Below are 100,398 nucleotides of genomic sequence, written 5' to 3' on the forward strand. Positions count from 1 at the left end.
ATCATATAGTTCTCTATTTTCTATAGGAATTGAAGTAAGAATCTTCGCAATTAAATTAACTTGAAGGGTCTTTTTATTAATTAAAAATGTGGCATAATTGGGGTGACAGTTATGAATTGCGGCTAAATAGTATGGAACTGAATATCCCCAACTATATTGATTTCGAATCGAAGAGATACATTCATCAATAATCTCAAGTAGGTAGCTTATATCATAAACTTCTCCCAAATTAGAATTAATATATTCAGCTATTAGCTCAGTGTTTAAATTCCCTGCTCCCCGCCCCATGCCATAAACAGAAGAATCAATAAATATTGTTCTTTTAGCATGAAGAGAAACTAATTCCTGAGAATTCGAAAAAGACAATTGTAAATTGTTGTGCGAATGGAAACCGATTTTAATTTCAGGATTTAAATTATAGTCAATAAGATAATACATCCTGTGAACGTCGTTTTTAGTCATTGTACCTAATGTATCAACAATATAGAAGGAATATGGATTTAGTTCGTTCACCATGTGGATTAATGATAATAATTCTTCATCCGAGTAGCTTGTTGTTCCAACTGGTTGCACAAACACCTTATAGCCCTTACGTTTGACTTGTTTACAAAACTCCAATGCGTCTAGCATTTCTTCCAAATGGAAAGTAATCCTAATACCGCTGATTGATCTACCATCAAAAATTTTAAGATTATTGATATCTAGCTCACCAAACCGAGTCATTGCTACAAATTCTGTGTTACCTCTGTTCTCTGGGATAAACTGTTCAATTTGATCCACGCTGTTGAATAAACTGCAGTTGATATCATACTTTTCAAAATCTTCCAGGAAGCCACATTCAATATAATCCATCCCAGATTTAGTCAAGTTATTAATAATTGTTTTTATATTGCTAGATTCAAAATTCCAATTGTTAATATAACCACCGTCGCGTAAAGTACAATCAAGAATTTTTATATTATTCATAACTAAGTTGCCGCCATTCTTTCGTTTATAATTGCCACTACTTTTTCAAGATCCTTAGGAGTATCGACCGAAAGAGATTCTGATTTATTAACTTCTACAAACGTAATCTTAATACCGTTCTCTAAAAACCTCAATTCATTAATATCTTCGATTTTTTCAAGTGGTCCCTTGTTTGTTTCACTGAAAAATCTCAATGCTTTTAAATTGTAGGCTAACACGCCAAGATGTTTTTTATATTTGAAATCTAAACTCGCTTTAGGGTAAGGAATCGGACTCCTAGACATAAACAAACCTTCACTATTAATATCGGAAACAACTTTAATATTTGTAAAGTCAACCACTTCACTTGCTTCTGTTATTTCAGTTATCAAATTAGATACAAAGTATTCCTTATTAAAAAACTCCTTATCATCTGGTATTATTCTTTCGATTAGAAATGGATCAATTAACGGCTCATCACCGTTTATAACAACATATAGATCAGCTTCTTTTTGCAAAGCAACCTCATAAACTCTTTCTGTACTTGTGCTATGAGTTGGAGATGTCATGTGAACTTCCATGTTGTATTTTTCACAGACATTTAAAATCTGTTCATTATCTGTGGCAATTATAACTGCATCAAAAGCTTTCACTTTTTTCACTTGATTGTAAACCCACCAAATCATTGGTTTCCCACAAATTTCAGCTAAAGGTTTACCTATAAATCGAGATGAATGGTATCTTGCCGGTATTATAGCTAGTTTCTTCACAGAAAACCTCCAGTTTACTTTAATCTTACATTTTATTTTCGATTTTAGAAGCTAGCTCTTTATTTAGTTTAATATAATGTAGCAATCTTTTCTCAGTAGCCTCCAATATTCCTTCCAATACTTTTATTCTTAGCTCATCTTGAGTTTTTTTCTCTACACCTAAAGAAATTCCAGTATTATCCAATTCCCTTTTGAATTCACTTTCTGTTATCATCTTTTTCACCTCTTCATTTTTTGTATAGATATATATAGTTTCAGACTCTAAATCTTGATAAATGTCTTTAGCATTTGCTGTTTTATTAATAGTAATGGGAATCATATCAAGCAGTAACTTTTTTGACTCTAATGAATAAAACCAATAATCCTCATGGGAGTTTAAAAATAATAAAACAGAGTTGGAATCTAACTTTTTAATACATTTAATTATGTCAATATTCTCATTCACATCCCAATCATGTTTATCAAGCACTACAATACAATTATTTGATATATCATTTATATTAGATAATTCATATAAACTTCGATTATATAAATTCAAATCAGAATAATTGATTAAGTTTTTCATAATTGCTTCATTGACCCCATACGAATAAATCTTACGATTTGAATAGCTAAGAAGATCCAAAAATTTCAGAGCAGTATAGTAACGATGAATTTTCTTAAATTCGTTCTCAAAGTTATTATCAAAAATTATTTTCCTCTCGAATTGATCCCCAATATTATTTATTGCTGTAGAACTCACAGTTAACGCAGCTTTTGGAGGGTTTTTGAAAGCATAAGGTAGTAATTCTGCAGGGAATTTCCCCTTTAGTGATACACTCTCAGGAAATAACAAATTGTAATACATCAGATCGTCCGGATGCAATTTGAAAATCACTTTGTAATCTAAAGAAAAATAATCAACCAGTAATTGGTAAATTAAAATCTGATCCTCGAATGACATTATACCTAGATTAGCAAAGTGTTGTGTTAATATGAGCATAGAATTCTCATCAAAATTTATATGGTCAACACCAAAGAAGTTTAATACAATTTCTAGCTCGTTAGGAAGTAATAATTCCAGACTTTTTACAATATCTATGTGAACAGCTTTTGAATCCTTAAATCCTGGAAGTTGAACCTGAAGATTACAATATTTCTCCAAAATCAGTTCATTATCACCGTTATAGAGACCAAAACTCTCACTTATTTCATGCTTTGCGAGAAAAAGTTTCTTCTCAATGTTCATTAATATTTCCGGCCTACTTAATAATCCACTGGCATCCTCCATAAATATAAAATTCTTTTTTATATTTATTAGATAAATACCGAAAAAACTATGTGCACAACTCACGAAAATATGATCCAAATCATCCAGATTTATTTTTTCTTTTTCAAAAAATCTTGTGAAGTAATCATTAGTATTATCTAACAAATCTAATTTTTCTTGTCCCTTAATTTCATGGCTATGATATACAACAACTTCATCAAAAAATAAAGAATACATCTTGGAGTGGATAGGAAACTTTTCAATTAAGAAATTCGTAGTCAATAGTATAGCTTTCTTAGATTTGTGATAAAGTAATTTGTGCACCATTGATTGTAATAATTGATAAGAACTAATTGCATGATATAAAATCATTGAATCACTCATTTCTTTATAAATTCACTTTGTTTAAGATATCCCCTATAGTTTCAGTACGTTGATTCGTATAGTCAGCTCCAACACCTCTTGAAAATGCAGTTTCACTAAAAAATCTTCTAAAGAATTCCACGTTTCTAGTTACCATCCTAAAAGGTAGATAGGCATCATACCCAGGAATATTATACATATAACTGTGGTTTTCAAAAAACTCGTTGTACATTGTTGAGAAGTCCATGATGCCTTGATGTATTTTCTTAATCACATCATAGTTTTCGACTTCAGGTATATCGAATTCAAAATTACTGTTGACATCAAAACCAGCAAAAGAAGGATAGCATGCCTGTGTAAACAACTCAAAGTATACATTGTTAGTGTTTTTGTTAGTGTTCAAATGCGAATCAAACAATTCCCTATTATAAAACCGAGAAAACATGTAAGTTTCTGTTTGATTTTTCATTAATTCATTTATATTAGCAGCTCTACTCCAACTAGCGCTTGCTGCGACCAAGCTCTTCACTTCGCAGTTCATTTTCCATTTTTCTTCTACTAAATGCTTTATGCCCATTGCTCCGGTTCCTAGCCATCCAACGTCAATAACAGCAACTTTTTTACTTTCCCCAATAACATTTATAAAGTAATCCTCAAGAACTTCATTCTCGCCCATATATCTTTCTATAACAACATTCCAATTTTCTATCAATAAATTTTCAAGTTGTTTTACGTTTCCCTTATTAATTATCTCCTCTTTCCTCAAACCAAAATCAAGAAGTCTTTTTTCGAGAGTAGATAAGTTGAGGGATTTAAGCAGATCCTCTACAGTAATATCTATAACATTTATTGCCTTATGAGTTATCATTCTTGTCAAAAAATCGTCCCTGTTAACATCCGCCGTATACTTCGTATTTGCAATTCTGGACCAGAATACATATTCATTCGGAACATCGTTAAACAAGTTATTGAAAACTTTCTGATATATATCTCCATCTCTTGATAAGAATAATACTTTGTCTACTTTATTTTTTTTGACGTATTCATGAATCCAATTACAATATCCAAACACATATAAACCACCGTAGATAAATCCATACTCGTAATACGGGTCATATTCCTTTATACCATTATGCAAATGAGCATTAACAATGCCTGCATAAGCAGAACCCACTAAGTCAGACATACCCTCTGTTCTATATTGCCGTCCAGCATCATTAACATTCTTATAGTAAATTGCGTCAATACCAACCTTTTGCGCACTTTCAATATCAGGTACATAGTTGTCACCAATATGGACAACTTTATTAAAATCACCAATTTTTTTAAGAGCAATTTTATACAAATTTGTATCTCTTTTGCTACAGTTATAATCACAAGATACAAATACTTCTTCAAAACCGATGTATCCACATTTGTTTAGTATCTTCCTAATCATACTTTCATGAAGATACATATCTGATGTCGCAATGATCCTTTTTCCTTGAGCCCTTAATATATTAAAAACCCGAAGCATATAAGGATTGGCAAAACATAAATCAATTTCAGTCTCTAACTCTATTTGAACTCCATAATCTTTATTAATTCCCGTCCTTTTTTCAATGATTTCGTAAATATCGAATATAGTTACTTCTCTATTTCCTTTTAAGACTGCTGCATTATCCCTAGCTTGAACTTCAGCATTTATACGTATATTACTGAAATCAAGATAGTTATGCTTTTCGCCTAAGATCATGAACAGAGCCCTAGGATCGTCCAATGGCCGGAGTACTAAAGTGTCAAATATATCAAAAGAGATAACATCATAGCTCAAGAGATCTCTTGCAAATATATGAGGTGGCTTACGTTTAAGCAGGTTTGATTCTGCTCCTTGGAGATATGGAAGTCTTACTCTTTTTTCTGGTAACTTGTGGAGTGTGACCTCAGAGGGTATTTTTAATAAGCGGTGCTTAAAATTAAGGTTACCAAGATACAACCATGACTTCAGCCTGTGTTTCCTATGAAGCTCCTCATTATTCCATCTATACTGTTGATATTCTTGCAAAATATGTGGATTTCTTTCAACTGCATAGTAGAACATTTTATCCTTAATTTTTTTTATCACCTTGACCACTTCCTTAATTTTCTCGAAATATATTTATATACCTTACCAGGATTTCGTATTCCTTTTATGATTCTTTCTCTTATAAACCAATCAAACTTGTAAAACACTTCAAAATGTACTTGTATTCTTCCCTTTTTCACGTCTTCTACGCTTCCATATACTATAAGGGCATTCTTCCACAGGTTTTTTCCAGCATCCAGATTAAACTGCCGTTTATGATTAACATAATGTTTTAAATTAACAGAAGTCACAAATGATTGTGTATCTTGGGTGTCTCCTATTCCAACCGAAGTTGATAAATGACTAAATTCCATAAGATCGTCATAGTCTTTCCTATTTATAAATTCAAAATAGTCGTTAAGGCATTCGCTCACTTCAATATTTTTTATATATGGATAATATTTTTTATATAAATCTGTCGCTTTAATAATACCTTTCTCAATTTGAACTAGATGATTTTGGGATTTATCTTCTTGCTTAAAGCGAGGAATTATTATTCCCTCATTGTCTTCAAGTTTAATTAAGGAACCCTGCGGGGCAGAGAAAATAAATTCAAACATCATTACATTATCCATTATCGTTTTTTGGTATTCTCTTGGCTTTCCTAGTTTAAAGGCGTAACCTTCAACGTTACTTTTGATATCGGCATAAACATTGTCAGTAGTGCCCAAATAATATCCCACTACCTTTTTTCCTGTGATATCCTTTATGGCTTTATGAGTCGAACCTCTCCAGCCAATATCTACTATATTAATTTCCTCAAAATCCAAAACTTTATTTTGGTTAAGATATTTAATTAATATCTCTTTTTCCCTCTCGAATATCCTGATTACTTCGGGGTAAAGTCTATCTAAAAGTTTTTTCATTTTCTCTCGCTGCATTTCACTTTTGATCTCATCTTTAATACTAGAGAAGCCATACTCATATATGAGAACTGAGTATTTGTCTATATCTAATCCAATATTATTAAATATTTCGTCCAAAGTTATTTTTTGACCAAGTGCTGGGTTAAAAGCAGTTAGCAAATCTAGTGCGTCTTGCCGATTCATATTTAGAATATTTGGGAGTTGATAGACACGCCTTGAAGCATGTAAGTACTTTCCTGGTGGGAGATCTAAAATAACATCCCTCAATTTTTCGTAAATTTTATAAGGTATATATCCATCTCTTGATAAAAAATGAAGATTGTCCAGATCATTTTTTTGAACATTTCTTATCAACCAATTGGTGAATCCCCAAAATATAGATGATACAGTATATATGCCGAATTTTTCCCAATAATCGATTTTTCCGGAGGTTCCTACTTCATTGATTTGTATTGCCTTCATAATTGAATACTCAATACTATATGAACCTCGGACAATGTTCCTTTCTCTTAATGCCTTATAATAATAAGTATTAATTCCAAAATTCATCGCAACTTTACAATCCGAAATATAATTATCCCCAATATGCAACCAAGATTTTTTATCTATATCACCCATTTCATATATGTAATGGTATAGACTACCTGTACCTTTGCACTTCTCTACTTCATTAGATACAAATAATTTAAAATCCTTATATCCGAGATTAACGAGTAGCTCATAAATAAAAGTTTGAGGGAGATACATGTCAGAAATAAAGTAAAGTGATTTCCCCTTGGAAAGGGCATAATTGTATATTTTTTTCATCATTGAATTAGCAATAGTGAATTCTGTTTCTGTATCTAACTCTATTTTTTTTATATATTCCAAGTCTACATTTTTCACATATGTCTTGAGTTTTAAATAAATCTCATCAATTGAAATATCCTCTTTTGAAGACGCGATTCGCGCTGCTTCCTCTGATTTGATTCTCAATTCTTTGAAATTGTTAAAGACTATTCCTTCTCCTGATATTTTTCTTTGAACAATTTCAAATATATCAATAGGATAAAGTACATTCCTTAATACAGCAGTATCGTAAACATCAAAGGAAACCGTTTGATGCTGATCAACTAGATTATATAATACTTTCATTTCCTCTTCCAAATTCGTATTCATTATATCGTTCCCCCAAAGCACATTAAGTTTTTATATAAAACCCAGTGCTCGTCTGTCTAATTAAATATTTCATTAGATCGTTCTCGAACGCTTGCCTTCCGGACCACTCATGTACTTTTTGTAATTCTCACAAACTAGTGAGGAATCCCCGTACTCTCTTATTTCTCCATTTTGAAGCCAAACGACCTTTTCTGTCAGTTCCTGAATTTGATCCAAACTATGTGATACCAGCAGTACAGTTTTACCACTATTAATCATTTCTTTCATCTTTGCTGTACTTTTATCTCTAAAATTTTGGTCACCAACACCCAGAATTTCATCTACAATAAGAATATCCGGATTGATCTGGGTAGCCACAGCAAATCCTAGTCGTGCACGCATTCCTGATGAATAGTTTTTAACGGGTACATTAATAAATTCACCTAAATCGGCATATTCAATTATCTCATTAAATTTTTCATCTAAAAACTTCTTGTTTCTTCCTAGTATTGCGCCATTCAAATATATATTTCTCGTTCCTGTAAGGTCTGGATCAAAACCAGCACCTAGCTCTAATAAGGGAGCAATAGTCCCATCTACAATAATTCTTCCTGATGTAGGTTTTATAACTCCAGATATCAGTTTCAATAGAGTACTTTTCCCAGCACCATTGTGACCTATGATTCCTAGACGTTCACCTTTTTTCACTTCTAAGTTCAAGGTCTTTACCGCATGGAATTCTTTGTACTTTATTTTTCTTTTTACAAATTTGACAAAGAACTCTTTAAAACTGTCAATCTTCTCTTCAGTCAGTTTGTAAGTCATTGTTACATTTTCAATTTTTATTGATAGTTCCTCCATGTCATCACCCTATACATGCAATATAAATTTATGTTGATTCTTTTCAAAAACGAAAAGTCCAATTACTAAACTTAAAACTCCAGCAACAAAACAATACACTATATTATCCAATTCAATAGGTTGTCCGTAATAAACGATTTGTCTAAATCCACTGATAAATTGATAGATCGGATTCAGTTCCAGTATAAATCTGTATTTTTCCGGAACAATATCTGCTGGATAAAAAATTGCTGAAAAATACATTAGAGTCATGACAAACACACCATAAAGATGTTCAACATCTCTGAAAAAGATTGTTATTGTTGAGAGCATTAAGCTTACACCCGTCGTGAAAATTAAAAGTAATACCAGATATAACGGTACATAAATAAAATTAATGGTTACATCTGTCCCTGTGATAAACATAACAACCAGTAAATCGATCAGTGATATTAAAAAAATTATAAATTCTGCCAAGACTTTAGAAATTGTAATCAAATATTTGGGAATATAAACTTTTTTTATAAGGTCAGAAGAATCCACGATAGACTTCATGGTTCCATTAGTGGCTGTTGAAAAAAATTCAAAAACTAACCTAGCGGAAATCATATATAGCGGAAAATTGTCAATTTGATTCCCAAATAAAGACGAAAAAATCAAAGTAAGTATAACCATCTGCAGCAAGGGATTAAGGAGGCTCCAGAATATGCCTAGTATTGATCCCCTGTACTTTTTACTAATGTGGTTACGGGTTAGTAATGCTAGAAGATAGTTATACTTTTTAAAATTATGAAAGTAAACTGAATATTTATCCATATTCCCACCTTATAAAAATCGTATTTTAGAATGGAGAATCCAACGTGGAATTAGCCTCAACAAATCGAATTGTGCTAAACTATTGTCGTATCTATAAAAAAAGGAGAATCATATCTTGTCGAATCCAGTATACGGAAAACAAAATAAGACCTCGAGTAAAGAATCAATCGACTCACCTTTATCATTATTACGGCTCTTAACCATAGGGCTCTCCTTACTTTTACTCTGGTCTACTTTCCAAGTTGCGTTATTCAATGGACAATTACTTCAATTTGAGGGCCCCATTTATTGGGCAGTAGCAATTACGGCTGTACTATTTATAATTTGGACAGCTGTCTATTGTAAGCGAATCGAGTTGAAAACTCAGCAAGACTGGCTTAAGTTCGCCGTTATTTTACTTCCCCTTACCTACCTAGTGTCACTTATTAGTGCAGCATCTGATTATTTGGCTGTAAATATGGTCCTAGTCCAATGTATTTACGCCATGATCTTTATAATGGCTATGTATATGCTCAAAAATCACAAAATTAATCATATCATACAATCTTCCTTAATAGGAATTGCATATATAATTGTCGGATTTGGTCTATTGAATTGGTTTGGTGCATTCAGCTTCGCCGGCAAGCTGGTTGGATGGTTCTCTTCAGGTATAGTCAATGGAGTTTACAACCAGGCGATCTGGAATGATGCCAACGGTCCGCGGCTTGCTTCCGTATTCCAGTACCCGAATACATACGCAGCGTTCTTGATGGCTTTTCTGTTCATTAGCATCTTTAGCCTGATCCGTACAAAAAAGGTTTACATGCAGTTGGTCCATGGCTTCATGCTTGTTCCCATCTTGCTATCCCTGTTGCTTACACTATCGCGGACAGGACTTGTAATGATGCCAATTGTGTTCGTGATCATCCTGTTATTACTTAAACCAGCAAAACAAATCTTATGGTTCATTTATCTTGCCATTTCGGGAATTGGTACGATTGCCATCCTGAACCCGGTCAGTACCGCTGGGCTCGAATTACAACAACAGTTCTCTACTGGACTTGCAACTAAGGGTTGGATCTATCTGATTGCCGCATCCCTCGTTGTGGCATTCATCATCTGGTTGATCCAACGTTGGCTCGCTACCAAGATGGAGATGAAACTACAAACCTGGGGTAAACGCAAAGGCTCAAGCCTCTGGATCCCGCTTGGCTCAGCACTACTTGCCATTATTGCAGCAGTACTTCTGTTAGGTACCAGCGTTCGCAACATTTTGCCGGACAGCATCAGTACGCGTCTTGAAAACATCAACTTCCAACAGCACAGTGTTCTGGAACGACTCACTTTCTACAAAGATGCCGCCAAGGTTATTGCAGACTATCCTTTGATTGGTGCTGGCGGTGGCGCTTGGACTGCACTATACGAAAAATATCAAAACAATCCTTATGTAAGTGCCCAAGCACATAACTTCTTCATGCAGTATCTCGTAGAAGTCGGATTCATCGGATTTATCACTTTCATGGCATTTATTCTCTACATCTTCTATCAATACGTTCGCAGCTACTTGCGAAGAGATGAAAGCGAAAGAGAGTCTCATTTTATATTTTTCATTTTGTCTATGACTATTCTGGTACTGAGTCTACTCGATTTCAATATGAGTTATGTTTTCATCGGCATGCTGGTGTTTATCGGATTTGGAGGTATGGCAGCCGCAATTGAACCACGGCCTGTTAAACGTTTGAAGATAAGCCCATCTGCTGCACGAGGGATCTATACCGCGATCGCCGGAGTATTAATCATCGTACTATTGATCGTATCCGTCCGCTTCTTGCAAGCAAATCAATATGCGAATACAGCTAAAGAAGTAGCACAAACTAGCCAATCTTTTGAAGAGATTAAAGCTGCATTGGATAAAGACTTGGCCATACGTAGTACACACTCTGACTCTCTCTTGACGCTATCTGCTCTGTATCAGCAAGGTTTCGAGCAAACGCAAGATGATCAGTTCTATATTGCTGGCTTAGATCTTTTGCAAAAAGGACTACAAGCAGAACCGTACAATAAAAGTATGGTTAAACAGCTAATCCAACTTTATGAGCTTAAAGGCGATAGTGAACAAGCCTATGCTCTCCAAAAAGAGTATGCTACCAACTATATCTGGGATATGGATTGGTATGAGACGCTAATTAGCCGTTCGTTCGATCTCGGATATCAGGCACTGGGACAAGGCGATACAGCTAAGAAAGAATCCTACTTCACATCAGGTCTGGATGCTTTCCAGCATGTTGTTGATGGCGTAGAACATCTTAAGACTCTCCCTGAAGGGCAGCTTCAAGGACAGCCATTCGAGCTTACTCCAACAATGATTCTGAATGCAGGAAAAATGAAATACATGTCAAACGATTCTGCCGAAGCTGTAACGATTCTTAAGGGTGGAATTGCAGAGGATTTGAGCGATGCTACCAACCGTGAAATTGCTCGTTGGTATCTTGCGGCTCTGACGAAAGACGGACAACAAGATCAAGCGGTCTATGATAAGCTCATTGCTGTTGCACCTAATGAAGCTGACGAGATTAAACAGATTGCTGAACTGAACTTCTAACAAAAAAAGTGTCCTAGTGAGTCTATTAATAATATTTCAAACTAAAAAAGGTTTGCCCAGATGGGCAAACCTTTTTTTTCTCTAATCCTTTAGAAGTTAAGCTAATTCGACGACACGATCTTCTTCAAGTAATCAAGCAAATCATCCCTAAGATCCGGGCGCTGAAGCGCATAATGAATGGTCGTTTCAATAAAGCCTAGCTTCTCACCTACGTCATGGCGCAGACCATCAAAATGATAGGCAAGAATCTGTCGCTGATCGTTCAAGCGGGATAAGGCATCCGTTAACTGGATCTCTCCTCCGACACCGGCAGACTGCTGACCAAGAATATCAAAAATATCGGGTGTAAGAATATAACGTCCCATGATGGCTAGGTTTGAAGGTGCGTCTTCTGTCTTCGGTTTCTCGATTAAACGACGTGCACGGAATACACGATCATCGGTTGGAGAAACAACCTCTCCGTCCACAATTCCGTAACGGGATACTTCGCTCCAGTCAACAGGTTGTACCCCTACAATTGGAGATTGCAGCTCATCATAGACTTCCATCATCTGCCCCAAACAAGGTTGCTTGGATTCCACGATGTCATCCCCGAGAAGAACAGCAAACGGTTCGTTCCCGATAAACTTGCGGGCGCACCAAATGGCATGGCCGAGGCCCTTGGGTTCTTTTTGCCGGATGTAGTGAATATCTGCCATCTCGGAGGGTTTGCGGACTTCGTTCAGCAAGTCCCACTTCTGTTTGCCTGCCAGATTCTGTTCCAGTTCAAATGAATAATCGAAGTGATCCTCAATGGCCCGCTTCCCTTTACCAGTAACGATAATGATATCTTCAATACCTGAAGCTACCGCTTCTTCGATAATGTACTGAATAGTCGGCTTGTCGACGATGGGCAGCATTTCCTTCGGCATGGCCTTGGTTGCAGGCAGAAACCGGGTACCCAGCCCGGCAGCCGGAATAATGGCTTTGCGGATTCGCAGCTGAACCCACTCCTTTGCTAGATAGAGTCATATTTTAATATATTTAATGATGGAAAACTCCAATATGATTGGACTTCATTATACCATCAGCAGCTCCCGAATATCCTGCTCAGATAAGGTCGTTGTCCCCCCATCTCCCGGTTCGATCACTTCCGCAATCAGATCCTTCTTCCGCTGCTGCAGTTCCAGAATCTTCTCTTCAATCGTGCCCTCCGTAATCAGACGAATAACCTGCACGACTTGCTTCTGCCCCATTCGATGGGCGCGGCCAATGGCTTGTTCTTCGACTGCGGGGTTCCACCACAGATCATATAATATTACGGTATCTGCACCGGTTAAGTTCAGTCCAGTACCGCCAGCTTTCATTGAGATCAGGAATAGCTCGCCTTCCCCCTCGTTGAATCTCCGGCACATGTCTACGCGGCTCTGAGTCGGTGTCTGCCCATCCAGATAAAACAGATTCCTGCCTTGTGCTGCCAGCGTCTGCCGAATCAGATTCAGCATGCTTGCAAACTGGGAGAAGATCAGAATTCGTTTACCTGCAGCCAGACAATCCTGAACCGTTTCGAGCAGCTGCTCCATTTTGCCTGAGTCTCCCTGATAGCCCTCTACAAACAGAGCGGGGTGACAGCACAATTGGCGTAAACGGGTGATACCGGCCAGTATTTTGATCCGATTTTTCTGAAAACCGTTCTCTTCCATATCCTTGGATGTCTCATCCTGAAGCTGGGAGAGGTAGGCAGCATACAGTTTCTTCTGCTCCACTGTTAACTCAGAGCGCTGCACCGTCTCAATGCGATCCGGCAGTTCTTCCAGCACGTCCTTCTTCAGGCGGCGGAGAATGAACGGACGAACCATCCGGGCAATGCGCTCAGGTGGGAGGTCCCGGAATCTGCGATAGCTTGGAAATAGACCCGGGAAAATCGCTTCAAAGATGGACCACAGCTCATCCAGCGAGTTCTCTACAGGCGTACCTGTGAGCGCAAAGCGCCGCGGGGCCTGAATCTGTTTAACGGCCTGAGCCGTCTGAGAGGAAGAATTTTTGATCGCCTGAGCCTCGTCCAGGATAAGCGTATGAAAAGTTCTTCCCAGATACATATCCAGATCTCGACGCAGTAATGGATATGACGTTACGATGACATCCGCCTGATTCATGTCTGCGAGCATGTTGGCGCGCTCTTCCTTTTGTCCTGCAGCAATAAGAATGCGTAAATGCGGGGCAAAGCGCTCAAATTCATTCGCCCAGTTGTAGGTCAATGAAGCAGGTGCGACGACAAGCACAGGGGGATGGGTCGCTTGGCTTCGAATGGTTAATCCATCCTGTGATCCCGATGCACGGGAACTACCCCCTAGCCCCACCAGAGACGCCTCGTCCCATGGCAATCCGGTTGCAGGATCAATCCCTGAATAAGCTACCTCTGAAGCACCTTCTCCCAGTATCCCGTTTTCCCCATAACGATCTGGTCTTCCAACATCTCCATCAAAAACTGGGTTCTCTTTCAGTTCAGCCGTAATATAGGCGATACTTTGCAACGTTTTGCCAAGTCCCATATCATCTGCCAGGATCCCGCCAAAACGATAAAAGGCAAGTGTGCGCAGCCACTGATATCCACTGGCCTGATAATCCCGCAGCACGGGAGCGAGTCCATTCGGCATTGCAAAATCCATCCGCTCGGGATCACGAAGGTCATCCAGGAAACGCTTCAAGGAGCCTCCCCATTTCACATGTCCGGAAACCTCATCCCGGCTCGGAAGCTGTAACGCTCTAACGACTGGCAGCCGAATGTGGCTGCATTTGATATCGCCCGCTCCAAGTCCTAGCGAGTCCGCCATGTGGGCGAAGCTGTCTGCTCCTTCATTTTCAAGTGAAAGAAAGACACCGCTGCGCAAGCGGAAATACGGTTTCTTTTCCACAATGCTGCGCATGATTTCCTGAAGTTCCTGCTCGTTCACGCCTTCCATTTCAAACGAAATCTCCAACCAGTCCAGTCCTTTCCCGAGATCTGCCCGAACTTTGGGAGGCGTCGGATAGGATTGCATCATGGCCTTCACGGCATTCGGGACATAGATGTCCACCTGTTTCTCCAATTCAGGCACCAAATGATACATCACATCATAGATCGCATCTTCACGCTCGCTCGCCCACACACTACCTTCACGTTCCAGGAAGGAACGATCCAGTCGCTCAATCAGATTCCGCTCGGCATGACGATCACGCACCAGAATAACCTTTCTCTCTTCTTCGTCGATCAGATACTCCGCCAGCGGGTTAACCACCATTACACCATAATCAAACTCCAGACGCGCAGTGATCCGCTCCCGGTAAAAATCAATATAGAGCTTCGGCGCAATCTCCGGCTCAGCAATTCGTTCACGTACCTGGGAGTCGATCGACAGATGCCCAAGTGTACGCAGTTCCGGCACCACATGCTGCACGAACTCATCGACTTGCTGAGATGAAATATCGATGCTTTCCTTAATCCCATACGAAGTGAGCGCCCTGCTCAAGTCTTCCAGACTGCGCATCTGCATCGGCTCCAGCATGTGAAGTTGTCCTTCGACCACAGCAGCATCATAGGCCGGAAGAAGAATCAACTCGCGCAAACCCGAGATCTCGAGCTGATACCCCTCATTGTCCCCCTGGGCAATCCGATAAAACAAAGGTAGTGCACCTTCACCCAACGTGAGCGGTCCGTTCGCGAGTCCCGTGCCTTCCATCCGGCTGTCGGCCTGAAGCAGCAATTCCAGCAGCGGTTTCCACACCAGCGGCGCAATCAATATATCCCGGCCATCCGAAGCACCCAGATAACCGGAGATGGATTCACGATACGCTTCCTCGCTCTGCCTCATACGAATCAGCATGGATAGAATCTCCTGATCCTGAGGGCTGAAATAATGCATCGAAGGGTCATAGAAAAACAGTTTGGTAAAGGACATCGGCTCGCCCTTCTCGACGCAGTTCAGGAATTGCTTCACCTTTTGCACCACGTATAGCCGCTTACTTCCGACCTTAAGCTCCAGTGCGAGCTTGGCACCCCCTTTGTGGACCTGAACGAGCTTGCATATAAACTGAACCTGAAGCTCTTCCCGCAGCGAGGAGCGGGTGACAGGTGCCGTATATTTACGTTCACCCGCATGTAAGGGACTGCGTTCCTTGGCAAAGATGGACAGAATCTGGTCAGCCGTGCGATACGAAGGCTTGTCTGCTGAACGTCCCCAGCCTGGAGCTGAACTCGGGCGACCTGCCTGGGCAAAATGGGCAACCGGTTGATGATCCGCATCAGCAGCGGAATTAAGCCCGAAAGCCGAGGAACCATTCTTTTGTGCAAAAGAATGAGATGTTGTACTCGTACTGGACTCCATATATCGTTTTGAACTTGAACCTTCGTGTCGTTCAGGACTGTCATTCCTAGCCGAGTCTAAGGTTGAAGAAGAGTTAGGACGCTCCCACTCCTTCTCTTCCACCAGCGTACCTACTCTGGAACCGGAGCCTATACCAGAGCTAGAAGAATTCCCTGAGGAAGGTTTGGATGACTCCTGAGATATGCCGGTACCGGCAGCTTTAAGCTCCTGCTGCTCACCCCATTCATGAATCGCCAGCAGAACTGCAGCGACATGTTTGCAATAGTCATAATACCGGCCATCGCCTGGACAAGTGCATGTTGCCTCAACTTCCCCTTTTTCGTCCAAATCCACCTTCACCTGATATCGTTCCGTGCCACGCACCATGGCTTCATAATGACCCTGATCGTCACTGACAATTAGATTGCTCACCCTGCCGGACTGGTTATAGGCTTCCCCTCGTTTGAATGCCGTGACCCCGCACAGCAATTTGATATCCATCATGGTGAATGGCGCCACGTATTTCGCCTCCTTATGCGTTCTGACGGGTATGATTAGCTTTAATCCACCTGTCCCTTTTACAGAAAAAACCCCAAGAGCTCCGTAAAGCAGAGATTGGGGTTGCTTCATGCTTGTAACCTGTTGCTTGCTACAATACTTATCGTCCTAATAGATGTAACCTACGATCCGTTTATTTCACCAATTGACCGCGTGTAACACCCAGTTGGTTGGTTGCTTTCAATGTTTTCCACACTTGTGTACCGCTGATCTCACCGCGAAGTGCACGGTTGTACAGATCAATAACTTCCATAACCTGCTCCGGCGTCTCTTCCAGGAATTCGACGCGGTAACGGGATACACCCAGGTCCATGAAGTTGGTCAGGTACTCAGCACCCGACTGTTCCACTGCGTTATAAACGGTATTACGGCAACCTTCATCCACACGTACCGGGTGAGACATGCCAATCCGGTCTTGCAGGGATGCACGCTGTTCTTCACAAGGGCGTCCACAGTTCGTATAATCCGTTCCTTCACTCATAAACGTACAGTACACACAGTGCTCCGTATGGAACATCGGCAGATGCTGATGAATAACCACTTCAGTCTGGCTTGTACGGGAGTTGCCCAGCAAATCAACCATTTGTTGAATGTTCAGGTCATAAGATGGCGTAATCCAGTCACATCCTGCTTCCAGGAACAGTTCAACAGCCTTATGGTTGGCGATGTTCAATGAGAAGTCACCGATCAGTTCAGGATGATCCGCATCCGGGTTCTCCATCCGGTGGCGCAGGTAGAAGTACAGCGCACCTGTATTACGTACCAGCACAGCGTCTGGCTTCAGACGCAGGATGTTGTTGTGGTATCCGTTCTCGCCAGGCATGTGAATACGCGGTGTTGCCAAGGCAATCTTGCGGCCAGCGGCATGCACGGCTTCCACGGCTGCCGGGAACTGCTTGATAAACTCGAAGTCGGCGTAGATCATGCCGACACCCGCTTCCAGCGCTGCCTCGACTTGAGGCAGGCTGCGACAGAGCGCGGTCAGCTCCGCTTGACCGCGAGCCACTGGCGATGCCGGTTTAACCGCATCGCCGTAAACTTCTACCGCCCGTTTCACGTAGACGGGCGGTTTAGGGCGCTCGCCCGCGAGCTGTTCCACCGCCTGACGGCGAATGTTATTCAGCTCGCGCATCGGGATGATGACGTCACCGTGCAGGTTGACGTCAAGCTCTTCCAGCTGGAACACGGTGCCGCCCAGACGTCCGAATTGCTCCTCGAGCAATTCATAGGTCATTGGACGCTTCTGGGCAATGTCCAGTTCCATCTCGGAATCGATCCGGACAGTCGTGCCCTTCTGCACGTCTGTCCACCAAGTGCTGAGCGGCTGCCCAGGGCTGCCGATGACTTTTACTTTTACCGGGAATACACGGTATGGCTTCTCGGTCTCGAAGCTCTGACGCAGACGTTTGTCCAGCGCAGGGTCATTCGTTTTCCACACTTTGTCGCCAACCTTCACGCGGCGCAGATCCACGTCACTACGACCTGGCACGATGTCCACGATCCAGCCTTCACCGGCTTCGCCTTCAATTTTCACGCCTTTACGACGTACATCGTATACCCGTCCGCCTTCTTCCTTCTGCGTTGGGTCACCAGCGTCAAACACGATGCCGTCTCCACGCTTCACAGGTGCGTCCAGCTTCAACACAACACCGTCACGCAAAACTTGATCCACGCGTCCGAGGTAGACACCACGGCTTTTCGGGAACGTACCATCAACCAGCTGTTTGTTGTTCGTACCGTCCAGGAAACCATGTGTGAAGCCACGGGAGAAGCTTTGCTGCAGCTCACGGATTTCTTCCTTGCTTGGTGGCGTATTGTCACCGTCGAAGTAACGGTCAATTGCTTTGCGGTATTTGCTAACCACGTTCGCGACGTATTCCGGGGTTTTGAGACGACCTTCGATCTTGAAGGACGTTACGCCTGCTTCGATCAGTTCCGGCATCAAGTCAATGGCAGCCAGATCCTTCGGAGACAGCAGGTATGCGACATCACCCATCGGCTTATGTTCTCCATCGATCATCAAGTCATATGGCAGTCGGCATGCCTGTGCACATTCACCGCGGTTCGCAGAACGTCCGCCCCACATCTCGGAGGTCAGACACTGTCCCGAATACGATACACACAGTGCACCATGCACGAATACTTCCATTGGAAGTTTCGCCTGTTCACCAATTTTCTGAATTTGCTTCAGGTTGTTCTCCCGGCCAAGAACGACACGCTCCATATCAAACGGCTTCGTAAACTCAACCGCTTCCGGTGATGTAATCGTCATCTGAGTGGAACCGTGAATCGGGAAATCCGGTGAGATCTCACGAATCAGTTTCACCAAGCCCAAATCCTGTACGATCACGGCATCTACGCCAGCATCGACACATGCGTCGATCAGCTCCTTGGCATCCGTCAATTCATTTTCAAAAATCAATATATTAAAGGTCAAGAACCCTTTTACGCCATAGCTGTGCAAAAACGCCATAATCTCCGGCAGTTCTTCCATGCGGAAATTGTTCGCGCGTGCCCGTGCATTAAACTTTTCGACTCCGAAGAAAATCGCATCCGCGCCATTGGCCACCGCCGAACGCATACAATCCCAATCACCTGCGGGTGCCAGAAGCTCGACGTCTTCTCTTCGTAATGTTGCTGTTTTCATGTAGATCCTCCCCATAACCGGCCGTAGCCGGATTTAATCCCTGTATCCTCATACGCTGAGCCTGTACCTTCATCCCGTTGCCTGCATTGTCACTGTATCGCTATATCTATACATTATGTCTGTATTGCCTGATTCCCAAGCCTACAGTCATCTTTATTTATCAGATCAGCAGTCATAACTCCTGAACTAAGATATTGTACCACTTCTGCACTCACTCTTCTACGCTTTCCTGAAAAAACCGTTTACCATTTTCATTTCCATCTGCTGACTTATAATTTTACACTTTACCACTCCGATTGCAGTACCATCTTCCGATCGCTATTATCCCCGGATTTTTTTGATTCCCTTTATAAAGGGGAAAATCCGGGGATAAAGGCGGGGCTTATGCTTCCGATGCAGCTTTCTTTCAGAAAGCTTTCAGTTTCGCTTCTTCAGATTGGTTCTGCACTCTTCGTTCCGTGTAATATTGGATTCATTTGATTTGATATAGAAAAAACCGGAAGGTCTCAGACCCTCCGGCATTAACTACATTATTTTGTAAAAGTAAATGATTTCACGGCTTTCTCCAGCGCTGCAGTCTGAACGTCCGTTTTATTGGCATCATTCAATCCCGTCGTAATCGTATACGTCATTCCATTCTGTTCAAAGACGATCTGCTGCCCGGTATACGGCACGCCATTGTCCAGTTCATGATACGTGAAGGAGAACGCTGGAACACCAGCAATGGTCGTTTCCCCGCTGTTCAGCAGCTTGAAGTTTTTCCGCGTTTTCGCAGCTTCCTCATAAGCTTCTCTCAGCTGGCTTACCGTCATTTCGACCGATTGATCCTCGTTTACGCCAATGGAGAACTGGCCACCTGTGAACGTATAAACAACGGGAGAATACTCAAATCGGTCATTATACGCCGTCCAGTAACGCGGAATGTCGACGCTATAATGGTACCGTTTGGACGTGCGTGTTAAAGTCTTCGTTTTATCGGTCAAATACGGATCTTCATCCAGTTGCCCGAAGTTATCGGATACGGTATCAAAATCAATGACTACACTCTTCATGATCCGCTCAAACCATTCCCGATCCTGAGTCTGCTCCTCAGGGAATGTGTATTCGGCGTAATAGCGATAACCGTTCTTCTGCAAAAGTACATCGAACTCCGTCTGCCATCCGTCACCAAAGTTATAACGGAACTCATTGACCTCCGCCGTTTCGCCGGAAACATCAATGGTATACGAACGAATCGGTTCATAACTTTCAGGTGTGAACGTTTCTCGCATCCACTTGTCCAGTTGACCGCTCCAGTCTTTTACGGTTGCCCCAGCTGGCGCTGAGGTCACGCGCATTTGCAAAAACGCGCCATTCTTGGACTCATAAGTCATCTGTGTGTTGTCCATCGACCAGCCTGCCGGGACACTCAGTTCGATGCCATAATCGTCATTCCAGGCAGAACGCATGCCATTATCGACGGTGGACAGATCCTTAATGGTCCGGTCCGATTGCACGTAGGTAGGCTGGAATGAGTTGAGGAACGCTGCACGTTTATTCAGATCCTTGTAGTTCAGTGCATCGTAATCTGCCAGGTAAACGTCATATTGACGACCATTATTAATGTACTGGCGCATCTCCCATAACATGCCGTCCATATCTTTAACCACGATTCGGGCATAAGGCGTTTTGCCTTTGGCAACGGATTCCCGGTCCAGCACCGTATCCCCCGACTGCTTGGCCTCCTGCACCAGCTGCTGCAGCATGTCATCCGAATCCAGAGCAACATCCTGATCGCTAACATACACCTCAAGGTAGTAGCTGCTGTCCGCCGAGCCAAACGTCATCATCCGCTCCTGCTCACCTGTTTGCAAAACCATCAGATCTGCCGGGTAATTAATGGACCAGCCGTAATAGCTGTTGCCGATTCTTGTTTTGCCTGCGTCGAGATCAATGCCGCCCTCATCTTCATCCACGGAATCATCTGTTTGCAATAATCGAATAACCACTTCCCCTGAACTGCTTGGAGCAAGTGTCGCTCCAATGCCGGCAGCTACCGGACGAAGGGGGACCATAAGCACGCCATTTACCATTTTGGGAGCGGCACCCATCTCCTTTTTGACCCCATCCACCCAGGCAATGGAGCTGCCAATCGTTAAGGTGACCGTATGCGGACCTTCCTTCACTTTAACAACATCATTTTTCTCCAGCCGAATTTCGCTGCCAAACGCCTTCTTGAACACACCGACAGGCACCATCGTCACACCTTTAACCTTATACGGTTTGGCGATCGCTTGCTTGCTGCCGTTGATGTAGGCGCTCGTGCTTCCGGCTTGGATCCGCAGTTCATTCGTCGTATATTCAGCTGCCCATACTGGCATTACAGCACCCATGGTCAGCATCCCGGTCAACACCCCTGTGCTCAGCACACGTAAAAATGACTTCTTCATTCCGTTCTATCGTCCTCTCTAATCCGGGTCGTTCACCGGGCTTTATTGTTCTTCATCTACCGGAAACGGCTCTTCATCCTCATCTTGGATATCCGCACGATCCGCAAGCACCAATGTACGTGTGACGATATCACCATCGGATTGCATCAGCAGTTTCACCTTTTGCCCGGGTACATATTTCTTGAGCAGCTCATTAATATCCACAACGGAAGAGACACGCGTACCTGCTACGCTGTATAACACGTCTCCTTCCTGGATTTTGGCTTTCTTCGCTTCACTGGACAGCACACCCGTGATTGTGAGTGGATCGTCCGTAGGCAGACCTACAATCGCAGACCAGCTCTCTTCGAGCTGCAGACCAAGGCTTGCCCGTTTGATTTTGCCGTATTCAAAAAACTGATTGATAATATATTGAACGGTATCCACAGGAATCGAAAATCCCATATTCTCGACACCCACCGCTGAAAACTTCATGGAATTAATGCCAACAACCTCCCCCTTGAGGTTAACGAGCGGTCCTCCGCTGTTCCCCGGGTTAATGGCTGTATCCGTCTGAATCAAACGATAGGTTGCCTCCACTCCTCGATTCAGGCCACTAATGACACCCACAGTTGCCGAATTTCGCAGGGAGAAGGAGATGGGTGTACCAATAGCAACAACCGTCTCGCCGACTGAAGTTTGGGAAGCTTTGGCGAACGTCGCCGGTTTAAGCGATTCGGCATTAATTTTGATGAGCGCCAGATCACTCAGTGGATCGCTGTATGTTTTCGTAATTTTATATGTATTACCATCGGTCGTCACAACCAAGGCGTTGCTTAATCCATCCACCACATGTGCGTTGGTCACAATCCAGCCATTGGAGCGTATAATTACGCCGGTCCCATGAGCTAAGTTATAGCGGTCTGTCGTGACCCCTTCCTGCCCTGCATCCGCTTTGCCAATGATACCAACAACAGATGGTGACACCTTCTCGATTACTTTAGGAATGGCTTCATTCCCCTTGTACTGATAGGTTCCCGTTTTCGCATCATACTGGCCATTCCCACCGATGGACTTCACCAAATCAGCTGCACTGACATACACCTGTCCGTCGACGACTTTGGCCTTCATGTCAGCTGCCTGCTCTGCTGCCCCAGCCGTAGACGCAACACTCACCCCGAGTACAGCAGCTATACACACCGCCACGCATTTTTTCCCCAACGATCTCATCTTTTCACCTAGCCCTCTCCATATATCCTCCGTTATGCAACCATCCTAGCATCCAACTCTATGGATTTCTTGTCTCTATCATCTGCTATACCGGTATCCTCCAATTTATCATACATATTCTTCCTGTACAAATGTTTTCAGTCCTACTTTTACTCGTAAAAACATGGCTTCACACATGCCCATCAAGCACACAAAAAAACACCTTCCGCCATTTCCCTGGAAAGTGTTTTGTCTGTTTCCGTTTGCTATTTTTCTGAACACCCTAACTAAACCAGTTCTTAATCATTGCATAGTCCGTCATTAGGAAGACAAGCAGACTGACTACTGCAAATCCGATCGCAAACAGATTCTTCTTCGGTGCTCGAAGAAGACGAACCACACCAATAAAAATAATGATTGTAAACAGAATGACAAAAATATCAAATGCATTAAAATTGGATGTACTCGCCGTGGCAGCTTCTGCAAACAGCATGGATAGACAGACCCCCCTCACCATAGTTGAACAGCTAACGCATACCCTAATATCTTCCTCTATGTTATCTGTCCCCTGCTAGTAATGCAAGCCCTATCATCCAGAAAAATGAAAAAAATCCAGTTCGAACTCGGATCGTTGTAATGCCTGCCCCACCTCATATGTAAACACTTTCAATGAAATAACTATTATGCTAACTTCAGGCGAAAAAAGGAATAACCCCTCTTTTGAATAGAGCAAGGCACTCATCAGAAAATAAATACCTCACCCTTCATCAAAAGAAGGGTTATTGATTATAGAGATATCCACCATAGTTAGCTAGTCAACAATTTACGTTCCGGCTCGGCTTGTCGCCAAGACACCGATAAGTAAAGGTACTTGAATCAAGTAGGGTGGATGGTCACTAATTTTCATTTCATTTTAACGAACAATATGGTCTTGCCTATTCCGTCAATTGCAGCGTCTTACTTCGTTCCGTGTCGCGCTCCAATACCGGTTTAAGGTACCTGCCTGTATAAGAAGCTTCCACCTTAATAATATCCTCTGGTGTCCCTGTCGCCACGATCGTTCCGCCGCCACTACCACCTTCAGGACCCAAATCCACGATATAATCAGCGGTTTTGATAACGTCGAGATTATGCTCGATAACGAGTACCGATTCACCGGAATCCACCAGACGGTGGAGCACATTAAGCAGACGATCAATATCATCGACATGCAGACCTGTTGTAGGCTCGTCCAAAATGTAGATTGTTTTACCTGTACTGCGACGATACAGTTCGGAAGCAAGCTTCACACGCTGGGCTTCACCACCAGACAATGTCGTTGCAGGTTGTCCAAGGTTAATATAACCCAGACCTACATCAAGCAATGTCTGCATTTTGCGATGAATCTTCGGAATGTTCTCGAAAAATTGTGTAGCATCTTCAACTGTCATTTCGAGTACATCCGCAATATTTTTGTTTTTATATTTAACTTCTAGGGTTTCCCGGTTGTACCGTTTCCCTTTGCAGACTTCACAAGGGACGTAGACATCGGGCAGGAAGTGCATCTCGATCTTGATAATTCCATCTCCGCGGCAAGCTTCACAGCGTCCGCCCTTGATATTGAAGCTGAACCGGCCTTTTTTGTAACCACGAACTTTGGCTTCATTCGTCTGTGCAAACAGATCCCGAATATCATCAAAGACACCGGTGTACGTAGCTGGGTTGGAACGCGGTGTACGGCCGATTGGCGACTGGTCGATATCGATGACTTTATCAATATGTTCCAGACCCCGGATCTCTTTGTGCTGGCCGGGACGCACACGTGCACGGTTCAGATCCCGTGCGAGCGTTTTGTACAGAATCTCATTAATCAGTGTTGATTTACCTGAGCCGGATACCCCTGTGACTGCAGTAAATACACCCACCGGAATTTTAACATTCAGGTTCTTCAGGTTATTTTCCTTCGCCCCGCGCACTTCCAGCCAGCGATCTCCTACACTGCGGCGTTCCGTCCGTACAGGAATAAACTTGCGTCCGCTCAGATACTGCCCCGTCAGCGAGTTCTCGTCATTCATGATCTCTTCCGGTGTACCCTGTGACATGACGGTACCGCCGTGAATACCTGCGCCTGGGCCGATGTCGATAATGTAGTCGGCTGCCAGCATCGTGTCTTCATCATGCTCCACGACAATTAGCGTGTTACCGATATCCCGCATGTGAGCAAGTGTGGAAATCAGACGATCATTATCCCGTTGATGCAGACCGATACTCGGCTCATCGAGAATGTACAGCACGCCCATCAGACTGGAACCAATCTGGGTAGCGAGACGAATCCGCTGCGCTTCACCACCGGACAATGTTCCGGCAGCACGGCTCAGGGTCAGGTAATCCAGACCGACATTGACCAGGAAGCCAAGACGGCTGTTAATTTCCTTCAGAATCAGTTTAGCAATGGCTTGTTCCTTCTCGCTAAGCTGCAGCGATTCGAAGAAACGTCCTGCTTCCCCGATGGACAGGCCAGTCACATATGCCATGTTGTGGTCGTTGATGGTAACAGCCAAGCTTTCCCGTTTCAATCGGTTTCCTTTGCAGGTACCACAAGGCTTCGCACTCATGTAACCTTCAATAAACTCCCGGATCCCCTCGGATGCCGTCTCACGATAACGACGTTCCAGATTGTTAACGATCCCTTCAAAGGTCACCATAGCTTCCTTGCGCTGGCCAAAATCATTCTCGTAACGGAAACGGACCTTCTCCGAACCTGTACCATTCAACAACTTGTTCATCTGATCCGCTGGCAGATCCTCTACAGGTACATCCTGTGGAATATTAAAGTGCTCGCACACCGATTTCAGGAACTGCGGATAGTACGTGGATGTACCGCCTGTCCAGGCATCAAACGCACCTTCTTCAATCGTTTTGCTTCGATCCGGAACGAGCAGATCCGGGTCTACGATCATTTTTACGCCGAGTCCATCACAATCAGGGCAAGCTCCGAATGGACTGTTGAAGGAAAACATCCGTGGCGCGAGCTCTTCAATACTGAACCCACACACCGGGCAGGCAAAGTTGGAACTGAAGCGCAGCTCTTCTTCACCCATAATATCTACCAGCAGTTGCCCTCCGGACAGATTAAGTGCCGTTTCAATGGAATCCGCCAGACGTGCTTGCACATCTTCCTTGACTACAATCCGGTCTACGACCACTTCAATGGTATGCTTTTTATTTTTCTCCAACTGAATATCTTCAGACAAATCACGCAGTTCTCCGTTCACCCGCACACGGACGAAGCCTTGCTTGGATACATCGGCAAATACACTTTTGTGCTCGCCCTTACGGCCGGAGATAATCGGTGCCAAGATCTGCAACCGGGTACGTTCCGGGTACTGCATTACGCGGTCTACCATCTGCTCTACGGTCTGGGATGTAATCTCTACACCATGATCCGGACAGTGAGGATGACCCACACGTGCAAACAGCAAACGCAGGTAGTCGTAGATCTCCGTAACCGTTCCTACCGTGGAACGGGGGTTGCGGCTTGTTGTTTTTTGGTCGATGGAAATGGCCGGTGACAGGCCCTCGATCGAGTCGACATCCGGTTTTTCCATCTGTCCGAGAAACTGGCGTGCATAAGCAGATAATGATTCCACATAACGCCGCTGTCCTTCTGCATAGATCGTATCAAAAGCCAGCGAGGACTTGCCTGAGCCACTCAGACCGGTCAATACGACGAAGCGGTCACGCGGGATGGTAATATCAATGTTCTTTAGGTTGTGCGCTCGCGCACCTTTAATGACAATGTTCTCGCTCGCCAATGGTTATCCATCCTCTCAATGTTGTGATCTTATCCAACCTTAACCAACCTTTTTAAGGCTGCCGATCCCACCCAAACCCTCCCTTCCAAGGGAGGGCCCCATAGGGCGCAGCCCTCTGGACACCCGAAACAGGCTGTGCTTGGTGTGGGGTCGGGTCTTGCTATGTGAAGGTATGTCGTGTGCCCGCAGCTTCCCCCAAGATCCCGGCCTGCTGCCAGTCTCTTGGAAGGCTGCTCTACTGTGAGAGGGCGCTCACGGCTTCGCCTCGCTCGCGGTAGGTCGCCCTTGCCTTTGGCTCGGCTCCACTAAACACCAAGACGCTCACGGCTCCGCCTCGCTCGCGGTAAGTCGCCATTGCCTTTGGCTCGGCTCCCCTCTACACGACTTCCAAATGCTTTCCTCAGTAATTTGCATCATTCGATTCCAGTCCCTTACGGGTACAAGATATAAACGAACAGAACCTTTTCGATTTATATCTTACGAATTAATGTTGCTTCTTGGATTGATGCAAATCACCTTCCCTATAAACCTTTTAACCAATTTCAACATTTCTATCAGTATAGACCTGATTCCAGGTTTTCAACATGACTAATTATCGGTCATTCCTTGCCGGTTCTTTACTCAACAAGAGAACGGCCAACTGGCCGTTCTCTTGTTGCATATCTATTTATCAATTTACTCCGCACGCAGCTCCAGCAACGCATCACGAAGCTCTGCTGCACGCTCAAACTGCAGATTCTTCGCGGCGTCTTTCATCTCAGCCTCAAGACGCTGAATAAGCGACTGACGTTCCTTCTTCGACATCTTCTCGGCAGCGCCTGTAAGATACTCGTTCTTGGATTCGGCAACCTTGGTGGCCTCGATCACATCACGCACTTTTTTGCGGATCGTCTGTGGTGTAATTCCGTGCTTTTCGTTATATGCTATTTGGATTTCACGACGGCGTTCCGTTTCCTTCATCGCTTTATCCATCGAATCGGTCACTTTGTCACCGTACAGAATAACTCGGCCATCGCTGTTCCGCGCGGCCCGACCGATGGTTTGGATCAGGGAGCGTTCGGAACGAAGGAAACCTTCCTTGTCGGCATCCAGGATGGCAACAAGTGAAACCTCCGGCAAATCAAGACCTTCTCTGAGCAAGTTGATCCCGATCAGCACATGGAATGTTCCCAGCCTCAAATCACGCAGGATCGCCATACGTTCCAATGTCTTGATCTCAGAGTGCAAATAGCGCACCTTGATTCCAATCTCCTTCAGGTAATCCGTCAGGTCCTCGGACATCTTCTTCGTCAGCGTTGTAATAAGCACACGTTCGTCCTTGGCAATCCGGTCGTTAATCTCGCTGATCAAGTCATCGATCTGTCCCTTCGTTGGACGAAGTTCAATGATTGGATCAAGCAGACCGGTTGGACGAATGATCTGCTGCACCATCGTATCCGTGTGCTCAATCTCGTAAGGGCCTGGTGTTGCCGATACATAGATGATCTGGTTCATCTTCTCTTCGAACTCTTCGAATTTCAGCGGACGATTATCCAGTGCAGACGGCAGGCGGAATCCGTGATCTACCAGAACCGTCTTCCGCGCCTGGTCACCGTTGTACATTGCACGGATCTGCGGCAAAGTTACGTGAGACTCATCGACCACGATCAACATGTCATCCGGGAAGTAATCCAGCAGCGTGTAAGGCGTATCACCGCGTTCACGGAATGTCAGTGGGCCTGAATAGTTCTCGATCCCCGAACAGAATCCAACTTCCTTCATCATCTCGATATCGTAACGTGTACGCTGCTCCAGTCGCTGCGCCTCCAGCAATTTGCCTTGTTCGCGCAGTACTTCAAGCCGTTCTTCCAGTTCACGCTCAATGTTGACAAGTGCGACCCGCATCGTTTCTTCCTGGGTTACGAAGTGAGATGCCGGGAAGATCGCAATATGATCGCGCTCACCGATCAGTTCTCCGGTTAACACATCAATTTCCGTAATTTTCTCAATCTCGTCTCCGAAGAGCTCTACCCGAATCGCATGTTCACCCTTGGATGCCGGGAAAATCTCCACGACGTCGCCACGTACACGGAATGTTCCCCGTACGAAGTTGATGTCATTCCGTTGATATTGAATCTCGACCAATCGGGACAAGATCTGATTACGCGGCTTCTCCATGCCTACGCGCAGTGACAGCAGCATGCTGGAGTAGTCATGCGGCGATCCCAAACCGTAGATACAGGACACACTCGCTACAATAATGACATCACGGCGTTCAAACAGCGAACTGGTCGCGGCGTGACGCAGCTTGTCAATTTCCTCGTTGATGCTGGAGTCCTTCTCGATATACGTATCGGAAGACGGAATATATGCTTCTGGCTGATAGTAATCGTAGTAACTGACAAAATACTCAACCATGTTGTTTGGAAAGAATTCTTTGAATTCACTCGCAAGCTGTGCTGCCAGCGTTTTATTGTGGGCAATAATCAGCGTGGGACGTTGCAGCTTGGCAATCGTCTGCGCAATTGTGAAGGTTTTACCCGTTCCCGTTGCACCCAGCAGCGTCTGATATCTTTTCCCTTCCTGAACACCCTGCACCAGTTCTTCAATGGCAGCAGGCTGGTCACCTTGGGGAGAAAACTCGGACTCGATCTCGAACGTTTTGTCGCTCATTATAATATCGCTCATTGCCGTATCTCACCCTATCGTCTAAAATAATAGTCACTATATATTGTCGAAGTTCCCCGAATTTTCATATGGGAAAACTTATAGTAATAGGAATATTTGTTCCCGTATAATTATACCTCGTTCGTACATGTGATGCAAACGTGAAGTAAAGACAGGAGTGGGTTAATTTATGGATATTGCGACACTTATCGGCATCATAGCCGGGATTGCCGCAGTGATCAGCGGTTTTTTGTGGGAAGGCGGCCAATTGTCCGGCCTCGTGCAAAAAACGGCTGCTCTAATTGTGTTCGGTGGAACAATTGCTGCAGTGGTTGCCAGCTTTCCGTCTCATCGGCTGCGTACCATTCCGGCAGCACTGCGCATGGCTTTTGGTCGTAATGATAATGATCCACGCAAGTGGATGGAAGAATTGGTGGACATGTCCTCCATTGCCCGCCGTTCAGGCGTGCTTGCACTGGAACGCCAGGTGATGGATCATCCGCATCCATTTCTGAAAGACGGTATCCAGATGGTTGTCGATGGCACCGATCAGGATGTGATCCGTCAGATCATGGAGCTGGAGATTGATTCGGTAGAACAGAAGCATGAGGGCTATGCCAAAATCTTCGAGTCCGCCGGAGGATACGCTCCAACCATGGGTATTATCGGTACGGTCATGGGACTGATTCAGGTTTTAGGCAGCCTGACGGATCCTACCGGACTGGGCCCTGCCATCGCGGTTGCCTTTACCGCAACCTTATACGGGGTAGCCAGTGCCAATCTTATCTTTTTGCCCATTGCCTCCAAAATTAAGTCCCGGGGTGCGGAAGATATTCAGATGATGGAGATGCTGCTTGAAGGTGTGCTCGCCATTCAGAATGGGGAGAATCCTCATCTTGTACGGAAACGGCTTGAGTCCTTTACCCTCACTCATCGTCAAATCTCACGTCCTGTAATGAAGGAGGGATTGGATGAGTCGGCGCAGTAGAAGGCGCGGAAAACGTGAACCTGGTGACCATCGGGATCGATGGATGATTACCTATGCCGATCTCATTACGTTGCTGCTGATCTTTTTTGTCATCATGTACGCCATGAGCAATCTGGACTCAGGCAAATACGACGTGGTAACCCAATCACTGCAAAATACATTTAATCAATCCGATTCCATTCTTGACCTTGGCAATGGAATCGATGAAACCGCAGGCCATACCATCACTGAAGTCCCTCCAACCGAGGTCCAGGGTGAGGATACAACATCTCCCGAAGAAGGTCAGCCACTGACCGAGCGGGAAGAACAGTTTCGATCCCAGGAAGAGGAGCTGCAGAATCTGTTCAATGTGATTACCCAGTATATCGAAGATAATAAACTGGAAAATCAGATTTTTGTAGCAGATAATCCGCAGGGGATCTCCATCACCCTGAGTGACCGCTTTCTGTTCGATCAGGGACAGGCCGCCCTCAAAAGTGATGCTGCACCTACACTCAGCAAGCTCGCAAGCCTGTTTCGTGACCTGAGCACTGTCGTCAGCATCGAAGGACACACCGACAACGTGCCTGTCGGCGCGAATTCCACATACAAAGACAACTGGGAGCTTTCCGGTGAACGTGCACTGTCTGTGCTACGGTTTTTCTTGGACAAAGAAAATCTGGACCCTGACGGATTTCAGTACGCAGGCTATGCAGACACACGTCCCACAGGTGATAATTCCACCGCAGCCGGCAGGCAAAAAAACCGCCGGGTCGAAATCACCGTACTGCGTCAGCTGCAACCCCAAACCTAAGTTCCAATCGGACGAAGCATCCCGTCACTTCACCAAAAAAAGCACGTTCCTGCCGAACCGAATTCAGTAGAACGTGCTTTTGTTTTTCTATTTTACTGTAGGGACAAATTCAAATTCCAGTCCACTTTGTTATAAATGCTGTTTGATTGCACGAACAAATTACGCACATAATTGACCTGACGCTGAACCAGCGGCTCGGCCGTTTGCTCCAACCAGTACAATCTGCCCGCCAGGAAAGCAAACGCGTACTCTTTCCACGAAGAATAAGCCGATTGCGCTTCAAGGGCTGCCTCCAAAATCAATTGTTCTGCCTCCACTTCAGTGATAAACCCGACATATGCACTCTTCCGGCACAGGTTGGCGTATCTTCCCCAATCCCAGGCTGCGATGCCGGCAGGGGGCAGTTTGTACATATACGTTTTGACCACCAGATATTCATGATATCGGCCCGTTTCCGGATTAAGGGAGTGAATGCACTTCCATTGATCAGCTTCCGATAATGCATTCATAAAAGTCCTCATTTGTTCAAACGCAACCCGATGTCCGCCTTCCCGGATCCATTCCAAAGCCGACAGAAGCTCTTCCCTGTTATGAATACGCCATTCTTCCTCCAAAGAGGTACGGAATCGTTCTTTTTCCTCTTCATTCTCATCATGCTCGTAATCGTTGCGTATATCCAGTCCATTCATCTCATCCATGATGGCGCTCATGCCCCGAAACCACAGCTGTTTGTCCGTAACACCCTGCAGAGCCTGAGCTGCTCCTCTGTCCTGTCCCATGATCCTTGCCCTCCTTCCTATGTAAAATGTAAGTCCATGACTTCATCTGGCTCCAGATGTTGAAGGGGTACAGTCGAAGGCCACAGTTCATATGCCGGCTTGGATTTGCGAAGCTTTTTCAAAAAGGAAAATCCCCGTTCTGCAGCACGAGCAGCAATAGCGTTACGACGCACAACATAATCCGGGTGGTCTGGCTGACTGTGAATAGCCTCTTCGGCATAGGCGAGCGCCTGATCCCAATCATGTTTATCGTAATACACCATGCTCAGAGCACTGCATACATCGCCCCGCAGACCTGCGCCGTAGGCTTTACCCAGTTCAAGAATGGCTTGGTCCATCTCCCCCGCATGATAGGCTGCAATCCCGGAATACAACCAGATATGAGGATCAATATCCTCCGGTTCTTCTCCGTCTATATAAGCTTCCACATATGCTCGGACACTTGCCCAGTCTTGGACTTCTACCAGATATCGTGTAATGAACAGCAATCCCCACGTTTCGACGGTCTCCATGTTAGACATTATGTCCGCAAGCTTGTTCAAATGTGGATCCTTGTCCTGCATATCAGACTCCATCACGCAAACGACCGCCATTTTAGCAAGTTCATATACGTTCGGATGTTCATTTAACCCGTTGACGTATGTATCGTGTGCCAACATAAGCTGCCCCTGTAAACGCAGGATATCTCCTTCAATCAGAGGGCCATCCTGGTCCCCCGGATTCTCGCTCCGGAATTGCCGGATATCCTGCAAGGCCTGTTCCATCTCCCCCAGCTTCGCCCTTGCAATGGCTAGATAATAATAAATGACCGCTTCATGCTCATGGACCAAAGAAGTTTCAAGGGATTGTACGGCCTCGGCATACTGCCCCAGTTTCAAATGTGCGAACCCTTTCCGGTACCAGGCGTTTGCAAAATCATGCTCCTTAACCACAACAATCTCATAATCGGCAAGCGCTTCTTCGTAGCGGCCCATTCTAAAATAACAAAGTGCCCGCAGCGAATAATATTCATAGGGCTCGGAATTCAGCTCAATCGCTTGACCTGACAGTTCAATGGCAGGCTCAAGCTGATCTTCTCTCTGGTAAGCACTCGCAAGCAAATGCAAGACCTCGGCATGGGACGGATCCATTTCTGCTGCTCTGCCCAAATCCTCTATGGCAGCCGTGTTATTGTCCATGCGCAGGTGTAGTTGACCCCGTTCAAGCAATATCGGAAAGCTGCTGATTCCTTCCCGGCTCGCAGCAGCCTCAGCGTACTGAAGGGCTTCAATCCCTTCCTCGCCTTTGCCTATTCGAACAAAGCCCTGGGCCCAGAGCAGATATAATGCCGCATCCAACTCCTCGTTTACATTAATTTCGCCCAGATATTGAACAAGCTGCTCATCGTTCCACAGTTCAGCATACCCCTCGGCAGCTTCACGCTGCAGCTTGCGACGAACGACCGCATCCGCTTCCTGTTCAGCCGCTCTGATCTTTTGCTCAACCCGTTTCTGTTTCAGTTCCAGCAGCTTAATCTGCATCTCCAGATCATGAGGATACTGAGCGACGATCTGCTCAACCATGAGGAGTGCTGTCCCCAATTCACCCTGCTCCTGATAGAACAAGGCCAATCCATTCAATGCATCCAGTTGATGAGGTTCTCGTTCCAGCACCTTGCGGTACAGCTGCTCAGCCTGCTCCTTCTGCCCGGCGGCATACAGAAGTCTTGCGCTATGCAGCAGCCCGTCCACTGCATCTGGTTCGAGTGAAGCCAGCCTTTCAAACAATACCAGAGCGGCTTCTTCCTCCTTGTTCCACAGGCGGAATTTGGCTGCCAGCCGGATCAGGTCCGGGTCATCCGGATACAGTGCCATACCTGCATCAATGTGTGATGCGGCTTCTGCAATATCACCTCGAAGCATCAGTTGGAAAGCCGTTTCACGCAGACGAATAAAGGTTTCATAGTCTATGTCTCTTTCCGGATCAAACGTGTCATAACGCAGCTCCCACGGACGCCCCAGCTCCAGACCGGGATACTCTGCGACTTCCTCTGGAAGTCCCTCTTTCAGCTCTTCCCGCTGCTCCGTCCAGCTAAAGAAGTCGTCCAACCGCCCCCAGATGGCTTTCGGCAAAAAAGGACGTTCATACAGCATCCGCAGCAATTCCGTTCCCGTATAAAATTTCACGTCCAGCTGCCATAGTTCCTCGCTCTGCAGCCAGTCCTCCCATACAGCCAAATCTGCCCGTTTGAATACATCCTCTACAATATAACGCGCTCGTTCCAGCAACTGGACCGTATCATCCACTGCCGCTGTATCTTGAAGCGAAGTCGCTGCCGTCTCAACAGGAGCATCCCAGTGATCCACGGTAAAGTAGACGGGACCTTCTTCGGATTCGGAAGCCGCTTCTTGCAGAGGGCCTTCCGCCTGAACAGAGGGGAGCTCCCTATCGGACTGATTCTGTGCTTGCGGGCTGGCCTGCGCCGTAAGCAGCTCCTGATCCGGCATCGGTTCTTTCGCAGCCTTTAGGGCCTGCTCGTAAGCTGACCGCAATTCTTGGAACCCCTCCGGATCGTCTTCCGGATGTGTACTTCGCAGCTGCTTCGCATACGCACGTCTAATGGCTCCCGTATCCTGCGTAGGCTCAAGCCCCAATCTTGTCCAGATGTCCATTCACATATCACTCCCGCACTCGTTCAATTTGATCCAGCACTTCCTTCAACTTTTCTGCTTCTTTCCTGATTTCACGGTCGTCCTGGCGTTTGAGCGTCTCTTCGAACTGCAGCATGGCCTCGGCTATGATCGTACGGTACTCGGCCAGTGATTCTTCATACATCCGTTCACCGCGAGCTAGGAGCAATCGGTTCTCCATCCGATCCCGCGGATGGATCTTGATCGCTTCCAGCGCTTTGAATCGCTCGGCAATTTCCTCTTTGGACAGGTCACTTTCTTTGCCCTGTATTATCGCTACCTTTTTCTCCCCTGTCTCCACCGAAGACACTTCCACTTCCAGGATGCCGTTAATATCGTACGTGAAACGGATATCTACGGCCTGTTGCCCCGCGGGTGCCGGTGGTACCGAGATCGTCAGTTCCCCCAGCTTGACATTGTTCTTCGCCAGCCGGCTCTCTCCCTGATATATATCCGCAGTAATGGATGCCTGATTGTTGTGCATTGTATAGTACCGCTCGACCTTACTAACGGGGATGACTGTATTCCGTTCAATGATCGGCGCAAACATACCTGATTCGAATCGTCCATTGCCAAGCGACATCGACACAGAGGTACCCAGTGTATACGGGCATACATCCGTCAGAATCACTTCCTCCAGGTCGGCATGGCGTTCCTTCATTGCGGCCTGGATTCCCACACCAAGGGCTACAGCCTCATCCGGATGCAGATGGTTCGCAGGCAGTCTGCCGAACAATTTGCCTGTAAACGAATAAATAAGCGGCATACGCGTAGCCCCGCCTACCAGGATTACGGCATCCAGCTCATTGAGTTTGACTGAAGCATCGCGCAAAGCACGCTCGACCGGTTTTTGCAATCGTGCCAGTAACGGTTTAGCCGCTTGATCAAATCTTGCACGGTCAACACGAAGTTCCCTTACTCCCTCTTCCAGCGTTAAGGACATCGTACCTTCTCGTCCATCAACAAGCGCACGTTTGCATGATTCGGCCTGCTTCCAAAGGGCTGACTGTGCCTTGCCTGACAACGTATCCTGCTCAATCTGATGCTGCTCGGCAAACATGTCCGCCAGTAGTCTTGTGAAATCCTCGCCCCCCAGGAAGTTATCTCCGGCAACCGACTTCACTTCCATTATCTGATCAAACAGTTCCAGGACGGATACATCAAATGTACCGCCGCCCAGATCGAATACCAGGAATTTCGTTTCCGGCTGCTGCTGATGCAGACCGTACGCTATGGCCGCTGCTGTGGGCTCGCTGAGCAAGCGCTCGACCTTGAGACCGGCCAGTTCTCCTGCCCGCTGTGTGGCCTTGCGCTGGGCATCGTTGAAATACGCGGGCACGCTAATAACCGCTTCAGTCACGGATTCCCCCAGGTAGGCTTCAGCATCCGCCTTCAGCGATTTCAATATAAAAGCCGATAATTCTTCCGGCAAAAAATGATATGTACCCAAATGGAATGTTCGCCCGGTCCCCATATACCTTTTGAAGACAGAAGCTGTCCGCTCGGGATGTGTTATCAGCCGCTCTTTGGCCACTTCACCGACGAGCATCTCCCCGTTGTCGTCGACACTAACGACGGAAGGCGTAAGGCGGTTGCCGAGTGCATTTGGAATAATAACGGGTTCTCCGCCAGCCCAGCAGGATACCAGGCTGTTCGTTGTTCCCAGATCAATACCGATGATTGTCATGGAGTACTTACCCTCTTTCTGTTCAACATCTATAAAATGTACAGGACAGTCCCGTAGGCCTTGTTATATGCTGGCATATACAAGTCCGGCATACCGAATGGACCCTGTCTAATTCATTCCTTAACGAACAATTTATCATAGATTAACAACCTGAGGACATAGGTATAACTTCACTGATTTACCCAAAAGCAGGCACCACGAATCAGACCCTTGGCACCTCCCCTACCTGATTACAGCCCAAAAACCGGATACACAAATGTGCACCCGGCCGTTCGAATTTATGAAAGTCTTTCTAGTGACTAAATGAACTATGAACCTATCCTGAATTATCGCAGCACATTTCCATAGGTTATGCGTCCACACCTGGCTGATTGGGACGAAGAATAACCGATCCAACCGTCAGCAATATCGCAGCCATGCCACACAGAATAAGCAGCGGCAGTTTGATGTCGGACAACGTGCCGCCTGCAGAGATCGTTTCAACCGCTTGGATCGTCCATTTTTGCGGGACAAAGTTGGCCAGCTTTTGCATATAGTCCGGCATAATCGACAGCGGCCAGAAGCACCCTCCGATCATGCAGGTTGGTGTGATAATAAGCGAATTCAGGACGTTTGCGTTTTTGGATTCGCGGATCAACCCGGCCACCGTACTCGCAATCCCCATGGATACCAGCATAAACGCAGCCAGGATGAGGAAATGTACGCCAAATGGAATACCTGCGTCATAGTGCAGCACCCACCTGCTGATCCCCAGCACCAGCACAATCTGAATCATGCCGATGGCAAAGCTGCCCATGAAATTGCCGAGAGCAATTTCATATGCACGGACAGGAGCGGTGTACACTCTGGCCATCGTCCTATGCCTACGGTCTTCCATAATGACAGCTACTGCACTGGTCAGCAGCCCCATCATGAACATGATTGTAAATCCGGTCACATTGTTCAGTCCTGGTTTGGGGTACATCTGCAGGTCGGTAGCTTCGCCGGAGATCTGATGTTCCGCCGTTTTCTGCAGCAGCTGTTCGAATGGCTCTTGAGTTGCTGCCGATTCTGCAATCTGTTCTTGACTTGAAGCTGCACTCGTTGCCGCCATTACAACCTGGGCCGACTGATGGAGACCGGCAGCCATCCCTTCAACTGCAGCCCGCAGCGTGTAGGAACTCTCACTGACACGGAGTTCAACCAGCTCGATCGATACCTGCTTCCCTTGCAGCAAGTCATCCGTATAATGAGCAGGTATGATGATCCCCGCATTCCCCTTTTGCCGGGTTATAGCTTCTCGCAGTTCTGCCTCCGTGTTCACCGGCTTGAGCAGATATTCTTCCTTGCTCGCAAGTTCGTTCACAATCCATGCACCGGCTGCCCCTTGATCCTCGTTTACATAAGGAATAACGGCCCGCGTAGCTTGCTCGCTCCCAAATAACGCAACTGCTCCTGTGACTACAAGGCAGGGAAGCAGCAGGAATGCCATAAACCCCCGTTTGCGTCCTATGGTACGTTTGATCATTAACCAGGCAATATTCAGACTATTCATAGCGATATCCCACCTTCCCGTAGATCACAGCTGCAATGGCAAGCAAGACGGCACTCACAACACCGAGCATGAGGATATTATGCATAATCTCCCTCATTGAAGCGTTCAGCATCATTCGCAGGAAACTTTGCAAAGCCCAGTGATTTACCGTAAATTCACCAATCCGCTGTACAAAATCAATGGCAATCGGGGTGAAGCCGCCGCTAATAAACGTCATGGCAATGATGATGCCCTGCATTAACGCACTTGCAGATGCTGCACTTTTGCTCACGAGTGCCACAATTACACCAATCATCATTGAAGATATGGTGATCAGAACGCAGATCAGAACAATCAGCCAAGGATGTGCCCCCCAATTCACACCGTATAGCCAATAGGTCATCAGAACAATAATCAGCGCCTGCATGAAAGCCAGGAGGCTGTTGCCCGCAATTTTCCCTGCAAAAATGACACCATTACCTACGGGAGCGGCCTGCAGACGGGTTAAAGTTTTCTTGTCCCGCTCACTAAAAAGGCTGCTGCTCGTCGTCATGCCTGCGTATAACATGAACATGGCCAGCATCGATGCAGCATAATATTGAGAGGCACTGTATGAGGTACCTGCCGTCCCAGAATTGCTGACGTTAACATAAGAGAAATTGGCCGAGCCCTCGTCAGTCATGGATGCCACGGCCATGCTTGCTTCCGGTCCCAACACTTCAACTGTTGCCATATGCCTGTTCAGTTCATCCGTGAAGCGGGTAAACAACGTCTCACCTACGATGTTCAGTGTGCCGTCTTTCCCCAGAATCCATTGCAGCTTCGCCTCTTCCCCCTTCGCCATCCGTTCCTCCAGATCGGGCGGGATCAAGACTGCAAAATCGAGTTCACCTTGCCGGAGATCACGCTCTGCTTCCTCCTCCGACGTAAAATGCAGTACTTTCATCATTTCGGATACAGACGGAGCCGCTACAAATGCATTCAAGGCTTCCGTGACTGAACCTGAATTCGAACCTGTCTGAATCACTCCCACGCGTACCTGTCCAGGCACGTTGTCCTTCCCCGTATCCATCGTACTGGATAGCGCAGCTCCCAAAATAAAGATCAGCAGCAGTGGTAGAACAAACAGATTAAGGAGAACAGATCGTATTCTCAGAATCCGTCTTATTTCAAACATGCAAATATGCCAAATGTTCATCCATGCCACCTCCTAATCCCGCAGCGTTCGACCGGTCAGATTGAGGAACAACGTCTCCAGATCGGGCTCTTCAACCTGGAGCGACTGAATGGCAATCTCGTGTTTGCTGCAGATGAAAAGGATATCCTGCAGATCCTGCTGAGCCGATGGCAGCGTTATGGTCAGGGTGTCTCCTGCCACTTCTACTGCACGCACACGCGGATGAAGCCTCAGTTCCTCAACGGCACCGGGGCCAATTCCCGAAGCGCTCAGCACGATTTTCTCCTCGGACGCTACCCGCTCTCTCAGTTCCGCTTCGGTGCCACAGGCAATGATGTGCCCCTGATCCATGATTGCCACCCGGTTACTGATCGCCGCGACTTCCTCCATGTAATGGCTTGTATAGATAATAGTTGATCCCATCTTGTTAAGCGTGCGCACAGATTCCAAAATATGATTTCTCGACTGGGGATCAATTCCTACCGTGGGCTCATCCATAATAATTAGATCCGGCCGGTGCATAATGGCACATGCGATGTTCAGCCTGCGTTTCATCCCGCCAGAGAAAGTGGACGGAGCATCCTTCGCTTTATCCTGCAGCCCGACAAATTCGAGCGATTCCTGCACCCTTTCCTTCAACAGTTTCCCGCGCAGTCCGTATAGCCTGGCAAAAAAAGTGACATTCTCCGCAGCAGTCATCGCTTCATACAGCGCCAGATCCTGAGGCACAAGTCCAATCTTGCGTTTGACTTCAAGCGGTCGCTCCTTCACTGAAATGCCATTCAGCCGGATTTCGCCCTGATCGATGCTGAGCAAACCTGCAATCATACTGATGGTGGTGCTTTTGCCTGCTCCGTTCGGCCCCAAGAGTCCAAATATCTCCCCCCGCTCCACACTCAGGTTCAAGTGATCCACTGAAAGTTTGCTGCCGTACCGTTTTACTACATGTTCCATTTCAAGAATAGCCATCGCTCATACACTCCTCTTCCACTCCAGCATCCCGCCGCCAGATTTCGTATCTGTATTGTACCGAATCCCATGGCCCCGCGAAGGTACGAAAGGTCATAAGATGAAGGTGACTTAAGTCATCTCCTGCATAAGAAGCAGGCTGTGCTATAATCAGGGGTGCATTACCCGTAATTTCCCATTCTATTTAAAAAGGATGTTTCTTACCTATGCCGATGCGCATACTGCAATACGGTTTAATTCTCGTTCCTGCTGTCCTGTACCTCTTGATGCAGCCCTTGGACCGAGATGATTTATATACGCTGTATATCATCATTGCCCTGGGACTCTCTGTCTGCAAGGATTTTGCCCGTTCTCGTGCTCGGTATATGCTGCTCATCCTGGCCGAAATGCTCTGGAGCTGCTGGCTGATTGCTGTATACGGACACTTCATGTTGTTTTTGTCCTTATCCATACTCTATGTGTATATGTATCGACTTGAAGGGACATCGCGCTGGTTGATGTTGGGGGCTCAGCTTGTCGCCACAAATATAGCGTTACATTGGCAATACACTCCGCCTCAAGAGCTGCTTCCTTGGTTTGCCTCGGTTCCTACCGAGCCAAAATTCCCCTTCCTGGAGGAGACAGCGGGAAGAATGGTGGGAAACCTGATTCTTGTCCTTACCGCCGCACTCTCCTGGCAGGGTTCCAGAATGGCAAGCAGTCGCGGACAACTGGAACAGGTATATGACGAGCTTCGCAGTAAACATTACGAGCTTCAAGACGCTCGTGCACAGCTGCTGCTGTTTACGAAGCAGCTTGAGGGAGTGGCACAGGAGGAAGAACGGACCCGGATTTCAAGGCAGCTTCATGACGATATCGGCCACCGCCTCATTCGTACGAAAATGATGTCCGAGGCTGCCCTGTTAACCCTTCCTCTGGATACCGAACAAGGTACGGAAATGGTGAAACAAATACGCGATCAATTGGCGGCAAGCATGGATGACATGCGTTCTACGCTTCACAAACTGCGTTCCAGTTCGTATGTATCCGAAGCCTATGCACTGGATCTTCTTCTGGAAGAGGTAGGCAGGGAGACGGGGGTGAAGACGAGTTATGAAGTCCGCGGCTCATCCCGTGAGCTGTATCCGAGCATGCAGATCGTACTATATAAAAATGCCAAAGAAGCGCTGACCAATGCCCTGAGACATGGAAACGCCAGCACAATTACGGTGGAAGTGGAGTTCGGGGAACTTGAGGTTTGCATGTCCGTCAGCAATGATGGAGTAATCAGAACAGAGCAGTCGGCAAGAGCCCAGCCTGAGGGCATGCAATCGAACCGCAGCACAGAAGCAGATTTGGGCCCACCGGGAATGGGGCTTGAAGGAATGCGACTCCGCACAGAATCCATTGGAGGCCGGCTTGAGATCCGGCAGGCTTATCCTTACACCGTAACTACACGTTTGCCCATGATGAAGAAGGCTGATTTGATCTAAGAAAGGAAGTGATGGTGCCCATGTCTGAACGAATGGAACCAAGTAACCATAAGGAAGCTGAACAAATCCAGCCCATTCGGCTGATTCTCACGGATGATGACTCTTTTATTCGCGAGAGCCTGAAGGTCCTGCTCGGACTTGATCCTGGCATTATCGTCACGGGCACGGCATCCAATGGACGTGAGGCACTTGAACTGCTGGAGTCAGGAACCGCTGCCGACGTTGTATTGATGGATATCCGCATGCCGGACTGTAATGGCGTGGAGGGTACCCGTATCATCAAGTCCCGCTTCCCTGACATGCGTGTACTGATGCTGACGACATTTGATGACGACGAATACATTATCCAGGCTCTGCAGAACGGTGCTAGCGGTTATTTACTCAAAAATGTACCCCCCGACCGAATTATTCAAGGCATCAAAACAGTACATAACGGTGATATGCTGATTCACCCCGATATTGCCCGCAAGCTTGCGGGGCTGCTTCGTCCGGCTGCGGCTCCCCAAACACATTCACATCAACCTCTTGATGCTTACGGTCTGACACGAATGGAACTGGCCGTTGCGGAAGCGATATCTGAGGGGCTGTCCAACAAGGAAATTGCGGCTAAACTATTCCTAAGTGAAGGTACCGTCAAAAACTATGTCACCGAAATTCTCGGAAAACTTAGTCTGCGTGATCGGACACAGATCGCCATCTTTATGTTGAAGAATTAGCTTCACATAGCACAAAGGGTACTCCCTCGCTTTCCATGCGGTGAAGTACCCTTTATTGATTACATTTCTACCGATCCTTGTTCATTCACGCCCGGAGCTGGCAGAGCCAGCGGAGCTTCATCATTATGATTATTTTTGCGACGGGCAAATAATTTGAGTGTGATGATATGGAACAACGTCAGCGGACGCAGCTGCACTGCCCAAGCTTCATGGTTGTCCGGAGCCATAAGCACACCTAGCTGATGATGTTCACCTTCATAGATGGCCCGCTGCATAAATTTGCTCTCCCCCTGATGGTTACGAACTTCCAGTTTACAAAAGGCCGGATTCATCCTCAGTGCACGATGCAGTTCTTCCGGTGAGTCTACCATCACACCGTTCACCTTATAGAGTGTCTCTCCTGCTTCGATGCCCAGCTCTGCAGCAGGGCTATCCGGAATAATGCCAAGCACCTTCAAGCCATGGACCGGATGAACAAACACCGGACTGCGGTGCTGTTCCTCGAACCCACTGTACCACACCAGAAATTCATGGCCGATAAATGCTGCCAGAGCGGCAACCACCATAAGTGGTGACCACCACGCCGCCAAGAGACTGAGCACAAGCAGGCCTGTCCCGTAGAGCAAGAGCCGCTTGGCGGATATCTGTACCTTTTGCCCAGGAAGCATACTCTGCGTAACTTCGCCGAATCCAAGCAGGATCGGAAGTGCCATCAGCATATAGCCATCTCCTGCATTCAAGAGAGGACTCCAAGCGAGTTCTGCTCCACTCCCCGTTACGGGTACCATGATCAGCATCGGGATCGGCCAGAAATGCTGCAGCTGGTATCCTCCGACCAGCTTGCCGCGCTTGCCTTCAAAGAGCAATGGCGAAGCCATGGATACCCCTTGCAAGCGAACCAGCATCGCTTCACCTAGATGCAGTAAGGCAGCCAGTACTAGTAAAGCAGGCATGTCCAGCGCACGCAATGCCTCCGTGACACTGCCAATCCATCCCGCCGGCTGCCATCCTGAGGCCAGGTTCAGCCCAAACTGCACTACGCCAAGCAGCCCTGCCGCGTAGGCGAAGCACAGATAGCGAATACGGAACAATGCCAGAATTAACGTTGCGGCCCATATGCAAATGATACTGGCAAGTGTAAGGTGCGCCCCTAGGAAGATGGATACCACCGAGACGATGACACCAATGACGATCCCTCCAAGTAAGGCACGGATCGTCTGGGTGATGGAGCTTTGCAGACGAACATGAAACAACCTACGTTCCTGTAATAATTGACGATGATAGATCAGTGCAATCAAAATGACCGCAATATAATAAAACGGCTGAGTAAACAACTGCAGCACTGCTTCTCCTAATGTTGTTAACCATGGCCAAGCCCATTCCATGATGGCCCGTCACCCCTCTCCTTCAGCCGGTTCAGAAAAAAAGAAGGCTGATAATCAGCCTTCTTAATGGCTTCGACACGACGGTCTAAATATCCTTTGAGACATTTTCGATCGCGCGCTTCAGCTGTGCATCATATTGAGGATTGGCAATACGTTCAATCAGAGCCGCTTCCAGTGATTCAGCGGTTTTCTCGTCGATCTCGCCGGTCGCCTCAATGCCTTTCTGCTTCTGGAATGCTTTGACCGCTTCTTGCGTCTTCTGGTCATAGTATCCATCTACACGATCCGGCTTGAAGTCGAGTCCTCTCAGCATCGTCTGCGCACTTTTCACATCCGTGCTATTGCTGTCATATTTCAAAGGTAATTTCTCTTTGTTAATCGGTGCCACCGAGAAGTAATCCGGCTGGTTCACCGCAATATCCGGTTTGATGCCTTTTTCATGAATCCAGTCTCCATTCGGAGTCAGCCATTTTGCAATGGTGATTTTCAATAGGCTGCCATCACCCATTTGCTTGTCATAGCTCGTCTGTACCGTGCCTTTACCAAAGGAGTTTTCGCCAACCAGCGTTGCGCCAGCAGACTGCTGCAATGCACCGGCCAAAATTTCTGACGCACTCGCGCTTCCTTTGTTCATCAGTACCGTAATCGGGTACGACTTGCTGGAACCGTTCGATTTGCTTTGCTCACGTTTGCCGTTTTTGTCCTCGACCTGCACGATCACTTTGCCTTTTGGAACAAACTGCTCGGCAATGTCGATAACGACTTGCAGTACGCCGCCCGGATCATTACGAACGTCAATGACCAGACCCTTCATGTTCTGTTTCTCCAGACTGGCCAATTCTTCCTTAAAGCGTTCTCCGGTATTCAGCGAGAATTGGGTGATGGTAATGACACCTACACCGTTATCCTCCATGTGGGCATATACAGTCTCGAGATCAATGTCATCACGCACAATTGTAAATTCAATCAATTCTGTAGAACCGGCACGCTTCACTTGTACCTTGGCTTCACTGCCCTTTGGACCTCTGATTTTGTTAACAGCCTTGTTTAATTCAAGGCCTTGCAGAGATTCGCCGTTCACAGACATGATCATGTCTTTCGCCCGAATGCCTGCTTTCTCGGCAGGTGATCCTTTGATCGGGGAAACGACAACGACGTTTCCATCCTGCGAGGATACCTCGGCCCCAATTCCTGTAAAGGATCCTTCAATGGATTCCTCGAACTGGGCAGCCGTTTCCTGTCCCATGTAGTTGGAGTATGGATCGCCAAGAGATTCCATCATGCCGTTGATCGCACCATCGATCAGCTTGGTCTTATCGACATCTTTATAGTAGTTGCTTGAGATCAAATCCATTGCGGTTTCAATCTTCTTCAAATCGTTCTTCTGCTGCGTATTACCGGTTACACTGGCCAGCAGGCCTTCACCCGAAGTGGTCTGATTGGCCACACCGGGATAACTCATCAGTACCAGCGTAAGCAGGCTCCCTCCAAGGAGGGCTACAATGGCAAGCAGCAGCGCCGATCTTTTCTTCATCATCCGTTTGCTCACCGCCTTTAGTTTTGAAGCGTGTCAGATTCCATTTGCCCGAATCCATTCCCTGAACATGCCAGCTTAGTATATGTCTAGCTTGTACGGAATATGTCTTTTCCATTCCTTCACAGTCAATCCATTACAGGTAATTCATCGGATTCACTGGCGTACCATTTTCACGAACTTCAAAGTGCAAGTGAGGTCCGGTTGAATTACCTGTGTTGCCTGACTCGGCAATAAGGTCGCCTTTGCTCACCGTATCTCCCTTACTTACCTTAAATCCGCCTTCACGCAGGTGACCATACAATGTCCAGAGTCCGCCACCATGGTCTACGATAACAGTATAGCCGTATCCACTGTACCACTCCGCCATGATGACGATACCGCCTGATGCTGCATGAACCGAGGTTCCCACAGGTACAGCAAAATCGGTACCATTGTGCATCTTGCCTACTTCTCCCGTAATTGGGTGTGTACGACGACCGAATGGCGAGGAAATGCGTCCGCCGGATACCGGTTTGGAGAAGATACCATTTCCCGCTGTATACGTGGTTTCACTACTGCCTGTGCTGACTTTCGTTGGCGCCTTCGCTGCGGCTGCAGCCCGAGCTGCTGCGGCTGCTTTTGCTTTGGCAGCGGCGGCTGCCTGCTGCTCACGAAGTTTGTTTTTTTCCTGAAGCAATGCTGAACGCTTGCTGGCGATCTGAACCAACATATCTTCCTGCTCCTGCGTCAGTTCTTCCGACTCTTCAATTTTAGCATCATAGGAAGCCAGAAGCACCTGCTTCTCCTGTTCCTTTTCATTTAACTGGGCTTTACGTTGTTTCTTTTGTGCATAAAGGCTTTTGGCTTCCGCATACTGCTTGTCCAGTTCAGCCTTTTTGTCGACAACGAGCTGCTTGTCCTTTTTGTGCTCATCCAGCAGATGCTGGTCCTGATCCACAATGGTTTTCAGCGAATCTGCACGGGTCAGGAAATCCGAGAAACTTGTTGAAGATAACAACACATCCAGATAGGATACTGCTCCATCGGTATACATCAGACGTACACGCGATTCCAGCAGTTTCTCCCTTGCAACAATGCGCTCCTCTGCAGCCTGGAGATCTTTTTTCGTCGTCCGAAGATTTTCTTCCGTATTCTCAATTTCCAGGGAAACGTTCGCCAGTTCATCACTGACAACATTAATCTGCTCCATGACAACCTTCAGATAAGCATTGGTTTTGTTCTTGTAATGCTGGGCTTCCTTCTTGTTGGCAGCAGCCTTTTTCTGTTCCTGTTTGGCCGCAGCCGCCTTGCTCTCCAGCTGGCTAATCTGTTGATCTATGTCGCTAATGCTACTCTTGGCATATCCGTCCGAAGGTTGAAGCGTCAATCCGGCCAATAACGTAAAGGCCAGCAGCGAAGCTGTTTTTTTCAAAATGGTGATCCCCCATCCTATGAATTCACAAGAAAGCAACCTGCACAGGTGGTGAACATCATGTTCTTATGCTTTCTTCCATCTAATTAACAGTGCGTCTTCCCTACATATCGTCAAACAGCGTCCAATTGTGAACCTGCTTTGTCATTTTATTTCGACAATTTCTGCAATTTCAGTAATAAAGCATTAAACGTTAAGCGACTTGCGAATGGACAGAGTACTTCCCAAAATACCTACCAGCATACCGAGTCCGATCAAAAGGGTTCCAAACAGCAACCAAATGTCGCTGAGCGGGATCAGGTTAAGCATCTGCATGAATACATCCTGACCAATGGTAGCCAGTAGGCGGCTGTAACCGAAGAACAGGACGGCTACCGTAATCACCGAACCGATGAATCCAATCAGTGCACCCTCAATAAAGAAAGGCCAGCGAATGAATGTATTCGTTGCACCGACGAGCTTCATGATGCCGATCTCCCGGCGGCGGGCAAGAATCGTTACGCGAATCGTATTCGAGATCAGGAACATAGACATAAGAGCCAGTCCCCCGACAAAAATAAATCCGATATTCCGCACAAGGCGTGTAAATTTGAACAGCACGTCCACCGTTTCCTTGCCGTAGTTCACTTTCATGATCGGCTTCTCCGGGTGCTTTTCGTTCAGGGCTTCAATTTTTTGCGCCACAAAAGTGACGGTTTCCGGTTCAATGACCTCAACTTCAATGGTCTCCGGCAGCGGATTATTATCCACGTCAAAACCGTCCAGCACGTTATTCGCACTGTCACCGAGACGTTCGCGGAACTCCTTGAGCCCCTCTTCCTTGGAGACAAAACGAATCTCGCTTACTTCCGGCATTGCACTGATCTCCTGCTGCAGCGTATTGCGCAGACTCTCATCCACATTCAGCTCCAGAAACGTACTAATCTCCACCTGGCTGTCCACCTGGTTAGCCATGGAGTTCACATTCAGCACGAGCAGCATGAATACTCCGAGAATGAGCAGTGACACGATGATCGACATGATGGATGCCACAGACATCCAGCCGTTGCGGAATACGTTTTTGAATCCCTCCCGCAAATGGCGCAAGAGAGTACTAAAATTCATAACCGTATTCCCCTCTCATCTGATCCCGTACAATCTGGCCGCGCTCAATGGCAATAACCCGTTTACGCATCGTGTTCACGATATCCTTGTTATGGGTTGCCATGACAATCGTCGTTCCTCTGAAATTGATCTCGTCCAGCAGCTGCATAATGCCCCATGACGTCTCCGGATCAAGGTTACCCGTAGGCTCGTCCGCGATAATCACCGACGGATTGTTTACAATCGCCCGTGCGATGGCAATACGCTGCTGTTCCCCTCCGGACAATTGCGAAGGTTCACGATTCGCCTTGCTGCGCAGTCCCACCAGATCGAGCACTTCCATGACCCGTTTCTTGATGTGACGCTTCGGTGCCTCAATAACCTCCATGGCAAAAGCCACGTTCTCAAACGCCGTCATCTTGGGCAAGAGACGGAAGTCCTGAAAAACTACACCGATGTTGCGGCGCACATAAGGAATCTTGCGTGGTTTCAACTTGCCGATATTAAATCCATTGATGGATATTTGTCCTTTGGTCGGAATTTCTTCTCTGTACATCAGTTTCATAAATGTTGATTTACCTGCGCCGGACGGACCGACGATATACACAAATTCATTGCGGTCGATCTTCACCGACACCCCTTGTAATGCGTGGGTCCCATTGGCGTAGGTCTTCCACACGTCCTGCATTTCTATCACATCATCACTTCCTGCTCACATAGTTAGCCATTATCATTTCGACACAATCCCGGCAATTCCTTTAAAAAGACCCGAATTTCATCAGGAGCAATCCATTTTACCCTTATTTCGATCCTCTGGGATGGAAACATATAAAATATATTGTAACAAATTTGTTACCTATTGAGTACCCGAAAGTTTTCCTGCATTGGATCATATATATAGAAAGTGTTACGAAATGCGGAACATCAGAAGTAAAAAGGAGCGTACGGATATGAAAAAAATACATTTGGCCGTCATTGTTGTGTTTTCCATTCTCTTTATCGGCTCCGCTTCCTACGGATTGTTGTATATGTATGTGAATCAGCCCGCTTTGCCGAGTAAGGTGCAGGTTGGCGGCTGGCAGGTCGGCGGCGTGAATCGGAGCGAGGCGCTTCTGGGACTGGACGAACGTTTGAAAAAGCTGGGGGACTGGCCTGTTACGCTGGAGGTGGATGAGCCCCCCCTGACGCTGAACATGACTGCGATCGAAGCCGGTGCGGAATACAGTGCGGACGCCTTTCGTGCGGCGGTACATGAGCTGGAGGAAGGGAATGTGTGGGAGCGTGCGTATGCCCGTTATCATTTTGCGGAGGAATGGCCTCTCGAACAACGGTACAATAACCAATCCCTTAGAACACGTTTGAGCCCTGACTGGGAAAAGGAAACCTTCGGCACCCCCGCAGACGCTGTCCGGCGGATCACCACAAACGACAAGATCCAGTACATCCCGGAGAAGGGCGTCCGGCGGATCGCCTGGGATGAACTGGAGGCTAGGCTGCTGGCGAAGCTTCCCCACGATTTCACCGTGCTGGACAATGCGAACACACCTGCTTCAATGTTAATTCAGCTACCGCTATACACCCAGCAGCCTGAAGTCACGGTGGAGTCTTTACGCAAGGAAGGCATTGAGCGGAAGATCATCCAGTTCTCCACAGGGCTTGGCAACAGCACGGAAGGACGCATACATAATGTCAGTGCAGCAGCACAATCCGTGAACGGCATGATTTTGGAGCCTGGCGGCATGTTCGACTATGAAAAGATCATTCGACATGCCGAGAAGGAATACGGCTTCCGCGAAGCCCCGGTTATTGTAAGGGGGCGTCTCACCCCAGGGATTGGCGGAGGCATATGCCAGGTTTCCAGCACCGTATACAATGCAGCCTTGTTAACCGGACTTGATATTGTCGAGCGGCGCAACCATTCGATACCCGTCAAATATTTGCCAAAAGGACTGGACGCCACTTTTGCTTCTGGCGCTATCAATTTCCGTTTCAAGAATAATACGGGCAAATCCCTGCTGATCCTTGCTGAAGTGAAGAATCACCAATTAACCGTCAAATTTTTTGGTACTTTTCCCGAGAATGTCAGCTACGCGCTCGAATCCCACACCATCGAAACGCTAAGCGCCCCTGTAAAGTATGTATCCAGCAATGTGCTGCCGGATGGCGCCCAGCAGGTTTTGCAAAACGGACAGCCTGGCTACATTGTGGAAACCGTACGTATCAAGAAGGTGGATGGCAAAGTGGTGGAGTCCAAAACCATTTCGCGAGATACCTACAAAGCTCAGGATCGCCTTATCGCACGTTCAGGTCATAGCAGCCTGCCAGATCCGCAGGAGCCTTCTGTTGTAGAGGACGGCGTGAGTGATACCAAACAGCCATAAGAGTTGGAAAAAGTAAAAACACACCATTCTATTGCTCCCATTGGAGACAGAATGGTGTGTCTTTGTTGTTCACTTCATATTAATGCCCTGCTGTGTATTCTCCCTGTTCCTCGCGGATCACCATCTTTTCTTTTCCCATAAAGAAAGAAGCAATCAGAGCCAGTACCGCCGGAATGGCCGCCCAGGCAAACAACTGAACGATCGAGGAGGATAATGCTTGAGTGATAGCCTCCAGCACCTGAGGAGGAATTGCCTGTCTAAGCTCCGGAGAGAGCAAGGCGTGCGGGTCACTCAGATTCAAGCCCTCCGGCATACCGCCCGCTGGTACTCCAGCTCCCGCACCGCCTGCTTCTGCAGCAGAACCGGCTAGGGCATCGTTCATTTTGCGCGTAAATACCTGGCTCTGAACAATTCCAAAGATCGTAATCCCCATCGTCATCCCGAGCGACCGCAAAAAGTTAAGCGTAGAACTTGCGGCTCCCCGTCTCTGCGGTTCGAAGGCATTCATGGCCGCATTGCTGAGCACGGAGAACGAAGCTCCCACACCCAGACCGACAAGCACCATAAATACACGGATCGTCCAAAGGGACGAGCTTTCGTCCAGTGTCGTCAGTAAGCCAAGACCAAGAACCAGCAGCGCCAGTGTCGGGATCATAATGTTCCGGTATTTGATCTTGGTCATCAGCACCCCGCCCATCGAAGCGGTGACGACTGACCCCAGCATCATGGGCAGCAGCACAAGACCCGAATTGGTCGCTTTACCCCCGAGTACACCCTGTATGAAGATGGGAATGTACACCGACGCCGTGATAAATGCCGCACCACTGAACATGGCAATGACATTGCTGGACCAGTACACGCGATTGCGGAACATGTTAAAGGATATAATGGGTTCCTTCGCTCTTGATTCGGCAAATACGAACAGCAGCGCCAGCACTGCAAATCCGGCAAACAAACCGAGAATTTGCCACGAGTTCCAGGCATACGTTTTGCCACCCAGTTCAAGGCCGAAGATCAGACATACGACAGCACCAATCAGCGTCACTGCACCCAGCCAGTCAATCTGCTGGGATTGATGCTGGTGAGATTCCTTGTAGAAAAACGCAATAAACACAAACGCAATCAGTCCGAGCGGCAGGTTAATATAAAATACCCATTCCCATGTGGCATACTGTGTGATGTATGCACCCAGCAGCGGTCCGAATACGCTGGATAATCCGAAGACAGCTCCAAACAATCCGCCCAGCTTGCCTCGCGCTTCCGGTGCAACCACGTCAAACATGATGGTAAATGCAATCGGCACCAAGGCACCTGCACCAATCCCCTGAATGGCTCTGTACATGGTCAACTCCACAATGGATGTTGCTGTTCCACATAACGCCGAACCAAGCATAAACACGATAATTCCGAATACAAAAAACTTCTTCCGTCCATACATGTCGGACAATTTACCGAAGATCGGCATGCCTGCCATCTCGGCCACCATGTAAGCTGAAGTAACCCAAACGAATTTGTCGAGGCCACCCAGCTTCCCGACGATATCTCCCATCGCCGTTGCCACGATGGTGTTATCCATCGAAGCCATCAGTATGCTGAGCAGCAGCCCTGCCAGCACCAATCCAATACTGTTTTTACGTGCAACCATTGTACTCAATCTCTCCATTCACGCTCTATTCATATGACTGAAATAGTATATCCGAAAAGCTTCCTCCAATAATCAGTCCATGGACCGATTGCGCTGAACCAAAACTTCGGATTGTGAATGGATCTGCAGCGAAGAACGGTATTCAACTGTACCAATTCGGCAGCCTGGGCCAATTTTTATTTTATCTCCCCGGACAACCTCGGCTACCGTGTTCTCTAACTCAATGTCATCTCCTTCAATCATGTTTGCCTTGAGAATCGATTGATTACTCGAGAACAAACCTTCAAGCAGCTTCCCCCGGCCGCTTTTCACAGAGATGATTGAACCGCCAATTTCCCTGGCTTCAGACGGACCCATAATTTTAAGTATCATTTGTTCTGCGGTAAGCATACCTCCGACCGTAAAACGACCATTGAGTTTGAGATTCTCCGCCTGGCAGTCACCCGGTAGATGAAACTCACCTACCACTTTCATTTTTTCAGCTTTTGCATGTAAGCCGGATACGCCACTCCCACTCTCATCTTCAGGGCCGACAGCTCGTTCTGTTAGGGTAAGGGTTCCCGTAATTTTAATATCGTCTGATTCAAGAGATCCGTAGATGACCGACGTACCCGTACATTTGAATTGATCACAATATAAATCATTGTTAAAGGAGGAGTCTCCTACAACCTTGACCTTGCCGTACACACCGCCAGCGGAGCTTCCTTCACCGATAATGCTGATGTCATTTCTCTTGTCTAATGGACTAACGTTATGGTTATTCAAGACGCATCCCATTCCTTTCTCTATAAATCCCACTTAAATGCGCTGGCTGCTGCCCACCTTGGCATCTGGATCAATCTCAAGCTCGCCTGAGTATTCAACAAGCCTGATGCTGCAGCCACGGCCGATATATACTTTGCTTCCACGAACAATATCAGCTTCCGTATCTTCCAATACGATCTCATCCCCTTCAATTAAGGATGTTTTGAAGGAGGGTGTACCGCCCAGACCGATACTTTTCCAAAAGCCACTTTGTTCCTTTCGACGAATATCAATACGTTCTCCGCCAATCTCTTTGGCTGAAGAAGACGTATGCAGCTTGATCTCAACGGATCCTGCATTCAGGAAGCCACTAATTTTGATGTTGCCCTGGACGTTCAGGGACTCACATTGTACGTCACCATCAATCGTGATCATGCCGCCAATATCGATGCGTTCTCCATCCACTCGTCCACGTACGGTACACTTGCCGTTTACTTCAAGCTCAGGACTAATGAGGTTTCCATGAATGGTTGTCAGTCCATCCACACGAACACGGGAACTGTTCAGGGGGCCGTTCAGCGTGCACATGCCGTTAATGGTTGCACTTTCCGCACTTAAGGCTCCATGCATCTTCAATGTCCCATTCACACTCAAGGAGGTACAATCCAGATTGCCGTTTACTTTAGCCATGCCATCAATGGAAACCCGGTGAAAAGCTCCACCTGGTGTTTGGCTCAAGCCTGATACATTCAGATCATTTCTCAAATGACGTTCTTCCATGTCCATTCTCCCCTTTATCCCAATTTAAGTTTCAGCTCTTCCATATACGTGCCCAGCGGAAGTCTCAGTACCACTTTGACGCCCTGATCAAAATAAAGCTCTGATCCTGAACCAGTAAGCATGAATGTCGGTACGCCCATCTTGCGAATAAGCAGCAGCTCACTTGCTCTGTTTGCAAAACGATAATAATGCTCAGACATGACATCTATCAGCAATGAGCCCTCCTGACGGGTGATTTCTCCGCTAAGTAACAACTTCTCAAGGACATAGAGCATCATAATCTGCTCCAAGGCATACATGGGTTGTTCCCGTCCTGCCTCTCTTACCAATTCAAGCGAAGGCAATGAAACAATGTTTCGGTCCATTAATTGCTCCGCAGACATTTCAACCTCACCCAGTGTGGGCGAAAATACGTCTGCCAGCTCATCTAGTGATAAACCATCCTTCATATTGAGGATCTTATCGATACGTGTCAGCATCTGTTTTTTAGGAAAAAAAGTTTCTTGCCCTGTGTATGAAGACTTCCGAATAAACCATTCTTCCGGAATAAGGTTTTTCCGCTTCCAGCGGTATAACTGACCATAGGAAATCCCTGTAAGGTCCAGCAAGTCTTTTTTGGAGATCAACTCATCCGTCATATATGGTCCCCCTTTGTGTTGAAGTCAGTGTAACATAACATTGTTACGTTGTGAAGTATAGAAATCATTTTGCTCAACATGGAGCTCAATTAACCGCTACCTATTTAACTTTTTTTGATCGCTGCCGATCCTAGTTAAAACATCACTTTCTTTAGCTATGAATGTTGTTGTTGCAATGGACGGGGTTTGGGTATAACCTGTGTGATAGAAACGAAGGAGCCATTAACTGGGACCGCATTCAACTCAGGTCGGAACATTCAGTTAATGAATTCATGAAAGGGGTTACTTTGTAGAGATGGCACTCATTAAATGTGATTTTTACTCCGACACGCTAGGACTCAGTACGAGCATGCATGTTATTCTGCCACAACAGACCCATAATCAGATTGGGATGGATAACGTTTCGGGCAAAGGACTTCATCCTACGCTGTATTTGCTGCATGGCCTATCGGATGATGATTCCATCTGGCTGCGCCGGACATCTATTGAACGTTATGTGGCAAACCTCGGAATCGCTGTTGTCATGCCGCAAGTGCATCGCAGCTTCTATACGGATATGGCCGAAGGCGGACGTTACTGGACGTTCATCAGTGAAGAGCTGCCTGCCCTGGCACGCTCCTTCTTCCCGCTGTCTTCCAAACGGGAAGACAACTACGTTGCCGGCTTGTCCATGGGTGGTTACGGGGCATTCAAACTGGCCCTGCGCAAACCGGATCAATATGCCGCAGCAGCAAGCTTATCGGGGGCTCTCGATATGGCTGCACATATGGATAACAAAATTCTCTCTGCACTGCAGCAGACCGAAATGGAGCGCATCTTCGGACCAGAGATCAAGGGCTCGGAGAATGACCTGCTTCATTTGCTAAAAGAAAGTCAGACAAGCCAAGGGCCACGTCCACTTCTCTATCAATGCTGTGGCACGGAAGATTTCTTGTATGAAGAGAACCAATCTTTCCGTGAGGCTTGTGCACAGACCGATTTTCAGTTGACCTATGAAGAAGAACCTGGCGGACATGACTGGGCATACTGGGATGAGAAGATTCAGAATGTGCTGCGATGGCTGCCACTGCCTGAACGGAACTAATGGGAAGCACGCTTGGAGCATTGAAAGAAAGTAAGAGGATTTACTGGCTTACATGCACTCATAATCTCTTTAATTTCCACTAAACAAAAACGTATATTCTAGATTTAATATTCTTAATGTGCTTACCCGCTTTTCTTACTAAAGGAAGCGGGTATTTGGCTTGAAATATACAAGACACCAGAACTACACGACACGAACCCATCCTCCTAACGTCTCATACATTTGGTTTAAGTGAGTAATTAGTATCAATTGATTCTCGTTGTTAAATGTACCGAAAGTACCATAACATAAAAATGTGATTATGACGAAGATATAAGATGAGCCATATTAACTAATAAAATTAAACCGAATAAAGTTACTACATACTCTATATTTAGGTTATTTAACATCTCTATCTTTTCTATAGATGTGAGAAGCACATACATATAATACATAAAAATCGGGGGAAGTCTGCATGGAGTTTAAAGATTACGATGACTTAGTAGGGAAACATTTGAAACAAAATATTACGGATGTTAGAGGCGTTCTTCTAATAGCTAAGGGTACCCTTCTGCTTCCTGAACATATCGACAAACTAAAAAAATTTAACATTCATATTCTGGATGTAGAGTCGGCATTGGGAGTTAACGAAGTGGATGAGGAAACGAATGATCAGGTACATACGCACAACCAAGACAATATCGATCAGCCACGTATTCATTTTCCTTCTATCCCAACTAAAGAGCTTATTCAGCAAACGGAGTCCTATCTTAAAGGAATGAAAAACAGCCTCGAACTAACCGGAACAGTGGATATTGGAGAAGTTGAGGATAAATTAACTTCGGTTATCATGGACACATCGAATTCAGCAAGCTTGTTCCGACTCCTTTCAGAGCTAAAGGGAACACGGGATTTTCGCTATACCCACAACATGGGAGTTGCATTCATTGCAACCAAGCTGGGGAAACAACTTCGCTTGGACGAACAGGAATTAAAGACATTGACTACTGCAGCAACTCTATATGATATTGGTTCAACCAAACTTCCTTCGGATTTAGTGAACAAAACGTCCAGATTCAATGCAAACGAGTATGAAATCATGAAACAGCATACGATCTGGGGACATGATATGTTGAAGAACTCCATGGCAAGTCCTCGTGTAGCACTGGTTGCACTGGAGCATCATGAGAGAGAAGATGGCAGTGGTTATCCGCATCGTTTAAAAGGTGATCAGATCGACCCTCTGAGCAAAATAGTTGCTCTTGCTGATATTTATATGGCCATGATATCCCCTCGTCCATACAGAGAAGCCCACCCCTTCTTCAATGTTGTTAATATGATTCACGAAGAAATTATGGATAATCGTCTGGAGTCCCAGATTGGGTTAACCTTTTTGGAATCATTAATGGCATCCCAACTAGGTTGTGAAGTTTTGTTATCCGATGGGAGACAAGGTAAGATCGTACTCGTCGATAGAAATTATCCTACTCGCCCTTTAATCGCGCTAGAGAATCAAGATTTCCTTGATCTCACTAAAACAACAGCCATAACTGTAAAGGAAATCATCGGGTGATGAAAATGGTGACATTAGGAGATCGATTATCGTTAGATGACAAAACCCTATCCAGGGATATTTCATGTCTGTTGGAAGTTGCTGATGCTGAATTGTTTCCTGAAAACACAATAAAAAAGTTAATCAACATTCTGCGAAGGAACGGTTATGATTGCATTGAAGACATTGTTAACGCTAGTGAAAAGGAGATACGGCTTCTGAAGTACATTGGACTTCAAACGTTTAACACGCTAAAAACCTTGTTAATGGAGCTATCTGAGTCTGAAAGATCCAAGAATTCGGAAAGGAATATAACACACAGCTCAAAAGTCACTAAAGGATTTAGCACAAATTCTAAATATTCATTACCCTGGAATGACAGATACTAGCCCACTCTTCCCTTCCTAACCATACATAGATAAATGCACCTTTCTGCTGGAACTTCAGTTTAAACACGAGTTTATAATCTTCTGAAATGAAAAAAAGCCCCTCAGGTCTTGCGGTAAGAGTTCATATAAGAATCTCTTACCCACTCCAGACCTGAGGGGTTTTAAGAAGACGTTCCTTCCTTATAAACAATGTATAGCAGCGGTACCGTTAGCCGCGGCTAGTGATCCATTGCACCGTAATTTCCAGCACCTTTTCACTGCGTCCAATGGCTTCAGCCACTTGTCCGGAAGCTGTACCACCATATACGTTACGTGCGTTAACCACCGCTTCCGGTTGGAGCACATCGTAGATGCGGTCGTCGAACAGCGGGGAGAACTGACGGAACTCATCCATGCTCAGATCCAGCAAATACTTGCCGTTCTGGATGCAGTACAGCACCGTTTTACCGATAACTTCATGCGCCTGACGGAATGGCAAACCTTCGCCGACGAGGAAGTCAGCAATATCCGTAGCGTTGGAGAAGTCCTGGTTCACTGCTTGACGCATCCGGTCCTTGTTCACTTTCATTGTCGCAATCATCGGTGCGAACAATTGCAGTGCGCCTTCGAGCGTAGCAACTGTGTCGAACATGCCCTCCTTGTCTTCCTGCATGTCTTTGTTGTAAGCCAAAGGAAGAGATTTCAAAACGGTCAGTAAACCGATCAAGTTGCCGTATACACGTCCGGTTTTACCACGAACAAGCTCCGGTACATCCGGATTCTTTTTCTGCGGCATAATGCTGCTGCCTGTGCAGAACGCATCGTCCAGCTCAACAAAACCAAACTCGGTACTGCTCCACAGCACCAGTTCTTCACTCAGACGGGACAGGTGAGTCATGATGAGGGAAGCAGCTGCCAGGAACTCCACGATAAAGTCGCGATCACTAACCGCATCCAGACTGTTCTCGTACACACCGTCGAAGCCGAGCTGCTCGGCCACGAAGTGGCGGTCAATCGGGAATGTTGTTCCTGCAAGTGCACCTGCACCCAGCGGCAGAACGTTAATCCGTTTATAGCTGTCCATCAGACGCTCTGCATCCCGTTGGAACATGGAGACATACGCCATCAGGTGATGTGCGAACAGAATTGGTTGTGCACGTTGAAGATGGGTATAGCCTGGTACGATTGTATCCAGATTGTCCTTGGCCTGTCCGATCAACGCCTCCTGCAGCGCATGCAGCATGCCGACAAAACCAACTACACGCTCACGCAGGTACAAGTGCATGTCTGTTGCGACTTGGTCATTCCGGCTGCGACCTGTGTGCAATTTGCCACCGACAGGGCCAATGGTTTCGATCAGGTTTTTCTCAATGTTCATGTGGATGTCTTCATCCGAAACGGAGAATTCCACTTCGCCTGCACGGATTTTGTGCAGTACTATAATCAAACCTTCCTTGATCGTCTCCACATCTTCCGCAGGCAAAATACCGCATTTGCCCAGCATGGTAACATGGGCGAGACTGCCCTGAATATCTTCCTCAGCCAAAGCTTTGTCAAAGTTGATTGATGCCGTGTATTCCTCAACCAGATGATTGGTTTGTTTGGTAAAACGTCCTCCCCACAGCTTGCTCACGGTGAGTTCTCCCCTTTCGTTCATGGACAAAGCCGCCCCTGCCCGATGTGCAAGAACGGCCTGCCCTGTAAAGTTATATTGGTCATGATATGAGGCTATTTCAAAGTATTATTTCTTGTTTTGTTCCACGCCGGAATTAACTTTCAGACGCAGGGCGTTCAAGCGGATAAAGCCGGTTGCATCCCCTTGATCATACGCTTGTGTTGGATCAGCTTCCATCGTAGCAATGTCCGGGTTGTACAGGCTGACAGGGCTTTTCACGCCTGCGCCAATGATGTTGCCTTTGTACAGTTTTACACGTACGGTACCTGTTACGTTTTTCTGGCTTTCGCTTACCAGCGCTTGCAGTGCCAGACGTTCCGGTGCAAACCAGAAGCCGTTATACACGAGTGTGCTGTAACGGGTGATCAGACTATCACGCAGGTTCATCACTTCACGGTCCATGGTGATGGATTCCATTTTACGATGTGCCGTAAACAGGATCGTTCCACCTGGTGTCTCGTATACGCCGCGGCTCTTCATGCCAACAAAACGGTTTTCAACCATGTCGACACGACCAATGCCGTGCTTGCCACCCAGTTCGTTCAACTGCTCCATCACTTGAAGTGGGCTCAAACGCTCGCCATTGAGTGCTACGCAGTTGCCTTGTTCGAATTCCAGTTCAACGTATTCCGCTTGATCGGGTGCATCTTCCGGTGCGTTGCTGAGCAGGAACATGTCTTTGTTCTCGTCCGTGCTTGGGTCAAACCAAGGATCTTCAAGCACACCGCTCTCATAGCTGATATGCAGCAGGTTACGGTCTGTGGAGTAAGGCTTAGCAGCAGATGCCGTTACCGGAATACCGTGTTTCTCTGCATAAGCAATCATCTCGGCACGTCCCGGGAACTGGTTGCGGAATTCTTCCAAACGCCATGGCGCAATCACTTGAACGTCCGGTGTCAGCGCAGCTGCGTTCAATTCGAAACGAACCTGGTCATTTCCTTTACCAGTAGCGCCGTGAGCGATTGCAGTAGCGCCTTCTGCACGAGCGATGTCGACCATACGTTTCGCGATTAGCGGACGAGCAATACTTGTGCCGAGCAGGTATTGTCCTTCATACAGAGCACCCGCTTGGAACATCGGGTAGATGAAGTCTTTGGCGAACTCGTCGCGCAGATCGTCGATATATACTTTGGAAGCGCCGGTAGCGAGTGCTTTTTCTTCGAGACCGTCCAGCTCATCCTTTTGTCCGATATCTGCAGTAAATGCGATAATCTCTGCATCATAGGTTTCTTTCAGCCATTTCAAAATTACAGATGTGTCCAACCCGCCGGAATAGGCGAGTACAATTTTTTCCTTAGCCATGTTCGTTGGTCCTCCCCAAATTCAATTGCCAATAAGTTAACAAGCTATGCATCTGTTAAAACTACGAGCCAGAAAACCTTCCGATCGCTCTTATCACCAGATTTTTTGATCCCTTCTTAAAGGGTAAAATCCGGGGATAAAGGCGAACACTTCGTTTCTTCAGGTCTTTTCTGTCTCTCCGTTTTTGTGAATGCACCAATTTATCTTATTTTAGAATATAAATAGATGAATCTATCATCGCTAACCCTGCGCCTAAAATCAACTCATTTAGGCAAACAGCGGCTATTCGCTCATTAACGCGGCCATCAAAGCCTTTTGTGCATGCAGCCGGTTCTCTGCCTGATCAAAGATCAGGGAGTTCGGTCCATCAATGACGCCCGCACTTACTTCTTCTCCGCGGTGTGCCGGCAGACAATGCAGGAACATGTAATCTGGCTTCGCGCCTTTCATCAGTTCCTCATCGACCTGGTACGCAGCAAAAGCCTGCTCACGAACCTTTTGCTCCTCTTCAAAACCCATGCTTGCCCATACATCGGTATAAACGATATCCGCATCCTTCACAGCTTCCTGAGCACTGTACGTCACAGTCACTTCAGAACCACTTTCCTTCGCAATGCTGCGCGCCTGCTCTACCACTGCGCTATCCGGCTCATACCCTTTTGGCGTCGCTACAGCAACATGCATGCCCATCTTCGCTGCACCCAGCATGAGAGAGTGTGCCATGTTGTTACCATCACCGACATAAGCCATTTTCAGGCCAGCCAGTTTGCCTTTGTGCTCCAGTACCGTTTGGAAGTCCGCCAGTACTTGGCACGGATGAGCGGCATCGCTCAGGCCGTTAATAACCGGGATATCGGCATGCTCCGCCAATTCAGTTACATTATGGTGTCCAAAGGTACGAATCATGATGCCATCCAGGTAGCGAGACAATACTTTAGCTGTATCATGCGTTGTTTCCCCGCGACCAAGCTGGATATCGTTTTTGCTCAGGAAGAGTGCGTGTCCACCCAGCTGGAACATGCCTACTTCGAAGGATACACGCGTACGTGTGGATGATTTTTCAAAAATAAGTCCAATCGTTTTGCCTTTCAGCGGCTGATAGGCTACGCCGTTTTTTTGCTTGCCTTTGATCTCAATGGCCAAGTCCAGCAAGTAGCGGATCTCTTCGGCTGTGTAATCGGTAAACTCAATAAAGTCACGGCCTCTAAGATCAATCTTCTGGATTTTCTCCGTTTGTTGTGCTGTCATGTGAATGTTGTCCTCCTTATATCCGGTTCCCTGCACCCGCTCGGGCAGAAGAGAGCAGCCGTGGCAGCGCATTCTCAGGCAGCCTTGGCTTACTTTATCTTCCGCAGGTTCTCCGCGCGGCTACAGGGATTCATCATCTAGTTCTGCGCCGGGGCCATGCGAGGCCCCAGTACAGCATGCTTTTCATTTTGTCTAAATGGATTATTTTAAGCCTTCTTCGCTGCTACGTGTTCTTCAATCAACGTTGCCACCAGGGATACCGCTTCATCGATCTCTTCCTTGCTCACATACAGATTCGGAAGCAGACGAATGACATTCGGTCCTGCGTTGACGAACAAGATGCCACGTTTCTGTCCTGCCAAAACGATATCGCCTACTGGCTCTGCACATTCGATTCCGACCAGAAGCCCCAATCCGCGAACTTCCTTCACAAATGAATGGCCTGCCAAACGCTTCCGCAGGGAGCTCATCAGATAGTCACCCATCTCAGCAGCGCGCTCAGGCAAGCGATCTTCCAACATCGTTTCAATCGTGGCAATCACCACGGACGAAGCTAGTGGCGTACCCCCGAATGTCGTTGCATGGCTGCCTGGCGTAAACGCATCCCGCAGGAAACCTTTACCCAGCATCGCTCCTACCGGGAAGCCGCTACCGATCCCTTTGGCTACCGTAAACACATCTGGCTCTATGCCATAGTGTTCATGTGCAAACAGCTTGCCTGTACGTCCCATTCCAGTCTGTACTTCGTCTACAATCAATAAGAGGCCATGCTCGTCACAAAGTTTCCGCACATGCTTGACGAATTCCGGTTCGACCGGATATACGCCACCTTCGGCTTGAACCATTTCCAGCATAATCGCTGCTGTTTTAGGGCCAATCGCCGCTTCCAATGCTGCAATATCATGCAAAGGGACAGTAACGAATCCGGCTGGCAATGGCAAAAATCCTTCTTTCACCTTATCCTGCCCTGTTGCTGTCAGTGTTGCGAGTGTCCGTCCGTGAAAGGACTGGGCAAACGTAATCACTTCATAACGGTCGTTCCCTTTCACCTTCTGGTGATAACGACGTGCGACCTTAATGGCTGCCTCATTGGCTTCCGCGCCACTGTTGCAGAAGAACACCGCATCAGCACATGTATTGGCTGTCAGCAACGCGGCTGCTTTCTCCTGGCCCGGAATCTGGAACAGGTTGGAGACATGCCATAGCTCATCGATCTGAGCTTTCAGCTTGGCTCCCACTTTCTCCGGTGCATGGCCAAGGCTCGTTACAGCGAGTCCGCACATGAAGTCGAGATAACGGTTGCCCTGATCATCCCATAACCAGCTGCCTTTACCCTTGACCAGACTGATTGGATAACGCGCATACGTTTGGAAAAGAGAGCTTTCCGTCTGTGCCGCTGCACCTGTTGCTGCTGCTCCCGCTACTGCTGTGCCAGAACCTGGCTGTTCATTGCCTTTTGCCATCACCTTTCACACTCCTATTCCTTTTTTTGAGTGCACCTACCACTCCGGTGACAGAACGGCCTTCCGATCGCTGTTATCCCCGGATTTTTTGATTCCCTTTTTTAAAGGTTAAAATCCGGGGATAAACGCGAGCGCTTCGCTTCTTTAGGCCTTTTCTGTCCCCTTCGTTTTGTGCACTTTTTTACTTATCTAAAATAAACCCCTTATTGCATGCGGATAATTCGGGTTCCGATCGTTTCACCCTTCAGCACGCGGCTCAAGATTTGTGGCTCGCTTCCGTCCACGATAATAACCTCGCGTACTTTGCCATGAATGCAAGCAATCGCTGCGCGCACCTTAGGGATCATGCCGCCGTAGATTTCTCCGGTTTGAATCATGTCCTCGATCTCTTGTACAGAGACTGATGGCAGAACTTTTTTCGCCCCGTTAACGGTCTTCATAATTCCAGGTACATCCGTCACAACAATCATCCGGCTTACACCGAGGTGGGAAGCTACCGCTCCTGCGGCTGTATCTGCATTGATATTATACCGTTGTCCGGTTGCATCCACGCCCACCGGCGCAATCACCGGCATATATCCCATGTTCACTATGCCTTGAATGATTTCTGCTTGAACGCCTGTTACGTCTCCAACCCAGCCGATCTCTGCATGATTCGCCACAGGTTTGGCTTGGATTAGTCCACCGTCTACGCCGGACAAGCCCAGCGCATGTCCTCCGACGCGCTCTATCAGGCGTACGATCTGTTTGTTGATACTCCCGGCCAGCACCATCTCCACGACATCCAGCACGGGTTCCGTTGTTTTGCGGAGTCCATTCACGAACTCGGTTTCAATGCCCAGCTTCGCCAGATTCTCCGATATTGCCGGACCTCCACCATGCACGATGACGGGCTGAGTTCCCTGGGACTGCAAGTCTCGCAAATCCGCAAAAAAAGATTCAGGCAATGCCGCGAGCGTGCTGCCTCCGCATTTCATGACAAACGTCTGCTTCTCTGCACCTTTTTCTACTCCGGCACTCTCATTTTGTAATGTTGAATTCATGAGGAGCACTCCCTTCGTGTTCTCGTTCTATATAAAATCAACCTTTTACATTTGCCACTCCGATTGCAGCACCATCTTCCGATCGCTGTTATCCCCAGATTTTTTGATCCCTTTTCTAAAGGGTAAATCCGGGGATAAAGGCGAGCGCTTCGCTTCTAAAGATTGGTGCTGCCCTCTCCGTTACCATGTAAAATTCCATTTGTTAATATCGAATAACACAAGATAGTTTAAAGATAGTTTATTAAGTGCGGTATGCCGCATTGATTCGAACGTAATCGTATGTCAGGTCACAGCCCCATGCTGTAGCCCTTCCTTCGCCATGGTGCAGATCCACCACAATGCGAACGGTATCGGTTTGCAAGTAGGCTAGTGCAGCTTCTTCATCAAATACAACTGGGCGGGACTGCTCAAGTACCGAGATATCTCCCAAACGGATATCCACGGTGTCCGGGTTAACCGGCTGTCCTGCACGCCCCACGGCTGCAATAATCCGTCCCCAGTTTGCGTCCGCACCGAACATTGCTGACTTCACCAGGCTGGAGCCGATAACCGTTTTGGCAATCGCCTGTGCCGATTCATCACTCACTCCACCCGTAACCTGCACCTCGACCAGCTTGGTTGCCCCTTCCCCATCACGTGCAATCGCTTTGGCCAGCACTTCACACACATAAGTGAATCCTGCGGCAAAAGCGTCCCAGTCCGGATGTTCCGTGGTCAATTCTTCGTTCCCCGCCATCCCACTGGACATTGCAACCAGCATGTCGTTCGTACTCGTATCTCCATCTACGGTGATCATGTTAAATGTATGGTTAGTCGCCTGACGAAGCAAACTTTGCAGTGCTTCTGCGCCAATAACCGCATCACTCGTCATAAAGGCGAGCATGGTCGCCATGTTGGGATGAATCATCCCAGATCCCTTGGCTGCACCTGCAATCGTAACGTTCTTGCCGTTTACAACGACAGATACGCAGGCTTCCTTTTTCACCAAATCGGTCGTCAGGATCGCTTGAGAGAATTGCTCTGCTTCATTGGCATCCTGCCCCAAACTTGCCGGCAATGCGCTGATACCCGAGTGTACTGCGTCCATTTTCAACAACTCACCGATCACACCGGTCGATGCCACAGCAACATCCTCTTCAGCTACGCCAAGTTCACGTGCGGCTGCCGAACGCATCGCATATGCATCCTTTTCGCCCTGCTGCCCGGTACAAGCATTGGCATTACCACTGTTAACAACCACGGCCTGAAGGCGTCCATTGCTCAAGCTCTCGCGAGTTACCTTCAGCGGCGCAGCCTGGAATACGTTCGTCGTATACACGGCAGCTGCCGTGGCTGGCACTTCACAACGGATCACTCCGATATCGTTGCGTGATGTTTTTTTCAAACCGCAATGAAGTCCGCCAGCAGCGAACCCGCGCGGGGTTACAATCGTTCCGTTTTCCACTACGGTGTAAGCCTGTTGCTTCACATTTGTTCCCATATGTTATCCCCCGTTTGCGTTCGGCTGCATGCCGATTGGCCGCCTGCTAATCCTGAATTCGGTGATCTCCTGAATGGCTCCGGAAGTGCAGCAGCCTGCTCTCCCGATCCCCTTCTTTACGGATATACCGGCGTCATGTTCAGCCCGAGGTTTTCCTCCCATCCCATCATCAGGTTCATATTTTGAATCGCTTGCCCGGAAGCACCCTTCACCAGGTTGTCGATGACCGATATGATTGTTAAACGTCCGGTTCTTGGATCAACCGCAAATCCGATATCACAGTAGTTGGATCCTTGCACTTCCTTGGTCGAAGGCCAGATGCCTGGTTCACGCACCCTCACAAAAGGTCGATTCTCATAATACTTACGGTACAGATCTACCAGGTCCCGATCACTGTGATCTCCCACCAGGCTTGCGTACATCGTACTCATAATCCCACGTGTCATTGGCACCAGGTGCGTCGTAAACGTCACCGTTACCGGACTTCCGGTAATATTTCCAAGCACTTGCTCAATTTCAGGGATATGTTGATGTTTGTTGAGTTTATAGGCTTTGAAATTTTCGTTCATCTCTGCATAATGGTATGCCAGAGCCGTTCCCCGTCCAGCACCGGATACGCCGGATTTGGCATCGATAATAATTGTGGATGGATCGATCCATCCTGCTTCCACTGCAGGAATAAGTCCCAGAAGGGTAGCTGTAGGATAACAGCCCGGGTTGGAAATAAAGTTTTTGCCTTTTACTTCATCCCCGTACACTTCGGCCATCCCGTATACAGCCTGTTCCAGCAGATCACTCGGCGGAGCCGGGTGTTTATACCACTGTTCATATACGGCTCCATCCTTCAATCGGAAGTCCCCAGACAGATCGATCACCTTCAGCCCTGCTTCGAGCAGGCTCGGGACGAGCTTCGTGCTTACTCCGGATGGGGTAGCCGTGAATACCAGATCTGCACGTTCTGCAATCTCAGCTGGAACTACGCCATCCAGTGGCCTGCGAATCACATCCGTCAAATGCGGAAATCCGTCTGCAATAGACTCGCCGCTGCTGGATGAAGAGATCACCGAAGTGATTTCAACCTGTGGATGGTTCTGAAAAAAACGAATCAGCTCCACCCCGCCATAGCCGGTGGAACCGACAATTGCCACTCTCAATTTGTTACTCACTCTCGCTCCCCCAATCCTGTTGTATGCGATACTTATACGATGCTTACGCCCTCAAACGGCCCTCACACGGTAATTCCGTCGCTTCTATGCATATTTGTGTATTATTATACGACTCTAGTTATATAAATACAACACTCTACCATCAATTTCACATGGATTCTTATCAAATCCGAACATATCTTTCCAATATCTGCGGGACGAACCCGAATACTTCTGCTAAAATACGTTTTATAGGAAAGATTACATACCAAGGTCTTATTCATAACAAATTCTACACGAGGAAGGGTTTATGAATGGATTCACGTTGGTCATTACGAGACATGGGGGACTACAGTGCATATCGAATCCATTTTACTTATGGTACTCCTGGGCCTGAATATTATCTTCGCTGCAGCAGTCGTGTTCTTCGAACGTAAGGATGCCAGTGCATCCTGGGCTTGGCTGCTTGTATTGAACTTTATTCCTGTGCTTGGGTTTGTACTTTATCTACTAACAGGTCAGAATCTGACCCGCTACCGACTGTTCCAATGGAAAGAGAGAAAGAAGCTTGGTCTGGAGGAACGCATCGCCGCACAACTCGAACAGCTGCATGACAATCGGACGCCATTCAACAACAGAGCCACCGAAAGCAGCCAGGATATGATCTATATGAATCTGAAACAGAACGGCGCTCTCCTTACGGAAGACAATGCTGTAGAGATCATCACCGATGGAACGGACAAATTCCAACGGTTACTCGATGATATTGAAGCCGCGCAGGATCATGTTCACGTGCAATATTACATTTACCGGGGCGACCGGCTGGGTAAACGCATTCGGGATGCTCTGATCCGCAAAGCGCGGGAAGGCATCAAGGTTCGTCTGCTGTACGACGCGCTTGGATCGCGGCGGGTATCGAACCGCTTTTTCAAAGAATTGCGCGAAGCAGGCGGTTTGGTGGAAGTCTTTTTCCCATCGAAATTCAGCCTGATTAACCTGCGTATGAATTACCGCAACCACCGTAAAATCGTCATCATTGACGGTAACCTCGGTTATACAGGCGGATTCAATGTGGGGGACGAGTACCTCGGGTTGAACTCCAAGTTTGGTTATTGGCGCGATACCCACCTGCGGATTCAGGGAAATGCCGTTCATGCGCTTCAGACGCGCTTCCTTCTCGATTGGAACGAGGCATCCAAGCAGCATGACACCCCTTATGTTCCTGAACATTTCCCGCATATTGAGGGTACAGGAACGACGGCCATGCAGATTGTCTCTAGCGGACCGGATGCAGAGACGGAGCACATCAAGAACAGTTATCTGAAGATGATTAATGGAGCCAAACATTCCATTCTGATTCAGACGCCTTACTTTATCCCGGATGCCAGTGTATTCGAAGCCATACGTCTCGCGTGCCTGTCAGGTATTGATGTGCGCATCATGATTCCCAATAAACCGGATCACGCCTTCGTATACTGGGCTACACTGTCTTACATTGGTGAGCTGTTAAAAGTCGGAGCAAAAGTATTTATATACGATAACGGCTTCATCCATGCCAAAACGCTCATTATTGACAGCATGGTCGCATCGGTGGGTACCGCCAATATTGATTACCGCAGTTTCCGGTTGAACTTTGAGGTGAATGCCTTTATGTATGATGAGGTCATTGCCACAGCATTGGTTAATACTTTCGAGCATGACCTTAAGGTATCTCGCGAGATGACGCAGGAGGAGTACAACAAGCGCAGCCTGAAGATTCGTTTCAAAGAAGCGATCTCCCGCTTACTTTCTCCGATTTTGTAACAGGGTCATTCAAAACGTAAAAAGCAGGGACATCCTCCGCCATGTTTGGCTGGAATGGACATCCCTGCTTTTTTATTTTATATGTCGCTCGTTAATAGGCGCTGAAATTATGCCTCGTCTCGCTTAAAGCCCTCGCCAAGCACTTCGTGCGCATTACTGATAATAACAAAAGCCTGCGGGTCCACGGACCGGATCAGTGCTTTCAATCTTGGTACCTCATTTTGCCCAACCACGACCATCAATACAGTACGCTGGTCGTCCGTGTAACCACCCTTTGCCTCCAGCTTTGTTAATCCACGATCCAGATCAGCAAGAATGACTTTGGTAATCGGTTCCGTCTTGTTGGAGATAATGTATGCAACCTTCGAGTAGCCCAGTCCCATCTCCACGGCATCAATGACTTTTCCGGTAACGTATAGACCAATCAGTGCATAAAGTGACTGTTCCAACGACAATACAAACGCAGCCATAATAATAACGGTAGCATCCATGATCACAACGCAAAGAGAGTAACTGAGCCCGCTGTATTTCTGTACGATTCTGGCGAGGATACTCATCCCACCTGTTGAACCTCTTCCCCTGTATACAATGCCGATGCCAAGCCCCACACCAATACCTCCATACAGAGAACCGAGCAAAGGATTCGTCGTAGGAATGGCCCAGTCTTTCGTCAGATAAACGAATAGGGGCAGCACAATACTGCCGAGTACCGAACGGATCCCGTACTGTTTACCAATAAGCAGAAACCCTGCGATGAGAAGTGGAATATTGATGGCCCACTGCGTGTATGCGGGTTCAAGCCCCAGCCATTCCTTTCCAAGAATAGACAGCCCGGATACTCCTCCTGAAGCAATCTGATTAGGTAATAAAAATAAGTTAAAGGCAACCGCAATGAGAAACGAACCAATAATAATGGATGCCGTATCTACTACGTTTCTCCAGGGTCCATTCAGAGGGATGAGGGTGGCTAACCTCTTTTTGCGGTTTGGTACGAAATGCTGATGCTCTTGCATGGTTGTCGTGCTCTCCTTTTATATGACTGATAAGTTGCTGATTTTTCTTCCCTATTTGGGCTCAAAAAAAAGCCCCTGTATACACCAGCATACGCCTACACGTATCCGGTCCATACAGGAACTTTGATTACTCGGTTTCTACTTTAATCTGGCTGCGCAAATAACCGTCGATGAATGCATCGAGGTCGCCGTCCATTACTGCACCTGTATTTCCTGTCTCTACGCTCGTACGGTGATCCTTTACCATACTATAGGGATGGAATACATAGGAGCGAATCTGGCTTCCCCATGAAATATCCGACTGATCGCCTCGGATTTCATCCAGCTGTTGTTTTTGCTCTTCAATTTTACGCTCATACAATTTGGAACGAAGCATCGTCATCGCGCGCTCACGGTTCTTGATCTGTGAACGTTCGTTCTGACACGTTACCACAACTCCGGTAGGAATGTGTGTGATCCGTACGGCAGAGTCGGTGGTATTGATGTGCTGTCCACCCGCACCGCTCGCACGGTACGTATCGATCTTCAGATCCTCTGTCCGGATGTCCACTTCCACCGTATCGTCAATCTCTGGAACAACGTCACAGGATACGAAGGATGTGTGTCTGCGGCCCGAAGAGTCAAAAGGAGAGATCCGCACCAATCGATGGACACCCTTCTCTGCTTTCAAATAACCATAAGCATTGTGTCCCTTGATGGACAACGTAACACTTTTAATCCCGGCCTCATCGCCTGGCAGATAATCGAGCACCTCTACCTTGAAGCCGCGTTTCTCAGCCCAGCGAGTGTACATCCGGAGCAGCATTTGTCCCCAGTCCTGAGACTCGGTACCGCCCGCACCCGGGTGAAGCTCAAGAATGGCATTCATTTTATCGTACGGTTGATTTAGCAGAAGCTGAAGTTCAAACTCTTCCAACTTGCTCACGATGGCCGTAACACTGCTGGCAACCTCAGCGGCCAGATCTTCGTCGCCTTCTTCATCAGCCAGTTCAACCATCATTAGGGCATCGTCATAGTCCTGTTGGAGTTTGGCGTATTGATCAACCGATCCTTTCACCGCATTCATCTCGGCGATAACCGATTGCGCCTTCTCATTATCATCCCAGAAATCGGGAGCTGACATCTTCTCTTCAAAGTTCTCAATCATTTCCTGTTTGAGATCTAAGTCAAAGAGACCCCCTAAGGTTTGTTAGTTTCTTGCCTATTTCACGCAGGTCCTGCTTCACGCTTGGATCGATCATGTGCAATTCCTCTTTTCATTAAGATAAGCTCCTCGCAAACCGGGCACTTCTCCAGATCGGGTGTCAGATGCTTCACCTTGGTGTCCAGATTACCATTATAGCGGCAATTCTCTTCACCTGGATCATGGCTGCATAGTTATAACTATGCACCAATCACCGGTTATGCATCCTTCATTTGATCAATTGAAATGCCCGGCCGCAAGGAGCCGTTCATGTATTCTATATAAGTTAATCTAGGAACTATTACACCATAACACTCCGATTGCAGTAGCATCTTCCGATCGCTGTTATCCCCAGATTGCTTCTGCAATCTCCGTTATGGTGTAAGAGAATATCGCTTAACTATTCTTGGCCGTGGCAGTGTTTATACTTTTTGCCGCTGCCGCATGGACAAGGATCGTTGCGGCCGATTTGGTCGGAGACTTTTACCGGACGCTTCTCAGCAGGTTCTCCGCTAGTCGAGATCTGGCTCTCTTCCACTACCGCCTGACGCTCCTGATTGCTCTCGATTTGAGCTCTCATCACATAAGTTGCCACTTCTTCCTGAATCGAAGCAATCATCTGATGGAACATTTCGAAGCCTTCAAATTGGTACTCACGCAGTGGATCTGTACCGCCGTATGCACGAAGGTGGATACCTTGACGCAGTTGATCCATTGCATCAATGTGGTCCATCCATTTGCTGTCGACTGCACGAAGCACAACAACTTTCTCGAATTCACGAACCATTTCTTCACCGATACGCTCTTCACGTGCATTGTACTTTTTCTGCACTTTATCAAACAGGTAATCGATGATCTCTTCGGCTTCCTTGCCCCACAGATCGTCTTTGGTAATCGAACCATCATCCAGCAATTTGCTGTTCATATAGTCCGCTACTTCCTGCAGTTCCCAGTTCTCTGGAATATCGTCACTGCAGTGCGCTTCAACAATGCGTTCAATGGAAGGCTTGATCATATCCATAACGATCTGTTTGATATTTTCGGATTCAAGCACCTCACGGCGCTGTTTATAAATAATTTCACGCTGTTGGTTCATGACATCATCATATTGAAGAACGACTTTACGTACGTCAAAGTTGTTTCCTTCAACACGCTTCTGTGCGGACTCAACTGCACGAGTGATCATGCGGCTCTCAATAGGTTGGTCCTCTTCAAAGCCAAGACGCTCCATCATGTTCAGTACGTTGTCTGCACCGAAGCGTCTCATCAGCTCATCACCAAGGGACAGATAGAACTGTGTAGAACCCGGGTCACCCTGACGTCCTGCACGTCCACGCAGCTGGTTATCGATCCGGCGTGATTCGTGACGCTCTGTACCGATGATATGAAGACCGCCGACTTCAGCTACGCCTTCACCCAAAATAATATCTGTACCCCGGCCAGCCATGTTGGTTGCGATCGTAACCGCACCAGCTTGACCAGCTCCAGAGATAATTTCTGCTTCTTCCGCATGGTACTTGGCATTCAGCACCTGGTGTTTCACACCACGGCGTTTCAGCATGTCGGAAAGACGCTCAGAGTTCTCGATCGATACTGTACCGACCAGAACCGGCTGGTTTTTGCTGTGGCGTTCTACGATCTCTTCAACTACAGCTTTAAACTTACCGTCGATGCTCTTGTATACGACATCTGCCATGTCATTCCGTTTGTTCGGACGGTTGGTAGGAATCTGCAATACTTCGAGGCCGTAGATTTTCTTAAATTCTTCTTCCTCGGTTTTCGCTGTACCCGTCATCCCCGCAAGCTTGCGGTACATCCGGAAGTAGTTCTGGAACGTAATTGTAGCGAGCGTCATACTCTCGTTCTGTACCTCGATGCCTTCCTTCGCTTCAATCGCTTGGTGCAAACCATCGCTGTAACGACGTCCTGCCATCAGACGGCCTGTAAACTCATCGACGATCATGACTTCTTCTTCGCTGACTACGTAGTCGACGTCACGACGCATAATTACGTTCGCTTTCAGCGCCTGTACGATGTGATGGTTAAGCGTGACATTGGCGTGATCATACAAGTTCTCAATGCCGAATGCTTTCTCCGCTTTAGCTACCCCACCTTCAGTAAGGGCAACGGATTTCACTTTGATATCTACTGTAAAGTCATCTTCCGGCGTCAGACGTTTGACAAAACGGTCTGCAGCATAGTACATATCCGTCGACTTCTGAGCTTGTCCGGAAATGATCAGAGGCGTACGCGCCTCATCGACCAGGATGGAATCCACTTCGTCAATGATACAGAAGAACAGCGGACGTTGTACCATCTGCTCTTTGTAGAGCACCATATTGTCACGCAGATAGTCGAATCCAAATTCATTGTTCGTTCCGTACGTGATATCACAAGCATATGCATGCTGTTTCAGCGCATGATCCATGCCGCTCAGGTTAACCCCAACCGTCATGCCCAGGAATTCGTAGATCTGTCCCATTTCCTGGCTGTCACGCTGTGCCAAATAGTCATTGACGGTAACGACGTGTACCCCTTTGGACATCAATGCATTCAGGTAAACCGGGAGAGTTCCCACGAGGGTTTTACCTTCACCCGTTTTCATCTCGGAGATGCGGCCCTCATGCAGAGCAATACCACCCAGCATCTGTACGTCATAGTGACGTTTGCCCAGAACCCGGCGGGATGCTTCACGTACCGTTGCGAATGCTTCCGGCAGAAGCTCATCCGTTGTTTCCCCTTTTTCAATACGGGCACGGAACTCCTCGGTTTTGGATTTCAGTTGCTCATCAGACAATGCCTGAAATTGTGGTTCCAGTTTATTGATCACATCGACCGTCTTCATCAGACGTTTAACATCACGTTCGTTCATGTCGCCGAAGATCTTTTTGACAAGTCCTAGCATGGTATACCCCTTTCGTGCAAAACAGAATAGACCCCCTGCTGCCGCCATGCGACACCATCGGATGGATATGTGCATCCACTTGCCCGGGGGTGACAAACGATATAAAACATTAATATGGATGAATCAACTCCAGGCTTGGCCAGGATTACTCATGAAGCTGATTCGATATTCACGGACTCGCTCCTTGCATAATAAGGGCAAATCCAAACCTTACGAATCATGTTCATGGTGCTGTGCCTGTCATTGATTATGATTAGCGATCATTCGTTGACAATTCCTCATCAGGACAATGATTCTCTTGCATAAATTGTAACAGTTTGTAAGGGTCGCCGCAACACGCCGAGGCATACTTCTTAGAACTTCTGGAGCCTCTTCGTACACGTTTAAGTGCAAAAAATCATAGCCGTTAGCGGAAGCCTTTCTTTTCGCTGTTATATTTTCAGATCATATGGTGAGTCCAAGGAAATGTTCATGGTAAAATTGGAACCTTTTCTCAGTTTACTGAGTCTATCATAAAACTCCATTATTTACACATTAAGAGTGTAAAAGTTCATCTTTTAGGTGGGCAGTGATCCTTCTTCCTACTCTCTATTAGACGCGTCTGCATGGGAAATAGTTTCATAAACTTGCTTGCACAAATTTTCCCGGCTGCGTCTATGCAGAAAAGAGCCCCATCCCGTATGGGACTGAGGCTCTTGTTAGTTTGTTCATTTAATCATACAGGATACTAAGATGTCCTCCTGTAGTCCAATTTTCGTAAGTGCTCATTTTAACCTTTAATGGGTAATTCAGAGTCATCGTACATAGGTGATTAACCTTGCTCGATTAAACCATATTTCCCATCGTTCCGTTTGTACACGACGCTGACTTCTTCATTCTCAATGTTGGAGAATACGAAGAAATTGTGGCCGACCATGTTCATTTGGAGGATTGCCTCTTCCACGTCCATCGGTTTCAACATAAACCGCTTCGTCCGTACCACTTCAAAATCATCGTCCTCTGTATCCACATCCAGTTCAGCAGTCGCTACTGTACCTGTCGGATCTTCAACGAAGAGTGTTTTCAAGCTGCCTTCCTGGCGGAACTTCCGGTTAACTTTCGTTTTGTGTTTACGGATCTGACGTTCCAACTTGTCCACCACAGCATCAATGGAAGCGTACATATCGTCGCTCTCATCTTCAGCGCGGAGCACAATGCCTTTCAAAGGAATCGTCACCTCGACCGTATGCAAGCCTCTCGTCGTGCTCAATGTAACAGCACCGTCAGAGTTAAGGGGTGCATCGAAATACTTCTCGAGTCTACTCAACTTTTTGTCGACATAATCTTTCAAAGCATCGGTAACCTCGATTTGTTGACCTCGAATACTTAAATTCATAGGGCACTCCTCCTTTTCCTTTGCCACTTCATTATAACACGAATGTAAGCGCCATGTAAAAACTCCCGGTGACCGAATCATGACATCTGTTCAAGTCACATCTGCCCACCTACGTGTAACGCCATATTTCGCGATATTTCATCATATTTAGGCGAAATTCTTTATTTACATGATGTTGATATAGGGCGCTTGAAGAAGTAATTAACCGTTTTCCTCATTCCTCAATCTATTATGTAATATCTTAAAAAGAATCTATTAGAAAAACAAAAAAAGACCCCGGAAAACCGGAGTCTATTGCTAGCGATAATTCAATTGGTAACCATCTAACCATATATGTAGGTCGGATTGTCCGGATGATTATAATTTGATTACGTTAGCGGCTTGAGGTCCACGTGCGCCTTCGACGATGTCGAATTCTACGGATTGACCTTCTTCCAAAGTTTTGAAGCCTTCGGATTGAATTGCGGAGAAGTGTACGAATACGTCGCCGCCATCTTCAGTCTCGATGAAACCGTAACCTTTTTCTGCGTTGAACCATTTTACTTTACCTTGCATGCACTAACATTCCCTTCGTCGTCAAATGAAGTGAGGCTCTTGCCCGAGGCCTTAGCCCACAATTCAGACTATACCATCCAAACTTATCCATTGTCAATTGGTAAAGAAAATGTTTTATTGGTATTTTTTGTAGGATATTGACGAAATATAAGAACGGTATATCTATTACAAGCTGTATCAGGTTAAGGAAGCAATGAAGAAGGACCTCAAAACGATATTTATAATTAGCTTATTGCTGTCCTTTCATTCCTAATAAGTTGCAATAGATCAGGATTGCTAGTCTTTGACTCAGCAATGTCCAAATACCTCAAAGCCTTAGGGACATCTAGAACCGACATTTCTCTAGCCAAATGCAGCCATAATCTTGCATTCCCCTGGTTACTTTGCAAGCTTGCAATCAGTAAGTCAATATTACGCTTTTTCTTGGCCTTCAGATCAACTATGTTAACATCATAACCATCATGCAGTAGATGAATATCACTTGATAAGCGAGGTATATCACCGTAGGAAATCTGTTCATGAATTCTATCCATGTATCTTAAGTGGGCTGGGAATAGCCTAACATACCCCACAGGAATCACTTCCACTATTTCTCCGGCCACAGTGTTATCATAGATAATATCGAAGACCGCTTCTTGGCCAACCTCTTTCTGCCTCTGAATATAAGAACGGACCTTAGTTTGCTCCTTACTAGGTAGCACATCATCTGAATCAACTACGAATACCCATTCATGAGTGACTTGCTCTAAAGAATAGTTCCGTGCAGCCGCAAAGTCATCAATCCATTTGAAATGGTACAACTTAATATGAGGGTGTTTCTGAATATATTGATTAACAATTGCAATTGTCGCATCTTCCGATCCAGTATCGACTATTACAATCTCATCAACTGCATTCACAATACTATCGAGGCAACGCGCAATACATCGCTCCGAATCTTTCACAATCATAGCAGCTGAAACGCCCATTGAACCCCTCCTATTCATCTTAATGTTCTTTGAGAGAAAATATAATTAGTTGTATGAAAGGGAGTATCCTTTCTCCTCACAAAATTATTTCTCTCGCAAACTCTCTAATCTTTTTAAAGAGGGACCGTAATTATATTCCGCTGCAGAACTATATTGCTGCATGGCCAGATCGTGCTGACCTATGACTTCATAATAGACACCCAAATTATGGTGTGCCGCATAACTGCCAGTCCCCTGAACCTTACCTTCAACTTCAACTTCTCCAATGGAAAGAGCCCGTTTATAAAATTGCTCTATTAAAGCTAAATTGCTGCTGTATTCGTCTGGATTACTTAAGATAAGCTCAAGCATAAATAGGGCAGCAACAAAGAAAAAATCAGCACTTTCCTCTAAGTATTCATAGTTATCCTCTATAACAGAAATCCCTTCCTCTAAGGTCCCTGCAGCAATCGTAGCGTAAAGATAGTTTATGACAATTTGAGGTGCAAAAGTTTTCCTTCGGTCTATAAACTGGTAAGCCAGTCTTAAGTGAGCAACAGCGTGATTATGTTCCTGGAGCCCTCTGTATTCCTTCGCAATCTGATAATGAAAGTAAGCATCTTGCTGATGTTCTTTGATGCATTCAAGTAGAATAGGAATGTTACGAGTACTCTTAATTTGATTCAAATAACCATCATGACTAATTTCCACATCAATGATGACTCTGCTCAAATCAGATTGTATTTGTTCATGTATCTTTCCAATATACCGACATTGCTTTGGAAATATCCTAGATATATAACTTGTTTCAGTATTTATTCCATCCTGACTTTCAAACTGATTCTTCACCTTAACCCTACCGATTGCTGGCCCTGATTGAATAAATTCTCGGATTGCTGCGGAACAATCATTTGAGATAAATTCATCTGCATCAAGTACAAGGTTCCAGTCACTTGCGGACTGATCCAGAGCGTAATTTCGCGCCGCTGCAAAATCTTGATTCCAAGGATATTCGAAAATTTCAGTAGTAAACTCACTCGCGATTTGAATTGTATCATCCGTTGAGCCTGTATCAACAATAATGATTTCATCTACAAGACTTTGCACACTGTTTAGACATCGTCTAAGTGTCTTCTCCTCGTTTTTTACAATCATCACCAAGGAAAGTGTAATAATCATATTTCTCCACCCTGAATGTGGAATATATCCCCAGATGTTCTACTAGCTTTTTTACCAACTGGAAAATAATCAAATCCCGCCTCTTTAATTTCATGATCAGAATATATGTTTCGGCCATCTATAATGATCGGCCTTCTCATAATAGACTTCAATTTCATTAAATCTATATATTTAAATTCTGGCCATTCTGTAATAACACATAGGGCATCACAGTTTTCAGATGCTCTCAATGAACTAGAACACCACTTAATATTTGGACGATCCATTACTTTTTTGAAATTATCCATGGCTATAGGATCGTAAACTTTTACAAGCCCCCCATGATCAAGAATCCTATCAATTATCTCAATCGCAGGGGTTTCTCTAATGTCGTCAGTCCCCGGTTTGAAGGAAAGACCCCATATTCCTATTTCTTTTCCCTCAAGTGATCCTAGGGAATTCTTTAATTTAGTTAAGATTTTCATTCTCTGGTATTGATTAACCTCGACTACAGATCTTAAAAGCTTAAATTCATGTTCTACATTACCAGCTATTTGAATAAGAGCTTCTGTGTCCTTCGGAAAACAAGATCCCCCATATCCAATACCAGCCTTAAGAAAACTCATTCCAATTCGATTATCTAGTCCCATACCGTAAGCTACTTCTTCTACGTTAGCTCCCAATTTCTCGCATATATTAGCTATCTCATTAATAAATGAAATTTTGGTAGCTAGAAATGCATTTGATGCATATTTAATCATTTCAGAACTTTTTCGATCTGTGAATACCATTGGCACATTTAATGGAGCATAAAAGTTTTTAAGCTGTTCTTTTGTTCTCTCATCATTATTATCAATTCCAATTATTATTCGATCTGGATGGAACGTGTCTTCAATTGCTGATCCTTCTCTAAGGAATTCTGGGAGAGAAACTACACAAAAATCCCCGCTAAATTTACTACTGATAATCTGTTCAACTACATCATTGCTCCCAACCGGAACAGTGCTTTTCACTGCTACAATTGTATATTTACTCAAAGACTCCCCAATATTTTCAGCAGCCTTAAATACATAATTAAGATTTGCTTGACCGCTAGGAAGAGGAGGAGTTCCTACAGCAATAAAAACAATCTCTGCATTTCTAACAGACTCTATTGTCTTCGTTGAGAATGAAAGACGGCCAGATCTTACATTTCTGCTCATCATTTCATTTAACCCAGGCTCAAAGATCGTGCTTTCTCCAAGGTTTAGTGAATCTATTTTATTAGCATCGTGGTCAACACATACTACATTATGTCCCATCTCTGCATAGCAAACGCCCGATACCAGACCAACATATCCCGTCCCTATAATAACAATATTAATAAGTTTACCTCCTTAAACACAAAAACTTGTTATAATCTCTTTGTTTCCTTATCAAAATAAATACAGTAGCTTTTCGAAATCTGAAATCATATTCGATAATGAACTAAATTCACTTAAACTTTCTCTATCTCGCTTAATATGCTCTTCGATATCGCCTGTGGACCAAATATCTTCTAATGAAACATCAATTAAGCCATTGCTATTTTTCTTTTTAATAAGAAGAGCCTTCTGAGAACTACCCACTCTATGATTTAATAGTAATTTTTTCTCCCAATTAAATAACCATCTAGCTAGTGCATTTTGCTCATCCGTAGAGAGACTTCCTTTTAAGAAAATACTCGTAGTCATATCAAATAAGCTCAAAACCAATTTTTCTTTATCCTTGAATCTTGAAGCATCAAAAGGATTATTTGTAAACATCGAAACAGGAATCATATTCACTACTTCTAGGTCATATGTCTCCAAAATATCGTTGATATATCTAATATCACGAATCACTAGGTGTGAATTTTTACTTTTTGCATTTGTTTCTGAGTAAGCGTCAAATAATATTACGTATCCTTGATCATTGATTTTTCCAGAAATATTTGAGATAGTATTCTGAAAATTTCGCTCGTTCGTTATATGAAGCAAAACATCAGCTGCAAATATTAAATCAGCTTTTTGGGATGGATAGTAATCAAGACTTGATACATCTCCTTTTTTAAAATTATACTCAGGATAAGCTTGGCTTAAGTTCTCAATGGATCTATCAGTAATATCTATTGCATTATAATTAGTAACACCCTTTTTCTTGAAATAATCAGTAAAAACCCCTATGCCTGGGCCTAACTCAAGTATGCTTTTGGTATTTAGAGATTTGCCAAAAATTTTTGTTATGAGCACTTCGAGTATTTCAAACCGACTCTGGTACATAAATGTGTTATATTGAATTCCCAAGCCCTGATAACCCACGCTTTCAATGTTGAACTTCTCATTCAACCTGTTTTGCCAATATGAGTTATAGTTAAAAGTTTTTATTAGAGGTGAATTCATTGATTCAGCTACAACATTTTGAATTTCCCTAATTTGATTAGCTAAAGAGTATCGATCGGCAATAAATTTATGATAGTCTTCTGAATTATAATTTTCTTCAATTATCATACTCACTGCTTCATGAACTGTATTAAATATATATTCTTCTGGCCATACCTCTTGACTAAACACGAAGTTATGAATAACAGGTTTAATTCCCATTGCCATCGCTTCAGCTATTCCATAACCAAAACTTTCGTGCATTGTAGTAGATAATATATAATTCTTATCTTCTAGCCAATTTTTAATATCCACTTGATACCCTTGAAATACAACATTATCTTCCAGCCCAAGCTGTATGACCATATGATTCCAGTAAAGTTCTAGAACTTCGTCTTGGAAATCCCCAGCAATAAAAAACTTATATTTGGGATCTATATTAACTACTTCTTTCGCAATTTGGAGAAGCAACATTGGATTTTTTCTGGAATTTAAATAGCCTATGAAGGCAATATTAAACCCGGTCTTTTTATCCCCATACTTATAACGTTCTAAATTCACGCCATTATGGATCGTTATGATGTCAACTAGTTTTTCAATATTAGGTACCTTGTTACACAATAGATTTTTAAGATGCTCAGTTACAATAATTAACTTATCAACGTTTTCCCAAGCTACTTTTTTAGGATTGTCAGTGAACACTTCATATCTATGAATACGACATATTAATTTTTTTTCTTTAGCAATTGGTAAATTCGAGGCTGCCGCAAAAATATTGTCGCACCATTCGAACCAACAGAGATCAGCCCACTTCATCCCTTCTTCCAATTGTTTTGCGTCTTCTACTATTATTTTCCGAACGTAATAGGTCTCGGAAAGACTTTTCATTATATCATTTAAAAATTTATCCCCATCTTTATGGGAGAAAAAGCATATTTTTTGTCTATTGTTAAGTTCTTCATATTCAACGAGGGTACGATTAAATGTCGCAGCCAGTAACTTCGTCTGATTTCTACGTTCATAAATAGCTATGTCGGAAGTAACACGATATTCATTCATTTTTCCACTTTTCCACTTTTCATAAAAATAAAGAACTGATCTCTCTATTTCAGCTATTTCTTCGAATTTAACATTAACCCCTCTACCTGTCTCCTCAAGCAGCAGTTCAACAAGACTATCTTTAGGTGACAATGATAAAATATTTTTATTTAAGCGGAGATATTCAAAGACCTTACCCGGATACATTGTTCGATTTTTTTCACCTGGGCCTACTATAAGTAACAAAAGATCCATTTCGTTAGCTAACTTTAGGCTATCATGATGAGACAGATAGTCATAAAATTTAATAACGTCTTGCAAACCAAATTTTTCCGCCGCTTCCTGCCATATTTCGTTATTTCTGCTCCATGTGAAACCAACTTCTATATCCGTGTGAGGAATTTTCCCACTATTTATCAAGTTGAATAAGGCCGTCATAAATGTAAGAGGAGTTCTTATTAAGTAAAGTAGCCCATTATGGAGAATTCGGAACTTATCATTACTTGAGATCTGTTCTTTAATATTTAGAAAATCATCTTCATCATAACCATTAGTAATAGTAATGACTTTAGATTCATTTAATTGGAATCTCGTTATGAAATTATGTGTTGCATATGGGGTCGTAGTTATAATTTTATCAGCTGTACTTACAATGTTTTCCTCCATGCAATATTTGATTTTATAGATAATATCTTTTTCATCATAATCCTGGTAAGCATTATTGGTCCATTCATCTCTAAAATCTGCAATCCATGGTTTATTAAGTTCCTTTTTCAATAAATATCCGATCACATGATCAGTAAATGGAGCTCCAGTGGTATACACAAGCTCCATTTCACTAATATCAATTGTTTTTTTCACTTCTTCAATTACGTTAATACCCCATAAAATATGTTCGTCCGGTTGAAGCAAACCAATATTATCTGATTTCACTTTAGAAAGAAACTCATCCATTATTTCTTTTTTATTGACGACTTTATTATAGCAAGCTATCAAATTATTTAATTGTTTCTGATCTAATTTCATCGGAGGTTCGTCTACTCTTATTACTTCTGTCCCTTCTGGAATCTCGCTGAGAAGAGTCTCATCACGATAAGGATAATTCGAAGCTCCCGTTGTGACAATTACAGGCTCCCATCCTTCTTCTCTAAGATATTTAACAAATTTAAGCGTCCGCTGTACTCCGGAACCACCTAGGGGAGGGAAAATGTGCGCAATGATAAGAACTTTTTTCCTTATAGACGAATCAGCTTGTTTATATTCATATAATTGAGATGTTTTTTCTTTTAAAAATTCAATTAAATTTGAGTCAGTACAGTATAGTAATGCTTTGTCGTAATAACGATAAGCTTCATTATATTTTTCTAAACTTTCATTAGTTATTGCAATATTGAAGAGTAAATCAAAATATTCACTATCTAGATTAATACCTTTTTTGAAGATTGAGAGAGCATATTCTAAATTCCCTTGTAAGTATTGAATAATCCCTCTAAAACACAAAATCTCCGAATCAATAACATTTATCTTTTCATATTCCTCTATCATGTAAGACGCTTGTATTAAATCATTGCTTTCTATTAAATTCCTGATCTTATCTTTATAGTCTCTCTTTAATTCCTCTAATTCCTGACTTTCATTATTCATATAATCGGCACCCCTTCTGGGTTAGATAAGTTTTTAGTTTGATCAATTAAAGATTCACAGATCTTTTGTGTTTTGAAATCTAAGACAGGAATGATTCTTATTATACGTTCATTGATAAATTTAAGATCCGTAGAGTTCAAATTGATAGTTTCTTTGTCTAGTCCTTTAACCCAATCTGCATAACGTGTCATCACTGAAACCCTATAAGAAATATTCATTGATAACAAACCACTACTAATTGCTGTCCAAATATTCCAGTGAATTACTCTTTTTAAATAGAGACTATATATACTTCTTCTAAGAAAAGAGTCCTGAATATAGTCCCTTAGTTCTTTTCTAATAAGTTCGAGCATGCTTAGTACCTGCTCTAAATTAGTCAAAGGATCTTTATATACAGATTGAGACGCAGATTCAGATTCACCGTCTCTGATGCGATATTTATAAACAACATCTGATGAATTAATTATCGTTTTAGCTCGTAATAAAGATTTAATTGTAAATACTTGATCCTCACCATAATGTAAATCTTCGTTAAATTTAACATTCTCAATAAGGTTTCTCTTAAATAATTTCCCACAAGAATAAACTGAAAAAACTATATAAGGGTTATTGATTAAACTAAGCGGGCCTTCAATTTTCAGTTGAGGAAATTGATTAAAAAATTGAACAATTGATTGTGATTTAGAATCAAATCGTTCGTAAATTCCTGTAACAATATCTGCTTTATGTGCCATAGCCAATCTGTACATATTTTCAAGAGAATTACGAGGAAGTATATCATCTGAATCTAGAAAGAATACATATTCCCCTTTGGCTACTTCAAGACCTGAATTCCTTGCCCCAGAGACACCTTTGCTGAATGAATTTTTCAAAACAACTATATTCTTGTGCTGAGCGGAAAAATTTAATGCAATCTGATACGTTCGATCGTTCGAACCGTCATCTATCATTATAATTTCAATGTCTTTCATTGATTGAGAAGTCACTGACTCTATAGTTGATTCTATAAAATCCTCAGAATTAAACATTGGTATTATAACTGATATTTTTTTATTCACTAACATTTCATCACATCCATAATATAGGTTTAATTTAGTCTTCCTATGATCTCACTTTCAACAGAGTCTAATCTCTCTCTCAAACTTAGAACTTTCTCATTTATAATTGAAACAGAATTCAAGTAAGATATAGAATGAGCGTAGTCACCTATTTTATAAAAGATATTACTAATTAAGAATAGAGTTTCATCTTTATCGGAACCAAATTCCAGGGAATATTCCAACATGTTTATAGCCATGTTGTATTCCCCATACTCGTATAATCTATTTACCAGAATATTAATTGTACTCAAAGGATCTAATGTATAATCTTTTATAGCTGTTCTAACTCTTTTAATATCCTCATGTTTGTTTTGTAACACTTTCATTAATTCAAGTAGTGATTCCCTTCTCTGAACATTATTTTCGATCCGAAGAACGAGAAAGCTCAACCATTTGGTTGGGTCCTTTTTCAAATTGATGCTCTGTTCAATCTCATAAATCCAATTTTTAATTTGTTCAGTTTTATTAGAGATTTTTAATAACCAGTTTAGCGCTTCAACTTCGTTCCCTAACGCTAAGTGAATTGTACTGACATTAAAAATCGTATCTTCGTTACTAGGATCTAATTCATATGCCTTATTTAATAGCAGGAAAATATCTTCCTCATTTTTCTTCCTCTCATAACTCGTAATAGCAAGATAATTTAATAAGGGAATGACAGGTCCAGTGTACGATGCAAGAGCTCTTACAATTACTGGCGATGAACTAGAGATTAATTTTTCGAGATCAGCTTCAAAGGGGTTATTCATTAGTCTATTAAACAACTCGTGTAATTGATTTATACTGAGGGGTTTGGAAGCTTCAAGTATATAAGCATCAATTTCAATACTTGAAGTTACATTCCGGCCTATAAGCTTCTCAAATTCTAAAATAACATTGTTATAATTACTTGGAATTTTATTACGAGTTGAACTCAACTTAATGTTTTCGAAATTCATGTCATTCAGTTGTTTGCCAAATTCATTTACTACAGCAATATTAAGACCTTTTTTCATGGGTTTATTTTCTAATATTTTCATTATATTTTTATAACTATTTAAGTTAGGGATATTGACTATCAATTTCCCCTTAGGTTTTAATAATTCAAAGCATTCATCAAATTTTAAATCCTCTACAAGCGAATTTAAAATGATATAATCTAAAGAATTATCATCAAATGCATGTTCTTGAATACTTGTTTTTATTTTCCCCTCTAATTGAGATGGCGCAATAGTTGTCCTTCTCTCTATTCCAAAAACATGAATGTCAGGATTCTGCTGTGTCAGCTCGAGAAGTGTGGCACCTAGTCCACAACCTACTTCTAATATTCTCAAACTTTCTACACTCTCTATTTCAATATTTTCTAAAATGTCAAAATTGCATAGGAAATTTTCGTGATCCATTTCCCATTTTTCAAAAACTACATCTTGATCTATAAAACTTACGTCACTAATTCCGTAATGATAGACGAATACCTGTTCACACGATATAAGCTTATACCCTGCCTCGCAAGCCCTAACAGAATACTCAATTGCCATAGCTTCCCCTGTTAAGCATTCATTGAAATCCCCTAAAATATGGAGGATGTTTTTTTTGAATAATATACAAAAATTTGAGAGAGTCACTTTTTCCTTTTGTCTAATATGTCTGCTATTATTACATGCAAAAGAAAACATCTCTTCTAATGATGCCGGATTAACATCAACTTTTTGTCCAATTTCTGTGAAATTACTAATTGGGCCTACTCCGGCCACCTTTAAATCCTGATACAACGTCTGAATCATGTAAATAAGCCAATTTTCTGTCACTATGGTATCACTATGCATAAATAAAATATTTTCTCCTGAAGCAATTCTCATTGCTGTATTCCAGGCTTTTGCTTGAGAGATCGGGCTGTCATTAAACACAGTAATAATATCAGTTTGTTCCATTAACCAATCTCTATACTGAAATGTTTCACCATTCTCGACTACAATTAATTGGTAAGTTCCTTTTTCCGTGAATTTTCTAATGCTATCAATACATGCTAAAAGATACTGGAAAGCATCTTTCGATCCTGAAATTATTATGCTTGTCTGCATGATAATGACTCCCTCACGTTTCTTCTATTTATTCTATTATCGGCTCCTTAGTTGAAAACAAAGAGGTTTTTTCCAAAAAATATAAGATGTATTTTTTCCCAGGACAATAATTAAGAAATGGCTTCATACCAATACTTCTTTATCCGATATAATTATGTATACGGTCAGATTCCAAATTCAGAAAGGGACCCAACATGAACGGAAATAAAATTAAAATCACACTTTTTCACCTGTCTTCGTCAGGCTCAAATAACTTCCACCTTTATAACAACATCTACCAAGAACTATGTGATAAATATGACATTGAGCTGTTAACTCGGGAACAAATGCTTTACAACCGTCATCTGGATGAGAGTGATGTTTATATTACAACCCATGGTGAATACTCTTCCAATTACGACAAAGTTCAAATTGATCTCTGGCATGGTTTTCCTCTTAAAGGCATGGCCAAAATGGATAAACAAGAGAAAACTCCAGATAGCAACATTCATGCGCATTGGTCCAAAGTAGACATGATCATGTCCTACTCTGCACTATATAACACTGCTATGAATGCTTGTAATGGAGCTAATGTTGCTCAATATCGTATTACCGGTGCACCAAGAAATGATGCATTACTCTCAAGAGAAAGTAGAGATAATCTCAAGAAGATATTCCCTAACATCACGAAGAACGACAAATTAATTTTCTTTATGCCAACATTCCGTAAATCGGTTATCACCCCTGATAAAATAGAAGGTTCTAAGGATTTTCATAATCTATTTGGTTTATCCGAGTATGATCAAATTCAGCTTCAACACTTTCTTGAGAAACATAATCTGAAATTAATACTTAAACTACATCCTTTTGAAGAACAATATTTCCAAAAGGAATTGTCTGATATTCGATCAAATCATATTCTCACCTTGAATGATCAGGATCTAACTAATCTCAACATGGACCTGTACAACATTCTTGGGGCAGGAGATATGCTGGTCACAGATTATTCCTCAGTATACATTGACTTTCTGTTGTTGAATCGTCCTGTAATTTTTACACCTATTGATCTTGAAGTATACAGAGAAACTCGCGGATTACTGTTTGAGCCATACGATTTTTGGACACCTGGGCCTAAAGTCTTCACTCAAACTGAACTCCAGGATGCTATTAAACGTTACATGGCCGACGAGACACTCTATGCCAAAGAAAGAAATACTCTACTCCATCTGTTCCATTTCCATCAAGATGATCAATCCTCTAATAGAGTATGGAGACAAATCGATCAATACATTGAGAACAACCTTGAAATTATTTATAAGAGAAGGACTAACTATCAAGAACACAAAGAACTCCAGCGGAAGATCAAACAAACTATCCAACAAATGATTGAGAACGGCCACCTTGCACAGGCTAATGAAGCTATACAACAATATCTGGTTGATAACTCAGCGGACCCTGATATTTTTGCCATGAATGGCATGTTACATTTAATGAACGGCGACAGCCAAGAAGCCATTCAGTCCTTTCTGAGAGGACATCAGCATTTTCCTTGGGATGAGGATCTGTTATATAACCTGGGCTATGTATATGAAAGTTTGGGCGACATCCAATTAGCTATATCCTATTACCAAAAATCTCTATGCCAGAGCCAGAAACCCGATTTGAATGAAATGATTAAGAAAAAAATTGAAGCTTTCACTACTTCAACGTAAGGAGGGTTACGTTTGAAAAAAGTAATCACTTATGGGACGTTCGACTTACTCCACTATGGTCATATTCTTTTACTTCAGCGCGCCAAAGAGCTTGGTGATTACCTTATCGTGGCTTTATCTACTGATCAGTTCAATCGGTTAAAGGGAAAGGATGCTTACTTCACATATGAAGAACGCAGAATGATGCTTGAAGCAATTAAATACGTAGACTTGGTTATACCTGAGGAGAATTGGGAGCAAAAACAAACAGACATTAAACATTGGAAAGTAGATACGTTCGTTATGGGTGATGATTGGAAAGGCAAATTTGATGAGTTATCCATTCATTGCAATGTAATTTACTTATCACGAACTCCGGATATATCCACCACTTCAATTAAAAGCTCCCTACAAGCAATAACTCAGTAATTTCTCGATTCAACAAAAAAAAACGAATGATGACAAGCTCTTATTAAGACTTGTTACCATTCGTTTTTTTGTTTATACGGTATTATTTACCAACTTAATTTCATTATTGAAAAACTCTTCAACAAATGAGATCTCTTTAAAATCAGGAAAACGATTGTTGAAATCGTTGACTACTTTCATTTTTTCCTCGTTCGGAGCTAAACTAATTAATGTTTTGTAGATATGTCTTTTTGCAGATTCATCTTCAAGAGCAGCATTAAAAAATTCATAAGCATCATCTCTATAATTTTGATTTGCATGATAGTATCCGAGGTTTTCCAAGCTCATACCATTCAATTCATTTCGAGTTAGCAACGCCGAATAATAATTCATCGCTAATTCCACACGATTCACATCATAAAAGTAGTTTGCTAATCTGTTAATTACATCGCTATTATTGACTCCATTGACCAATTGATCAAAAATTTCAAATTCTTGCGTCAGGAAGAGCTGCCTTGCAATAGCAAACAATATATCGGTTTCAATAACTGTATCATTACTAACCTCATTCTGACCAAAGACACCCAGGATTACCTTAGAAGCTGATGATAACCTGTTGTTATCAAGTTTTCTAGAAAGCTTTTCAAGTAAAGAGTAGTCCTTCCATACGAGAGTCCCAATGATCACTTGAAGCCATACTAATTCTTCATCATCAGTTATCACAGTGATATCGTTTAGCAAAGCATGCATCCGTGCAGAGTCATTATTAATTACTGAAAGCTTCAATTGATCGGCAAGACTCAGTCCCACATCTATAGACACTAATTTCTTATAATGACTTACCAATCCCTTATTCCCTAAAACCAACGAGACTTTGAACAAAAGTAGATACTCTCCTTCTGTCGGGGAAACGTAAATCTTCTCAAAAAAGCGGATAACAGACTCTTCGTCTTCATTTTGTAATAACCATTCCATCATTTTGACCAAATGTCCTGGATTTTTATTATTCTTATTGAGCTGTTTAGACATCCAGTATATTGCATTTTTATTGTCATTAAGTCGGAAATATAGCCCAATCAATTGTTGTACTGGTGAATCAAAACTGTACATCGGATCAATCAACCAGATATCCTGATTTTTTTGCGCTCTTTTTTCAGCTACGTCAATAGCTTTAAGGTATTGTAGCTCTGCATCTTGAAAGAAACCCAGAGTTTCATAATGGATGCCTTTAACTGTGTAATACTCTGGATATTGATTATAACGAATTAAACGCTTCTCTGTAAGTTCCCATGAACGGTTGAGTTGATCTTGACTGTAGTACAAGCTAACAAGCCCCATCAAACAATGAGGATACCATGCTTCATTCCGGTCTACATCTCTCATGGCTTTTTCATAGCATTCAATTGCCTTAATTGCATCCTTCGCATAACGGTACTGATTACCCAGTGTATACCAATCATATGAAGTAAGCTCCTGATCCGCCATCATTTGCTCAAAAATCCCCATGTTCCGCTCATGTTTGTTTTTTTCTAAAATCCGACTTATTTGATAACCTGTATGATAAATATTAAGGTTGATTGCTTTATAATATAAATCACCTTGCAATCCTCTAGTTAACTGTTCGTGAATTGGGCGTTCGAACATAATCCCCATGTTATTCGGGAAAAGTCTCGTTACAGGTGCAGTGGTAATTTCGTCTTCATATTCTTTTTCACCAGTAAAGTTTATGACTGGAAGAGTATATGCCAAATGTGGAAGTAGTTCCTCTTTATGCAGGAAATCTCTCCAGTCCTGATGATCTTCTGCAGCTATATATTCATCAGCGTCTAGAACTAGTATCCATTGTCCAGTAGCATGAATTATTGATTCATTACGAGCCTTCGAAAAATCATTGCACCACTTAAAATCATATACTTTATCAGTATATTTCTTTGCAATTTCTTTTGTTTTATCTGTCGAACCTGTATCCACAATGATAATCTCATCGGCGAGGTCTTGTACACTACTAAGACAACGCTCTAGTACCCTTTCCTCGTCTTTGACAATCATGCAAATACTCAACAGCTTCATCTTTACCCAACCTTCATTCAGTTTTTCGTATCAAAAAACAAGCTATCGGGTGCATAATGTGCACTGTAAGCATTCTTCTGCACCCGAATGGATCCTTGTTTATTCAACCAATTAGAAGCCTCATTTTTAAGGCTCAACATTTTATTTATTATAATATGATCATAGTCCATAAGCTGCTTGATCTTGATTTTATCAGATTCATTAAGTTCGGTATGATTTGACATCATCGTTTTAACCAGTGATTCTCTCTGATCTGCAAATGCAGCCAAATCCTCATATCCAATGTCGTCAATCTGATCAATAATATGCAAAGTCAGATCGAGTAACTGAGTGACATATTCTTCTGCTACCTGCATCAGTTAGCCGTTCCATTTACGCTTTTACTAGCGACTTCCCAGGCTTCCCTGAGTTCAGTTAGATAGGAAAGAGCTTCTTTGGCTGGTTTAACATCTTTTTTGAGATTGGCTTGAATTAGGCAGTGTATCATATACTCATATACCGAATACAACGTTTTGGCAACCGGATAATCATAGTTGAGTGCAGCTATTAATTCATGAATAACTGCCTGACCTTTACAAAGGTTGGTATTTGTTTTTTCAAAATTCGACTCTTCTATAGCAGCAATGCCCGATTTCACAAACCGAATTGCACCATCGTATAACATTAGCAATAACTGCGCCGGGGATGTCTGAACTTGATTTTGTTGATATTTCTGAAGAGGTGAATTAATCACTCTGTTTCACTCCTTATTACTTAAATTAGCCTAACATGCTAGAAAGACTGGAAGAGGTGCTGTTATATTTATTCATTGCTGTTTCCATAGCAGTAAATTGCTTATAATATTGATTTTCAATTCTAGTTAACCGAGCTTGCAGATCCGTAATTCTTCTCTCATAAGCAGTCAATTGATTTCCGATTTGACTTTGTGGTTGAAATGCAGTTGACAAATCGCTGCTTATTTTGGATGTTCCTGCCTTCTCAGCTAGGCTATCTAGTGCCGATAAATTAATCTTTTTGATTCTATTAAATAATCCGTCATTGCTAGTCACACTTTTCGTGGAGCTGTCTACTTGACTAAACAAAGCGGTAACTTGTTCTGGATTCGTTTCAAGAGCGGTACGCAACTTATCTTCATCTAGGTACAATTTACCTTTTTCACTATAGTTTCCAGTAGTAATACCGATATTAGTGATATTAAACTTTGTATCTCCTAAAGCAGATATCATTGCAGTCCGCATGTCACTTAATGTCTTGTTAAGAATCGAATCATTCTTTAACAATCCACTTTTCGCTTTACTTTCCCACAATTCGATTTCGCTATCTTTCATATCTGCTTTCTGCTCAGTAGTCAAAGGAAGATATGTTCGATATCGTTCTTCATTTGTTTTTTGATTCAATAACGCGGTAGTTTCGTTATAGAAATCGACAAAAGACTTGATTGTATCTATTATGGCATCTGTGTTTTGAGTAACCTCGATTTGACTAGTCTGACCAGTAGGTGTGACACCTGTCAACGATATTTCCACGCCATTTACTGTAAAGCGGTTAGACGATTGTTTTGTTTCCAATCCGTTAATAACTACTGTAGCGTCCTCACCCTTTTTGACCCCAGTAGTTGTGAAACTAGTATTACCTGTAAATAGTTCCCCACTCAGCTCTATGTCTTTATTTCCTGTATCTTTATTCGTTAAAGACAATCCACCCGTTGCAGAGTTATACACCGCCGTCACTCCGGCGTCTTTACTATTATTAATTTTCTTCACAAACGATTCAATCGTATCGTCTGCCGTAAATTCTATTGTCGCATTGCCTATTTTAACGCTCGTCTCTGTCCCAGAATATATATCAGACATTTTGGTACCACCTGCTGTACCTTGGTATATTACATTAGACGACGAAGCCAAGTTCTTGACGCTCACATTCAATACAGAATTGGCAGCAGCTCCCGATGCAGTAGCGGTAAGTACTCCCGTTGCTCCTGTGACCACAGCTTGTTTGGAATCTATATTTTTACTTAAATTCAGATTGGAAAGCTTTTCATTGAAGCTTACTAATTTCGTGCTAATTGTACGGTAATTATCACGTTTCCATTCTGCTTGCGTTTTCTGTTGGTTGATTTTATCTAAAGGTGCTCGTTCTGCTGTCATTAATTGTTTAACCATTGCATCAATATCGAGTCCTGAAGCCAAGCCGCTAATTCTCATTTGATCCCCTCCATTATGCTTTCTTATCGATAATTAATCCACTTAATTCCATGAGACTTGCAGCCACATCAAGTAGCTTTTCTTTCGGTATTTCTCTTATGAGTTCCCCTGTTGCTTTATTTTTAATTTTAACCATAATTGCGTTAGTCTCTTCATGCACAGAGATTTCATACGTCTTCTCAGGCCCTTGCAGAGCTCTTGTAGCTACTTCCAGCTGATCAATAGCTTTCTCTTCCTCACTGGATAAATTCAATCTTTCCTTGGTTATTGTATTATTCTGAATTAACAATTCGGCTGATTCCTCAGATGTTGTTCTTGATGATACTGATCTTAGAGCACCCAGCGTTCCTGAAGTTCCTTGGACTCTATGTTCCACGCGATTCCCTCCCGAACCCTTTTTTTGACGATTCAATTGAAGATCTTACTATGTATATCGGATAAAAATCTTCTGAAATGAAGAGATAAAAAAAAGAAGCCTTGAAAACAAGGCCCCTCTAATTTGAAGAATTTGAATATTAACGAAGTACAGACAGAACACCTTGTGGAGCGGAGTTCGCTTGTGCCAGCATCGATTGGGAAGCTTGCAGCAAGATGTTGTTTTTGGACAGTTGAACCATTTCTTTAGCCATGTCTGTATCACGGATACGGGACTCAGCTGCAGTCAAGTTTTCAACAGTTGTACCCAAGTTGTTGGAAGTGTACTCCAAACGGTTTTGAACAGCACCCAGTTTTGCACGTTCTGTGGAAACACTGTTGATCGCTGTTTCAATATCAGCAAGGGAAGTACCTGAACCCAGAGTACTGAAGTCTGCAGTAGAGATAGATCCGATTGTGATAGATCCTGTTGCTTTATCGTTAACGGTGATTGTAGCACCTTTAGTGATACTGATACCGTTGAACGTTGTTTTAGTCATGATGTTGTCGATTTGAGCACCCAGCTCTTTCAACTCTTCGTTGATGTTGTTTGTATCGTTAGAGCTGTAAGTTCCGCTCGATTTTTGTACGTTCAACTCTTTCATACGAGTCAACATGGAGGATACTTCGTTCATTGCACCCTCAGCAGTTTGTACAAACGAGATTCCGTCTTGAGCGTTACGTTGTGCTTGCTCCAGACCACGGATTTGTCCACGCATGGACTCGGAGATGGAGAGACCTGCTGCATCGTCAGCTGCGCGGTTGATACGCAGACCGGAAGACAATTTCTCCATGTTTTTGCTTGCAGCACTTGTGTTAAGAGTCATGTTACGGTGTGTGTTCAACGCTGGTACGTTATGGTTGATAATCATTTGATATTTCCTCCCTGAAATGGTTTAATTCCCACATCCATGTGGTATTAGCGTCTTCACAGGTCGGCCGCCCTGAAGAATTACCGCTCTATAATATATATCGACTACTGGCCAAGAATTGTTAATAGTATTTCAAACTTTTTTTTATTTCTGGGCATTTTTATTTATTTGCTCTAATGCTACTTGAACCGTTGCCAAATCCATCACGGCATTCTGATTATTTTGTCCAATCGCATCGAATACTTCTTTCCGGTAGATATCAATCTCTTTGGGAGCAGAAATCCCTATTTTCACATTATCCCCTTCGACTGACAAGACAGTAACAATTATATTGTTATCGATGATAACGGATTCTCCTTTTTTTCTAGCCAGTACTAACATCAGAGATCTCCACCCTTCATATCCTGATCTTTCTCTGCCCAAGGGGCATGTTTAGTAGAGTAATGGGTATTCTGTAATATGATTTGCTTGCCGGTATTATTAGATGTATTGAACACAATAGGAGCAAGAAGATTAACTGTGACATTACTAAGGTTACTGTGCCATGTTACAATGCATTGAATAAAAACCTGTTCTCTTTTCGTTACATCAATGTCTTCTATAGCCTCTTGTGAGAGCTCAAATTCATAATTGGGGTATAGATCAAAAGGATTAACTGTAATAAATGCCACATCCGGCTGACTGGCTGATTGGAAAAGATTAAACATCTCGTTATGCTGTTTCAAAGCAAAGTTTTGATGCTGTTCGAAACCAGGTATCCCCTTTGGAAACGTATAGATTTTCTCTTCACTCTCATTCTGATTAACTTGATCCATTTCCACTTTAAAATCCTCCCTAAATAATGAATAAAGCTACGGACTACTAGTGTCCATAGCTTATCATAGTTTTCAAGTTATGTTTATCTCATAAAATCCATCAATGATGGTTGCATAATCTGAGCAGAAGACTTAAGTGCAGCCTCATAAATGGTTTGAGCAGACGTTGCCTGTATCATTAAACTCGCCATATCTGCATCTTCTGTTTTGGATTGGAGTGATGTTAGATTGAGGTTATAATCGGTTAACCGAGCCTGGACCAGTTCAACACGGTTCGTTCTAGCACCCACTTCAGAAATACTAGACTGCATTTTAATTGATCGGGATTCTATTTTATCTGCCTGACTAGCTACACCTTCGTAGTCTCCATTAGTCAGGGCATTAATCAAATCATCCATAATTTTAAATACATTATCGTCCTCAGTTGAAGTACCAAAATATTCAGAACCAGGTGTGTTAATCTGGAAAATAGATTGATCTCCAATTGAATAATTCACAGGTTTATCATCTGTATCAATTTGAGAGAACTGCGTCATCGGTGGAATTAATTCATATGGAGCTTTGTCGTAATTTTGACCATTAAAAATATATTTCCCCCGAATCTGACTATTCCCTATGTTTACCATTTGTTTTTGCAATTCTTCAACTTCAAGTTTAATAGCATCTAGACCAGATTGAGGCACCGTCTCGCTTGCACCTTGAATTGTTAATTCCTTCAACCTTTGCATAACTTCTCCGGATTGTTGCATTGTAGAATCCGTCGCATCCAGCCAGCTTACGGCTGCATCCGTGTTGGATTGGTACTGCTCATTCGCAGCCAACTCAGCACGGTAACGGAGTGCATATGTTACACCGACTGGATCATCAGAAGGTTTATTAATTTTGCGACCGCTCGAAATCTGGTTGGACATAGTATCCATTCGGTTCAGGTTGCGGTTGAGGTTGCTGAGCATCTGAGTATTCATCATGCCTGAGGTTACGCGAATAGCCATTATTGGTTACTCCTTTCTATGTCTTAGCGACCGACTACACCGGTGCTGTTAATGAGTTTATTTAGCAATTCATCATAGGCAGTCATGAAGCGGGCAGCTGCACTATACGCGTGCTGGAATTTGATCAAGTTACTCATCTCTTCATCGAGAGATACGCCGCTTACCGATTGACGATTCAAATCGACCTGCTCCGTGAGGAGTTGAGCATTTTGCGCCTGACGTTTAGCTTCCTGGGTCTGGACACCAAGTTGTCCTACAATTGCGCCAAAAAAGTCATCTACCGTAGTCGGTTTGGACAGTCCAGTACCAAAATCAAATTTTGAATCTTTTAGTCCAGCCATGGCCAGCGCCAAGCTGTTATTCCCCAGTACTACACTCTCACCCGCACCTATTCCCGTCGTACGCATCGAAGTTGCAATGTTATTCGGGTCATTTTGGATATCCGTACTTAAGGTAATGTTCCCAGCCGTGATCGTTCCTGAACCATCTTTGGTTGTAAAGAAGTCTCCACCAGCTGTTGGTGTATTACCACTAAGCGTATATCCCAGTTTGTGCAGTCCATTAATCCCTTGAACTGTCACCTTCAAATCAGATGTTAACGTTCTATTGTTATTGGCATCGGAATACGTCACGTTGTTGAGAACCGTGCCGCTAGGCAATACGGATCCAGCAGGAATGGTAATCTCAATATCCCCGGTTGCAAGTGTATTTGCCAGCTGATCAATCTGCTTGCGGTAATCTGCTACATATTGATCACGGGAGTGGATCATTCCATAGACTTCGCCACCCGTTAGCGTGCCCGCTTGATAGGCGTTCTCCAAAATATCAGCGGTGACAGGAACAACTGCTGCTCCGGTAACTGCAACTTGGCCTGCAATCGTCACCTGGTAGCCGCTATCCAGTTCTGTTATCTGAACGCCAGCAATCTTGGACAACTGGTCTACTGCATAATCGCGTTGGTCACGCAAGTCATTGGCATTGTCCCCAAGCTGCTCCACTTTCACAATGTTGTTGTTCAGATCCGCGATGGACTGCAGATATGAGTTGATTTCGGTTGTTTTTAATGAAACGTTGTTGGTCAGATCGTTAGTCAGTGCATCCAATTGGAGACTGATCTGATTCAAGCCATCTGTTAGCGCTAACGTTGTTTCCTTCACGATCTTGCGGTTGGTAACATCCTGCGGATCTTGGCTCAGATCGGACCAGGAGTTCCAAAAGTTATTCAGAACGGTTCGAATCCCCGTATCCGAAGGTTCGTTCATGATTGTTTCGAGCTTCTCCAATGTACTGTTCCGAACAGTCCATCCTCCGAGTGATGTATTTTCATTACGGAACTGGCCATCCAGAAAAGATTCACGCACACGCATAATGGAGTTAAACTCAACCCCTGTTCCAAGCTGACCTGGAGATGTCGTGCGATAAAAGGCCACAGCGTCAATCGGATCTGCCGCAGTCATGTTAACGACTTGACGCGAATAACCCGGTGTATTGGCATTGGCAACGTTATGTCCTGTTGTGTTCAAAGCGGCGGTTTGCGTTATTAAACTGCGTTTCGCCGTTTCAATTGAATGGAATGTTGAAGCCATGTTGTTTTTCCCCCATTATTAAGCCCGAGTATCAAAGAGTCCGGAGCGAGCCATACCGTAAGGCTTCTCTGAAGGATTCTGATAAGTGGCCTCTGATTCAGAATGAAATGACATTGTCTCAATAAAGAAGTCGATGTACGATAGTGACTGTTTGATCAGCTGTTGGTTGGCTTCATTCAGAAACTTCACCTTTTGCAGCACATCCGTTAATGAGGTTTGAGCCTGGAGAAGCTTCTTCTTCTCAGCCGTATCAAAAACGAGTCTCATTAGCTCACTAATCGTTAGATTCAGTTTCGACTTGATGCCACGTTCCTCCAGGAACTGATGGACCGCCTGAAGTCTCTGCTGCTCGATCAATTCAATTTTTTTAGCCAATTTGGATTCTTGATTGATTAGAGCGATCAGTGTCTCGACTTTGTTGGCCACAACCGCTTCCTTCTTTTGTTCTCCCAATACCAGCATATCCTCATGTGCGGCCTGCAGCTGTTCAAGTACATCGATTATTGATTCAATTGCCATGTGTCCTCCTATTGATTAGGGAAGTTCTTAAAGTATGGAGCGAGCTTCTCAGCGAGCTTCTGGCTGTCTACTTGATACGTTCCCGAATTTACCTGTTCCTTCAATTCCTGAATGCGCTGCGTACGTGCTGCATCCTGTGTACGACTTTGATCTTCAAGCATCTTCATCGCCTCCGGAGAAATGGATACTTCGTCCTTACGGCGGCTTTTCTTAGCGTCAGCCTGCTGATTGGATTCAATGTTCCTTTGATAGGAATTAATAGCACCAATTCTATTCGGTTCATTGATTTTCATACGAAATACACTTCCTTCACCTTGGGATTTTTACATTATCTTTATCATTGCGAACAATTCGGATAATAAAAAAAACCGATAATCTTTAATAAGTTTATCGGTACATTCCAAAACATTTGTTATAGCAGGAACTGCATTTAAGCCCTCGTTCCTATGAATCCCGTAGTTTGTCGACAGCATTGTAGGCTCGTCCGCCTATATTGCCATTATCCTTCTGACCTACCTCACGTGCTGCCCCAGCCAAGTCTTTTGTTAAGCGATTACGGCATGAGTCACACATATGCCCTTCACGGATTAGCGTTCCGCATACCTCACAAGGATACATCATATTCGGGGCGTTTTCGATGGAAATCCGTCCCTCCCGGATGAACTTGGTGATCTGCTTAATGGAAATCTCCGTTGCATCAGATAGTTCCTGTATGTTAGTGCCTCTATTCTCCCGTAAATAATCTACGCAAGTTTGATATTCCTGTTCTATTTCCTTAATGCAATTCGAGCATACATCCCGAAAGTTCAATGCATATAACCTGCCACAGCGAGGACAATTACCCAGATTCATCGCTTAAACGCCCCTCTCAAACTTCCTCATTCCGATGGATAATACCTATACATTACCTTATTTTCTCACATCTAGTCCATAGTCTATTTGCGCACCAAGAGGACCAAGAATGCGTACATACGCAAATTTTCAGAAGATATTTTATGGCTATAATTGAATAATTCGTATACTTTCCTCATTGTGAAAAAGATTTTTTTTCTTTTATTTCATGATAATCTATTACATCTCTAAAATTCAAACTCTCCTGTAATCTTAAATATTACTATGATCGCGCCAAGGATAGTGTATAGATCTCTACTGGAATATCACTTGAGACAGCCGCATTTAAAATAACCCTACCACAAGCATCCAAGGTACTGCCCGTTGTGTAAATATCATCGATTAATAGCAATTGAAGTGGACAAGAATGCTCTCTAGCAGAATTAGATCCTGCTTTGCCTATGTAGAGGTCCAATAAAATATCCATTACGCCGGGGCTAATTGAAAAAGCTTCCTTCATCGTCTCAATCCGTTCGCCACGCGTTTTGAAGCTCTGCTTGGTGGTGTTGATCCGGCGCTGCAGCAGATCAACTACGGGTAGACGGCAGGCTGCGGCGAATCCGGTAGCGAGCCGCTCGGCCTGGTTGAAGCCGCGCTCGGCAAGGCGTTCGTTGCTGACGGGGACGTAAGTCACCACGTCAGGCCGCCATCGCGCCTTGGGGCTTGGGAGCAGCGACTTCGTTTGGCGTGTCGCTGCTTGAGGGTTAGTGCGCACGGCGGTTGATGCGTGCGCGCCAGGGGGCTGAACGCGCGCGTAAGTTGACGCGCGCGGGCTCGGTGGATGCAAGCTGGCATCCACCGGAGGTGAAGCAGAGGTGGCGGGATAAGCCACAGAAGCTTGGGTTTCTTTTGCGGCATCCAAACTCAGTTCTTCACTCATGGCTTGAAAGGCTTGAATGAGAAGTGACGTTAACAGCGGTGCGTAGCGCTCGTGGCCCCTGAATTTGTACATGCCAATCCATTCTTTCATAAGAGCATTGTATTGAACGGCACTGCGGTTACAGATGAACGAACGATTGGCCATATGTGGGCGGATGCAGTCCGGACAACCGATGGCCCGGCCACAACGCAGACAGCGGATGGATCGAATCCAGGGGATCTGCTGAGCGCATCGTGTGCAAATCCCCGGGTAGGTTGGAGATAGTACGGCACGAGTGCCACAGGTCAGGCAGGTTGCCCCAGGCGGGGCAAGCAGGTTATGTATGCGATGGGAGAGTTGGTGAACAAAGTCGGTTATATTATTAAGCTGATTGAACATGATGCCAGTACCTCCTTAAATGGAGCGGATTTATCGTTGGGTCTGCTTGTGCAGGTAACCCCTGCGATGGGCGATAGTGTTCATTTTCCGAATCTGTGCCACCGCTTTGACCTGAGAACGGGTGCGCCTAGAGGATGCGAAGACGACTCTGCCTGCCGGATCATCCATGGAACGCCCTGCTCTGCCTGCCATCTGTACCAGCGAAGCTTCGTCGAAGAGCCCATTATCTGCATCCAAAATAAAGACATCACTGCGCGGAATGGTCACGCCCCGCTCCAGAATGGTGGTCGTCACCAACAGACGGATGTCTCGTTCGCGGAATGCCATGACTTTACTTGCCCGGTCCGTATCTTGGGATGATGTCCCTTGGATATGGATTTGGGGAAATATTCGCCGCATCAGGTTAACAAAGGCCTCAATCTGGGCAATGCGAGTTACGAATACAAACACCTGGGCATCACGCTGCAAGGAGGTTTGGATGCTATTCTTCAGGGCAGCGGGAAGACTCCTTTTTTTGATACACTCAGCAACAGTCGGTATCTTGATCAAATGCGGAACGGGCAGTGGATAGCGGTGAAAGCGTACCGGTACCCTCGCATGAGCGAGTTTCCGCTGTGATACTTCTTTTTGCAGCCGGGCTGGCGGGGTAGCCGAGAGATATATGAAATTCCCATCTGGTTTGCAGGAAGCTGACGCGGCATGAGCGAGCATGGGATCGTTGTGATAGGGAAAGGCATCGAGCTCATCAATGATGACCAAGTCGAACCCTTGGTAAAAACGCATCAGCTGATGCGTGGTCGCGAGGGTGAGCTGTGCGTCTTTCCAGCGCTCGGTACTGCCTCCGTACAGGGTCGCCAGTGTAACGTCAGGAAAGGCTTTGGCCAGACGTGGCGCCAGCTCCAACACCACGTCTCTACGCGGCGTTGCTACAAGCGCTCGCCCTCCACGGTCTAGCGTATGCTGGAGCAGCGGGAAGATCATCTCGGTCTTGCCGGCACCGGTCACGGCCCAGAGCAAGAACCGCCCCGGCCCCTCCTCGGCGGAGGTGGGCCGGGCCAAATACGCCAGCGCCGCAGAAGCTGCCGCGCTCTGCGCTGCGCTAAGCCCCCACCGGGCGAGCCCGCCGCCGGTGGCAAGAGCGGCCGTGCACCGCACGGCTGCAGGCGCTGTGCTGCGCAGCAGCAGCGCACAGGCACGGCTGCGCCCCAATGCGAGGCATGCCTCGCAGTAGGCGCACGCCGCCAGGCCGCAGGCAGCGCAGGGCACGCGCTGCCTGGCAACGCTGCCGCACCGGCGGCAGCGGGGCGCGCCTTGCGCGCTGAGCCACGCGGGCCGGCGGCGCGTGGGCAGTTCCAGGGCGGCTGTGATGCTCAGCCGCCCGTGCAAGCGCGCGAGCTGCGCAGCCGCGCGCCAGGAGGCCAGCTGCGGGACGGTGTCCGCCAGCAGCGCCTCCGCCTCGGCCGCCAGCAATTGGCGGCCGCGAAGCCGCTCAGCAAGCAGAGCTGCGCCCTGCTCCAGCTGAGCCCACGCATCGGCGGGATAAGCAGCTGGCATCCCGCCCACCCCCGCTCCCCTGGAG

The 100,398-nt window shown here is 44.9% G+C and carries 75 protein-coding genes; 12 read left to right on the plus strand and 63 right to left on the minus strand.

Features of this window, described 5'->3' with window-relative positions; genetic code table 11:
* The 7 genes from CHH60_RS14800 to CHH60_RS14830 form a co-directional block, all read right to left on the minus strand.
* Positions 1 to 966, minus strand: a 966-nt coding sequence (locus tag CHH60_RS14800; protein WP_217989986.1) for an aldolase catalytic domain-containing protein, incomplete at its 3' end; no start/stop codon positions are given.
* Positions 967 to 968: 2 nt separating this feature from the next.
* Complete coding sequence (locus CHH60_RS14805) at positions 969 to 1,715, minus strand: 3-deoxy-manno-octulosonate cytidylyltransferase (protein ID WP_095359873.1); 747 nt, start codon at positions 1,713 to 1,715, stop codon at positions 969 to 971.
* Positions 1,716 to 1,740: 25 nt separating this feature from the next.
* Entirely contained in the window at positions 1,741 to 3,201 is a 1,461-nt protein-coding gene (locus CHH60_RS14810; RefSeq protein WP_217989987.1) for a polysialyltransferase family glycosyltransferase, read from the minus strand.
* 151 nt (positions 3,202 to 3,352) lie between these two features.
* Entirely contained in the window at positions 3,353 to 5,431 is a 2,079-nt protein-coding gene (locus tag CHH60_RS14815) for an HAD family hydrolase (protein ID WP_095359875.1), read from the minus strand.
* The gene (locus CHH60_RS14820; RefSeq protein WP_095359876.1) at positions 5,428 to 7,455 is read right to left on the minus strand and encodes a hypothetical protein; all 2,028 of its coding nucleotides are present in this window, start codon (positions 7,453 to 7,455) and stop codon (positions 5,428 to 5,430) included. The genes CHH60_RS14815 and CHH60_RS14820 overlap by 4 nt, the downstream gene beginning before the upstream one ends.
* A 72-nt stretch (positions 7,456 to 7,527) precedes the next feature.
* The gene (locus CHH60_RS14825) at positions 7,528 to 8,295 is read right to left on the minus strand and encodes an ABC transporter ATP-binding protein (RefSeq protein WP_095359877.1); all 768 of its coding nucleotides are present in this window, start codon (positions 8,293 to 8,295) and stop codon (positions 7,528 to 7,530) included.
* Between the two features lie 9 nt (positions 8,296 to 8,304).
* The gene (locus tag CHH60_RS14830; protein ID WP_095359878.1) at positions 8,305 to 9,090 is read right to left on the minus strand and encodes an ABC transporter permease; all 786 of its coding nucleotides are present in this window, start codon (positions 9,088 to 9,090) and stop codon (positions 8,305 to 8,307) included.
* A gap of 589 nt (positions 9,091 to 9,679) precedes the next feature.
* Here CHH60_RS14830 and CHH60_RS14835 point away from each other — a divergent pair.
* Complete coding sequence (locus CHH60_RS14835) at positions 9,680 to 11,671, plus strand: O-antigen ligase family protein (RefSeq protein WP_369680184.1); 1,992 nt, start codon at positions 9,680 to 9,682, stop codon at positions 11,669 to 11,671.
* 101 nt (positions 11,672 to 11,772) lie between these two features.
* Here the strand turns inward: CHH60_RS14835 and galU are convergent, their stop codons facing one another.
* The 8 genes from galU to uvrB form a co-directional block, all read right to left on the minus strand.
* Positions 11,773 to 12,651 (minus strand): UTP--glucose-1-phosphate uridylyltransferase GalU, encoded by an 879-nt coding sequence (galU, locus tag CHH60_RS14840; protein ID WP_095359880.1) that lies wholly within the window; start codon positions 12,649 to 12,651, stop codon positions 11,773 to 11,775.
* 78 nt (positions 12,652 to 12,729) lie between these two features.
* Positions 12,730 to 16,512, minus strand: coding sequence for a DEAD/DEAH box helicase (locus CHH60_RS14845; protein WP_176476071.1), 3,783 nt, complete (start codon positions 16,510 to 16,512; stop codon positions 12,730 to 12,732).
* A 172-nt stretch (positions 16,513 to 16,684) separates the two neighbouring features.
* Positions 16,685 to 19,198, minus strand: a complete 2,514-nt coding sequence (locus CHH60_RS14850) for a U32 family peptidase (protein ID WP_095359882.1) — start codon at positions 19,196 to 19,198, stop codon at positions 16,685 to 16,687.
* A 530-nt stretch (positions 19,199 to 19,728) separates the two neighbouring features.
* The gene (locus CHH60_RS14855; RefSeq protein WP_095359883.1) at positions 19,729 to 21,627 is read right to left on the minus strand and encodes a stalk domain-containing protein; all 1,899 of its coding nucleotides are present in this window, start codon (positions 21,625 to 21,627) and stop codon (positions 19,729 to 19,731) included.
* 42 nt (positions 21,628 to 21,669) lie between these two features.
* A complete protein-coding gene (locus tag CHH60_RS14860; RefSeq protein ID WP_176476072.1) occupies positions 21,670 to 22,836 on the minus strand; it encodes a S1C family serine protease in 1,167 nt (388 codons plus the stop codon).
* 262 nt (positions 22,837 to 23,098) lie between these two features.
* Positions 23,099 to 23,308: a DUF2759 family protein gene (locus tag CHH60_RS14865; RefSeq protein ID WP_095291462.1), complete on the minus strand. Its 210-nt coding sequence runs from the start codon at positions 23,306 to 23,308 to the stop codon at positions 23,099 to 23,101.
* A gap of 442 nt (positions 23,309 to 23,750) precedes the next feature.
* Complete coding sequence (uvrA, locus tag CHH60_RS14870) at positions 23,751 to 26,609, minus strand: excinuclease ABC subunit UvrA (protein WP_095359884.1); 2,859 nt, start codon at positions 26,607 to 26,609, stop codon at positions 23,751 to 23,753.
* 675 nt (positions 26,610 to 27,284) lie between these two features.
* On the minus strand, positions 27,285 to 29,276 hold the full coding sequence (gene uvrB, locus CHH60_RS14875; RefSeq protein WP_095359885.1) for an excinuclease ABC subunit UvrB: 1,992 nt from the start codon (positions 29,274 to 29,276) through the stop codon (positions 27,285 to 27,287).
* Between the two features lie 169 nt (positions 29,277 to 29,445).
* Here uvrB and CHH60_RS14880 point away from each other — a divergent pair, with 169 nt between their 5' ends.
* Positions 29,446 to 30,243 (plus strand): flagellar motor protein, encoded by a 798-nt coding sequence (locus CHH60_RS14880; RefSeq protein ID WP_095359886.1) that lies wholly within the window; start codon positions 29,446 to 29,448, stop codon positions 30,241 to 30,243.
* Complete coding sequence (locus CHH60_RS14885; protein ID WP_095291452.1) at positions 30,227 to 31,036, plus strand: flagellar motor protein MotB; 810 nt, start codon at positions 30,227 to 30,229, stop codon at positions 31,034 to 31,036. Before CHH60_RS14880 ends, CHH60_RS14885 begins: the two co-directional genes overlap by 17 nt.
* A 92-nt stretch (positions 31,037 to 31,128) precedes the next feature.
* Here CHH60_RS14885 and CHH60_RS14890 read toward each other — a convergent pair whose 3' ends face one another.
* The 6 genes from CHH60_RS14890 to CHH60_RS14915 all read right to left on the minus strand — a co-directional run bounded on the left by CHH60_RS14890 (position 31,129) and on the right by CHH60_RS14915 (position 39,830).
* Positions 31,129 to 31,815 (minus strand): DUF1266 domain-containing protein, encoded by a 687-nt coding sequence (locus tag CHH60_RS14890; protein WP_095359887.1) that lies wholly within the window; start codon positions 31,813 to 31,815, stop codon positions 31,129 to 31,131.
* 17 nt (positions 31,816 to 31,832) lie between these two features.
* Positions 31,833 to 34,466, minus strand: coding sequence for a J domain-containing protein (locus CHH60_RS14895; protein ID WP_095359888.1), 2,634 nt, complete (start codon positions 34,464 to 34,466; stop codon positions 31,833 to 31,835).
* Positions 34,467 to 34,473: 7 nt separating this feature from the next.
* Entirely contained in the window at positions 34,474 to 36,171 is a 1,698-nt protein-coding gene (locus CHH60_RS14900) for a molecular chaperone HscC (protein WP_095359889.1), read from the minus strand.
* 349 nt (positions 36,172 to 36,520) lie between these two features.
* Positions 36,521 to 37,705 (minus strand): ABC transporter permease, encoded by a 1,185-nt coding sequence (locus CHH60_RS14905; RefSeq protein ID WP_095359890.1) that lies wholly within the window; start codon positions 37,703 to 37,705, stop codon positions 36,521 to 36,523.
* Positions 37,698 to 38,882 (minus strand): ABC transporter permease, encoded by a 1,185-nt coding sequence (locus CHH60_RS14910; RefSeq protein WP_095359891.1) that lies wholly within the window; start codon positions 38,880 to 38,882, stop codon positions 37,698 to 37,700. The genes CHH60_RS14905 and CHH60_RS14910 overlap by 8 nt, the downstream gene beginning before the upstream one ends.
* 12 nt (positions 38,883 to 38,894) lie before the next feature.
* Positions 38,895 to 39,830: an ABC transporter ATP-binding protein gene (locus CHH60_RS14915; RefSeq protein ID WP_095359892.1), complete on the minus strand. Its 936-nt coding sequence runs from the start codon at positions 39,828 to 39,830 to the stop codon at positions 38,895 to 38,897.
* A 206-nt stretch (positions 39,831 to 40,036) separates the two neighbouring features.
* Between CHH60_RS14915 and CHH60_RS14920 the strand changes: the two genes are divergently transcribed.
* Together CHH60_RS14920 and CHH60_RS14925 are read left to right on the plus strand one after the other, a co-directional pair.
* Positions 40,037 to 41,302 carry a sensor histidine kinase gene (locus tag CHH60_RS14920; RefSeq protein ID WP_095359893.1) on the plus strand — a complete coding sequence of 422 codons (1,266 nt, stop codon included), beginning with the start codon at positions 40,037 to 40,039 and terminating at the stop codon, positions 41,300 to 41,302.
* Between the two features lie 32 nt (positions 41,303 to 41,334).
* On the plus strand, positions 41,335 to 42,018 hold the full coding sequence (locus CHH60_RS14925; protein WP_441339395.1) for a response regulator: 684 nt from the start codon (positions 41,335 to 41,337) through the stop codon (positions 42,016 to 42,018).
* 59 nt (positions 42,019 to 42,077) lie between these two features.
* Here the strand turns inward: CHH60_RS14925 and CHH60_RS14930 are convergent, their stop codons facing one another.
* The 5 genes from CHH60_RS14930 to ftsE form a co-directional block, all read right to left on the minus strand.
* On the minus strand, positions 42,078 to 43,403 hold the full coding sequence (locus tag CHH60_RS14930; RefSeq protein ID WP_095359895.1) for a PDZ domain-containing protein: 1,326 nt from the start codon (positions 43,401 to 43,403) through the stop codon (positions 42,078 to 42,080).
* A gap of 85 nt (positions 43,404 to 43,488) precedes the next feature.
* Positions 43,489 to 44,940 (minus strand): S41 family peptidase, encoded by a 1,452-nt coding sequence (locus tag CHH60_RS14935; RefSeq protein WP_095359896.1) that lies wholly within the window; start codon positions 44,938 to 44,940, stop codon positions 43,489 to 43,491.
* A gap of 133 nt (positions 44,941 to 45,073) precedes the next feature.
* Complete coding sequence (locus CHH60_RS14940; RefSeq protein WP_095359897.1) at positions 45,074 to 46,351, minus strand: murein hydrolase activator EnvC family protein; 1,278 nt, start codon at positions 46,349 to 46,351, stop codon at positions 45,074 to 45,076.
* Between the two features lie 186 nt (positions 46,352 to 46,537).
* The gene (gene ftsX / locus CHH60_RS14945) at positions 46,538 to 47,455 is read right to left on the minus strand and encodes a permease-like cell division protein FtsX (RefSeq protein ID WP_095359898.1); all 918 of its coding nucleotides are present in this window, start codon (positions 47,453 to 47,455) and stop codon (positions 46,538 to 46,540) included.
* Entirely contained in the window at positions 47,445 to 48,131 is a 687-nt protein-coding gene (gene ftsE / locus CHH60_RS14950) for a cell division ATP-binding protein FtsE (protein WP_095291427.1), read from the minus strand. Before ftsE ends, ftsX begins: the two co-directional genes overlap by 11 nt.
* Before the next feature lie 253 nt (positions 48,132 to 48,384).
* On the opposite strand from ftsE, the gene CHH60_RS14955 reads away from it, so the two are divergent.
* Positions 48,385 to 49,815 carry a VanW family protein gene (locus tag CHH60_RS14955; RefSeq protein ID WP_095359899.1) on the plus strand — a complete coding sequence of 477 codons (1,431 nt, stop codon included), beginning with the start codon at positions 48,385 to 48,387 and terminating at the stop codon, positions 49,813 to 49,815.
* A 79-nt stretch (positions 49,816 to 49,894) separates the two neighbouring features.
* Here CHH60_RS14955 and CHH60_RS14960 read toward each other — a convergent pair whose 3' ends face one another.
* The 4 genes from CHH60_RS14960 to CHH60_RS14975 form a co-directional block, all read right to left on the minus strand.
* Entirely contained in the window at positions 49,895 to 51,460 is a 1,566-nt protein-coding gene (locus tag CHH60_RS14960) for an MDR family MFS transporter (RefSeq protein WP_095359900.1), read from the minus strand.
* A 72-nt stretch (positions 51,461 to 51,532) separates the two neighbouring features.
* A complete protein-coding gene (locus tag CHH60_RS14965) occupies positions 51,533 to 52,225 on the minus strand; it encodes a hypothetical protein (protein ID WP_141236953.1) in 693 nt (230 codons plus the stop codon).
* 33 nt (positions 52,226 to 52,258) lie between these two features.
* A complete protein-coding gene (locus CHH60_RS14970) occupies positions 52,259 to 52,984 on the minus strand; it encodes a polymer-forming cytoskeletal protein (RefSeq protein ID WP_176476073.1) in 726 nt (241 codons plus the stop codon).
* A 14-nt stretch (positions 52,985 to 52,998) separates the two neighbouring features.
* Entirely contained in the window at positions 52,999 to 53,622 is a 624-nt protein-coding gene (locus CHH60_RS14975) for a YhbD family protein (RefSeq protein ID WP_095359903.1), read from the minus strand.
* 295 nt (positions 53,623 to 53,917) lie between these two features.
* Between CHH60_RS14975 and CHH60_RS14980 the strand changes: the two genes are divergently transcribed.
* Together CHH60_RS14980 and CHH60_RS14985 are read left to right on the plus strand one after the other, a co-directional pair.
* Positions 53,918 to 54,706: an alpha/beta hydrolase gene (locus CHH60_RS14980; RefSeq protein WP_095359904.1), complete on the plus strand. Its 789-nt coding sequence runs from the start codon at positions 53,918 to 53,920 to the stop codon at positions 54,704 to 54,706.
* 454 nt (positions 54,707 to 55,160) lie between these two features.
* Positions 55,161 to 56,258, plus strand: coding sequence for an HD-GYP domain-containing protein (locus CHH60_RS14985; protein ID WP_095359905.1), 1,098 nt, complete (start codon positions 55,161 to 55,163; stop codon positions 56,256 to 56,258).
* 576 nt (positions 56,259 to 56,834) lie between these two features.
* Here CHH60_RS14985 and argH read toward each other — a convergent pair.
* The 7 genes from argH to argC form a co-directional block, all read right to left on the minus strand.
* Complete coding sequence (gene argH, locus CHH60_RS14995; protein ID WP_095359907.1) at positions 56,835 to 58,238, minus strand: argininosuccinate lyase; 1,404 nt, start codon at positions 58,236 to 58,238, stop codon at positions 56,835 to 56,837.
* 108 nt (positions 58,239 to 58,346) lie between these two features.
* A complete protein-coding gene (locus CHH60_RS15000; RefSeq protein WP_095291411.1) occupies positions 58,347 to 59,582 on the minus strand; it encodes an argininosuccinate synthase in 1,236 nt (411 codons plus the stop codon).
* Between the two features lie 282 nt (positions 59,583 to 59,864).
* Positions 59,865 to 60,830, minus strand: coding sequence for an ornithine carbamoyltransferase (argF, locus tag CHH60_RS15005; protein ID WP_095359908.1), 966 nt, complete (start codon positions 60,828 to 60,830; stop codon positions 59,865 to 59,867).
* Positions 60,831 to 61,036: 206 nt separating this feature from the next.
* Positions 61,037 to 62,293: an aspartate aminotransferase family protein gene (locus CHH60_RS15010; protein WP_095359909.1), complete on the minus strand. Its 1,257-nt coding sequence runs from the start codon at positions 62,291 to 62,293 to the stop codon at positions 61,037 to 61,039.
* Between the two features lie 203 nt (positions 62,294 to 62,496).
* Positions 62,497 to 63,336: an acetylglutamate kinase gene (argB, locus tag CHH60_RS15015; protein WP_095359910.1), complete on the minus strand. Its 840-nt coding sequence runs from the start codon at positions 63,334 to 63,336 to the stop codon at positions 62,497 to 62,499.
* Positions 63,337 to 63,577: 241 nt separating this feature from the next.
* Positions 63,578 to 64,816, minus strand: coding sequence for a bifunctional glutamate N-acetyltransferase/amino-acid acetyltransferase ArgJ (argJ, locus tag CHH60_RS15020; RefSeq protein ID WP_095359911.1), 1,239 nt, complete (start codon positions 64,814 to 64,816; stop codon positions 63,578 to 63,580).
* A gap of 116 nt (positions 64,817 to 64,932) precedes the next feature.
* On the minus strand, positions 64,933 to 65,982 hold the full coding sequence (gene argC, locus CHH60_RS15025; RefSeq protein ID WP_095359912.1) for an N-acetyl-gamma-glutamyl-phosphate reductase: 1,050 nt from the start codon (positions 65,980 to 65,982) through the stop codon (positions 64,933 to 64,935).
* 333 nt (positions 65,983 to 66,315) lie between these two features.
* On the opposite strand from argC, the gene cls reads away from it, so the two are divergent.
* On the plus strand, positions 66,316 to 67,764 hold the full coding sequence (gene cls, locus CHH60_RS15030) for a cardiolipin synthase (protein ID WP_095359913.1): 1,449 nt from the start codon (positions 66,316 to 66,318) through the stop codon (positions 67,762 to 67,764).
* A gap of 107 nt (positions 67,765 to 67,871) precedes the next feature.
* Here cls and CHH60_RS15035 read toward each other — a convergent pair whose 3' ends face one another.
* The 11 genes from CHH60_RS15035 to CHH60_RS15085 form a co-directional block, all read right to left on the minus strand.
* Positions 67,872 to 68,777 carry a YitT family protein gene (locus CHH60_RS15035; RefSeq protein WP_095359914.1) on the minus strand — a complete coding sequence of 302 codons (906 nt, stop codon included), beginning with the start codon at positions 68,775 to 68,777 and terminating at the stop codon, positions 67,872 to 67,874.
* Positions 68,778 to 68,904: 127 nt separating this feature from the next.
* A protein-coding gene (gene prfB / locus CHH60_RS15040) for a peptide chain release factor 2 (RefSeq protein ID WP_141236954.1) occupies positions 68,905 to 70,018 on the minus strand; the annotation gives its coding sequence in 2 pieces (ribosomal slippage) (positions 68,905 to 69,945 and positions 69,947 to 70,018; 1,113 coding nt in all).
* A 342-nt stretch (positions 70,019 to 70,360) separates the two neighbouring features.
* Positions 70,361 to 72,865 carry a preprotein translocase subunit SecA gene (secA, locus tag CHH60_RS15045; protein WP_095359916.1) on the minus strand — a complete coding sequence of 835 codons (2,505 nt, stop codon included), beginning with the start codon at positions 72,863 to 72,865 and terminating at the stop codon, positions 70,361 to 70,363.
* An 811-nt stretch (positions 72,866 to 73,676) separates the two neighbouring features.
* Complete coding sequence (gene hpf, locus CHH60_RS15050) at positions 73,677 to 74,240, minus strand: ribosome hibernation-promoting factor, HPF/YfiA family (RefSeq protein ID WP_095359917.1); 564 nt, start codon at positions 74,238 to 74,240, stop codon at positions 73,677 to 73,679.
* A 357-nt stretch (positions 74,241 to 74,597) separates the two neighbouring features.
* Positions 74,598 to 74,795: a cold shock domain-containing protein gene (locus CHH60_RS15055; RefSeq protein WP_024631599.1), complete on the minus strand. Its 198-nt coding sequence runs from the start codon at positions 74,793 to 74,795 to the stop codon at positions 74,598 to 74,600.
* 224 nt (positions 74,796 to 75,019) lie between these two features.
* A complete protein-coding gene (locus CHH60_RS15060) occupies positions 75,020 to 75,763 on the minus strand; it encodes a glycosyltransferase family 2 protein (RefSeq protein WP_095359918.1) in 744 nt (247 codons plus the stop codon).
* An 84-nt stretch (positions 75,764 to 75,847) separates the two neighbouring features.
* Positions 75,848 to 76,921 carry a glycosyltransferase family 2 protein gene (locus CHH60_RS15065; protein WP_255247944.1) on the minus strand — a complete coding sequence of 358 codons (1,074 nt, stop codon included), beginning with the start codon at positions 76,919 to 76,921 and terminating at the stop codon, positions 75,848 to 75,850.
* Positions 76,918 to 78,264 (minus strand): UDP-glucose dehydrogenase family protein, encoded by a 1,347-nt coding sequence (locus CHH60_RS15070; RefSeq protein WP_095359919.1) that lies wholly within the window; start codon positions 78,262 to 78,264, stop codon positions 76,918 to 76,920. The genes CHH60_RS15065 and CHH60_RS15070 overlap by 4 nt, the downstream gene beginning before the upstream one ends.
* 51 nt (positions 78,265 to 78,315) lie before the next feature.
* Complete coding sequence (locus tag CHH60_RS15075; protein ID WP_095359920.1) at positions 78,316 to 81,960, minus strand: glycosyltransferase; 3,645 nt, start codon at positions 81,958 to 81,960, stop codon at positions 78,316 to 78,318.
* Entirely contained in the window at positions 81,957 to 83,024 is a 1,068-nt protein-coding gene (locus CHH60_RS15080) for a glycosyltransferase family 2 protein (protein ID WP_095359921.1), read from the minus strand. Before CHH60_RS15080 ends, CHH60_RS15075 begins: the two co-directional genes overlap by 4 nt.
* Positions 83,025 to 83,047: 23 nt before the next feature.
* Positions 83,048 to 85,120: a glycosyltransferase gene (locus CHH60_RS15085; protein WP_095359922.1), complete on the minus strand. Its 2,073-nt coding sequence runs from the start codon at positions 85,118 to 85,120 to the stop codon at positions 83,048 to 83,050.
* A 194-nt stretch (positions 85,121 to 85,314) separates the two neighbouring features.
* Between CHH60_RS15085 and CHH60_RS15090 the strand changes: the two genes are divergently transcribed.
* Together CHH60_RS15090 and tagD are read left to right on the plus strand one after the other, a co-directional pair.
* Entirely contained in the window at positions 85,315 to 86,811 is a 1,497-nt protein-coding gene (locus CHH60_RS15090) for a CDP-glycerol glycerophosphotransferase family protein (protein WP_095359923.1), read from the plus strand.
* A gap of 12 nt (positions 86,812 to 86,823) precedes the next feature.
* Positions 86,824 to 87,219 carry a glycerol-3-phosphate cytidylyltransferase gene (tagD, locus tag CHH60_RS15095; RefSeq protein ID WP_095359924.1) on the plus strand — a complete coding sequence of 132 codons (396 nt, stop codon included), beginning with the start codon at positions 86,824 to 86,826 and terminating at the stop codon, positions 87,217 to 87,219.
* A gap of 72 nt (positions 87,220 to 87,291) precedes the next feature.
* Here the strand turns inward: tagD and CHH60_RS15100 are convergent, their stop codons facing one another.
* The 14 genes from CHH60_RS15100 to CHH60_RS29560 form a co-directional block, all read right to left on the minus strand.
* Positions 87,292 to 89,268 (minus strand): glycosyltransferase family 2 protein, encoded by a 1,977-nt coding sequence (locus CHH60_RS15100; RefSeq protein ID WP_095359925.1) that lies wholly within the window; start codon positions 89,266 to 89,268, stop codon positions 87,292 to 87,294.
* Positions 89,269 to 89,285: 17 nt separating this feature from the next.
* On the minus strand, positions 89,286 to 89,624 hold the full coding sequence (locus CHH60_RS15105; protein ID WP_095359926.1) for a hypothetical protein: 339 nt from the start codon (positions 89,622 to 89,624) through the stop codon (positions 89,286 to 89,288).
* Complete coding sequence (fliS, locus tag CHH60_RS15110; protein ID WP_095359927.1) at positions 89,624 to 90,001, minus strand: flagellar export chaperone FliS; 378 nt, start codon at positions 89,999 to 90,001, stop codon at positions 89,624 to 89,626. The genes CHH60_RS15105 and fliS overlap by 1 nt, the downstream gene beginning before the upstream one ends.
* Positions 90,002 to 90,026: 25 nt before the next feature.
* Positions 90,027 to 91,472, minus strand: a complete 1,446-nt coding sequence (gene fliD, locus CHH60_RS15115) for a flagellar filament capping protein FliD (RefSeq protein WP_095359928.1) — start codon at positions 91,470 to 91,472, stop codon at positions 90,027 to 90,029.
* A 13-nt stretch (positions 91,473 to 91,485) separates the two neighbouring features.
* A complete protein-coding gene (locus CHH60_RS15120; protein ID WP_095359929.1) occupies positions 91,486 to 91,848 on the minus strand; it encodes a flagellar protein FlaG in 363 nt (120 codons plus the stop codon).
* A 139-nt stretch (positions 91,849 to 91,987) separates the two neighbouring features.
* Entirely contained in the window at positions 91,988 to 92,758 is a 771-nt protein-coding gene (locus CHH60_RS15125; protein ID WP_095359930.1) for a flagellin N-terminal helical domain-containing protein, read from the minus strand.
* A 144-nt stretch (positions 92,759 to 92,902) separates the two neighbouring features.
* Positions 92,903 to 93,139 (minus strand): carbon storage regulator CsrA, encoded by a 237-nt coding sequence (gene csrA / locus CHH60_RS15130; RefSeq protein WP_095359931.1) that lies wholly within the window; start codon positions 93,137 to 93,139, stop codon positions 92,903 to 92,905.
* Positions 93,139 to 93,573, minus strand: a complete 435-nt coding sequence (gene fliW, locus CHH60_RS15135) for a flagellar assembly protein FliW (protein ID WP_095359940.1) — start codon at positions 93,571 to 93,573, stop codon at positions 93,139 to 93,141. Before fliW ends, csrA begins: the two co-directional genes overlap by 1 nt.
* 83 nt (positions 93,574 to 93,656) lie before the next feature.
* Positions 93,657 to 94,565 carry a flagellar hook-associated protein FlgL gene (gene flgL, locus CHH60_RS15140; RefSeq protein WP_095359932.1) on the minus strand — a complete coding sequence of 303 codons (909 nt, stop codon included), beginning with the start codon at positions 94,563 to 94,565 and terminating at the stop codon, positions 93,657 to 93,659.
* A gap of 23 nt (positions 94,566 to 94,588) precedes the next feature.
* Positions 94,589 to 96,151, minus strand: a complete 1,563-nt coding sequence (flgK, locus tag CHH60_RS15145; RefSeq protein ID WP_095359933.1) for a flagellar hook-associated protein FlgK — start codon at positions 96,149 to 96,151, stop codon at positions 94,589 to 94,591.
* Positions 96,152 to 96,169: 18 nt separating this feature from the next.
* On the minus strand, positions 96,170 to 96,670 hold the full coding sequence (locus CHH60_RS15150; protein ID WP_095359934.1) for a flagellar protein FlgN: 501 nt from the start codon (positions 96,668 to 96,670) through the stop codon (positions 96,170 to 96,172).
* 8 nt (positions 96,671 to 96,678) lie between these two features.
* Positions 96,679 to 96,963 carry a flagellar biosynthesis anti-sigma factor FlgM gene (flgM, locus tag CHH60_RS15155; protein WP_076287615.1) on the minus strand — a complete coding sequence of 95 codons (285 nt, stop codon included), beginning with the start codon at positions 96,961 to 96,963 and terminating at the stop codon, positions 96,679 to 96,681.
* Between the two features lie 151 nt (positions 96,964 to 97,114).
* Positions 97,115 to 97,522, minus strand: coding sequence for a TIGR03826 family flagellar region protein (locus tag CHH60_RS15160; RefSeq protein WP_095359935.1), 408 nt, complete (start codon positions 97,520 to 97,522; stop codon positions 97,115 to 97,117).
* A 262-nt stretch (positions 97,523 to 97,784) separates the two neighbouring features.
* A complete protein-coding gene (locus tag CHH60_RS29560) occupies positions 97,785 to 98,276 on the minus strand; it encodes a ComF family protein (RefSeq protein WP_176476074.1) in 492 nt (163 codons plus the stop codon).
* A 216-nt stretch (positions 98,277 to 98,492) separates the two neighbouring features.
* On the opposite strand from CHH60_RS29560, the gene CHH60_RS29565 reads away from it, so the two are divergent.
* Positions 98,493 to 98,705, plus strand: a complete 213-nt coding sequence (locus CHH60_RS29565) for a hypothetical protein (RefSeq protein WP_141236956.1) — start codon at positions 98,493 to 98,495, stop codon at positions 98,703 to 98,705.
* Between the two features lie 144 nt (positions 98,706 to 98,849).
* Here CHH60_RS29565 and CHH60_RS15170 read toward each other — a convergent pair.
* A partial coding sequence (locus CHH60_RS15170; protein WP_141236957.1) for a helicase-related protein occupies positions 98,850 to 100,398 on the minus strand: 1,549 nt, incomplete at its 5' end.

The organism is Paenibacillus sp. 7523-1 (assembly GCF_002276415.1).
GTDB classification, from domain to species: Bacteria; Bacillota; Bacilli; order Paenibacillales; family Paenibacillaceae; genus Paenibacillus; species Paenibacillus illinoisensis_A.

What these genes read in the sequence shown, in the direction of transcription:
- CHH60_RS14810 (WP_217989987.1), bottom strand. Translation starts at nt 3,201, where the DNA reads ATGTATTCTTTATTTTTTGATGAAGTTGTTGTATATCATAGCCATGAA.
- CHH60_RS14820 (WP_095359876.1), bottom strand. Translation starts at nt 7,455, where the DNA reads ATGAATACGAATTTGGAAGAGGAAATGAAAGTATTATATAATCTAGTT.
- CHH60_RS14825 (WP_095359877.1), bottom strand. Translation starts at nt 8,295, where the DNA reads ATGGAGGAACTATCAATAAAAATTGAAAATGTAACAATGACTTACAAA.
- CHH60_RS14830 (WP_095359878.1), bottom strand. Translation starts at nt 9,090, where the DNA reads ATGGATAAATATTCAGTTTACTTTCATAATTTTAAAAAGTATAACTAT.
- CHH60_RS14850 (WP_095359882.1), bottom strand. Translation starts at nt 19,198, where the DNA reads ATGAAAACAGCAACATTACGAAGAGAAGACGTCGAGCTTCTGGCACCC.
- CHH60_RS14855 (WP_095359883.1), bottom strand. Translation starts at nt 21,627, where the DNA reads ATGAAGAAGTCATTTTTACGTGTGCTGAGCACAGGGGTGTTGACCGGG.
- CHH60_RS14860 (WP_176476072.1), bottom strand. Translation starts at nt 22,836, where the DNA reads ATGAGATCGTTGGGGAAAAAATGCGTGGCGGTGTGTATAGCTGCTGTA.
- CHH60_RS14865 (WP_095291462.1), bottom strand. Translation starts at nt 23,308, where the DNA reads ATGCTGTTTGCAGAAGCTGCCACGGCGAGTACATCCAATTTTAATGCA.
- uvrB (WP_095359885.1), bottom strand. Translation starts at nt 29,276, where the DNA reads ATGAGCGATATTATAATGAGCGACAAAACGTTCGAGATCGAGTCCGAG.
- CHH60_RS14880 (WP_095359886.1), top strand. Translation starts at nt 29,446, where the DNA reads ATGGATATTGCGACACTTATCGGCATCATAGCCGGGATTGCCGCAGTG.
- CHH60_RS14885 (WP_095291452.1), top strand. Translation starts at nt 30,227, where the DNA reads ATGAGTCGGCGCAGTAGAAGGCGCGGAAAACGTGAACCTGGTGACCAT.
- CHH60_RS14890 (WP_095359887.1), bottom strand. Translation starts at nt 31,815, where the DNA reads ATGGGACAGGACAGAGGAGCAGCTCAGGCTCTGCAGGGTGTTACGGAC.
- CHH60_RS14895 (WP_095359888.1), bottom strand. Translation starts at nt 34,466, where the DNA reads ATGGACATCTGGACAAGATTGGGGCTTGAGCCTACGCAGGATACGGGA.
- CHH60_RS14900 (WP_095359889.1), bottom strand. Translation starts at nt 36,171, where the DNA reads ATGACAATCATCGGTATTGATCTGGGAACAACGAACAGCCTGGTATCC.
- CHH60_RS14905 (WP_095359890.1), bottom strand. Translation starts at nt 37,705, where the DNA reads ATGAATAGTCTGAATATTGCCTGGTTAATGATCAAACGTACCATAGGA.
- CHH60_RS14910 (WP_095359891.1), bottom strand. Translation starts at nt 38,882, where the DNA reads ATGAACATTTGGCATATTTGCATGTTTGAAATAAGACGGATTCTGAGA.
- CHH60_RS14915 (WP_095359892.1), bottom strand. Translation starts at nt 39,830, where the DNA reads ATGGCTATTCTTGAAATGGAACATGTAGTAAAACGGTACGGCAGCAAA.
- CHH60_RS14920 (WP_095359893.1), top strand. Translation starts at nt 40,037, where the DNA reads ATGCCGATGCGCATACTGCAATACGGTTTAATTCTCGTTCCTGCTGTC.
- CHH60_RS14925 (WP_441339395.1), top strand. Translation starts at nt 41,335, where the DNA reads ATGGAACCAAGTAACCATAAGGAAGCTGAACAAATCCAGCCCATTCGG.
- CHH60_RS14930 (WP_095359895.1), bottom strand. Translation starts at nt 43,403, where the DNA reads ATGGAATGGGCTTGGCCATGGTTAACAACATTAGGAGAAGCAGTGCTG.
- CHH60_RS14935 (WP_095359896.1), bottom strand. Translation starts at nt 44,940, where the DNA reads ATGATGAAGAAAAGATCGGCGCTGCTGCTTGCCATTGTAGCCCTCCTT.
- ftsX (WP_095359898.1), bottom strand. Translation starts at nt 47,455, where the DNA reads ATGAATTTTAGTACTCTCTTGCGCCATTTGCGGGAGGGATTCAAAAAC.
- CHH60_RS14955 (WP_095359899.1), top strand. Translation starts at nt 48,385, where the DNA reads ATGAAAAAAATACATTTGGCCGTCATTGTTGTGTTTTCCATTCTCTTT.
- CHH60_RS14960 (WP_095359900.1), bottom strand. Translation starts at nt 51,460, where the DNA reads ATGGTTGCACGTAAAAACAGTATTGGATTGGTGCTGGCAGGGCTGCTG.
- CHH60_RS14970 (WP_176476073.1), bottom strand. Translation starts at nt 52,984, where the DNA reads ATGGAAGAACGTCATTTGAGAAATGATCTGAATGTATCAGGCTTGAGC.
- CHH60_RS14975 (WP_095359903.1), bottom strand. Translation starts at nt 53,622, where the DNA reads ATGACGGATGAGTTGATCTCCAAAAAAGACTTGCTGGACCTTACAGGG.
- CHH60_RS14980 (WP_095359904.1), top strand. Translation starts at nt 53,918, where the DNA reads ATGGCACTCATTAAATGTGATTTTTACTCCGACACGCTAGGACTCAGT.
- CHH60_RS14985 (WP_095359905.1), top strand. Translation starts at nt 55,161, where the DNA reads ATGGAGTTTAAAGATTACGATGACTTAGTAGGGAAACATTTGAAACAA.
- CHH60_RS15000 (WP_095291411.1), bottom strand. Translation starts at nt 59,582, where the DNA reads ATGGCTAAGGAAAAAATTGTACTCGCCTATTCCGGCGGGTTGGACACA.
- argF (WP_095359908.1), bottom strand. Translation starts at nt 60,830, where the DNA reads ATGACAGCACAACAAACGGAGAAAATCCAGAAGATTGATCTTAGAGGC.
- CHH60_RS15010 (WP_095359909.1), bottom strand. Translation starts at nt 62,293, where the DNA reads ATGGCAAAAGGCAATGAACAGCCAGGTTCTGGCACAGCAGTAGCGGGA.
- argB (WP_095359910.1), bottom strand. Translation starts at nt 63,336, where the DNA reads ATGAATTCAACATTACAAAATGAGAGTGCCGGAGTAGAAAAAGGTGCA.
- argJ (WP_095359911.1), bottom strand. Translation starts at nt 64,816, where the DNA reads ATGGGAACAAATGTGAAGCAACAGGCTTACACCGTAGTGGAAAACGGA.
- CHH60_RS15035 (WP_095359914.1), bottom strand. Translation starts at nt 68,777, where the DNA reads ATGCAAGAGCATCAGCATTTCGTACCAAACCGCAAAAAGAGGTTAGCC.
- secA (WP_095359916.1), bottom strand. Translation starts at nt 72,865, where the DNA reads ATGCTAGGACTTGTCAAAAAGATCTTCGGCGACATGAACGAACGTGAT.
- hpf (WP_095359917.1), bottom strand. Translation starts at nt 74,240, where the DNA reads ATGAATTTAAGTATTCGAGGTCAACAAATCGAGGTTACCGATGCTTTG.
- CHH60_RS15055 (WP_024631599.1), bottom strand. Translation starts at nt 74,795, where the DNA reads ATGCAAGGTAAAGTAAAATGGTTCAACGCAGAAAAAGGTTACGGTTTC.
- CHH60_RS15060 (WP_095359918.1), bottom strand. Translation starts at nt 75,763, where the DNA reads ATGGGCGTTTCAGCTGCTATGATTGTGAAAGATTCGGAGCGATGTATT.
- CHH60_RS15065 (WP_255247944.1), bottom strand. Translation starts at nt 76,921, where the DNA reads ATGATTATTACACTTTCCTTGGTGATGATTGTAAAAAACGAGGAGAAG.
- CHH60_RS15075 (WP_095359920.1), bottom strand. Translation starts at nt 81,960, where the DNA reads ATGAATAATGAAAGTCAGGAATTAGAGGAATTAAAGAGAGACTATAAA.
- CHH60_RS15080 (WP_095359921.1), bottom strand. Translation starts at nt 83,024, where the DNA reads ATGTTAGTGAATAAAAAAATATCAGTTATAATACCAATGTTTAATTCT.
- CHH60_RS15085 (WP_095359922.1), bottom strand. Translation starts at nt 85,120, where the DNA reads ATGCAGACAAGCATAATAATTTCAGGATCGAAAGATGCTTTCCAGTAT.
- CHH60_RS15090 (WP_095359923.1), top strand. Translation starts at nt 85,315, where the DNA reads ATGAACGGAAATAAAATTAAAATCACACTTTTTCACCTGTCTTCGTCA.
- CHH60_RS15100 (WP_095359925.1), bottom strand. Translation starts at nt 89,268, where the DNA reads ATGAAGCTGTTGAGTATTTGCATGATTGTCAAAGACGAGGAAAGGGTA.
- CHH60_RS15105 (WP_095359926.1), bottom strand. Translation starts at nt 89,624, where the DNA reads ATGCAGGTAGCAGAAGAATATGTCACTCAGTTACTCGATCTGACTTTG.
- fliD (WP_095359928.1), bottom strand. Translation starts at nt 91,472, where the DNA reads ATGAGAATTAGCGGCTTGGCTTCAGGACTCGATATTGATGCAATGGTT.
- CHH60_RS15125 (WP_095359930.1), bottom strand. Translation starts at nt 92,758, where the DNA reads ATGATTATCAACCATAACGTACCAGCGTTGAACACACACCGTAACATG.
- csrA (WP_095359931.1), bottom strand. Translation starts at nt 93,139, where the DNA reads ATGTTAGTACTGGCTAGAAAAAAAGGAGAATCCGTTATCATCGATAAC.
- fliW (WP_095359940.1), bottom strand. Translation starts at nt 93,573, where the DNA reads ATGGATCAAGTTAATCAGAATGAGAGTGAAGAGAAAATCTATACGTTT.
- flgL (WP_095359932.1), bottom strand. Translation starts at nt 94,565, where the DNA reads ATGGCTATTCGCGTAACCTCAGGCATGATGAATACTCAGATGCTCAGC.
- flgK (WP_095359933.1), bottom strand. Translation starts at nt 96,151, where the DNA reads ATGGCTTCAACATTCCATTCAATTGAAACGGCGAAACGCAGTTTAATA.
- CHH60_RS15150 (WP_095359934.1), bottom strand. Translation starts at nt 96,670, where the DNA reads ATGGCAATTGAATCAATAATCGATGTACTTGAACAGCTGCAGGCCGCA.
- flgM (WP_076287615.1), bottom strand. Translation starts at nt 96,963, where the DNA reads ATGAAAATCAATGAACCGAATAGAATTGGTGCTATTAATTCCTATCAA.
- CHH60_RS15160 (WP_095359935.1), bottom strand. Translation starts at nt 97,522, where the DNA reads ATGAATCTGGGTAATTGTCCTCGCTGTGGCAGGTTATATGCATTGAAC.